The sequence below is a fragment of the Dactylosporangium sp. NPDC006015 genome (assembly GCF_040614215.1).
GTDB classification, from domain to species: Bacteria; Actinomycetota; Actinomycetes; order Mycobacteriales; family Micromonosporaceae; genus Dactylosporangium; species Dactylosporangium maewongense.
On the sequence record NZ_JBEXUD010000041.1, the window covers coordinates 1 to 105,519 of the forward strand.

Below are 105,519 nucleotides of genomic sequence, written 5' to 3' on the forward strand. Positions count from 1 at the left end.
AGCTCGCCGACGGTCCCGGGCAGCGCGAGCCGCCCGGCAGCTGGGGAGTTGGGGTCCATCACGTACACCCACTCCCCCGCCATCGGGGTGCCGATGGGCACGGTGTCGCCGACGGGGGCAATGACCCGGTGCATGGTGGACGTCACGGCGGTCTCGGTGGGGCCGTAGCCGTTCCAGAACTCGCCGAGCCGGGCCGTCAGCTCCCGCGCGAGGACGGGGTCGACGGCCTCGCCGATGGCGACGGCCCGCACCCGCGGCGCCCGCCAGTCCGCGGCGACGAGCATCCGGAACGTGGTCGGCGTCGCCGTCATCACGGTCACCCCCGCCTCGGTGATCCGCCGCGCCACCTGGTGCCCGTCGACGGCGACGCCGCGTTCGAGCAGCGCGAGGCGCAGGCCGTGGCCGAGGGCGACCCACAGTTCGAGGCCGGCGACGTCGAAGGAGAGCGCGGTCAGGCCGAGCATCACGTCGTCGTGGGCGACCGGCATCAGCTCGCACTGCGCGGCGACGAACGCGGCGAGGCTGCCGTGGGTCAGCTCCACGCCCTTGGGGCGGCCCGTCGAGCCGCTGGTGTAGATGATGTACGCGAGGTCGCCCGGCCCGACCGGCGGCAGCTCGCCCGGCTCCGTCGCGAGGGCGGCGGCGAGGTCGACGACGACGGCTCCGGTGCCTTCGGCGATCCGGCGCGCCACGTCGAGCGTCTCGGCGGCGGCGAGGACGACGCCGGCGCCCGAGTCGGTGAGCTGGTAGCGCAGCCGCTCGACTGGATGGTCGGGTTCGAGCGGCACGTACGGTGACCCGGCCAGCCACCCGCCGACGAGCGCGGCCGGCAGGTGGCGGTCGCGGGGAAGGCAGATCCCGACCGGTTCGGAGCCCCCGGAGCCCCCGGTGCCCCCGGAGCCACAGCGCCGAAGTGCCGTCGCGATCCGCTTCGCGGCGGTGGCCAGGTCGCCGTAGGTCAGGGTGCCGTCGCCGCCGTCGACCGCGACCGTGTCGGGGCGGGTCGCGGCCTGGGCGAGCACCGCGTCCAGGACGGTCGCGGGCGTGCCCGCAGGCAGGTCGGGCCCGGCGCCTTGGGCGAGCAGCGCGGCCCGCTCGGCGTCGGCGAGCAGGTCGAGCCGGGACAGCGGCCGGTCCGGGTCGGCCAGCATGCCGTCGAGCAGCGCCAGGAGCCAGCGCGCCCACCGCTGGACGGTGGCCTGGTCGAACACGTCCTTGCGGTAGCTGATGAAGCCGTCGTATCCGCCGTCGCGGCCGGTCAGCGACAGGCTCACGTCGAACTTGTTGGAGTCCAGCGGGGAGGGCAGGCGCTGCGCCCGTACCGACGGCAGGACGGGGTCCCGCTGCGGCGTCTCCAGCAGGAACAGCATCGACTGGAAGATGGGCGTGGTGGCGGTGGAGCGCTCCGGCGCGACCGCCTCGACGACCCGCTCGAAGGGCGCCTCGGCGTGCGCGAACGCCTCCAGGGTGGTCTCGCGGACCCGGTCGAGCAGCTGCCGGCCGGTCGGGTCGCCGGCCAGGTCGGTCCGCATGATGAGGGTGTTGATGAAGCACCCGGCGACGCCTTCGGTCGCGCGGTGGTGCCGCCCGGACTCGGGCACGCCGACGGCGACGTCGTCGCTGCCACAGAGCCGGCCGAGCAGCGCCTGCCACGCGCCGAGCAGCACCATGAACGGGGTCGCCTGCCCGTCGCGGGCGGCCGCGCGGATCCGTGCGGCGAGCGCCGGCGGCACGGTGAGCGGCACGTAGCCGCCGGTCCAGTCGGCGACCGCCGGGTAGGGCCGGTCCACCGGGAACGGGAGGGCCGGGGCGAGCCCGGCGAGGCGCTGCACCCACCAGCCGACGTGGTCGTCGGCGGGGCGGGCCGCCAGCCACTCGGTGACGTCGGCGTACTGCAGGCGCGGGGGCGCCGGCGGGGTGGTGCCGTGCAGGCGGGCGGCGTAGAGGGCGCCGAGCTCGTCTAGCATCAGGTCCTGCGACCAGGCGTCGGTGGCGATGTGGTGCACGGTCAGCAGCAGGACGTGGTGCTCCGGGGCGAGGCGGAACAGCGCGGCCCGCATCGGTGGCTCCTGGTCGAGCTGGAACGGGCGGCTGACCTCGAGCCGCAGCGACTCGGCGAGCGTCGCCTCGGTCGCGTCCACGATGGACAGTTCGATCCGGTCGGCGGGCACGGCGACCGCGACCAGGTCGGCCGGCACGACGACGCTGCGCAGGACCTCGTGCCGGGCGGCGACGTCGCGGAGCGCGGCCAGCAACGCGTCAGCGTCGAGCGGGCCGGTCAGCCGCAGCACCGCCGGCACGTGGTAGATCGACGTGTTGTGCTCGAACTGGGCGTTGAACCACAGCCGGCGCTGCGACGGCGACAGTGGCTGCGGCGCGTCCGGGTCGGCCCGGCGCGGGATCTCCGGCTCGGACCCGGCCGCGGCGTCCGCGGCGGCGGCCCGCGCGGCCGCGACCCGCCGCTCCATGAGAGCGCGCAGCGTGTCCTGCTCAGACAAGGTCATAGTCATTCCCCCGAATTTCGTCCATGACAAGGCGCTCCAGCCGCTCGGCGAAGTCCGTGAGCACCGGATGGTCGAACAGCAGCCGCACCGGCACCGCGCAGCCGAGCGTGTCGCGCAGCCGGCCGGCGACGCGGGTCGCGGCGAGCGAGTGCCCGCCGAGGCCGAAGAAGCTGTCGTCGGCGCCGATCCGGTCCGTGGCGAGGACCTGCGTCCACACGTCGGCGACGAGCTGCTCCATCATCGACTCGGCGGGCCGGTGCGGCCGGGTGTCGTCCGGGTCGGGCAGCGCTGCCAGGTCGACCTTGCCGCTGGGCAGCGCCGGCAGTGCGTCGAGCACCACCCACCGGTGCGGCACCAGGTGCTCCGGCAGCCGGCGCCGCAGCTCTCCGGCGGCCTGCTCGCCGGTGACGGTGCCGGTGAGGTAGCCGACCAGATGCGCCTCGGCGCCCGTGCCCCGCACGGTGACCACGGCGTGCGTGACGCCGGGGTGGTCGCGCAGCGCCGCCTCGATCTCGCCGAGCTCCACGCGGTGCCCGCGGACCTTCAGCTGATGGTCCCGCCGGCCGCGGAACTCCAGGTCTCCGCCGGGTCGCCACAGGACCAGGTCGCCCGTGCGGTAGCAGCGGCCGCCGGGCACGAACGGGTCGGGCACGAACGCGGCGGCGGTCAGCTCCGGCCGGCGGTGGTAGCCGAGCGCGGGGCCGCCGCCGCCGATCCACAGCTCGCCGGCGACACCGGGCGGCGCCAGCCGGTGCAGCGGGTCCATCACGTACAGGCGCTCGCCGCGCATCGGGTGCCCGATCGGCACGGCGTCGCCGACCGAGGTCACGCGGTGCACGGCCGAGAGGACCGTGCCCTCGGTCGGGCCGTAGACGTTCCACAGCTGCGCGACCCTGGGCAGCAGGTCGCGGGCCAGCGCGGGGTCGAGGGCCTCACCGCCGGCCCACACCCGCAGGTCCGGCGCGCCCGTCCAGCGCGCGGCGAGCAGCGTGCGGAGCATCGTCGGTGGCACGTTCATCAGGTTGATCCGGTGCTCGGCGATCCGCTCGCCGAGCCGGTGCCCGTCGACGGCGCTGTCGCGCTCCACGACGACGCAGGTGCCGCCCGCGGCGAGCGTGGCCCAGATCTCCGCGCAGGAGGTGTCGAAGCTGACCGTGGCAACGGCGAGCATCCTGTCGCCCGGCCCTATGCCGGGCTCGAGCCGCAGCGCCTCGGTGAGCGACGCCAGCCCGCCCTGCGCGACCGCCACCCCCTTGGGTGTCCCGGTCGAGCCGGACGTGTACAGCAGGTACGCCAGGTCGCCGGGTGTGACGGGCGGCAGCGGTACATCGGCGGCTGATTCGGGGGCGGACGGCACCTCGTCGAGGTCGAGCGCCTGGGTGCCGGTCACCGCCGACGCCGCCGCGGCGGTCGCGGTGCGGCACAGCACGGTCCGGACCCCGCCGTCGGCGGCGAGCCACGCGAGGCGCTCCGCCGGCAGCTCCGGCTCCAGCGGCAGGTAGGCGGCGCCGGCCCGCCACACCCCCAGCAGCGTCGCCGGCAGCCGGTGGTCGCGCGGCAGGCACACGCCGACGACCCCGCCGTGCCCGCGCACCACCGACGCGACCTCGGCCGAGGCGTCCCACAGCTGCCGGTAGGTCAGCTCGCCGTCCGCCCCGGCGACGGCGACGTCGCCGGGGCGCTGCCGGACCTGCCGGGCGATCGCGTCGACCACGGTCGCGGGCGCGTCCGCGGGCAGCGGCGGGCCGGCGGCCCGGCCCAGCAGGTCCGCCGCCTCGGCCGCGGTGACGAGCGGGACCAGGGTCAGCGGGCGGTCGGGGTCGGCGGTCAGCTCCGCGAGCACCAGCAGCAGCCGGTCGGCGAACGCGGCCGCCGCCGCCCGGTCGGTCAGGTCGAGGTCGTACTCCAGCTGCAGCTCGGCGCCGCCGGCGGTCTCGTTGACGAAGACGGTGAGCGGGTTCTGCGCGCCGCCGCAGCTCAGCTCGCCGAGCAGCTCGAGGCGGACCCCGCCCCGCTCGACGCGCACCGGCAGGCCGGCCGGCTGCGCCGACAGCACCACCGGGGTGATCATCGCGCCGCGCGGCTGGGTGCCGACGGCCTCGAACAGGTCCTCGGTGGACGGCCGGGGCCGGTCGAGCGCGCGGGCGGTCGTCGCCGAGGCCGCGGCGATCGTGTCGCGGACGGTGGCGGCGGCGTCCAGGCGGAGGCGGACCGGCAGGACGTCGACGAGCGGGCCGATGACGCCGTCGAGCTCGGGTCCGGCGCGGCGGGCGACGACCGCGCCGACGAGCACGTCTGCCCGTGCGGTGAGGCCGGCGAGGAGCAGGCCGAGAGCGGTCAGCCAGCCGGCGAACGGTGCGGCGCCGCTCGCCGCGCACACCTCGGCCAGCCCGGTGACGACGTCCGGCGGCACGGGCCGGGTGAGCCGCTCGCCCCGGAACCCGCCGCTGCCGGTGAACAGATCGCCCGGCGGCGACGCGCCCGCCAGCTCGTCCCGCCACCGGTTCCCCGCGGCGTCCGGCTGTTTCCCGGGGGCGGTGTCCATCAGCGCGACGTCGCCCAGCTGCACCGGCGGCGGGGCGACGCTGCCGGGCGCGGCCAGGTCCGCGGCGAGCTCGGTGAGGAACGTGCCGGTCGACCAGCCGTCGAACGCCACGTGGTCGCTGACGACGACCAGCTCCGACTCCTCCGCGGACACCCGGATCAGGTCGACCCGCAGCAGCGGCTCGGTCCCGGACAGGTCGAAGGCGTGCCGTGCGGCCGCGGCGGCGATCTCGTCGGACCGTGCCCGCCGCGCCGCCGGGGACTGGTCGCGCAGGTCGTGTTCGGCCAGCGGCACCGCCGTACCGATGCCGACAACGATTACCGGAGCGCCGTCACGGTCGACGATCCGGCTGCGCAGGACCTCGTGCCGGGCGACCAGCGCCGGGAGCGCCGACCTGACCGCCGCCGGCTCGACCGGGCCGGTCAGCCGGGCGCGGAACGCGACCGTCGTGACGGACGGCACCGGGCTGATCTGCCGCAGCGTCCACAGCTCGCGCTGGGTCGGGGTGAGTGGATACTCCGCCCGCCCCTCGTGCCGGACCGGCGCCGCCGCGGGACTCCGGCCGCCGTTGACCAGGGCCGCGAGGGCGGCGACGGTGGGCTCGGCGAGGAAGTCGGCCAGGGCGACCGTGGTGCCGAACTCGCGGCCGGCGAGGGCGCAGACGCGGGCGGCGGCGAGGGAGTGCCCGCCGAGGTCGGTGAAGCGGTCCTCGACGCCCACCCCGGCGATGCCGAGCACGTCACCGACGATCGCCGCGATGGTGGTTTCGGCGGGTGTACGGGCCGCGACGAAGCCGGTCCCCGCCGGGCGGCCGGGCGGCAGTGGGGGCAGGGCGGCCCGGTCGACCTTGCCGTTCGGGCCCAGCGGCAGCCGGTCGGCGACGCCGATCCGGGTCGGCACCAGGTGGTCCGGCACCCGCCGGCGCAGCCAGGCGCGCAGGGTCCGCTCGTCGGCGCCGGCCGCCTCCACGTGCCCGACCAGGTGCTTGACCCCATCGGCGTCGGCGACGGCCAGCACGCACGCGCGGCGGACGGCCGGGTGGCGCGCCAGCACGGCCTCGACCTCGCCCGGCTCGACCCGGTAGCCGCGGATCTTCACCTGGTCGTCGGCGCGGCCGGCGAAGCGCAGCACCCCGCCGGCGCCGCGGACCAGGTCGCCGGTGCGGTACATCCGGCCGCTCGCTTCGACGACGAACGCGCCTCGCTGGTCGTCGCCCAGGTAGCCACGGGCGACCACCGGGCCGCCGATCCACAGCTCGCCCAGCTCGCCGTCCGCCACGGGTTGGCCGGCGGCGTCCCGGACCTCCATCACCGCGCCGGCGATCGGGCGCCCGATCGGCGGCTCGTCGGTGCCGTCCCGGCCGATCTCCGCGACCGCGCAGGTGGTGGTGCACTCGGTGGGGCCGTACAGATTGAGCACCCGCCGTACGCCGGGGTTGGCGTAGATCCGGTCGACGAGCCCGCGGGTCAGCGGCTCACCACCGGCGAACACGGCCCGCACGCCGTCCGGCAGCGGCTCGCGGAGCAGGACGCTGAGGGCGGACGGCACGCCGTAGACGGTGGTGACCTCGGCGCGGGCGGGCAGCGTGGGCAGCGCGAGGAGGTTCTCGGCGAGGATCACGGTGCCGCCGGTGACCAGCGGCAGAAACAGCTGGGTGATCGACGGGTCGAAGCAGATCGACGCGGTGGCGAGCATGCCCCGCAGCTCCTCGGCCGTGTACGCGGCCGCCTCCCACCGCAGCAGGTTCATCGTGTTGCGGTGCTCGACGACGACGCCCTTGGGCCTTCCCGTGGAGCCCGACGTGTAGATGACGTACGCCGCGTCGCTGCCGTCGCCGCCCTCGCCTCCCAACGGGGTGCTGTCGGCGTCGGCGCCGATCTCGTCGACCGCGAGCGTGCCCTTCGCCGTCGTCGTGGTCGTCGCGATCAGCTTCACGCCGGCATCGGCGGCGATGTATTCGAGGCGCTCCGCCGGGTACGCGGGGTCCATCGGCACGTACGCGGCGCCGGTCTTCAGCACACCCAGCAGCGCCGGCAGCAGGTGCTCGTCCCGGCCCAGGCACACCCCGACGAGCTCGCCGGGTCCGGCGCCGGCGCGGCGCAGCTCACGGGCGATCCGGTTCGCGCGGTCGGCCACGTCCGCGTACCGCATCCGGACCTGCCCGGCGATGACGGCCACCCGGTCGGGAGTGCGCCGAGCCTGCTCCTCGAACGCGACATGGACACGATGAGACACGCGCGGTCCTCCCCCGCCCGCGGCACCGATGCCGCAGCGTTGCCTACCGGGAAATCATGCCGCATCTATCTGTGCTTCGAAACCGCACGCACGGTCACCGATGCCCCATTGATCACCCTCGCGTTTCGGGTCCGGGGGCGCGGTGGGGCGGATCACGTCGGCTCATGCCGGCGCCCGGGGCACCGATGGTCCCCGGCACGGACCACCTGGGTGAAGGGGCGACCATGGCGAAGGCCGACGACATGCTGCAAACGTTCGACGAGCTCATCTCCGACGGCGTACGGCGCGGGCTGGTGCACCTGCACCGCACCGAGGAGGTGACCGAGCGCCAGGACCGCCTCCTGTACCTCATCCGCCTGTTCAACAAGCTCGCCGCCGAGGTCGACCTGCCGGTCGTGAGCCGCAGCGAGGCCCCCATCCGCTGCGTCGGCGCGGGCCGGCCGGAGGTCGCCTACAACCTCACCGCCCGCCTGCGCGCCGCCGGCTACTTCACCGACCCGGCCACCGCCCCCGCGGTCCCCGCCAAGCGCTCCGGCGCGCGCCTCACCATCACCGCCCACCACCCCGACGACGACATCGCCGGCCTGGTCGACACCCTCGCCGCCGAGCTCCCCCGCGCCCTCGCCGACGAGGGCGACTCCTTCACCACCCTGCGCCGCGCCTTCCACCGCCAGCTCGCCACCCGCCCATGACCGGGTGGCGCCGGTCGGCCGGACGGACAGCTGAGTCCGGCCGGACGGCGCCGGGCCGATCGCGCGTGACCGACCGTCGCCGGTCCTATACTCGCGCTACATCGGTCCGGTCGAATGCCGCCCAGGAGCGTGATGCCCGTCCCGTCCCTCTCGGGCAAGAGTTCCGAGGACCTCGCCGAGGCGATGCTGGACGCGTTCCCGACCCGGAGCCCGTTCGAGCAGATGCTCTGGTACGACCTGGAGATCAAGCTCGCCCGAATGGTCGGCGACGTGGTCGGCATGGACGACGTCGTGTTCCGGGTCATCACTGACGCCGACGATCAGGGCTGGCTGCCGGATCTCGTCGCCGCCGCGCTCAAGCGGGTCCCGCGCGCGACCCTGCTGTCCAGGTGGGCGGAGCGGCACCCGCACGTGGTCGACCGGAAGGCCGAGCAGCGTGCCCTCGAGGGCGCCCTGCTCGCCGAAGGGACCGGACACGACTACGCGGGCCGAGGCCGGTCGGGCCGGGTGCCGGTCGGACGGAAGCGCACCGTTCACGACCGCATCGAGAGCAACCTCGGTGCCGACCTGGTGCGGACGCTGCTGCTGCTCAACGACCCCGGCAACGGGCAGGTCCTCGCCGCCGGGTCCGTCGACGCGCTCGCGGCCGCGGGGTCGACCGCCGCCACCGCCCGCGTCGTCCGGCGCGAGCTGTGGGAGGTCACGGACCTCCTGCTGGAGTACGTCGAGGACCAGGTGCTCCATCTGATCCCGCTCATGTCGACGCAGGTAGTGGACATCGTCGACGCGGTCACCTTCGCGGTGGCCACGACGCTCCGCCTGGCCGGGCCGGCCATCACCGCGGAGATGCGCACCGAACCGGATCTGTTGCTGCGTCTGCTGACCGAGCAGTCCGACCGGCGACGCCAGGCCTGGGACCACGGTCCCACCAGCCTCCCGCCCTTCCAGCCGCTGATCGGGGCGATCGTCTCCTACCTGGCCGAGGCGGCGCTCGCGGAGCCCGGGTTGACGCTCGCCGGCCTGCACGACCTGGCGGCGTCGGGCGGCGCCGCCGCGACGATCCGGATGGCGATCAGCCGGATGCCGCAGGAACGCGACCAGGACTCGGGCCGCCCCAACGACAGCTATGCCGTCCAGTACCTGCGCATGGTCACCCGGACGCTGGACACCCTCGAGGTCCTCGGCATCGACCTGCTCACCGAGGTCCGCCGCTACAGCCTGACCACCGCCTACGTCACCCTCGAGGCCACCGTCCCGCGCCCGACCGCGCAGGGCACCGTCGGCTACGACGCGCAGCCCGTGGACGCGGCGCTGCAGACGGCCGGCCGGCTGGTCCTGATCGAGGGCGAGGCCGGCTCCGGCAAGACCACCGTCCTGCAGTGGGCCGCCGTCAGCATGGCCCGCGGCGAGCTGCCCGGCGGTGACCTGCATCCCTGGCACGGCCGGATTCCGCTGTTCGTCCGGCTGCGGCGGTACGTCAAGCGCGCCCTGCCCACCATCGAGGAGCTCACCCGCGAGGTCGCCGGAGCGTCCCTGCATTCGCGCCAGCCGGCCGGCTGGGTCGCCAAGGTCCTCAAGGAGGGCCGGGCGGTCCTGCTGATCGACGGCCTCGACGAGGTCCGGGCGGACGAACGCGCGACGGTCCAGGCCTGGCTGGAGGACCTGACCTGGCACGCCGTCACCGAGCAGCACAACACCCTGGTCGTCACCTCACGCCCGGCCGCGGCCCGCGGCGGCACCTACGACCTCGACCGCTTCACCCCGCTCACGCTGACCACGATGAGCTTCCGCGAGATCTTCCGGTTCATTTACGACTGGCACGGAGCGACGCTGGAGCGGCTCCCACCCGACCAGCACGAGTCCCACCGGGCCCGCGCCGCACACCTCGTCGTCGAGATCGACGGGTCGCCGACACTGCGCGACCTGGCCCGCACGCCCCTGCTCTGCGCGGTCATCTGCGCCCTCAACTACAAAAGCCCCGGCGGCCTGCCCAAGCAGCGCATCACGCTGTACGAGGACGCCCTGAAGATGATGCTCGGCCGCCGTGAGCACGAGAAGGGCGTGGAACCCACCGGCGTCGGCGCCGAGGAACGCACCGCCGTGCTGCAGTCCCTCGCTCAGTGGTACGTCGTCTCCGGCCTCTCGGAGGCGCCCCGCGACGACGTGCGCAGCCAGCTGGGCCTGGTCGCCGGCATGCTCCGCGGCGTCGACTGGACCGGCGGGCAGATCCTCCACGACCTGCTGGAGCGCTCCGGCGTGCTCCGCGAGCCGGCCCCGGGCACGATCGACTTCGTCCACCGCACCTTCCAGGAGTTCCTCGCCGCCCGCCACCTCGTCTCCGGGGGCTCCACCCGCATCATGCTCGACCACGTCCGCGACGCAGACTGGCAGGGCGTCATCAGCATGGCGGTCGGCTGGGCCTCGAAGACGTCCGCCGTCGAGTGGCGGCGCCTCACCGACGGCATCGTCGACGCGATCGTCGCCGACGACTCGGTCTCGTCCGGCCGGTCCCCGCTGCGCGAGTTCCTGGCGGAGTGCTTCGAGATGTCGGTGGTGGTGGAGCGGGAGAGCTACGAGCGCGCCACCGCCTACCTGGAGCAGCGCATCCCACCCCTCAGCCGCGACGAGGTGAAGTCGGTCGTCGCGATGGGACAGACCGCGCTGCCCCTGCTCCGGCGCGTGCTGCAGCACACGGTGCAGGACGCCGCCACCGCGTCCCTGTGCGTGCGGGCCATCGTCGGCATCGGCAGCGAGCGCGCGATCGAGGCGCTGGTCCCCGCGGCCCAGCGCTTCGGGCACGAGCTGGCGCAGGAGCTCGTCGACGCGTGGAGCGGGTTCACCCCCGGCAAGTACGGCATGATGGTGCTGCAGGCGATCCCGAGCTTCATGACTACGGCGGTCGTCGTCCGCGATCAGACCGTCCTGCCGTTCATTCCGTACGAGCTCAACCTCGACCTGCACTTCGTGCCGGACGTGATCACCGCAGACTTCGCCGGCCACGTCGCACAAGCCCGTGTCAGGTCGCTGAGGATCCCGGCGTGGCCGGCCGACATGGCGCTCGACTGGCTTCCGACCGTGTTGGCATCCGAGGTTGAGCTTCACGAGCTGCATCGGTTCGACCCGGATGACAGGCTTCAGAACGCGACGATCCGTTGCCTGACGCTCAGTTTCGCCGACCGCCTGCCCCTCGCCAAGGTCAACTGCATGGCGTTCCTCCAGTTCATCGAACTCACGACGCTGACCATCCGAGGTCCAGTCATTCTCTGGAACGTCCACGCGCTGAGCATGGTGTCGATTCGGGCGCTGACATTGGCCGGTGGTGTCCGGGTCGACTGGCGCACCGAATGGCTCTCCCGTTCCTGGCTCACCGACCTGACGATCGAGGACTTTCACGATGACGATCTGCTCGCAATCTCCGACTGCGTCAGGTTGCGGTCGCTGACGCTGCGCCGGTCGTCGGTCGTCGACCTGAGCGGCATCGAGCGTATGGAGCAGCTGCAGTTCCTGGATGTGTCCGGGTCGACGCGGCTCGTCGACATCGGGGCCGTCGCGCACCTACCGGCCCTCACCGACATCGGACTCGGCGGCTGTGACCAGCTGCAGGTAAGCGAGGAACTGCTCGCCGCCACCGACCTGGACCTCGGCGCCGTGTTCCTGGCGGCGCACGAGCATCCCGACGACGTCCGGCCGGGCACCGACCTCGACGGGGCGGTTCCGTTGCCGCCGCACGACTTCGAGGACGAGGACTTCCGGGACTACCTGACCACGTTCCCCGACTCCGGCGAGGCCGCGGACTCCGGGCGGTACCTCGACGGCTGGATGATCGGCACGCTGGAGGACCTCAACCGCCCGGCGGATCTCGGCATCGTCTCCTACGACGAGCTGTGCGGTCTCGGGTCCTCCGACCAGCAGCACGCCGCCTTCCAGCGATGGTATGCCGAAGAGGTCTGGGACGACGAAGAGGTCTGGGACGGATCCGCCCCCGAGGACTCGTTGCCCGAGGCGGTCGTCCCGGCGTTGGTCCTCGGGCTTCCCGCCGAACCACCCGACGCGGGCGACGACGTCGACGAGGACGCCGAGATCCCACCGCTGAACGAGGTCGCGCCGACCCTCGCCGCGATCCGCAGGCATTCCTACCTGTGAAGGAGTCCGGATGACGGAGCTGTCCCACCGTGCCGCGCGGGTGACCGTGCTGGACGCGCAGCTGCGGCAGTGGCACGGCAGCCAGGTCGGGTCGACGCTGCGGCTCGCCGGGCCATGCCCCGTGTGCCGGCACGCGTGCACGGCCACCGTCTCCTTGCGCGCCACCGACCTCGAAGGGCTCGACCCGGACCCGGCCACCTCGGTCACCGCCGGGTTCGCCTGTACCTGCGGGCAGGAGCACGCGGGGCAGCCGGTGACGCCGCCGAAGGGCTGCGGACGGACGTGGACCGGGCACGCCGAGGTCGCGGAGGACGGCACGGTGACGCTCCGGCCGGCGAACGACCCGTATCTCGCCGAGGCGGCAGAGGCGTACCGGATCGCGCAGGCCGGGCGGGTCGACCGGCTCAAGGCGGGAGCCGAGAAGTGGATCGCCGGGACCACCGCGCTGCTCGGGGTGCTCGGCATCGTCGGCGTGAGTCTCGGCGCCGACCAGGTCGCCGCACTGGACGTGGCCGGCAAGGCGTGGACCGCCGTCGCCGTCGTGGTGGCGGTCGGGGCGGCCGCGGTCGCGATCCAGCAGGCGTACCGCGCGGCGTACGGACAGCCGGAGACCCGCACCATCGCCGACGACGCCGACCTGCTCGCCTGGTACACCGCCCAGCAGGACCTGCCGGAGGCGATCGGCCGGCGGCTCCGCGGTGCGGCCCGGGCGTCCGCGGCGTCGCTCGGCGCGCTCGTCGTCGCGATCGGGCTCACCTGGTTCATGCCGGCGGCGGAGCCCGCCTCGCCGCTGGTGAAGGTGACGTCGCAGGACCAGTCGATCGTGTGCGGGACCCTGCTGAAGTCCGGCACGCCCGGCGCCGTCCGGGTCCGGCGTGCCGACGGCACCGTCGCCGACGTGCAGGTGAGCAGCCTAGCGCCGACGGAGAAGTGCTGACACCGCCGGCAGGCCCAGTACAGGCAGGACGGGCACGGCGCGGTTGCCCGTCCGGGCCTCCCAGGACTCGGTGGCGGGGTCGCCCGCCTGATGGATCGCGACGAGCCGCCAGTCCAGCGTGAAGCATGGCGACCCCGACGACCCGCCGTCGGTGTCGGCGGTGTGGCGCAGGCGGGTGCCGTTGGCGTTGACCTCGGTCACCTTGCCGAAGCGCAGTTGCAGCGGCCGGCGGCCGAAGTGCTGCAGCACGGCGATGCCGTCGCCGGGGCGCGGCGGACGGCGGCCGGCGACGTCGATCCAGCCGCGGTCGGCCGAGGCCGGTTCGCCGGTGCCGCCGACGGGCATCTCGCCGATCGGCTCGGCGAGGCGCAGCACGGCGAAGTCCAGCTCGGCGCGGTCCGGCAGCTCGGTGCCGCCGCCGCGCGACCACTCGGACGGGCTGTTCGGGGCCGACGCGGCGAGCCAGTCGTCGGCGAGCTCGACCGCGGTGCCGGCGAACACCTCCTGGTCGGCCGCGTCCCGCTTGTGGTCGAACACGATCCGCACCTCGTCGCGCCGCGCCGCGGCGACCACGTGGTGGCTGGTCATGCACAGGTCCGGGCCGATGAGGAAGCACGTGCCGGCCGGATCGCCGGCGATCTCCACCAGACCGACCTGTCCTTCGAGGACCCCGAGCCGCGTCCGCCACGGCGCCGGGTGAATGTCGACGTCGCCGGCGCTGAGGATCGTCTCCAACCCGCCGGTGCCGGGCGTCAGGGACCGCAGCTCCGCCACCTGCCGCAGACCGGCGTGCTCCGGCCGGGACTGGCGCGCCGCGACCACGAGACGGTCCAGCCAGCCCTCCGAGTCGGCGGCCCTGATCAGGTGGAAGACCCGCGTCTCCAGGTTGTCGGCCATGGTGATCCGGGCCCGCTGCTTGGACAGCCGGTAGTACAGCATCTCGTCGAGACGCTCGGGACTGAAGGCGTCCAGCAGCGCCTCGCTGAGCTGCCGCGCGAGTCGTCCGTCAATGGCCATGCCCTTCTCTACCAGACCGGGAGGATCTGGTGAGCCACTGCATGACGGCGAGGAGGTGGGAGGCGGGTTCGGGGATCGGGTGGAAGACGTGTTCGACGGCGTCGTCGGTCACGACGAGGGTGAGGCGTTCGTAGAGGGTCATGTCGCCGGCGGTGAAGGTCGGCAGCTCCAGCGCGGCGGCGAGGGTCATCCGGGGGTCGGGGATCAGCGGGTACGGCAGCCGCAGGCGGTGCACGAGCTCGCGCTGGTATCCGGTCGACTGCGCGGAGAGGCCGAAGACCCGGTCCACGCCGGCGTTGCGCAGCTCCGCGTGGTGGTCGCGCACCCAGGTCGCCTGCTCGGTGCCGCCGAGGGCGCCGTGCACCTCGATGAGGCCCTTGGGCAGGTCGACGCCGGGGCGGCCGGTGAGCGGGTAGACGAAGATGACGGTCCGGCCGGGGCCGAGCGCGCCGAGGTCGACGGGGCGGCCGTCGGTGCAGTAGAACGTGAGGCCCGGCAGGCGGTCGCCGACGAGGCGGGACGGGTCCGCGCCGGGCGACGAGGCGCCGGTGGCGACGCGTTCCGTGGCGGTGTCGAGGCGGCTGTTGAGCGCGTCGCGCTGCGCGGTGAGCCGGCCGATGCGGTCCTGCAGGGTGGCGATGGTGCTGCGGTAGGTCGCCAGCGCGGCGGCGCACACGTCGGTGTCGTCGGCGCCGCCCACGATCGAGTCGACGAACGGGCGGGTCTCCTCGACGGTGAGGCCGAGCGCGGTCAGCTGCCGGATCTGCTCGACGAGCCGGACCGCGATCGGGTCGTACTCGCGGTAGCCGTTGCTCAGCCGCCGCGGGACGACCAGCCCCGCGGACTCGTAGTAGCGCAGCGCCCGCACGGTCGTTCCGGTCCGGCGCGCCAGTTCACCCACCCGCATCCCGCGACCTTAAACCCGGACCCTGGGGTACAGGTCAACGTGTTGATCGTCGCGGTGGCAAGGCCGCCGCCGTCTGCCAGTCTGGGCCCGGTCGAGCAAGCGACGAACACGGGAGGTGGATCGATGACGGCGATCAGCCGGGTCATCGGACGGCAGGTGCTGGACAGCCGGGGCAACCCGACGGTGGAGGTCGACGTGGTCCTCGCCGACGGTGCGACCGGACGGGCCGCGGTGCCGTCGGGCGCGTCGACGGGCGCCAACGAGGCGGTCGAGCGGCGCGACGGCGATCCCGCGCGGTTTCACGGCAAGGGGGTGACCGAGGCCGTCGCCGCGGTCAACGGCCCGCTCGCCGCGGCGGTGACCGGCCTCGACGCGGAGAACCAGGCGCTGGTCGACGAGACGATGATCTCGCTGGACGGCACGGCGGACAAGCGCCGCCTCGGCGCCAATGCGATCCTCGGCGTGTCGCTGGCGACGGTGAAGGCCGCCGCGGCCGCGCACCGGCAGCCGCTGTACCGCTACGTCGGAGGGGTCGGGGCGCGGCTGCTGCCGGTGCCGATGATGAACATCGTCAACGGCGGGGCGCACGCCGCCAACCCGCTCGACTTCCAGGAGTTCATGATCGCCCCGGTCGGCGCGCCGACCTTCGCCGAGGCCGTCCGGATGGGCTCCGAGGTCTTCCACACCCTGCGACGGTCCCTGGCGTCGGCCGGGCACAGCACCAACGTGGGCGACGAGGGCGGCTTCGCGCCGGACTTCGCCACGGCCGAGGAGGCGCTCACCTTCGTGCTGCGGGCCGTCGAGGACAGCGGCTACCGGCCGGGCGCCGACATCACGATCTGCCTCGACCCGGCCAGCTCGGAGTTCTACCGCGACGGCGTCTACGACTACGCCGGCGAGGGCCGCAAGCGGTCGGTGGACGAGCACATCGAGTACCTCGTCGAGCTGTCGGAGCGCTTCCCGATCACCTCCATCGAGGACCCGATGGCCGAGGACGACATCGACGGCTGGACGCGGCTCACCGCCCGCGCCGGCGACCGCCTCCAGCTGGTCGGCGACGACGTCTTCTGCACCGACCCCGCCCGCCTGCGCGCCGGCATCGACGGCGGCTACGCCAACGCGGTCCTCGTCAAGGTCAACCAGATCGGCACGCTGACCGAGACGATCGAGACGGTCCGGACCGCGCAGCGGGCCGGCTACCGGGTGGTGATGTCGCACCGCTCCGGCGAGACCGAGGACACGACGATCGCCGACCTCGCCGTCGGCCTGGACTGCGGCCAGATCAAGACCGGCTCGCTGTCCCGGTCGGACCGGACCGCCAAGTACAACCAGCTGCTGCGCATCGAGGAGGAGCTGGGCAGCAGCGCCCGCTACGCGGGACGGGCCGCCTCGTAAGGTTGCGGGACCGGCATCTGCGAGCAGATGCCGGTCCTCCGGCTCGCATCTCAGCCACGGGCTACCGGTGCAGGGCCCGCACCTGCATGATGGAGGGATGACCGCCGACGACCAGCGGCGCCGCTGGGACACCGTGCTCGGGCATCTCGCCGCGGCCCTGCCCCGCGGGGCGGCCAGGGTGGTCGTCGACGGCGGTGACGGCCGCGCCGCCCAGTTCGCGGACCGGTTCGCCGCCCACCTGCACGCCGGCGGGCGGCACTGCGTCCGGCTGACCGCCGCGGCCTGCACGAGCGACCGCGACGGCTGGTACACCAGAACCCCAGACACCGTCGTCATCGCCGACGGACCAGGCTGGCGGCGCCGGCTCCCCGCCGCGTCGTGGCACCTGACGGTCTGGGTGCGCACGCCACCGGCTGCCACCACCGGCGCTTCCAGCGCTTCCGGTGGATTCCGGGGTGACGACACCGACGCCGTCATCGACCTGCACGACGCCGCGTGGCCGGTGCTGCGGCACCTCGACGCCCGGCTGGTCGACGGCGACGTGTGGCACCGCAGCGAGTCCCAGGCGTTCTTCGCCGGCCGGGCCGCGACCTGGGACACCAGGTTCGGCGACGACCTGCCCGCCTATGTGGCCGCGGTCGCCCAGTCCGGCTTCGCCCCGGGTGACACGGTGGTCGATGCCGGCTGTGGTACCGGTCGCGCCCTGCCCGCGCTGCGCGACGCCACCGGCCCGCACGGCACCGTGATCGGCGTCGACCTGACTCCGCAGATGCTCGCCGCCGCCGCGGACCGCGCCCGCGCCTGCCACGCGTCGCTGCTGCTCGCCGACGCCCGTCACCTGCCGTTCGCCGGCGCCACCGTCGACGGCGTCTTCGCCGCCGGGCTCATCACGCACCTGCCGGACGCCGCCGCCGGCCTGGCCGAGCTGGCCCGCGTCACCCGGCCCGGCGGCCGGCTGGTGCTCTTCCACCCGTCCGGCCGGGCCGCGCTCGCCGCCCGGCACGGCCGCGCCCTGCGCCCCGACGAGCCCCTCGCCGAGCCGGTCCTGCGCGCCTCGGCGGCCGCCGCCGGCTGGCTCCTGACCAGCTACGACGACCCGCCGCACCGCTTCCACGCCGTCGCGGTCCGCCGCACCGCCGCGTAGCGGCTCAGCCCCGCAGGGGGATCCGGGCCAGCGGCTCGTGCCACCGGTACTGGCTGCGGGCCGCGTCCTGGACGACGTCGAGCAGCCAGACCGCCCCGACCGTCAGCCGCGCCCTGGCTGGCCGCACCGTCCGGCGCAGGTGCTCCTGGATCTCGCCGGAGTCGGCGGCGCCCGTGCCGTAGGCGAGGCTGATGTGCGGAATGCCGGGGTCGTACCGCAGTCCGTCGTCGCCGAACACGGCCCGGATCGCGGCCCGGACCCGATCGCCGAGCACCGCGAACGGCTCACCCGGCAGGTCCTGGTCCAGGTCGACCGCGACACCCACCCGCCCGGCCTGCACGGCGCCGGCGGTCGCGGTGAACGCCGGGAGCGCGCCGACCTCGTCGTGCAGCGCCCCGATCAGCGCCGCCCGCCGCGCCTCGCCGACGTCGTCACCGGCCAGACCGGTGACCATCTGCATGGTGGCGTGCAGCCACGGATCGGGCACGATCGACATCGCCGCCGGGTACCGCTCCAGGACCTCGCCGCTCTGCCGCACCAGCTGCCGCAGGTCGGGGTCGGCGTCGAGGTCGGGCAGCACGTACACGTGCCAGCGGCTGCGCTCGGCCCACGTCCGCTCCGCCGTGATGAACCGTTCCATCCGCCGCCATCTCCCCCGGTCCGGAAGCCCGATCCAGGGTCGCACGTCCGGTGGTTCACCGGGCGCGGCGTGGCGGAGTGCGGTATCGATGGTGCATGACTGTCGTCTGGGGAGTCACGGTCGACTGCGCCGACCCGGGGCGCCTTGCCGCGTTCTGGCGGGAGGCGCTCGGGTACGTGGACGCGCCGGTGCCGGAGGGGTTCGCCAGCCGGGAGGAGTGGCTGACCCGGTGGGAGGTGCCGCCCGAGGAGTGGGGTGACGCGGCCTACCTGCACGATCCGCGAGGGGTCCTGCCGAGCCTCACGTTCCTGAAGGTGCCGGAGGCGAAGGTGGTCAAGAACCGCCTGCACCTCGACCTCAAGGTGGGTGGCCGGGACCGGCCGCAGGAGCAGCGGTGGCCGGCGGTCACCGCGACGGTCCAGCGGCTCGTCGCGGCGGGCGCGACGGTGGTGCAGGAGGCGGCCGTCGGCGGCGTGCCGAGCCACGTCCTCATGGCCGACCCGGAGGGCAACGAGTTCTGCGTCGTCTGAGGTCAGCCGTGGGCGAGCCTGGCGACGGCGACCGCGTAGGAGGTCTGCTGCTCGAACCGGTCGCCGTGGGGCTCAGCGGGCGTCGAGCGACAGCGGGACCAGGACGTCGGGCAGGCCGGCGGCCGGCCACGCGACCACGAGGCCGAGTTCGGGGCCGCCGGGGTCGGGCAGGACGAACTCGATCCGGGACCGGAACACGTCGGGGCCGCCGCTGGACCCGCCGCTGCCGTGCGGCGCCCAGACCGCCTCCCCGTCGTGGACGACGGCGACCGTGGCGCCGGGCAGGCCCGGTGGGCGGCCGGGGCCCGGGACCACGGACATGGCGCCCGCCCGCGGGCCCCGGGCCACGCTCAGCACCTCCGCCGACAGGACCCCGTCGACGGCCGTGAGGCGGGTCAGTGCGACCACGGCGTCGGCGCCGCGGCTGAGCACCCGCGGCCCGGCGACGATCCGGCCCGCCTCGACCGCCGGCCCGGGGTGCGGCGCGTCGTGTGTGCGGCGGCGCAGCGAGTCAGGTGCGGGCCCGGCGTCGACCGGTGCGTCCCAGATCGGGACCGTGCCACGCTCCACCGCGTCCCGCGGCGGCAGCGGAAGGTCCACAATGGACTCGGGGAACCCGATCTCGGGCCAGGCCAGGACGAGCGAGGCATGGTCGTACAGTGGCGGAAAACGCACCGTCGTGCGCAGGCTCGGGCCGTGGGTGCCGTCGGAGTGGTCGCCGCTGCTGGAGCTGGTGCGCGACCCGAACACCCAGTGCGCGCGCCCGTCCGGGTCGAGCCGGCCGACGCGGAGGTCGAGGCCTTCGTCGTACGCCGGCAGCAGGCGCCGCGGCGCGGGCACGACGCCGTCCCGTCCGGCGCGGATGCCGGCCTGCCGCTCGGTCGCGCCGCGCCGGTCGAGTGGGCGGCGGGCGAGCAGCTCCACCTCGAGGCCGGTGGTGCGGGAGACGGCGCCGACGATGCCGACGCTGAGCTGGGGCCGCCGCACGACGAGCCCGCCGCGGTGCGCGAGGACGCCGAGCGTCTCATCGATGGGCATCGCGTCAGGGTAGCTCGTCGAGCAGGCCGGCCTCGCGGGCGAGGAGCGCGGCCTGGACGCGGTTCTCCAGGCCGAGCCGGGTGAGGATGCGGTTGACGCGGCTCTTCACGCCGGACTCCGACAGGTCCAGGGTCCTGGCGATCCGCGCGTTGGACAGCCCGCGCCCGACCAGCACCAGCACCTCCAGCTCCCGGGCGGTGAGGCCGTCGACCGCCGCTTTCGCCGGTGGCGCCTGAAACGCCTCGGCGATGCGGCGGGTGACGGCCGGCGCGAGCACCGCGTTGCCCGCCGCGACGGCCCGGACCGCGTCGCAGAGCTGCTCGGGCGACGCGTTCTTCAGCAGGAAGCCGCTCGCCCCCGCCCGCAACGCGGACTGCACGTATTCGTCGAGGTCGAACGTCGTCAGCACGAGGATCTTCGACGGCACCGCCGCGCCGAGGATGCGCCTGGTCGCCTCGACGCCGGTCAGGCCGGGCATGCGCACGTCCATGAGCACGACGTCTGGGCGCAGCTCGGCGGCGAGGGCGACGGCCCGCTCGCCGTCGGCCGCCTCGCCGACGACCTCGAGATCGGGCCGCCGGTCGAGGATGGCGCGCAGCGCGGCGCGGACCATGTCCTGGTCGTCGGCGATGAGCACGGTGACCGTCACGGCCCGCCCTCCCCTTCCCATGGGAATGTCGCCTCGACCCGCCAGCGGCCGTCGGCCAGCGGGCCGGTCGACAGGGTGCCGCCGAACAGGGCGACCCGCTCCCGCATCCCGATCAGGCCGAGCCCCGCGCCCGGCATCGGCTGGTGGCCGGCGACCGGCGGATCGTTGACGACGCCGACCTCCAGTTGGTGTTTCCGCTGGTGTACGGCCACCCGCACCGCCACGGGACCCGCGTGCTTCAGCGCGTTGGTCAGCGCCTCCTGGACGACCCGGTACGCCGAGACCTGCACGGCGGCGGGGACGTCGGGGCCGACCGACACCTCCAGGTCGACCTCGCACCCGGCGGCGGCCGCGACGCCGGTCAGCTGCCGCAGGTGGGCGAGCGACGGCTCCGGCAGGAGGTCCCGCGCCGCGTCGTCGTCCGACAGCAGCCGCAGCAGCCGGCGCATCTCCAGCAGCGCCGTGTCGGCGGCGGTCCCGATGCCCGCGACGCCGCGGCCGGCGAGCGCGGTGTCCTCGGGCAGCGCCTCGGCCGTGGCCCGTGCCTGCACGGCGATCGCGCTGACGTGGTGCGCGACCAGGTCGTGCAGGTCGCGGGCGATGCGGGCGCGCTCGGCGGTGACGGCGCGGGCGGCGCTGCGTTGCTGCTCGGCGCGCAGCAGCGCGGTCAGGTCCCGCAGCGCGGCGGCGTCGGAGTGGATGTGCCGCTGCGACCTGCCCAGCTGCCACAGCCCGGCCACCAGCCCGACCGCCACCGTGACCTCGATAACCCCCGGGCGCAGCGCCGGCGGCAGCGGCGGGCCGGTGATCGGCCGGAGCAGCAGGTCGTGGCCGAACATGGCGAGCCCCGCGACGGCGACGGACAGCAGGCTCGCCGGCGGCGGCGCGTACCGGGCGACGGCGTACACCCCGAACCCGAGCGGCAGCCCGTCGCGGAAGCTGATGGCGGGGTCGACGAGCTCGAACGCGACGTACGCGACGCTGACCGCGGCCATCACCGCCCACGGGTGCGTGCGCCGCCACAGCATCGGCGCGGCCTGCGCGACGAGCAGCGCCCACAGCACGGCGGCGGTGACCGGGTCGGCGGGCGAGAACGGCGCCCGCGGCCAGTCCGGCGGGCCGGCGCTCTGCCGCAGCAGGACCATCGCCACGGCGAGCCCGCAGGCCAGCAGCGCGTCGGCCACCCGCGGCCTGCGCAGCAGTTCCATGATCACCTCCCGTTCGCAGACCCACCCTAGACCGCCGCGCGGGCGGTCCCGGCGAAAGGAATCCAAAGTTGCGCGCGGATCGTCCACGCGGCCGAGGGAGTGCCCGCGGGCCGCTCATACCGTCGAGTCACACGACCGAACGAGACCGGAGGACACACCTTGCGCAGCACCGATGGCCGGCTACGGCCCGCCCGTACAGTGGCGGCGGCGGCGACACTCGTCGTCCTGTTCGTCGTCGCTCCGGCCCACCTCGCCGGCGGCGACCACACCAGTGAGGGCGCACTGCGCGGCGCGGTCCGCGGGGCGTTCGCGGGGTTCTGGGGGTCCGGCGGCGGCGAGCTGACCCCGGCGATGCGGCGGATCGCCGACTACTGGCTGCGCTACCACCTCGCCAAGGCGATCATCGCGGCGGTGCTGCTCGCCGTGCTGGTGCCGCTCGGTGTGCGGTTGTGGCGGATGTACGTGGGCGCTCCGCGCCGCCGGCTGCTCCTCGGCGGCGTCCTCGTCACCGGGCTCGCGCTGGCGGCGCTGGTGCTCGTGATGGCCAACCTGCAGGGCGCGGCGGCCCCGTTCGCGTCGCTGCTGCCGCTGCTCGTCGACACCCCGCCCGACGCCCCGCTCGCCGCCGTGCTGTCCGACGTCCGGCAGCAGCTGACCGGCGTCGTGCACGCACACCAGGCACCGTCGCCCGCGCTGGCCCGCATGATCGACGACTACGCGCTCTACCACTGGGTGATCGCGGTGATCGCCGCGGTCGTCGCCGCGGGCCTGCTGTCGGTCGGCGTGGTGCTCTGGCGGCGCCGCGGGCCTTCGGGACCGGCCCGCCGGGTCCTCGCCGCGCACGGCGTGCTGTTCGCGGTCGTGGCGCTCGCCCTCGCGGTGGTGGTCGCGGCGAACGTCGGCACCGCCCTGGACCCGGACCCCGCCTTCGCGGCGTTCATCGACGGCGGCTGGTGACGCGGCACGGGACCTTCGGCCCTGCCGGTGCCCGTTGTCACCGGCGAGGGTGGAGGAGCCAACCGCCGCCACCACCTTGGAGCACCGATGGAGCACAACGACATCGTCGTCGGGACCGACGGCGGGGCGGGCGGGGCGTGGGCCGTCCGCTGGGCGGCGAGCCAGGCGGCGCGGACCGGCGCGCGGCTGCGGGTCGTGTCCGTCCACCACCGCCAGCCGGGCACGCCCACCGGCCCAGACGTGAGCGGCCGCGAGCGGGCGTGGGCCGTCGTGACCGCCGCCGTCGCCGACGCCCGCGGCGGCCGGCCGACGCTCGACGTGCGGGGCAGCGCACTGCCCGGCGCCCCGGGTGACGTGCTGCTGGCCGAGACGCGGTCGGCGGCGCTGCTCGTCGTCGGCTCGCAGGGCCGCGGCGCGCTCGCGTCGGCGCTGCTGGGGTCGGTCGGGGTGCACGTCGCCACGTACGCGACCGGCCCGGTCGTCGTGGTCCGGGGCCGAGCCGACACCGCGATCGGGACGGTGGTCGCCGGCATCGCCGACCCCGCATCGGCGGAGCGGGTCCTCGCCGCCGGCTTCGAGGAGGCGCACCGGCGCGGCTGCGCCCTCGTCGCGGTCCACGCCCCGACCCCGCCCCGGACACCGGCGGAAGCACCCTCGGCCGGCCTGGGCACGCTGGTCCGGGCCGACGTGAGCGAGACCGTCACCCGCCTGCGGACACTGTTCCCGACGGTGCCGGTGGAGGTCGAGCTCACCACGGGAAACCCGGCGGACGTCCTGGTGGCGGCGTCCCGCAGCGCCCAGCTCGTCGTGCTCGACGCCGGCTCCGCCCCGTCCCTGGACCCGGTCAACCACCACCTCCTGCTCCGCGCCGACTGCCCCGTCCTGCTCCTGCGCGACACCCTCTGACAACCGGCCGGAAACGCACACGACGAGATGGCAGCCACGTGCAGGCGCGGCGGCGGTGCAGCCCCAATGCGCAGCAGCGGTGACGGCTCCTACAACGCGGCGGCGGTGATGGCGGCGCGGAGGCCAGCGAGCGCCTCCTTCTCGCGGGCTGGGCAGCCGGCGACACCCAGCGCTTACAGCGCGGCGGCGGTGATGGCGGCGCGGAGGCCGGCGAGCGCTTCGGCGCGGACGCCGGTCAGGACCGGGTCGGTGGTCACGGTCGCGGGGCGGAGGTCGACGGGGCGGGGGGTGCGGGCGGTCGCGGCGCGGATGCCCTCGATGAGCGCCGGCCCCCACGTGCCGCCGATGACGACCTCCTGCGGGTCGGCGAGGGCGACGGTCGCGGCGACGACGCCGGCGACCGCGTCGCACACGGCGGTGGCGGCCGGCGAGCCCGGGGCGCAACGGTCCAGGAGCCGGTCGACGTCGATGGCGGTGGAGCCGTCCCGGCGCAGGCCGAGCTCGGCGAACAGCTCGATGAAGCGGACGGCGCGGCCCTGCGGTCCGGTGGTCACCAGGTGGGCGATCTCGCCGGCCAGTCCGGTCCGGCCGCGGCGGATCTCGCCGTCGTTGACGATCGCGCAGCCGAGGCCCTCGCCGAGGTACAGGTAGGCGAAGTCGCCGCGGTCGCCGGCACGGTCGCGTTCGGCGCGGGCGAGCCAGTTGACGTCGTTGTCGACGATCACCGGCCCGGCCACGAACGGGGTCAGGACGGCGACGGGGTCCAGCTCGCCGACGAGGAACGGCGCGTCGGGCAGCTGCACCAGCCGGCCGGTCGCCCGGTCCACCGGGTCGGCCGCGCCGACCACGGCCACCCGCACCGGCCCGCCACCACCGCCGCCGAAGCCACCGGCACCGCCGGACGCACCGGCCGCGCCGGACGCACCAGGCGCGCCGGAGGTACCGACGGAGCCGGGCGTACCGATGACGCCGGGCGCGCCACCGGCACCAGACGCGGTGGCGGCAGAGGTGGCCGCGGCCGCCGGTACATCGGCCGCAAACGCCGACGCGGCGGACGAGACCGCAGAGACGGCGGCGTGCAGGGCGGCGGCGACCTGATCGGGGTGGGCGGGGCGGCCGATCGGGCGGGTGTCGCGGGCCAGGGTGTCACCGTGCGCGTTCAGGCACGCCGCCACGACCCCCTCCGGCGCGATGGTGACCGCGAGGGCCAGCCCCACGCCCGGAGCGAGCGCGTAGTAGGAGCCCACCCGGCCACGACCGCGGCCGCCCGGGGTGCGTTCGCCGGTGTCGGACACCAGGCCGCGCTCCTCGAGGCGGCGCACGCTCTCCCCCGCCGTCGGCTTCGAGATGCCGATCGCCGTGGCGAGCTCGGCCCTGGTCAGGCGGCGGTGCTCCATGAGTGCGCGCAGCACGTGCTCGTCGGTCACCGAACGGACCAGATCCACGACCCGCATTCTAGTCAGGAGCCTTGCCTGGAATTGTGCCCGGTCGTACAGTGCTACAAGTAAAGACACCTACCTAGAAAGGGGACGACCGTGGCACTGCCGCACTGGGAGGAGACGCCCGCCGATCTCAGGGCGGCGACCCGCGAGATCAAGACGGCCCTGCGCGAGCGCATCGCCGAATCCGGCCGGACCGTCGAGGAGGTGTTCGCCGTCGTCGAGCGCCGCGTGCAGGACGCCGTCGACGAGATCGCCGCGGCCCGCCGGCGCGGCGAGACGATCTGGCCGGTGATCGACTACGCCGACATCGCCGCCGGCGCCGTCTCCCCCGCCGACCTGGCCCGCCTCAAGCGGCGCGGCTGCCTCGTCGTGCGCGGGCACTTCGAGAGGGAGCAGGCCCTCGGCTGGGACCGCGACATCGTCGACTACGTGGAGAGCAACCGGTTCTTCGAGCAGTACCGCGGCCCCGGTGACGACTTCTTCGGCAGCGTCGGCTCCAAGCCCGAGATCTACCCGATCTACTGGTCCCCGGCCCAGATGCAGGCGCGGCAGAGCGAGCGCATGGCCACGGTGCAGGCGTTCCTGAACGGCCAGTGGAAGCACGAGTCGGACGGCGTGCAGTGGTTCGACCCGGGGCGCGACTCGCTCTACCCCGACCGGATCCGCCGCCGCCCCGAGGGCGCCGACTCCGCCGGCCTCGGCACGCACCTCGACCCGGGCACCCTGGACCTGTGGATGACGCAGGCCTACCAGCAGGCGTTCCGGCACCTGTTCGACGGCAGCGTCGAGCAGTACGACCCGTGGGACGCCGCCCACCGCACCGCCGGCCCGCAGTACCCCGGATCGACGATGTGCTCGGCGTTCCGCACGTTCCAGGGCTGGACGGCGCTGTCGGACATGGACCACGACCAGGGCGTGCTGCACACCGTGCCGATCCCGGAGGCGATGGCGTACCTGATGCTGCGCCCGCTGCTGCCGGACGTGCCGGACGACGACATGTGCGGCGTGACCGTCAACCAGGTCTTCCCGGCGGGGCACAAGTGGCACGCGCCGCTCATGGAGGCGCTGTCCGGGATCCCCGACGTGCAGGCCGGCGACTCCGTCTGGTGGCACTGCGACATGATCCACAGCGTGGCGCCGGTCGAGGCGCAGCGCGGCTGGGGCAACGTCATGTACATCCCGGCCGCTCCCTGGTGCCCGCGCAACGAGCGGTACGCGGCGTCGGTCCGCGAGGCGTTCCGCACCGGTGAGAGCCCCGGCGACTTCCCCGCCGAGCACTACGAGAAGGACTGGCCCAACCGCTTCCAGGAGGCGGACCTGAACGAGATCGGCCGGCGAGGACTCGGGCTGGATTTCCTCAACGCGGGCTGAATGTTGCCGATCCGCCGAGGGTTACGTCGTGCGGAGGAGAGCGCTGTGCCGGACAGTTTCCAGCAGACCCGTCGGCCGGCCCGGTCGATCATGTTCGTCGGGGTCATGGGCCAGGCCGTGTCGACCATCGGCGTCGGCGCCCTCGGCTTCTGGCTCCTGGACGCGACCGGGGCGGTCGAGATCGGCTTCGGCACGGCGGTCGCGTTCATCGCCGTGCTGACCGTGATGAACGCGTTCGCGGCGTACCTCGGGATCCGGCCGCTGCTGCAGGCTGCCGGGAAGGTCCTGGCGCACCTGGACGCGATGGTCACCGGCGACCTGACCCGCCGGCTCGACCTCAACCGCAAGGACGAGTTCGGGCTCATCGCCGACGCGCTGAACCAGGCGACCGGGTCGATCCACGGCGTCGTCCGTACCCTGGACGCGTCGGCCAACGCGCTGTCCGGCGCGTCCGGTGAGCTGCGCGATGTGAGCCAGGGCTTCGCCCGCAACGCCAACCAGTCCAGCAGCCAGGCGCAGGGCATCGTGACCGCCGCCGAGCAGGTGTCGCGCAACGTCGACACGGTCGCCACCGCGTCCAACGAGATGAGCGCGTCGATCCGGGAGATCGCGCAGAACGCGGCGCAGGCGGTGCGGGTCGGCGACGACGCGGTGCAGGCGGCCACGTCGACGAACGCGACCGTGGCCCGGCTCGGCGAGTCGTCCACCGAGATCGGCAACGTCGTCAAGGTGATCACGTCGATCGCCGAGCAGACGAACCTCCTCGCGCTCAACGCCACGATCGAGGCGGCCCGCGCCGGGGACGCCGGCAAGGGGTTCGCGGTCGTCGCCGGCGAGGTGAAGGACCTCGCGCAGGAGACGGCGAAGGCGACGGAGGACATCTCCCGCCGGGTCGAGGCGATCCAGCTGGACACGCAGAACGCGGTCGACGCGATCGGGCAGATCACCGGGATCATCTCGAAGATCAACGAGTATCAGCAGACGATCGCGGCGGCCGTCGAGGAGCAGGCGGCGACGACCGCGGAGATGGACCGCAGCGTCAGCGCCGCCGCCACGGGCTCGTCGGACATCGCCCGCAGCATCACGGGCGTCGCGGACGCGGCCCGCACGACCCAGGACGGCGTCTCCGGCGCGCTGCGCCTCAACGCCGAGCTGGAGCGCATGTCGTCGGAGCTGCGGACCGTCGTCGCCACGTTCCGCATCTGAAGGCGTGAAGACATCTGACGGTGTGACGGCTTCGGACGGTGTGACGGCTGCCGCGCGCGTCAGGTCCGTGCTGCGGGCCGCCGGGCCCCGCCGCGGCGGCCCCGAGCGCAACCTGGCGACGGGCCTGCTGGCGGCGACGCCGTCGGTCATCTACGTCGGCGAGGCGGTCCTCGGCCCGCGGGCGGTCGAGCCGGTGCTCACCACGCTCGGCGCCGCGCTCGCCGCCGTGTGCGCCGTGCTCCTCTTCGCCGGGGCGCGCCGGGCGGTCGGGCTGCTGCAGATGCCCTCCGCCGTCATCGGGTGCGGCTCGATCGTCCTGCTGGACCTCGGCACGGGCAACGCCGGCGTCACCGGGCTGCTGTATTTCTACCTGCCGGTCCTCTTCGCCGCCGTCCACCTGCGCATCCCGGGCGTCGTCGCCGCCACCGCCGCGGCGCTCGCCGGTGAGGCGGTCGTCGCGCTGTCGCTGCTGCCGGCCGGCGACGCGGCTCTCGACCTGGCGTTCGTCGGCAGCACGCTCACGCTGATGGCGGCCGCGCTCGCCCGGGCCGGTGTCGCCCAGGACCGGCTCGTCGGCCGGCTGCGGCGCCTGGCGGACGTCGACCCGCTGACCGGCCTGGCGACGCGGCGGATCCTCGACGACGCGGTCCAGCGCGCCGTCGACCGCGACGCCGCCGAGACCGCGCTGGTGCTCATCGACGTCGACTGGTTCAAGGAGATCAACGACACGTACGGCCACGCCGTCGGCGACGACGCCCTCACGCACATCGCGGCGACGCTGTGCGAGCGGTGCCGGGCCGTCGACGTGGTGGCCCGGCTGGGCGGCGACGAGCTCGCGGTGCTGATGCCCGGCTGCTCCTTCGACATCGCCGTCGCCCGCGCGAAGGACTTCGTCGAGGCGGTGCGCGCCCGCCCGCTGACGCTCCCCGACGGGCGGGTCGTGCCGGTGTCGATCAGCGCGGGCGCGGCGCACGCCCCGAGCCAGGCACACACCGCCCGCGACCTGTACACCAGCGCGGACGCCGCCCTGTACGCCGCGAAGCGCGCCCGCCGCGCGCCCTGACCCGGCCCCCTACCCGTGGTCGATCGGCTCGGAGGCCAGCAGCGCTCCACCTGTCGAGGGTCCGCCGTCGCGCGGACCTGGCCGGCGGGGCTCACGAACGCCGGACGCATCGCCGGGACCGGGCGGATCAAAGCCCTCCTGCGGCGGCCACGGCGGCGGGATCAGCGCATCCGGGCTGTGATACACGAGCTCACGGCTCGCCCGTCCTCGTCCCTCGTCCACCATCGCCCCGACCTCCGTGGCTGGTTGCATCCGGTACCTGGGTACGGGTTTACGCTCCAACCATGCCACAGGATCAGGCGGGGTTGCGCTCGGGCGAGGTCGCCGAGCAGGCCGGCGTGAACATCCAGACGCTGCGGTACTACGAGCGCCGCGGGCTGCTCGCCGACCCCGTCCGCACCAACGGCGGGCACCGGCTGTACCCGCCGGACACCGTCGCGCTGCTCACGGTCATCAAGGCCGCGCAGCGGCTCGGGTTCACCCTCGACGAGGTCGCCGACCTGCTCGACGCCGGGAGCCGCCGGCACCCGACCCCGGACCTCCGGCAGCGCGCGCTGGACAAGATCGCCGAGGTCGACGCGAAGATCGCCGACCTCGCCGCGATCCGGGCCACGCTCACGGAGGTCGTCGACGCCCGCTGCGACAGCCTGACCAACTGCAGCTGCGCCGACTGCCCGTTTCCGTTCATGACGATCGGCAGGGATCCGCAGACCCGCTAGGCGGGCATCTCCCACGGGGCCTGCGGCAGCGGGCGGCCGGTCTCCAGCAGCGACTTGAGGTTGGCGAGGACGGCGGGCCAGCCCAGGGAGATCGCGTCCAGGTCCTCCTTCGTCGCCAGCTTCTCGTGGGTCACGGTGAGCCGGACGATGTCCTGGCTCGGCTCGACGGTGAACGTGACGGTGGAGTTGTCGAACGTCATGACCAGGCGGGTCGGCGGGACGGCCTCCAGGATCGTGCCGCCCGCGTCGACGACGCCGGAGCCGTCGGTGCGGCGGTGCTCCCACGTCGAGCCGGGTTGCCAGTCGGAGACGTTGGCGTGCCCCCAGTACTCGGCGGTCAGGTCGGCGTCGGTCAGGGCGTGCCACACCTGCTCAGCGGTGGCCTTGATGTAGGTGACGTACACGTACGTCGGAATCTCGGTCTTCATCGGACTTCCCTCCGCGAGGTGTTTGACGGCGTCCAGGATGCGCAGCCGGGGCTCCTCGTATGCCGCGATCCACCGGCGCTGCAGCTCGTGGATCGGCACGGGGTTGAGGTAGTGCAGCTTCTCGCGCCCCCGGCGCACGACGGTGACGAGGTTGGCGTCCTGCAGCAGCTGCAGGTGCTGCGTGGCGGACTGGCGGGCCATCGACAGGCCAGCGCAGAGCATGCTCAGCGTCTGCCCGTCCTGCCGGCGCAGGCTGTCGAGCATGCTCCGGCGGGTCGGGTCGGCCAGGGCCTTGAACACCAGGTCCACGAACCCATTATGCAGGTTTTTACCTGCCTATTGTCAAGCGACGCAACGAACGGGGCGCCCGCGGCATCTGTACGGGTATGCAGAAAGCACCGACGGAAAAGGTCGCGGCGGCGGCACCGAAGGCGCCCCGGCTGGTGCCGCAGCGCGTCATGCTCCAGCCGGCCGATCTCGGTGGCGCGGTGCCCGGGCCGGTCGAGGACGGCTTCGCGTGGCCGCTGCTGCCACAGCCGTGCGCGGACACGCCGGCGCCCCGCCCGGTGGCCGGCCACAGCCAGGCGGCCGACTACGGCGACCGGTTCCGGGTGTACGAGAACGTCGTGCGCTACCGGGGCGACGGCGCCCGCTCGTACGTGACGGAGCTCAAGGCACAGCTGGACCGCTGCGGTGTCGGCGGGGGTGACAACGGATTCCACCCGGTCGCCGTGGACCACCTGGGGCCGGACATGGCCCTGTTCGCCGGCAACTACGACGAGGGCGACCGCTACGTGGGGTACTTCGTCGCGGCCGCCGGTCACTACGTCGTGGTCGTCATCATGTCCGACGCCCGGCTGGGGGCGGCGGACCTGACGATCCTCAACGACCTCGGCTCGGCCGCGATCCGGCGGGCCGGGTCAGCTCGGCGCTGACGTCCCACAGCCGGCGGGCGGTCGACGGGTCGGCGGCCCGGCCCGTGAGCCGCACCGGACGGCCGTCGCCGCCGAACACCGCACCACTGCCGGCGGCGAGGTCGGACGCGGTGGCGATCGCGGCGATGGCACGGGCGGGCCGCTCCGGCTCCGACCGCAGGAAGCCGGCGAGGTTGAACGGGAACGGCGGCACCATCGCCGTGCGCACGAACCCGGGCTGCACGGCGACGGCGCTGATCGCGCCCTCGGTGCGCGCGGCGAACTCGCGGGCGAACAGGACGTTGGCGAGCTTGGACTGGTTGTAGGCCTTGTGCTGACTGTACCGGCGAGCCCCGTGCAGGTCGTCGAAGTCGATGCGGCCGGCCCGGTGCGCGGCGGACGTCACGCCGATCACGCGCGCCGCGCCGGCCGCCCGCAGCTGCGGCAGCAGCAGCGCCGTCAGCAGGAACGGCGCCAGGTGGTTGACCGCGAACGTCGTCTCGAACCCGTCCGCGGTGACCTGCCGCCACGGCAGCGTGACGCCGGCGTTGTTCAGCAGGACGTGCAGGACCGGGTGCCGCCCGGCGACGGCCGCGGCCAGCCGCCGCACGTCGTCCCGGACCGCGTCCCGCCTGAACGAACTCGGGCTCTCCCGTGCCGAGGCGAAGGCGCTGCTCGCGCTGGAGCCGGGCACCCCGGTCCCAGTCAGCACCGTCGCCGAGCGCATCTGGGCCGACCGCTCCAACACCACCAACCTGGTCAACCGTCTCGTCACCCGCGGCCTGATCGAGCGCCGCAGCGGCCCCGACGCGGCGTCGGCGACGGCCGCACCCGCGCGATCACGCTGACCGGAAACGGTCAGGCCCTGCGGGAGCGCCTCATGACCCGGACCGCCGAGGACAACCCGGTCTTCGCCGACCTCACCGCCGCGGAGCGGCACACCCTGCGCGACCTCCTGGCCCGCATCGACGCGTACGCGAGCTGACGGCGCCCGGCAGGACGCCGCCGTCCCCCGAGGCGGGCAGCGGTGCGCGGCGGTTTGCATTAGGGTCGCGGGAATGTCAGCAGGCGCCAAGGCCATGCAGATCCTGTTCATCATCGCGGGCACGTTCGCCATCGCGTTCGGCACGCTCGGCTCGATGGCCGAGGCCGACGACACGAAGAACGCGCAGTGGACGTGTTACCCGCCGGCGCGGCAGGGCGATGCGCAGAACTGCCGCGGTGAGCTGTCCGGCGGCGACCTCACCATCGCGACCAACTTCATCCTGGCCGGCATCGGGCTGATGATCGCGGGTGCCGCGTGCGCCATCGGCGGCCGGCGCGACGCCGCCGCCCCGCCGGTGCCGTTCGCGGTGCCGGGCCAGCCCCCGTTCCCGCCGCGGCCCGTGCCGCCCGGCAGCCCCGTCGTCCCCACCCAGGCCCCGCCCCCGCCCGCCTGGCCGTCGGCCTGAGACCACCCGACCCGTCAGGCGAGCCGGTACTCCTGGCCGGCGAGGGCCGGCCACCGCACCCGTGACCTGTCCGCCGGGGCGCCGGGCGCGCCGGTCACGGGCACCGGGTCGCCGGCCGCGGTCGTGACGGCGAGCCGTGACGGCAGCTCCACCACGAGCGGGCCGGTGCGGCCGGCGACGATCCGGGCCGCCGAGAGGCGCCCGTCGGACCAGGCAAGGTCCACGACGTGACCGCCGCGGCAGCGGATACCGCGCAGGCGGCCCGTGTGCCACGACGGGGGCAGCGCCGGCAGGAGGCTGACGGCGCCGGCGTGACTCTGCACCATGGTTTCCACGATGCCGGCGGCCACGCCCAGATTGCCGTCGATCTGGAAGATCCAGCCGCTGGCGCGGCCCGCGTCCGGGTGCAGGCTCAGCAGCGACGCGGAGCACAGGTCGGTGGCGAACGCGGTCAGCGTCTGCTCGGCGAGGGCGGCGAGGCGCAGCCGGGCGGCCAGGCACAGCACCCAGGCGCGGCTCCAGCCGGTGTGCCCGGTGCCGTGCGCGAGCCGCAGCAGCAGCGCCCGCCGGGCGGCCTCGAAGTGCGCGGGCGTGCCGGTCTCGGTGATCCGCGTGCCGGGGTACAGGCCGTACAGGTGTGACAGGTGCCGGTGCCCGGGCTCGCGGGGTGGGCGCTGGTCGTACCACTCCAGGAGACATCCGTCGGTGCCGACCTGGACGGGTCGCAGCGCCCGCAGGGCCGAGACCGCCTCGGCGGAGCCCGTCAGGGCGGCGTACCGGGTGAGGACCTCCCGCGCGAGTTCCTGGTCCAGCGCGCAGCCCCACGACGTGGCGGCGTGCCCGCCGGCGTGCCGGAAGTGGTGCTCCGGGGACGTGGACGGGCTGAACACCAGGGCGCCGGTGGGGTCGGGCACGAGCATGTCGAGGGTGAACCGGGCGGCGGCCTCGAGGACGGGCAGCACGTCCGCGGCGCCGCCGTGGTCGTGGTGGTCCCAGACGTGGGCGGACAGCCACAGCAGCGCCGACGGCCAGTTCGCCCACTGCGGGTCGCCCGGCACGGGCGCGGTGAAGCGCCACAGGTCGGTGTTGTGGTGCGCGGCGGCGCCGCGGGCGGCGTAGTACCCGGAGGCGGTCGCGGTGCCCGCGGCGGCGAGGTCGCGGGTCAGCGTCAGCAGCGGCTCGTGCAGGTCGGCGAGGCCGGTCGGCTCGGCGGCCCAGTAGTTCATCTGCGCGTTGATGTTCGTGGTCCAGTTGCTGCTCCATCCGGGCCGCACGTCGGCGTTCCAGATGCCCTGCAGGTTCAGCGGCTGCGTGCCGGGGCGGGAGCCGGCGATCAGCAGGTACCGGCCGAGGTGGAAGAACCGGTCGACGGACGGGAGCTCCAGGTCGGCCCGGTCGTAGTACCGGCGGTGGTCGGCGACGTGCCGCGCCCGCAGCACCGGCGTCGGCGCGCCGAGCGCGGCGGTCACCGACGCGAGGGCCGTGCCGGCGATCGCGGCGAGGTCGGCGCTGGGCCGTTCGAAGGGGCCGCGGAAGCCGGTGGCGGCCGCGGCGACGAGCCGGGTCTCGCCGGCGGTGTGCCGGACGGCGGCGGCGACGGCGAAGCCCATCCCGGCGGCGACGGTGCCGTCGGCGTCGCAGGGGTCGGTGGCGTACTCGACGCCCGGGTCGGCCGGGACGTAGTTGGGCAGCACGTGCGCCGGCGCCCGCCCGGTCCACACCAGGCACGGCCCGGCGCCGGCGTCGATGACGGCGGGCGTCACGGGATGCGGCGTGCGCAGCCGCGGTGGCACGGCCGCGGCGAGGGTGCCGGGTCCGGTCGCGGACACGACCAGCACGCCGTCGGGCGCCGAGACGAACGCGGCGAGCCGCACAGGGTCGCCGCCCGTGTCGTAGCCGGTGACGGCGAGCGCGTCGGAGAGGTGCAGCTCGCGCCCGTACCCGGTGACGTCGTCGGCGGCGGCGTAGTCCCACTCGATGCGGCCGAGGGGCTGGTAGGACTGGGTCCACGCCGTCCCCTGCAGCTGCCCCGCCAGGGTCTCGGCGGCCGCGTGGTCCCCGGCGGCGATCGCCTCCCGCAGCCGGGGCAGCACGCCAGGGTCGGGCCCGGGCGCGGCCGGCAGCGGCCCGCCGGACCAGAACGTGTCGGCGTTGAGGTCGATCCACTCGGTGCCGGGCCGCCCGTGCAGCATCGCGCCCAGGTGGCCGTTGCCGAGGGGGAACCCGTCGTGGAACTCCGCGGCGGGCGCGGGCGACGACAGCTGGTGCCGGTTCACGGCGCCCGCCGGATCTCGACCTCGCCGGTGTCGTGGTGCAGCAGGAACACCAGGTCGCCGCGGCGCACCGCCTCCACGCCCGGCGGCAGGTCCGGCAGCACCGGCGCCACCCCCGCCTCGGCGCAGACCCGGCGCAGCAGCCGGCGCATCGCGTCCGGCGCCGGGATCGTGGCGACGTACCAGGCGGTCCCGGCCCCGAAGCTGTTGCGCAGCACCGCGGGCCGTCCGTCCAGGGGGCCGCCGGCGACCGCCGCGACCGTCTCCGCGCCGCGCGCCTCGGTCCACTCCGCCCACATCGTCGCGGTGAAGTCGCCGAGCGACGACGACGTCACCGCGATCGGCGCGTCCAGCGGCCAGTGCTCCTCCACCCGCACCCCGAGCAGGTCCTGCCACGGTCCGGGCCAGCCGCCGGTGTACACCCGCTCGGACGGGTCGGTGACCCCGCTGAACGGCCCCACCACCAGCGTCCCGCCGCCGGCGACGTAGGACGCCAGGTGCGCGGCGGTGCGGGCGCTCACCTGGTACAGGTTCGGCACCAGCACCAGCCGGTAGCCGCCGAGCGCGCCCGTGCCCGGCACGAAGTCGCACGTGACGTTGTCGCTCCACAGTGGAGCGTAGTAGTCGGTGAGCCGGTCGGTGTAGCGGAACTCCGCGTGCGGCAGGTGGTCCAGCTCGACGGCCCGCCACGCATCCCAGTCCAGCACGATCGCGACGTCCGCGGACACGGGCGTGCCGGCGACCCCGGACAGCCCGGCGAGCTCCCGGCCGAGCGCGCAGATCTCCCGGAACACCCGGGAGTCGGGGCCGGCGTGCGGGAGCATCGCGCCGTGGAAGCGTTCGGCGCCCTGCCGGGAGGCGCGCCACTGGAAGTGCAGGACGCCGTCGGCGCCGCGGGCGACGGCCTGCATCGACCACAGCCGGTTGAGGCCCGGGCGTTTCGGGGTGGCGACCGGCCGCCAGCTGGCGGCGCCCGGCGACTGCTCGGCCAGCAGCCACGGCCCGCCGCCGAGGGACCGCACGACGTCCTTCGACATCGCCGCGCGCATCGCGGCGGCGGGGTCGTTCGGGTCCGGGTAGGTGTCCAGCGACACGAGGTCCTCGGCCGCCGCCCAGCGCCAGCCGTCGGTGTGCCGGTAGAGGTCCATGAAGTTGGTGGTGACCGGGACCGCCGGGTTGTGGGCGCGGACCGCGTCCCGTTCGGCGGTGAAGCACTCCAGCAGCATGTCGTCGCAGAAGCGCTGGTAGTCCAGGTCCTGCAGCGGGTTGATGACGTACTGGACGCGCCGCGGCGGCAGCACCTCCGCCCAGTCGCCGTACCGCTGCGACCACACGGCCGTGCCCCACGCGTCGTTGAGGCCGTCGAGGTCGCCGTACCGGTCGCGCAGCCAGCCGCGGAACCGGCCGGCGCAGTGCCCGCAGTGACAGACGGTCCCGTACTCGTTGCCGACGTGCCACAGGCGCAGCGCCGGGTGCCGGGCGTAGCGGGCCGCGACCGCGTCGCTGATCTCCAGGGCGGCGGACCGGTACGTGGGGGCGCACGGACAGTACTGGTTGCGCGACCCGTACAGGCGGCGGACGCCGTCGGGGCCCTGCGGCAGCGTGTCGGGGTGCCGGTGCCCCAGCCACGGCGGCGGTGAGGCGGTCGGCGTGGCGAGGGCGACGCCGATGCCGCCGCCGTGCAGCAGGTCCAGGACCGTTTCGAGCCAGTCGAACGTGTAGCGGTCCGGGGCGGGTTGCAGCGCCGCCCACGCGAAGACGCCGACGGTGACGAGGTTGACGCCGGCCTCCCGCATGAGCCGCACGTCGTCGGCCCACACGTGCGGCGGCCACTGTTCGGGGTTGTAGTCGCCGCCGTACAGCAGCCGCCCGCGCGTGACGTCGTGCAGTCCCGGCACCGCTCAGCCCTTGATCGCGCCGGTGAGCATGCCCTTGGTGAAGTGCCGCTGCACGAACGGGTACGCCACCACGATCGGAATGAGGGTGAGCGTGACGACCGCCATCTGCAGCGACAGCTGGGCGATCTGCTGATGGCCGGCGTACTGCCCGGTGCCGGTGACCCCGCCGCCGGGCATCGCGCTGCCCTGCAACGTGTAGGTGTAGAGGATCATCTGCAGCGGCCACTTGCCGTTGTCGGGCAGGTAGAGCAGCGCGTTGAAGAACGAGTTCCAGTAGCCGACGGCGTAGAACAGGGCGATGACGGCGGTCACCGCCCGGGACGTCGGCAGCACCACCGACCACAGGATGCGCCACTCCCCCGCGCCGTCCATGCGGGCCGCGTCGATGAGCTCCGGCGCGGTGCTGCTGAAGAAGCCGCGCATCACCAGGATGTTGAACACCGACACCGCGGCCGGCAGGACCATCGTCCAGTACTCGCCGTAGCCGCCCAGGGCGGTGACGACGAGGAACGACGGGATGAGCCCGCCGCTGAAGAACATGGTGACGACGAGGAACAGCAGGATGCCGCGGTGCGCGAGCGACCCGCGCCGCGACAGCCCGTAGGCGCACAGCACGGTCACCACCATCGACAGGGCCGTGCCGACGACGGTGAGGACGAGGCTGACGAGGAGCGAGTGGGTGACGAGCTGGTTGGTGAAGATCTGCCGGTACGCCTCCACCGTCAGCTCCGCCGGCACCGTGACCAGCCCGCCGGCCTCGTTGATCGCCGCCTGGGTGGAGAAGCTGGTGAGCACGATCGAGTACAGCGGCACCAGGATCACCGCCACGACGAGCAGCAGCACGACGCCCTTGCCGGCCTTGCCGGCCGCGGTCGGCGGCTCCTCCCAGACGGGTCCGGCGTGTCGGCGCCTCGGGGTGACAGCGGTCATTTCCGGTACAGTCCGTCCTCGCCGAAGGCGTGTGCGAGCTTGTTGGCGGCGAGCACCAGGATCAGTGACAGGACGCCCTTGAACAGGCCGGCGGCGGCGCCGTAGCTGAAGTTGTTGTTGACGACGCCGTAGTAGTAGGCGAACGTGTCGAGCACCTCGGAGGCGTCCCGGCCGACGGCCTGCCGCTGGATCAGCATCTGCTCGAAGCCGACGGTGAGGGCGTTGCCGAGGCGCAGGACGAGCATGAGCATGATGACGCCACGCATGCCGGGCAGCGTGATGTGCCACAGCCGACGCCACCGCCCGGCGCCGTCGGCGGCGGCCGCCTCGTACAGGTTCTGGTCGATGGCGGCGAGCGCGGCGAGGAAGACGATGATGCCCCAGCCGGCCTCCTTCCACACGGCCTGCGCGGTGACGAGGTACTTGAACGCGTCGGGGTTGGTCATGATGTCCCAGGTCGCCCAGCCGTGCCGGCGCAGCATCGTGTTGAGCGCGCCGGCGCCGCCGAGCATCTCCTGGAAGACGGTGACGACCAGGACCCAGGAGAAGAAGTGCGGCAGGTACACCACGGACTGCACGAACGAGCGGATCCGGGCGTTGGTGACCTCGTTGAATACCAGGGCGAGCGCGATCGGCACCGGGAAGTACAGGACGAGCTGCACGGCGCTGATGACGAGGGTGTTGCTCAGCGCGTGCCAGAAGATCGAGTCGGTGAGGAGCCGCTCGAAGTTGTCGAACCCGACGAACGGGCTGTACCAGAACCCGGAGTAGATGTCGTAGCTCTGGAACGCGGTGACGAGCCCGAACATCGGCGCGTAGGCGAACACCGCGAGCAGCGCGACAGCGGGCAGCGTCATGAGCAGCAGTGAACGGTCGCGGCGCAGCCGGATCCGCCACTGCTTCTCCGGCCGCGCGACGGTGGCCGGCCGCGTCACCGCGGCCGGCCTGGTGAGCGTCACCGGGTCCCTGCGTTCACTTGCCGGTGCCGTACTTCTCGCGGATGCCGTCGTAGAACTTGCGCAGGTCGTCGCCGCCCTGCTTGCGCCAGCTCGCGACCGCGTCGGTCCACGCCGAGATCGGCTTCCGGCCGAGCTTCACGTCCGTGATCGTGTCGATCATCGGCAGGTTGAGCGAGGAGAACTGGGCCGGCTCGCTGACGTTCATGCCGTAAAACAGAGGCTTCACCACGTACTTGACCATGTCGGCCTGCCACGCGGCGGCGTCCTTGGTCACCTGCACCGCGCCGGACTGCACGGTGCTCGCCGACGCCGGGCCGGCGAGGAACTGGTAGGTGGTGGCGATCTCCTTGCTGCCCTTCTCGGTCAGCAGCGGGTTGCCGTCGGTCATCGTGTAGTGGGTCCCGGCGGTGCCGAAGTTGACGGTCAGCCACTCGGCGGAGCCGTATGGCGCGGCGAGGTAGTTTGCGATCGCCAGCAGCTCCTTGATCTGGCCGTCGTTGAGCTTCTTGTTCAGGAAGCTGTACATGCCCGCGCCGTTGCCGAGGTCGACGGTGGGCTTGCCGCCGTTGGCGCTGAACAGCTTGAACGCCTGCCGGTTGTAGCCGGGGGTGGCGGCCGCGCCGGACTTGGCGTCGTCGCCGTTCCAGGCGCCGGTGCCGTCGGCGCAGACGGCGACCTTGCCGCTCCAGAAGCGCTGCTTGCCGTTCTGGCTGTTGTTGGCGACAGCGTCGGGGTGCAGGTAGCCAGCCTTCACCATCTTGGCGTGCCAGTTGAGCGCCTCGACGATGCCTTCCGTCTCGTACCGGTGCTGCAGCTTGCCGGCGGAGTCCGCGGCCCATGGGTAGCCGGTGGCGGGGAAGCCGAAGAGCTGGCAGATGTAGGCGGCGTCGTTGCCGAACAGGTCGTCGAACGCCCACTGCCCGGCGCTCGCGTTCGTCAGCGCCTTCCCGACGGCCTCGAGGTCGGCGATGCTCTTGACGTCGGCGGAGACGCCGGCCTTGTCGAAGAGGTCCTTGCGGTAGTAGTACATGCCGGCGATGACGGCGTTGGAGGAGTAGATCGGCAGGCCGTAGAGCTTGCCGTTCCACACCCCGGCGACCCACGCGTTGGTGGAGAGCGCGGCGAGGTTGGGGTACTGCTTGATCTTGTCGCCGGCCAGGTAGGGGGTCAGGTCGGCCAGCTTCGTGCGGACCGCCTCGCCGAAGTTGAGCTTCGTCATGGTCCACGTCGGGATGTTGATCCAGTCGGGGAGCTTGTCGGCGGCGAACAGCGGCGGTAGCAGGTCGGCGTAGGTGTTGCCGTCCGCCGGCTGCAGCTTCACGGTCGCGCCGAGCTCCTTGTTGACCGCGTCGTAGTAGGCGTTGCCGCTGGAGGGCGGGATCGCGCCCCACAGCGGGGTCATCGTCACGTACGTGCCGCCCTTGCCGACCTGGCCGGTGACGGTCTTCGGCGGGTTGGCCGGGTAGGCGAGGAACGCCGGGTCGGTGGATGCGCCGTTGGCGCCGGCGACCACGGGGATGTCGGGCTTGACCAGGTCGCTCGCCGCGTGGGCGGGCAGGGCCTTGGCCAGGTCGCCCTCGCCGGTGGTGCCCGAGGCCTTCTCCTTGGGGCTGCCGCAGGCGTCGAGCAGCGGCACGGCCGCGATGACGGCGGCGGAGGTGAGCAGGCTTCGCCGGCTCATCCCCGGGGTCGCTCCGCTTTGCATGGTGGTTCCACCCTCCGGGTGATCGAGGTGCACGATGGGCGATCGGGGCACGGTGCGCACGGACTGCCGTCAAAGTGCTGCCGAGGTGCTGCTGGGCGCTGTCGAAGCGCTTCGACGACGTTCGACTGCCAGACCGTAGGGCATCGATCGGCGTCCGACAAGGACATCGACGCCGACCCCCGTCCCACCGCGCGAACCGTGCCACGGAGCGTGAAAGTTTCGTGTCGTTTGACAGCCACCGCCAGGCGGCCGATCATCGAAGCGCTTCGACAGCGCCCGTCTTCCTGCAGAGTGGGGACCCATGACTCAGCCGGACCTGCTGCGGCAGCTCACCATGGCGGAGAAGATCGCGATGCTGCACCAGTCGCAGCCGGCCGTGCCGCGGCTCGGTATCGCCGCGTTCCACACCGGCTGCGAGGTGCTGCACGGCGTCGCCTGGCTCGGCCGGGCCACCGTCTTCCCACAGGCCGTCGGGCTCGGCGCGAGCTGGGACCGGGACCTGGTGCGCGCGGTCGGCGAGGCCGCCTCGGCGGAGGTCCGCGCCTTCCACCACGACCCGCCGGAGCCGCATCGGCGGGCCTCGCTCAACGTGTGGGCGCCGGTGGTGAACCCGCTGCGCGACCCGCGGTGGGGGCGCAACGAGGAGGGCTACAGCGAGGACCCGTTCGCCACCGCCGAGCTCGCGGTCGCGTTCTGCACGGGGCTGCGCGGCCCGCACCCCGAGGTGTGGCGGACCGCGCCGGTCCTCAAGCACTTCCTCGCCTACAACCTGGAGACCGCCCGGGACCTGGTCGACGTCACCGTCCCCGAGCGGGTCCTGCACGAGTACGAGCTGCCCGGGTTCCTCGCGCCGCTGCGCGCGGGCGTGGCCGCCGGGGTGATGCCGGCCTACAACCTCGTCAACGGCGTCCCGAACCACGTGCACCCGCTGCTCGAGTCGGTGCTGCGCGCCGCGGCGCCCGACCTGGTGGTGTGCTCCGACGCGCAGGCACCGTCGAACCTCGTCGAGACCGAGCGCTACTTCACGAGCCACGCCGAGTCGCACGCCGCCGCGCTGCGCGCCGGGGTCGACAGCTACACCGACAACGGGCCCGACAGCGGCCCGACGATCGCCCGGTTCACGTCGGCGTTGCGGCAGGGGCTGATCACGGAGGCCGACGTCGACGCCGCGGTCGGCCGGATCCTGCGGATGCGGGCCAGCACCGGCGAGTTCGACCCGGCGCACGACCCGTACAGCGGGATCCGCCGCGACGTCATCGCCTGCGACGCGCACGCCCGGCTCGCTGCTCGCGCCGCCCACGCGGGGATCGTGCTGCTGAAGAACTCCCCCGGCGCGCTGCCGTGGGCGGATCCCGGCCACGTCGCGGTCATCGGGCACCTCGGCGACCGGGTGCTCACCGACTGGTACAGCGGCACCCTCCCCTACGCGGTCACCGTCGCGTCGGCCCTCGGCGCCGCATCCACGGTGGACGGCGCCGACCACGTCAGGCTGTCCACACCGGACGGACGGCACCTCGGCGCGGACGGGACGCTGGGCGAGGGGACGGTCTTCGCGCACCACGACTGGGGCACCAGCGTGCAGTGCCCGGTCGCCGTGCACACGTTGCAGGACACCGTTTCCGGCCGCTACCTGACCGTCGGCGACGACGACGCGGTCGCCGCCACCGCGGTGACTCCCGACGGGTGGGTGGTGCGGGAGCTGTGGGAGTTGCACCCCGCCGGACCCGGCGAGTTCCTGCTCTGGTCCAACGCGCTCGGCCGGTACGTGAGCGAAGGCCCCGACGGTCGCCTGGTCGCGGGCGCGACGGACGGTGCGCTGCGGTTCGTCCGGGAACTGGTGACGTCCGGCGTGGACGCGGCCGTCGCCGCCGCCCGCGCCGCGGACCGGGTCGTCGTGGTGCTCGGCAACGACCCGCACATCAACGGCCGCGAGACCGTCGACCGCGACTCGCTCGCCCTGCCGCCGGAGCAGGAGCGGCTGCTGCGGGCGGTCGCGGCCGCCAACCCGCACACGGTGCTGGCGCTGGTGTCCAGCTACCCGTACGCGATCGACTGGGCGCAGGAGCACGTGCCGGCGATCCTGTGGACCTCACACGCCGGCCAGGAGCTCGGCACCGCCGTCGCCGGCACCCTCCTCGGCGCTCACAACCCCGGCGGCCGGCTGCCGCAGACGTGGTACCGCGCGGACACCGTCCTGCCGGACCCCGCCGACTACGACATCATCGGATCCCGCTGGACCTACCAGTACCACCGCGGCGAGCCGCTGTATCCGTTCGGCCACGGCCTGTCGTACACCACCTTCAGCCACACCCTCGACGTCACGCCGGCCGAGGCAGGCGTGGCTGCCGAGGCGGGCCTGACCGCCACGGTGACCGTCACCAACACCGGCGACCGCGCCGGCGACGAGGTCGTGCAGCTCTACGTCACCCCGGACTGCTGGCCGGTCCCGGCGCCGGCGCGGAAGCTGGTCGGCTTCGAGCGGGTGCCGCTGGCGGCGGGCGAGTCCCGCGAGGTCCGCTTCGACGTGCCGCTGACGGCGCTCGCGTACTGGTCCGGCGGCTTCGTGACCCCGCCGGGCAAGTACACGTTCCACACCGGCCCCACCACCAGCCGCACCGTGACGGTTCAGGAGTAGGTGAAGACGAACCCTTCAGCGCGCAGCTTCGCCGACGACACCGGCACGACCGGGGTCCAGATCTCGCTCCGGTAGGTGAGGTCCGGCCGGCCCTCGGCGGCGCAGATCGCGCCGAACGCCTCCCGGTTCGTGGGCGGGAGGACCGCGTCGGGCACCGCGTTGTAGACGCCCGCGAGCCCCGCCGACACGACCAGGTCCAGCGCGGCGGCGGCGTCGCGGTAGTCGATGCGGTACAGCAGCGCGTCCGGCGCGAACGGCACGCTGCCGCCGAGCAGCTCGTGCGCCATCCTGACCCGCGACGGGTAGTCGAGGTCGCGGGGGTGCCCGTACACGTCGGGAATCCTCACCACGGCGCCGTTGTCGCCGCCCAGCACGGCACGCTCCGCGGCGATGAAGTTGCGCGGCGACGCGTCGTCGCTGACGGTCAGCGGACTCTCCTCGTCGACCACCGCCCCTTCACCGGCGCCGTAGACGGACACGGAGCTGGTGAACACGACCCGCGGGTGCACGCGGGCCGCGGTCGCCGCCGAGGCGGTGAGCGTGTCGGCGTACTCCGCGACCCGCTCGCGGGCGTCGAACGCTCGGCTGACCCGCGGGCTGACAGTGAGCACGACCGCATCCGCGTCCCGGGTCGCCCGCCGGACCGCGCCCTCGTCGCTGCCGCGCAGGACGACGACGTCGGCGCAGACGGCTCCGACCTCGGCGACCCGCCGCTGCGACGTGGTGGTCCCGACGACGTGGTGCCCCGCCGCCGACCACCGCCCGGCCAGCTCCATCCCGACGTTGCCGCACCCGATCACGACGTACCGCATCCGCACCCTCCCTGAAGGGAAACAGCGTATCCAATGGAAGTCGCTCCGGTGCATTGCCCGAACGTCGATGCACCGCCGAGAATGTGATCGTGACTGAGCGGACACGTTCCGACGTCGGGGACCCGGCGGAGACGCTCATGGCCGAGGGCACGGCGGCGTTCGCGGAGTACTGGCGGACGGACCGGCCGGAGGCCCTCGACGCCGCCACCGACGCGCTCCGGCGGGCGGTCGCGGTCACTGTGGACGGTCACCCCGAGCTCGCCGCCCGGCTGACCCTGCTGCGGCTCTGCCTGCAGGCCCGGTTTCAGGAGCACGGCGACCCCGCCGACCTGGCCGCCATGGTCGACACCGCCGCGCGGGCCGTCGCCGCCGCGGACCCGGCGGACCCCGAGCTGCCGCGCATGCTGGCGGCGTTGAGCAGGGCCTCGCTCACCGGCGGCGACGTCGACGGCGCGGTGACCGCCGCGCGGCAGGCGGTGGCGGCCACGCCGCCCGGCCACCGCTACCGGTGGCAGTACCTCGGCGAGCTCGGCGAGGCGCTCTGGCGCCGGTATGGGCGCGACCTCGCCCGCGACGACCTCGACGCCGCCGCCGACGCCTTCCGGTCCGCCGCTGCGGCGAGCGACGCGGACGGTCCGGGCCGGCTCCGGCTGTTGTCGCTGCTGTCCAACGTGCTGCGGACGCGGTTCGTCCAGGCCGGCGACCGGGCCGGCGACCGGGCCGGCGACCGGGCCGGCGACCGGGCCGGCGACCGGGCCGACATCGACGGCGCGGTGCGGGCCGCCCGGTCCGCGGTCGACGGCACCGAGCCGTCCGGTCCGGTGTACGCGGGCAGGCTCTTCAACCTGGCCCTGGCGCTCGGGACGCGGGCGGACCACTGCGACGACCCGGCCGACCTGGACGACGCGATCGACGCGGCCCGGCGCTCGATCGAGGCGACCCCCTCGGACGACCCGGACCTGCCGGAGCGGCTCGCCGCCCTGGAGTTCCTGCGCTCGGTGCGGCCGGCCGCAGGCCTCGACGCGATCGTCGCGGCGGTGGCGAGCGGCGAGGTGCCGCTGGACGAGGCGTGCGACATCGCCCGGCAGCGCGGCGAGGCCGGCGCGTACTCGATCGAGCTGCTGTCGTCGGAGGCCGACGCCGCCTTCCAGCTCGTCGGCGCCGATCCGGTGGCGGCCTGGCGGCTCGGGCGGGTCGCCGCGGCCGCCGTCCGCGGCGCCCACCGGTCCGGCGTGGCGGACCGGCGCGAGTCAGGGTTCGTGCTGCTGCAGGCCGACGCCAACCTGATCGTCGAGGCGCACGCCCTGCTCCAGCGCGGCGGCGACATCCGGCTCTACGCGGCGGCCGGCGACGCCGCACGGGAGGCACTCGACCTCGCCGACGAGCTCGGCCTGCCGCAGGCCCGCGGCGTTGTGCTGCAGCGACGGGGCGCCCTCGTCCTCGACTGCTACGGGCGCGGCCCGGACGGCCTGCACGCCCAGGCGTTTCAGGACTGGGTGGCCGGCGCGTACACCGCCGACCCCGATCCCGGGCTCAAGCTGGCGGTCGCCGAGACGCTCGGCCCCGGGCCGGAGCGGCAGCCGCCGCCGCTGCGCTGGCCCGACCCGGTCGAGGCGCTGACGGCCGCCGCGGACGACCTGCGCGCCGCCTTGCTCCTGGTCACGCCGCAGCGGCGCGGGCCGGTGCTGAAGGCGCTCGGCGAGGCCCTCGACTGGCGGGAGCGGCTGGGCGGCCCGGCCGCCGGACCGGAGGTGGCCGACGTCTGCCGGCGGGCGCTCGCGGCGCTGCCCGCCGACGACGTCCCGCTGCGCCTCGCGGTCGCCGCCACGCTCACCCGCGCCACCGGTGCGGTGGACCCGGCGGTCGCGGACCTGGTCGACCGGCTCGAGACCGGCTGGGACGCGTACACGGTCCGGCCCGTCCACGCGTGGGACGCCGCCACCGCGGCCTCTGCCGTGCTGGAGCGGACCGACCCGGCCCGCGCGCTGCGGCTGCTCGACCGGCAGCGGGACCTGGCCGTCGTCTGGGAGGACGAGGGCCGCCGGACCGCCCACTACATCAGGTCCCTCGCCCTGCTGGCACGGGCCGGCACGCCACCGGCGCTGTGGACGGTGCTCGACTCGCCGGAGCGGCTGCGGGAAGCGCGGGAACAGGTGCTGGCGGACCGGTCGCCCGCCGCGCTGACGCTGCTGGCCGTCGCCGCGGTGCGGCACGACGAGGACGCCACGGGGCTGCGCGCCCTGGCCGCGCTGCGGGCGGCGGCCCCATCGGCGACGGTCGCCCGCGCGGAGGCGTACGGCTTCGTCGAGGGACAGCTGCTGCTCGGTCAGGGGCTCGCCCACGAGCGCGACGGCGACCACCCGGCGGCCGTCATGTGGTTCCTGGCCGCCGCCGACGCCGCGGCCGCCGTGCCCGTGGCCGGCGAGGTCCTGCGGGCCGTCACCTGCGCCACCGACCTGGTGCGCGACGGCCACCCGGTGGACCTGCCCGCCGTCGCGAGGTGGTGCGCGGCGGGAGCGCTGCGCGTGGAGCTGGCGGCGCCCAAGGCCGGACCGGCCGCGATCCAGAGCCTCATCGGGCTCCTGCTGCCGGCCGCGACGCGCGACGAGTTCGACGTCGAGGTGGTGCTGCAGCTGTTGCTGGCGGCCAAGGGGCGACGGACGGCCGCGCAGCTGACCGGCGGCACGACCGGCTGGACGCCCGACCCGCCGCTGCGGGCCATGCTCGCCGAGGAGGTCTCCCGGGCCGCGCTGCTGCCCGCCACCGCGCCGGAGCAGCACATCGACGCCGGGCTGACGCTGACGGCGTACACGAGCGACTACGAGACCTCGGCGACGGACAACCCCGCAGGCGCGCTGGCCAACCTGCGGCGGGCGGCCGAGCGGCAGATCCTCGCCGCGGTCACCCCGCACGGCTCCTCCGGCGCGGCCCCGGCGCTGGGCGACGTCGCCGCAGCCCTTGACGCGCGGACGGCGCTGCTGGTGCTCTACGACGGCGCCCACGACGGGCGATCCGCCATGTACGGGCTGCTGCTCACCCGCGACCGGTGCCACCTGAGCATCACCGTCGGCGACGCGCCGCACCTCGCCGAGCCGGTCATCGCCCTCGGCCACGACGGCCGGCAACGCGTCCACGTGCCGCACCTCGGGTTTCAGGTCGACGCCGTCCGCCGTGCCGTGCAGGAGGAGCCCGCCCCGCGCCCGGTCAGCCGCGACGGTGCCGAGCAGCTCGCTCGGCTCGACGCCTGGGCGCTGCGCGCCGTGCACGACGCCGCCGGCGAGCTGCGCGACGCGGGGATCGCCCGGCTGCTCGTCAACCCGCACGGCGCGCTGCACTTCGCGCCGCTGCACCTGGCCGGCGCCGACGGGGAGCCGCTGGCCGACCGGTTCGCCGTGAGCTACCTGGCCAACCTCGCCCAGCTGTTCCACGTCGCGGGCACCGGGCCTCGCCGCGACGGGGCGGCCGTGTTCGCCCTCGGCTACGAGGACCAGCCGGCGTTGCCGACCCTGGCCTCGTCGGCGGCCGAAGGGTACGCGATCGGGGCCATCCTCGGCGTCGACCCCGTCCTCGACGCCGCCGCGACCCCGGCGGCGGTGCTCGCCGCGCTGCGGGAGCGCCGCTGGGTGCACCTGCGGGCGCACGGCCGGCACGACGCCGACGCGCCCATGTTCCAGACCGTGTTCCTGTCGACCGCGGACGGCGGTGACGGGCGGCTGCTCGCCCACCAGATCGTGCCCCTCGACCTGCGCGGGCTGGAGCTGGTCACGCTCGGCGCCTGCGAGACGTCGCTCGGGCGCATCGACCCCGGCGACAACCTGCGGGGACTGTCGGCGGCGCTGCTGACGGCCGGCGCGCACGCGGTCATCGGCACGCTGTGGGTGGTCGCGGCGGACGCGAGCACGACGTTCTTCACCGCGCTCTACGGCGCGCTGCACGGCGGCGCCACCGTCGCGGACGCGTTCCGCACCGCCCAGCTGGCGACGCGGCGGCACCACCCGGAGTACCGGGACTGGGGCGCCTTCTACCTGACCGGAGGACATCACCCGATGACCGGGCGTGAGGACGACGAATGACCATCGTGGAACTACCCGAGGCGCCGCTGCACGCCGTCCGCCTGGACCCGCACGAGCGACCCGTCCTCGGCCCCGGCGACCCGCCCGCACCGCGGACCGGCCGCCTCGCCGTCGGCCTGCCCGTCGTCCTGCCGCTCACCGTCGACACCGTCGACGAGCAGACCCGGCCGTTCCTGCGGGCCCGCACCGGGTCCACCTTCCATCTGCTCACCATCACGACCAGCTTCACCCACGACGACGGCGAGCCCTTCGAGTCGGCCTGGGTGGATATCAGCCTCCGCCGCGACGGTGGCGCCGCGGGCGAGCCGCCGGTCGCCTGGTCGATGCGGCCGCGCACGGCCGCGGAGCCGGTCCCGGTCAGCCGGAAGGTGACGCTGAGCCCGACCCTGAAGCTCGGCGTCCCCGGCGCCAACCTCGAGGCGGGCGCGGGCGGCGGCACCGAGCGTCAGGTCACCTACACCCGCCAGGACGTCACCCTGGAGGCGCTCAACGAGGGCACCAGCGACCCGCGCTGGGTGTTCTACCGCACCGACGCCCTGCAGATCCGCGGCGTGCACACCCTCTGCCTGGTCGCCGACATCGCCGCCGGCGCCCGCGGCACCGCCTCGATCCAGATCGGCGCGACGATCCGCAGCCGCCGCCTGAAGGTGTTCCGCTACACCGCCGCCGTCACCGACGTGCCGGCGGCGGCGAGCGTCGCCTTCGGCTGAAGGGCCGCGGGCGCGATGCCCGCGGCCCTTCCCGATGGTGCGTCAGAGGTCGGCGGGGCCCGATGCGACCGCCTCGTCGACGGCGCCGGTGCGGCGGGTCGTCGCGTGGGTCTCACCCACTGACACGCGGTCGGCGGCGACGAGCGAGGCGCGGGCCGCGGCCTGGGACTGCTCGCCGGTCACGCCGCCGCGGATGCGGTTGTCGGCGCCGACCCGCGCCGCCGGGGTGTTGCCGCCGAGCTGGAGCTGGCCGCTGATGATGTTGTCCTCGAGCGACACCCCGCCGGTCGTGTTGGTGATGCTGACGTCGCGGCCCCAGTACCCGCCGGACGCGCAGCCGTCGAGGGTGCCGTTCGGGCCGAGCTGGACGCCGCCGAGGTTGCCGGCGAACGTCGCCTTGCCCTTCACGGCGCTGCCGCAGACGACGCTGCCGGTGGAGTTGTTCAGCACCGACAGGGTGCCGTCGACGAACGAGTCGTGCACGTCGGTGTAGTACGCGCCGCTGCTGCTGACGTTGCCGGTGACCTCGGTCAGCTGGTCGAGGCGGGCCTCGCCGACGTTGACGCTGACGCTGCCGTTGACCTTCGTGCCCTCCACGAACAGGAAGCCCTCGACGGTGGCGGTGCCCTTCGGGCGCACCGTCACCGTGCCGCTGCTGCCCTGGCGCAGGTACACGCCGAACCCGCCGGCGGCGAGCACGACCTGGCCGCCGATGCTGGTGCCGGTGGCGTCGAGGTAGCCGTCGGCGGCGATCCGGACCTCGCCGCTGATCGTGCCGCCGGAGACGACCAGGTTGGCGCCGGCCGCCACCTGGACGTTGCCGGTGATCGTCGTGCCCTCCAGGGAGCAGGACTCCCCCGCCGGCACGTAGAGGTCGTTGGGCACGGTCACGGCGCCGCCGGTGCCGACGCAGTACGTGATCAGGCCCGCGTTCGCCTGCGCCGCGGGGGTGGCGAACACCGCGACGAGCGACAAGGCGGCGACCGTGATGACAGAACGACGCATGGAACGGCTCCTCATGAGACGGAAGAACGGGAGGCGGCGCGCACGATCGCGCCCTGGTCCCGGCGGGTGAGCACGCCGCTGGTCACCAGGGGCGCGGTGACGGCGTCGACGTGCCGGACGAAGGCGGCGTGGGACGGGTAGCCCGCGTGCTCGGCGATCAGGTCGTTGACGGTGCAGCCGTCGCCGGTGTCGACGTTGGCGACCCCGGAGTCGACCCCGCCGATGACGACCGTCGGCCGGTCGTCGGAGTTGGGGCAGGCGTCGGTGCCGGGCGGCACGACGGTGAACGTCACGGTCTGCGGGGCCGAGACGTTCGACGCCTGGTCGGTGGCCCGGTAGGCGACGCTGTGCGTGCCGGCGGCGCTGACGACGACCGGAGCGCTGTACGCCGTCCAGGCCCCGCCGTCGAGGGCGTACTCGATCGAGCGGACCCCCGACTGGCTGTCGGTCGCGGTGATCGTGACGGTCGCCGGGCTGGTCCCGGTCACCGTCGCGGTCGCGGTCGGCGGCGTGGTGTCCTCCACCGGCGGCTCGGTGACGGTGAACATCACCATCCCCTCCGGCGAGCGGTTCCCGGCCACGTCCGTGGCGCGGTGGTGCAGCATGTGCGCGCCCGGGGCGGTGACGGTGACCGGCGCCGTGTACGGCACCCAGGCACCGCCGTCCAGCTGCGTCTCCACGGTGGCGACCCCGGATCCGCTGTCGGTGGCGGTGACCGTCACCGTCGCGGACCTGGTGCCGTCGCCGGCGACCACGGCGGTCACGGTCGGCGGCGTGGTGTCCACCGGCCCGGGTTCGGTGACGCTGAACGACACCGACCCGGTCGCCGACGTGTTGCCGGCGACGTCCGTGGCGCGGTATTGCACCGAGTGGTCGCCGACCGCGGTCACCACCACCGGCGCGGTGTACGGCTGGAAGCTCGTGTCGTCGAGCTGGTACTCCACCGACGCCACCCCTGACCCGCTGTCGGTCGCGGTGACCGTGACGGTCTTGGCGAAGGTGCCGGTGACGGTCGCGGTGACCGTCGGTGGGGTGGTGTCCCCGCCGCCGCCGGTGACCACGAGCTCGCCGACCATCAGGCTGTGCCCGGGGATGGAGCAGAAGTAGCGGTACCGGCCGGGCGTCAGCGTGACGGCGACCTCGTGCCGGCCGTTGCTGGCGTCGAACGGGTTGGCGAGGATGTTGACGCTGACGTCGTGGTTGTACCCCTCCGTCGAGGTGTCGAAGGTGAGCGTGTGCGGCATCCCGGTGGTGTTGCCGGTCGCCGCGCTGTTCTCGAACACGATCGTCGCCGGCCCGGCCACCGCCTCGGTGGGCGCCGTCTTGTACCGCGTGATCTCCCCGTCGGTCGTCCAGGTGAGGACCTGGTCGGCGGCACGCGCGGGCGAAGGTCCGACCACGAGCATCGGCAACAGCGCCAGAAGCACGCTCAGAAACACCCGACGCGCCATCACAGCGACCTCACCCGCAGGTTGCGGAACTCCATGACGTCGGTCGTGCCGTGGTTCTGCAGGCCGAGGAAGCCGCTGGTGAACTGCCGCAGATCCGTGGACGGGTCGCCGGCGCGGGAGGACTGTTTGCCGGGCGTGTTGTCGAACTCGTTGATCACCACGCCGTTGCGCGCGATCGTGTAGTGCTGCCCGACGACGCGGACCTCATATTCGTTCCACACACCTTTCGCGGTCGCGCCCCCGGTCGTCGGCACCGGGTCGAAGTTGTAGATGGAGCCGGTCTTCTGCGGTTCGCCGGTGTCGCCGTCGTACAGCTGGATCTCGTGCCCGCAGTAGATGGCGACCCAGGCCTGGGACGTGCGGGCCGAGCCGACGGTCCCGCAGCTGCCCGCCGGCCGCTGCTCCAGGGGTGTCCGCGGGTCGGGGAACCGGGCGAAGACGCCGCTGTTGGCGCGGGCCGTCCCCGGGGCCATGTCCCGGAACTGGAGCTTGAACGAGAAGTCCCCGAATTCGCGGGCGCCGTACCAGAGCATCCCGAGCCCGCCGTCGGTGCGCAGCGTCCCGTCGGCCTGGAGCACGAACTGCCCCGACGGCGCCTGCACCCATCCGCGCAGCGACTCGGGGGTGCCGTCGAAGATCGCGTCATAGCCGGTGTTGCCGGTCCGTCCGATCGGTCCGGCGGCCGCGGTACGGGTGAGCGTCCCCGCCTCCCGCCCGTTGAGCACCCCGGCGGCCACCAGGCGGTCGGCGACCGCGGAGACGTGCCGCACGAAGCCGTCGTGGTCGGCCCAGGTGCTCTCGTCGTCGATGAGGTCGTCGACGGTGCAGTGCCCGCCGGCAGCGCGGTTGGCGACGCCGGTGTCGGTGTCGCCGAGGCGGACCGTGGCGCCGCTGTCCGGCACGGCGCAGTCGACGTCGACGGTGGTGCGCACCTCGACCGTCGCCCCGCCGGCGTACGTGACGGTGAGTTTCGCGGTGTACGAGCCGACCTTCGCAAACGTGTGCCGCGGGTTCGCCTCGGTGGACGTGCCGCCGTCGCCGAAGTCCCAGCGCCACGAGACGCCGCCGGAGCGCAGGCCGTTGAACGCGTAGGTGAGCGGCTTGTTGTGCACCGCCACCGCGCTCGCCGCCGGCACCGGGGTCGCCGGGCCGCCCTGGTACGCCACCCGGATCAGCTTCTGGTTGGGGTGCAGGCTGAAGAAGCCGCCGCCGTAGTCGAGCATGTACAGGGCGCCGTCCGCGCCGAACTTCGCGTCCATCCAGCTCTGCAGCCGGTTGTCGCCACTGCCGGACGGGATGATGGCGCGCAGCGACTCGGCGAAGACCGGCGGCGCCGCCGCGGCCACCCCGGCCGGGTCGACGGTGACCGCGATCCGGTTGCTGGCGTTGGACTCGTCGCCGATGAACCACTTGCCGTCCCAGTACGCCGGCCACGCGACGCCGCTGCTCTGGTTCACCAGTTCACGGTGGTAGCTGGGGCCGGACATGACCGCCTGCCCGCCGCCGCGCAGGTAGGGCTGCGTGTAGGTGGCGTCGGCCGCCACGTACGTCGGGACGCCGCTGCCGTCGGCGCGCAGGGGGAAGACCGGGCCGCCGCCGTCCGGCGAGTACCAGATCATGTTGTTCTTCACCGGCGGCAGGTCGACCAGGCCCGTGTTGCGGGGCGAGGTGTTGCGCGGGTGGGCGCAGTCGTACCAGCCGGTGAGGACGGTCGCGTCGGTGTCGCTGCGGTCGCGGTACGGCTGCCCGTTGCCCATGCAGTACGGCCAGCCGTGGTTGCCCGCCTCGGTGATGATGGTCGCCGTCTCGTACTTGGCCGGGCCGAGCGTCGGGCTCGGCGCCGCCGCGTCCGGGCCGACCCACGCGGCGGTGAGCCAGTTCCGGACCGGGTCCCACTGCAGCCGGGCGATGTTGCGCACGCCCATCACGTAGATCTCGGGACGGGTCTTGTCGGTGCCGGGCGGGAACAGGTTCCCGCCCGGGATCGTGTACGTGCCGCCGGGCTCCGGGTGGATGCGCAGGATCTTGCCGTTGAGGTCGTTGGTGTTGCCGGCGGTGCGCCGCGCGTCCTGGAACGACGTGCCCGCGAACTCGGCGGTCCAGTTGTTGCCGGAGTAGCCGCTGGAGCCCTCGGAGGAGTTGCTGTCGCCGGAGCCGACGTACAGGTTGCCGGCCTCGTCGAACGCCATCCCGCCGCCGGCGTGGCAGCAGCTGTGGATCTGCACCGGCCACTGGATGAGGTCCTTGCGGGTGGCCTGGTCGATGCTCTGCGCCGCCTTGTCGAAGGTGAACCGCGAGATCGTCCGCTGCCCGATCCTGGTCTCCCGGTTGATGGAGGCGTGCGGCATCCAGTACACGTACAGCCAGCCGTTCTGCGCGAAGCCGGGGTCGGCGACGACGCCGAGCAGCCCCTCCTCGTTCTTCACCAGCTCCGAGCCGCTGCCGCGGTTGCCCATGACCGGCAGGGTGGTCAGCAGCTTCACGGTCTTCGCCGCCGGGTCGTACCGGTGGATGGTGCCGCAGCCGAGACCGACATTGGGGTTGGCCCAGTCGACGACCGGCCCGCTCGGGCAGGCCGCCTTGCCGACGTAGAAGATCGACCCGTCCGGGGCGACGGTCAGGCCGTGCGCCTCGCCGATCTGGTCCAGCTGCCCGGTCTGGTTCGCAGCGGTGAGCCGCTCGACGCGGTAGTTGGCGGCGATCGTCGCCTGGCAGTCGCCGCGCTCGACGCCGGTGGTCCAGCGCAGCGCGCCGCCGAGGTGGGCGCGGAAGTCCCGCTCGGCGTAGCTGCCCTCGGTGTGGCCCATGCCCGTGTAGAAGGACCGGCCGCCGTCGTAGTCGCGGCACCACGACACCGGGTGGAATGGGCCGTTGGCGCCGGCACCGGCGACGTGCTTCCACTCCTCGACCTGCGCGACGGTGTGCACGGTGCCGACCGGGTTCGGTTCCCAGTTGTACCAGCGGTCGGAACGGGTCAGCTTCAGCGGCAGCGACGCGGTCGCCGGGTGCTGCCGGTCCAGGACGTCCACCACGCCGGCCTGCACGACCGGCGGCGCGGGCGGCTCGGCGGCACCGGCGAAGAGGCGCAGGTCGGCGAGCTGGATGCTCGGCTCGCCGCTGTTGGCGGTGATGTTCAGCCGGTACCGCGGGTACACCGTGGTGTTGGTGATGTCGAACCGGCGGGTCTGGAACCGCTCGGCGAACGTCTGCCCGGTCCGCCGGTCCAGGTCGACCCAGGTCTGCCCGTCGGTGGAGCCCTGCAGGGTCCAGTCCTTCGGGTCACGGCCGGGGAAGTCGTTGGCCGACGTGAGCGCGTAGCCGTTCACGGCCGTCGGGGTGCTCAGCTGGTACGCCACCCAGCCGGTCGTGGCGAACGTCAGCCACTTGGTGCCGGAGTTGCCGTCGGTGAGCTTCTCCTTCGTCTCGTTCGGCGGGTTCTCGGCGCTGGCGGTCACGGCGCTGACGGGCAGCGCGTTGGGGATCGCCCCGACCGGGCGGGTGCCGATGAGCCCCGTGAACCAGGTCGAGTCCGGCTGGGCCTTGGCGGCGTCGCCGATGCCGAGGAATCCGTTGCCGGCCTTGACGTAGGCCTGCAGGGCGGTCTCCTGGTCGCGGCTGAGCACCGCGCCGGCGGCGGAGAGGAAGACGACGCCGCGGTACTTGGCGAGGTTGTCCGCGGTGAAGACGGCCGGGTTCTCCGACTCGGTCACCTCGATGCCGCTGTCGGCTCCTACCTCGGTGATCTCTTCGGCGGCGCGGGCGACCGGGTCCAGCTGCTCGGTGGCGGGGCCGTGGAACAGCAGGACCTTCGGCTGTTCGGCGAGCGGCGCGGCTTCTGCTTGGGCGTTGAAGGTCGGTTGGGCGGTGTTCAGGAGGGTCAGCGCGACGGTGGCGGCGACCGTGCGCCGCCATTGGGTGAACCTCATCAGGCTCCTTCGTCGGTGGGTCGTCAGCCGCCGTGCACGTGGCCGTGCGGCTGGGCTGCCGCTGCGGCGGCGGGGTCGTGCGCGTGGCCGTGGAAACGGTCGATGGCCTCCTGGGCGCCGGGCGGCATGCTGCCGTCGGCGTTGCGCACCAGGAACAGGCCGGCCATGCCGGTGTCGGAGTGGGCCTGGACGTGGCAGTGGTACATCCACGCGCCCGGCCCGACGCCCTCCCCGGCGAGCACCTGGAACCCGAACGAGCTGCCCGGGTTGAGGTCCTTGTTGTCGATGACGAGGCTCGGGTCGGCGGGTCCCTCGAGCATCCCGGTCCGGTTGTCCGCCCACCGGTGGGCGTGCAGGTGGAACGTGTGGAAGAGGCTGCCGTGGCCGATGGCGGTCCACTCGACCCGCTGCCCGAGGTTCGCCTCGAACATCGGCGTGTCCGGCGCCACCTTGTTGTTGATCTGCATGTCGTTGAACACGACGGTGAACTGCTTGTCGGGCAGGATGTCGCCGCGGCGGCGGACGGTCAGCGCGCCGTACAGCCCTCGCGCCACGCCGCCGGTGCCGTGGTCGGTGCCCATCGCGTGGTCGTGGTAGTGCCAGTAGCCGGCGCTGCCGGGCATGAACCGCCGCCCCGCCGCGGCCGTCATCTCGTGCGAGCGCCAGGTGTAGGTCCTGGTCTCGCCGGGGTTGTTGAACGAGGCGTGCAGCGGGCTGCCGTCGGACTCGGTGCTGTAGTCGACGCCGTGCGGGTGGATCGACAGCCGCTGGTTCGTCGTGTTGACCAGGGTGACCTCGAGCGTGTCGCCCTCGTACATCTCCAGCGTCGGCCCCGGGACGGTGGCCTGTCCGGGGGCGAGCCCGTAGCCGTACAGGTTGCCCGGCAGCGCCTCGGCGTAGATCGTCACCTTGCGGGTCGCCCCCACGGCCAGCGCGGGTAAGCCCTGCTGCGGGGAACGGGCGAGCGCGGGCGTCAGCGCGGTGCCGAGCCCGGCCGCCGACGCCGCCAGAGCACCTCCCACCAGCATCGATCTGCGCGACGTACGTCGACGGAACATCCATCCCCCTCCGCTCTCTCGCGAGGGGGTGTGCGCACACCGGGCACGGTCAACCACCACCCCGGCATCCCCGTCACGAGCCACCAATCGACTTCTGTCGATTCGCTGCCAACTTATGTACGGGGCGAGCAAAAGTAAAGACTTGTATCTATAAAGAAGGCACTCTATGAACAGAAGTCACTGTAGTGCACGAACCGGACACCTGGATATGTAAAATCTTGTCCTAGCCAGCAGCCGGCGGACCCCGGCAACCCGGTCGACACCTGCGCGGAATCCGGGCGGCAGGTCGGGCGCGCCGGGCTACCGGACTCGAACCGGCTCATACCTTGCGGTAGTCAGCAGCAGGTGCTGGTAACGGACTTTCCCATCCGCCTTTGCCCGGCGCGCTCGCCAACCTTACTGCTGGCCGCCGATCGGCCACTTCAGGCAGCCGGCGACAGCCACGCTCCGGAGTGCGGCCGCCAGCCGGTCGCGGGCGTCGGTCTGGGCGGCGATCCGCTCGTTGAGGACCGCCAACCGGTCGTGCGCGACGCGCAGGCCCGTGGGCGAGGGCGGCGCGGCGGCGACATCGCCGTCCAGGCATGGCAGGAACACGCGCACGTCGTCCAGGGTGAGCCCGGCGGCCAGCAGATAGCGGATGTTGCGGACCCGCACCGCGGCCCGTTCGTCGTACACGCGGTAACCGTTGGAGGCGCGCTCGGAGGAGATCAGTCCGGCCTGCTCGTAGTGCCGCAGCGCACGAGCGGTCGTCCCGGTCGCTTCGGCCAGCTCACCGATCCGCACCATCCCCACCTCCGTGGCCACTCTTATCACGCCACGACCGCTCCGCCGTCGACCGGGAGCACCACGCCGGTGACGAACGAGGCGGCCGGTGCGGCCAGTTGGGTGATCGCCCAGGCCACCTCCTCCGGGCGGCCGATCCGGCCCAGCGGGGTGTGTGCCAGTTGCCATTCCCGGACTGCGGCCATCCGCTGGGGCGTCAGGCCCTGGTGCTCGCCGATGGGGGTGTCGATCGCGCCGGGGGCGACCGCCACCACCCGGACCCCGCGGGGTGCCAGCTCGACCGCCCAGCTGCGGGTCAGGAGCTCCAGGGCGGCCTTGGTCGCGGCGTACACCGAGTTGCCGGGCCAGGCCCGCTGCCCCACCGACGTGCTGACGTTGACCACCACCCCGCCGGAGGCCTCCAGCAGCGGCAGTGCGGCCTGGGTCACCAGGATCGGCGCGACGAGGTTGGTGGCGACCTGCGCCGCGATCTGCTGCGGGGTCAACCTGCCGAGGACGCCGCCGTGGACGATGCCGGCGTTGTTGACCAGCACGTCGAGCCGGCCGAACAGCTCCGTCACCGACCGGGCGATCCGCTCGGGCCCGTCCTCGGCGGTGATGTCGGCGGGCAGCGGTGTGATCCGGCCGTGCCCGGCGGCGGTCTGCCTGAGCGGTTCGCCTCGCCGGCCGATCGCCACCACGTGGGCGCCCTCGACGGCGAAGGCGCGGGCGGCGGCCCGCCCGATGCCGGTGCCGGCCCCGGTGACGGCGACGACCCTGGCGCTCTGCGATGCGGTGGTGTCCATGGCGGTCATCGTGCAACCCTGCCGCCTACGGCAAGGTCAACGCCGCTGCGGCGAGCGGCGCCCGGTGCCCGCTCGTGCGGACTCCGCGGGCACCAGACGAGTGCGATACTGCCGCTCGTGGAGCAGACCGACGCAGCGCACGTCGCCGTCGAGGTGATCGACGGGCGCACCTACCTGAACGGCAGGTTCGCGACCCTGGTCAGGATCGGCCTGCAACCCGTCGACGTCCGCTGACCGGCGATGCGGAGGATGCTCGCCGTCCTCGCCGAACCCGGATGACCTGGTTGGCACGGACGGACAGGACTGGCATGATCATGCGGCCTGGACGGCGACGGCTGAGCGGTGCGGTTGGCGGAGGTGGTGCATCGTGAAGTTCTTCAAGCGGCAGCCGTCGACTCCCGTCGGGCGGCTCATGGCCGCCGCACGGTTGCCCACCGCGGGTGGCGACATCGCGGTGCAGGACGTCGTCATGGACGTGCTGCGACGCGGCAGCGGGCGGATGGCAGGCGGTCGCCGCGGCCGACGCGATCCAGGACGCCTACTGGCAGGCACACGCCATCGCGGGCCTCGCATGGCACCTACCACCCGACGAACGCACCCGCGCCGTCGCCGCACTGACCATCGCCACGCCCGACCCCTGAGGCATCCCCGACACGCTCATGATGGCGGCGGCCGATCGATGACATCCACCCGAAGGGTCTCGACGGAGAACCCCAGAACGGGATGCTCGGCCGGGCTGCCACCCTCGGCGTCCATGGACGGCGTGGATCACCCGCTTTCGCGGCATGCCGTTGTCTTGGCGGGGCATGCCGTCGAGGTAGCGCACAGTTGGCCTGGGGGTCTCATGTCGCAGTTGCTTGTCACGTCGTACGGCGATCCGCGCCGGTCCGTGTCGCTGGAGCGCACGGACCACCCGGCGCTGGGGACCGACGACGTCCTGGTCGAGATGGAGGCCGCACCGGTCAATCCGTCCGACCTGCTGCTCGTCCGTGGTGACTACGGGATGCGGCCGTCGCTACCGAGCCCGCTCGGCGGCGAGGGAGTGGGTCGGGTGATCGACGCCGGCGGGGGCGCGGGCCAGCACCTGGTTGGGCGGAAGGTGGTCATTCTGCCCAACTACGAGCAGGGCACCTGGGCGGACCAGGTGACCACGGGGTACCGCAACGTCGTGCCGATCCGGGAGGACGGCGACCCGCTGCAACTCGCCATGCTGCCGATCAACCCGGCGACCGCGTACCTGCTGCTGCACAAGTTCGCCACGCTGGCTCCCGGCGACTGGGTCGGCCTCAACGCCGCCAACTCCGCTGTCGGGCTGTGCGTCATCGCCCTCGCCCGGCTGCGGGGCTTCAAGACGCTCAACATCGTGCGGCGCGAGGCCGCCGCCGAGACGGTGCGTGACGCCGGCGGCGACCGGGTGATCGTCGCCGGTGACGACCTGCCCGCGCAGATCGCGGACGCACTGGACGGCGCGGAGCTCGGTCTCGCCCTGGACGCCACGGCCGGCCGAACCGTCGCCGACCTCGCCGCGGCGCTGAGGTTCGGCGGTACGATCGTCAGCTACGCCTACGCGACCGACGCGCCCCCAGCCGTCCGCGCCCACGACCTCATCTTCAACGAGGTGACGCACACCGGGTTCTGGCTGCTCAACTGGCTGCGCCACGCTCCACGCACCGAGATCGAGCAGACCTACCGGGCACTCAACGACCTCGTCGCCGACGGCGACCTGACCGTCCCGGTCGACGCGACCTACCGCCTGGACGAGTACCACGAGGCGATCGAACACGCGATGACACCGGGACGCAGCGGAAAGGTCCTGTTCACGTTCGCCTGAAGTGTCTCGGAGGTGAACCGCCCGCGGTCAGCTGTCCAGCTCGTTGGTGGCGCCCCTGCTACTGCACGGCCGTCCCAGCCCGCAGCGCGCGAGTCCACCGGCTACGGCCCGAGGCGGTGGCGCCGGTAGCTCGGCCCTGGAGGATGGTGTTCGAGCCCGTTCTCGTCGAGCGCGTTGAAGATGACCGAACAGGCCAGCCCGAAGTCGAGTCCGACAGCGATGCTGCCGTCGGCCATGTCACCGCCGGTCCATTCGAGAAGCTCGAGTCCGGCAAGGCGCGCACCGTGCGCCGCGACGATGCCGTCACGACCGTTGTACCAGCGCGGCCGGTAGTCCTGGATATCGAAACGGAACATGATCCGATTCTGCCCGTGCCCTGAGCGGCGCATCCGAATGGTCAGGTCGACGCTGCGGGCGCCTTCGGTTTCGGCGAGGCGGAGGGCTTCGCGGATGAGTGCGGCGCCGGCGCCGTGGCCTCGGGCGGACTCGTCGACGACGACGTCCTCGATCCTGGCGCGCAGGCCGGTCGGGACGGGGAAGGTGACGAGCGTCAGCACGCCGACGTTCCTGCCGACGGTCGCCCGATCCAGCTCACCCGCCAGACGGCGACCGCATCACCCCGGTGACGTCGATGGAGCCGCGGCTTTCAGGAGCTGTGGCCTTCGGATCCGTCGATGGCGGCCTCCCAGCCGCCGACGAGTCCGATCAGGAGCGAGTCGTCCACACGACCGTCCTCGACCGATCCGACCAGCTCCGGGCCGAAGTAGACATCGAACGACACGTCGTGCCGCTCCGAGATCCGGCCGACTTCGCCCATCACCTCGTTCACTTCTTCCAGGTGGGCCCGGCGCACCTGGCCGTCCAGTTCCTCGCCCCACGGCGGCAGGGTGGAGTGGACGTACAGCGCCAATCCAGAAATGCGGGCGCCGACTACTCCTCCCGGCTCGTCGCAGAATTCAGGCGGTCCGAGAAGCCAAGACCGGCGGCCGGCGAGCTCGTCCGCCGACGAACGCAGCGCGGCCTTGACCGCATCGGATGCCTCTCCTTCGACCACGACAACCAGGCTGTCGATCGGATGCTCTTCCCGCACGGTGACGCCTCCGCTGGCCGCACATGCCCGGTCCACCCGGGTTGGTTCGAACGACGCCCGCTGCTGGTGGTGTCGCCATTGTGCACGAGGACGGTACCTGTCGGGGCTTCGGCGGCGGGTAGCGTCCTCAGCGGGCGGCGGTCTTCGCCTGGTACATGGCGGTGTCGGCGGCGGAGAGGATCTCGTCGGCGGTGGCGCGGTCGCCGCACGGGGTGCAGCCGATGCTGACGCCGATCCGCACGAGCTGGCCGGCGACCGTGTAGGGCGCGGCGATCGACGCCCGGAGGCGGTCGGCGATGCTGTCCAGTCGCTCCGCCTCCGCCAGGAACACCACGAACTCGTCGCCGCCGAAGCGGGCGGCCTTGTCCCCGGTGCGCAGCGACCGGCGGATGCGCTCCGCCACGTAGACGAGCAGCTCGTCGCCGGCGGCGGGCACCTGCTGGACGTACTCCTGCACGGCGCGGGCCACGATCCGCAGGCCTTCCGGCTGGGCCTGCAGGGCGTAGAGCGCGAGCAGCGCGGCGGTCGCGCCGGCGTGGTCCGGGGGTCGCCCGGCGGCCGCCGCGCCGGCCAGGTCGACGACCGAGTCGACGGCCTTGGCGAGGACGGTGAGGTGTTCGCCCGTCCGTACGGCACCCGGCGGCAGCAGCGCGGCGAGGCGCTCGGTGAGCCGGGCCGGGCCGGGATCCGCGACCGGCGGGGGCAGCCGCAGGACCGAGTCGGAGCAGCCGCAGGACCCGCGGGGCACGAACGCGGTCGGCACCCGCTGCGCGCCCGGCGGCAGCGGCGCCCCGGCGACGGCGCGCAGCAGCAGGTCCACCGCGCGGGCCGCCATCACGGTCAGCGGCTGGCGGACGCTGGCGAGGCTCGGGTTGAGATACGCGGCGACCTCGATGTCGTCGAAGCCGGTGATCGCGAGGTCCTCGGGGCAGGCGAACCCGGCGGCGGTCAGCGCGGTCAGCAGCCCCGTCGCGTTGCGGTCGGTGGCCGCCACGATCGCGGTCGCGGTGTTGCGCAGGGCCCGCGGGTCGACCCCGGCGACGCCGCTCTCGAGGTTGTCGGTGGCGGGCAGGAACAGCGCGGGGTCGGGCTCGATGCCGTGGGCGAGCAGGGTCCCGGTGTAGGCGTGGTGCCGTTCGGCGATGTCGGAGGCGGCGACGTACCCCGTGAACGCGATCCTGCGGTGCCCGTGCTCGATGAGATGCGTGACGGCGTCGCGGACGCCGGCGCCGTTGTCGGCGACGACGGCGGTCAGGTCGGGTCGGCCGGCGCGGTGCCCGAGGAGCACCACGGGCTTCCCGGCGGCGTGGAGCCGGTCGAGGTAGTCGCCGGTGACGGCGTCGGCGAGGACCACGAATCCGGCGATGTGGTCCCAGGCGACCGGCGCGGTGAACGTCGGCGTGCCCCCGTTGACGGCGATGTCCGCGGCGGAGTCGAGGGTCTGCACGGCGACGGTTCGGCTGCCGGCCGCGGCGGCGGCCGCGCTGATCCCGGCGAGGATCGTGCCGTAGTAGGCGCCGCCGACGAACGGCGACAGCACACCGATCACCGCACCGTCGCCCGCGCCCATACCAGCCACCTCCGCCCTCCGTATCGGCAACCGTGGCGGCGGTATTCGTCGAACCGGGCGGGAACACCGGATCTGGGACCGGTTGCGGTACCGGTTGCGCCGCGGACCCATCCGCTCCGCGACCAGCGTAGAGAGCGCTCTCCCACGCGAAGCGCAGCCGCACTACAGGTGCTTCTGTTAAGACTCTGAACAGCAGAAACAGTCATTGACACCAGGATCGCACGCTCGCTACAAAGCTTGAGAGCGCTCTCACGAGACACCCCACGCTCTTGGAGGTTTCCGCCAATGCCCCCTGCTGTTCGCCCCTTGGCCCTCGCGGCCGCCCTGGTGGCGACCGCCGCCGTCACCGTCAACGCCTACGCCGCCGTCCCGTCGACCCCGTCCGGCTGGACGTTGCAGTGGAGCGACGACTTCACCGGCTCGGCCGGCACCCTGCCGTCGTCGACGAACTGGCTCTTCACCACCGGCACCCAGTACGCGGGCGGGCCCGCCAACTTCGGTACCGGCGAGATCCAGAGCTACACCACCAGCACGCAGAACGTCGCCCTCGACGGCTCCGGAAACCTGAGGATCACCCCGATCAGGTCCGGCTCCGGGCAGTGGACGTCCGCCCGCATCGAGACGCGCCGCACGAACTTCAAACCGCCGTCGGGCGGTGTCATGCGCATCGAGGGCCGCCTGCAGATGCCGAACGTCTCCGGTGCCGCCGCCGCGGGCTACTGGCCGGCGTTCTGGGCCCTCGGCTCGCCGTACCGGGGCAACTACTGGAACTGGCCGGGCATCGGCGAGCTGGACATCATGGAGAACGTCAACGGCGTCAACCAGGTCTGGGGCACGCTGCACTTGCGGCGTCAACCCGGGCGGCCCCTGCAACGAGACCACCGGCCTCGGCGGGACCCGGACCTGCCCGGCCAGCGCCTGCCAGGGCAACTTCCACACGTACGCGATCGAGTGGGACGCGAGCGTCAGCCCGCAGGTGCTGCGCTGGTACGTCGACGGCGTCCAGTTCTTCTCCGTGAACCAGAACCAGGTCGGCTCGTACTGGTCGGGCATGACCAGCCACGAGGGCTACTTCATCCTGCTCAACGTCGCGATGGGCGGCTCGTTCCCCAACGGCGTCGCCGGCTACTCCACCCCCACCGGCAGCACCGCGTCCGGCGTGCCGATGCTCGTGGACTACGTCGCCGTGTACACCAAGGGCGGCGGCTCGACCCCGACCCCGACCCCGACCGCCACCCCGACCCCGACCGCGACCCAGACCGGCGGCGGCCGCAGCGCCTACAGCACCATCCAGGCCGAGTCCTACAACGCGCAGTCCGGCGTCGTGCCCGGCAGCGACCAGATCGGGTACCTCGCCAACGGTGACTGGGCCCGCTACGACAACGTGGACTTCGGCACCACCACGCCGAAGGACTTCCTCGCCCGCGTCTCCTCCGGCGCCGCCGGCGGCGGCAGCGGCACCGTCGAGGTCCGCCTCGACAACGTCGGCAACGCGCCGGTCGCGAGCTTCGCCGTCGCCAACACCGGCGGCTGGAGCAGCTTCCGCGAGATCCCGGGCAACCTGACGTCGCAGGTCACCGGCCGGCACACGGTGTTCCTGCGCTTCAGCAGCGGCCAGCCGGCCGACTTCGTCAACGTCGACTGGTTCGTCTTCCGCAGGTAGTACCCCATGAGCGCCGGTGGTCACAGTGGATGCGGCCCGCTGTGACCACCGGCTTCCACGTCCGCGCCGCGCCCCGTGCCAGGATTGGCGCATGCGACTGCACGCGACGCTCCGCGCGACCCTGGCCGCCGCCGCGGCGACGCTCCTCATCCTGCTGCCGCCGGCCCCGGCGTGGGCTCACACGACGCTCACCAAGAGTGACCCGGCCGCGGGTGCCACGGTCAGCACGCCGGTCGCCGCGGTGACGCTGACGTTCACGGAGATGGTGAAGCAGCAGGCGAGCACCGTCGAGGTGACCGGTGCCGACGGCGTCTCGTACAGCGAGGGCACCCCCAGATCGGTGAACAAGACCCTCACGCAGGCGGTCCGGCCGCTGCCGCCGGGTCCGGTGACGGTCGTGTGGCGCACGGCCGCCGGCGACGGACACCCCTTGGAGGGCAGGTTCACGTTCACCAACGCCGCGCCGGCCCCGACGAGCGCGGCGCCGTCGCCCTCGCCCTCGCCGTCCGCCGCTCCTTCCAGTGCGGCACCGTCGCCGGCCGCCGCCGAGCCGGCCGCCAAGGACGACGACGGCGGCGGCAACGCCGGGCTGCTGTGGGCGGCGCTGGGCGCGGCCGCGGTGGTCGCCGCCGGTGTCGCGGTCTGGCAGCGGCGGCGCCGCATCAAGTGACCCTCGCCGGGACGCGGGCGGGCCGTTAGGCTTACGCCCGTCCGCATCTCCGGCTCGGCGGCCGGGGCGGGCTACCGGTGTGCGGCGCTCCGGGCCCTGCCCTGTCGTGCTCCCGTGAGGAACCCGCCGTGCCCACCACCACCGAGGTCGCGCCCGCCCGGTCGCGCGACGCCGTCTTCCGGCTCGTCGCCGTCGCCATCCTGATCGCCGCGGGCGTCGTCGCCTGGGTGCTGTTCCGCGGCGGTACCGGCGAAACACCACCACAGGACCGGTCGATCACGGTGTCGATCACCGGCGGCCGGGTCGAGCCGCCCGTCGGCCGGGTCGAGGTGGGCAAGGGCAGCACGATCCGGCTCACCGTCACCTCCGACGTGCCCGACGAGCTGCACGTCCACGGCTACGACCGCAAGGCCGTGCTGGAGGCGGGCCGGCCGGCGACGCTGGAGTTCCGCGCCGACACCACCGGCATGTTCGAGGTCGAGACGCACTCCGGTCACCTGCTGCTGGTGCAGCTGGTGGTGCGCTGATCAGCCTTGCTCAGCCCTTGAAGAACGTCAGCATCGCGTCGTTGACGGCGTCGGGCTGCTCCAGGTAGCCGTAGTGGCCGGCGGCGGGGATCTCGGCGTACTGGGCGCCGGGGATCGCGTCGGCGAGCTCACGGCCGCGGGCCGCCGGCGCCATCACGTCGTCCGCGAACGACAGCACCAGCGTCGGGGTGCCGATCCGCCGGTACGCGGCCAGCCGGTCCGTGTCGAGCTCAACGTCGAGCTGCGGGCGCAGGCCGGCGTCGGTCACGTCGGCCGGGGACATCTCGAACAGGTCGAGCCAGTCCTGCACCGCCTGCTCGTCCTGCAGCGTGCTCGGCGACAGGTTCTGCACCGCGCGCGTCGTCGCGTCGTACACGCCGGGGAGACGGACGCGCTCGTCGTACAGCGCGCGCTCGGCGGCGGCGAGAGCCCGGGACATCGCGTCGGGGCGGCCCCGGCTCGCCATCAGCACCGCCTGGGTGGCCAGGTCGGGCCGGGCCAGCAGCAGCTCCTGCACGACGTGCGCGCCCATCGACGAGCCGACCAGCCGGCACGGCCCGCCGGCGAGCCGCTCGATCAGGCCGGCCGTGTCGGCGACCAGGTCGTCGACGGTGAGCCCGGTCTTCGCCGGGTCGCTCGGCGACACGCCCCGGTTGTCGAAGGTGATCGCCCGGTAGCCGGCGGCGACCAGCGCGGGCACCTGGTGCAGCCGCCACGTGCGGCCGCGCGCGGCGGTGCCGGCGACCAGCACGACGGCGTCGCCGCTGCCGGACTCCTCGTAGTGCAGCGTCACGGCACCGACGTTCACGAACGGCACGGCCATCCCCCCTGTGGCGAAGTAAGGAGAGCCTAACGGATGCCGCCGCCCTACTGCTGGTAGCCGTTGTTGTCGCAGGTACGGCGCTGCAGGATGCAGTTCTTCGTGCGCTTGTTCATGGTGGCGGCGTCCCACATCACGAACGCGTCGCCGTGCATCGAGGAGGCGCTCCTGCCCTCCTTGTCCGAGGACAGGTAGTAGCCCTGCTGGGTGCCCTTCGCGCCGTACTGGATGTCGAAGGTGATCGCCGGGATCTTCACCGGGTGGCTGGCCGGGCAGGCGTTGCCCGAGCCGTGCTTGACGTGGTCCTTGTGGTTGGGGCTGTCCAGGTGCTTGCCGTCCCAGCAGTCCGGGAACTGCATCATGAAGTGCAGCGTGGCGTCGCCGCCGCAGATGGGCCAGTTGCCGTTGGTGCTGCGCGCGACGCCGTCGAGGTCGCCGGGGCCGTAGAAGGCGCAGTAGAACTGGCCCTGCGCCCCGCGCGGCGTCGGCTGCCGCTTCGTGGCGTCGCCGCTGATCATCCGCAGACCGTTCGGCATCGGCAGCTGACCGGCCGACGTGTTCATCAGCGACCGGTAGTAGACCCGGAAGCCGGTGGTCTCGACGGGTTTGTTCGTCGCGGCGTCGTACAGCGTCGGCACCCAGTACGCGGAGTGGTCCTGGACCGGCTTGCACGTCGTGGCCGTGAACTTCGTCAGATCCTCGGGCGTCGTGTCGGCGGTGACGGCCTTGTTCCCGACGAACGAGTGCATGTGCGACGAGCCGGCGAGCCCGGGAAAGACGATCGGGTCGTCGGCCAGGGAGTGGCTGTACTGGCAGTCCGCCCGGAACTCGGGCAGGTTGCCCACCCCCGCCGGCACCGGGTCGGTCTTGAGCGCCTGGTACGCGTCGACCTGCGCCTTCCACGCCGCGGCGTCCACCGGGATCCACCCGGTCGCGGGCGCCTTGGCGGTGGCGGACTTCGACGCTCCAGCGCTCGCGGCGGCCGACGCGGACCCCGACGGCGCGGGCGCCGCACCGATCACAGCGCCGGATTCCGCCGGTACCGGCGACGCATCCGCAACCGAGGACGGCCTCGCCGATCCGGGCGACGTGGTGAGGTAGACGACGGCCGCGCCGGCCACGACGATCAGGCCCGCCGCCGCCATCACCACCTTGCTCCGGCCGAGCCGCCAGGGAACGCCGTGGTTCGACGCGTACGACAACGAATGACTCCCCACGAGCGCGGACGGTGCACGACCGCCGTGATCGTAGGCGCCGCCGCCCCGTGCCCGACAGAGATCTAAAGCAACCTTAATCCACGACCCGAATTTAGCGGCCGTAGAACCGGTGGGCGAACAGCTCGGCGGCCAGCTCGTCGACCGACGTGGTCGCGCCCACGGCCCACAGGGCGGCCGCCACGGGGTCGGGGTCGCCGCCCTCGCCGAACGCCGGCAGTGCCAGGAGCAGGTTCACCGGGTCGGTGGGCAGCAGTCCCCACGGCAGGCCGGGCCCCGGGCTGTCGCCGCCGTCCTCGGCGGCGAGGCGGCGCGCGGCGGCCCCGATCTCGGCGTCGACCAGCCAGTCGAGGCCAGGATCGCCGGGGAAGTTGCGCACGATCAGGTGCAGGAAGCCCCGGCCGATCGGGACGGTGAACACCGGCCACAGGTCCGATCGCTCGAAGTCGTCGAGGAGCGCCTCGAGGTCGGCCGGGTCCACCCCGAACGCCTCGGGTGCCGAGCCCGCGTGGCCGACGGCGAACAGGAACGCGGGCCAGAACAGCTCGTCCTCCAGCCAGGGCATCGCGTCGACCAGCGGCGCGTCCTGGCCGGGCAGGTAGTCAGGAAGTTGCATCGGTGGCGGCCCGGACCTTGTCGAGATGGATGCGGGCAGCTTGGGCGTGGGCTTCGTGGCGGAGCCAGCCGCTGGCGAGCGAGGGCAGGCCGGCGGCCGCGGCGCGGGCCGCGCGGGCCGGGTGGTGCTTGCCGGGCCGGCCGCAGTCCCACTCGATGCGCAGCCCTTCGAGCGGCCGTCGCACCGGCCGCGCGACCTCGGCCAGGAGGTCCTCGTCGGCGAAGCCGAGCCCGCGGATCCAGGCGACGCGCGCCGCGGTGACGGGTGCGCCGTACGCCCGGTCGATCCACGCCAGCTGGAACGCGGCGGGCGCCGCCGGCTCGACCAGCAGGATGCCGGCGTACGCGTCGAACGCGCCGCCCAGCGTGGTCTCGATCCGCCCGCGCAGGAACGTGTCGTCGGCGTCCTCGATCCGCCGCACGGCCCCTTCGCCCCCGATCAGTGCCCTCCCTCGTTCGCCGTAATTCGCGAAGGCCGCGATGACGGCGTTCCGCTCCGACACGCTGAGGCGGTCCTCGTGCAGCATCGGCAGCAGGTGTACCAGCAGCGTCTCGTCTCCGAGCGCGCCGATCGCCTCCGGTACCGCCGCCACCCCCGCCCCGTCGACGAGCTCCCGCAGCCTCAGGTCAGGCTCATGCGGTGCCGGCGTGAAGTCGCTGTCCCAGTGCCGCTGCCCCCACAGCTCGTCCCGGAACGCGTCGAACAACTGCCGTGCCTCCGCCTCCCCGCCCACGCCCCCAACGTACGCCAGGACCTCCAGTCGTTTCCCCACGTGCCGGCCGGCCGCGCGCGTATGGTCGGTCGCATCGGCCGGGTGCCGGATCGGGGGCGGTGCCGTGAGCTTTCAGCGCTGGCAGGTCTGGCTGGTGCCCACCGCCGGGGCGCTGGTTCTGGTCAGCAGCCTCACCCCGTGGTGGACCCTGGACATCGCCGACGGTGGTGCGCTCGCCGAAGGCGGGACCGGCGCCGTCACCGCGTGGGAGACCTCGGGTTGGTGGCCGGTCGCCGTCACCACCGGACCGTCCGTCGTTAGAGTGCTGCCATGGACGTTGCTGTCGAGCGCATTGCCGCCGCCACCGAAGAGACGGTCGAGGCATTCGCACGCCTGCTGCCCCAGCTGTCCGCCTCCGCCGCGCCGCTGGACGCCGCGGCCCTCGACGCTCTCCTCATCTGGCCGGGCAACCACATCCTGGCCGCCTGCGTCGACGGCAGGATCGTCGGCGTGCTGACGCTGGTCACGTTCCCCGTCCCGACCGGCCTGCGCGCCAGGATCGAGGACGTCGTCGTCGACGAGTCCGCCCGAGGCCACGGCGCCGGCGCCGCACTCATCCGCGAAGCCCTCCGCCTCGCCGAAACCGAAGGCGCCCGCAGCGTCGACCTGACATCCCGCCCCGACCGCGTCTCCGCCATCCGCCTGTACGAACGACTCGGCTTCACCCGCCGCGCCTCCAACACCTTCCGCTACACCGGAGCCCCGCGGCTATCGTGACGCGTCCGGGCAGGTCGTGATTGCACGCCACGCTGAACGGATGCCGGACGGCGCCGGAGCAAGTGGAGTTGGCACGTATGTTTCGCTAGCCGGTGACCTTGGCCTCTTCCCACTGCTTGAAGTACCAGTAGACCGTCTGCCATGGCGGGAAGTCGCGTGGCAGGTACCGCCAGGCGCAGCCGGTGCGGACCACGTACAGAACAGCGTCCACAATGGATCTTCGTGGATGCTTTCCGGCCTACCAACGCGTTTGGGCGCTGGGAGCAGCGGCCCGACCAGCGCCCACTGCTCGTCGGTCAGGTCTGAGGGGTACCGCCAAGCCGCTCGTACCGCGGTCGGTAGTCCAGCGTGCCCCATACGTGCGTGACGGTGTCGTGGTCGTCGCGCGAGTACGCGTAGGGCGTCAGGTCCGCGAAGTAGGTCACTGAGGCAAGATACGGCGTTGGGTGTGCCTGTGCGACGGTGTCCGCGCTGTCAAGAAATTTCGGAAGGCCTCAGGAAGATGCCGCTTTCACGGTACGTGTCGCGAATCCGGCGTAGCGTCGACACGGGCTGCTCATCCTCCCTTTCGTCGCCGCCATGAAGACACCGAACGTAGGATCGCGCCGCCGGCGTGATCTCCATTTCGAAGACTCGGAGCAGATATTCTTCGTCACGCTCACGAGGAGCCCTGATGGAATCAATCACTTCGGGGCACGCAGTCAAGTCTTTAGCGCTTCGATTGGCTTCGGATGTCACTGGGGCGGCCGCGTAGCAGTAGGGGCGCTACCAGTACCGTGGCGGCTCCGGCGGACGCGATGGCCAGGGCCGGGGAAGTCAACTCCGCGACGGTGCCCAGAAGCAGGGGGCTGAGGCCCTGCAGGGCCATCATGCCGGTGGAGAGCAGGGCGAAGAGCTGGCCGCGGCGGGCTTCGGGGGCGGCGGCGAGGAAGGCGCGTTGCAGGCCGAGACCGTACGCGAAGCCCGTCCCGGCGATGACGAGCAGCGCCGCCAGGACCGGGAGTGGTGGGGCGGCGAGCACGGCGATGAGTGGGGTGCCGAGCAGGAGCAGGAAGGGACCGGCGAGGCGTTCGCGCAGGGTGGGGCGGAGGAAGCGGCCGGCGACGAAGTTGCCCAGGAGCATGCCGGCGGCGGGGGCGGCCATGAGGACGGCGCCGGAGCCTGCTGGGAAGCCGCGGCGGCCGGCGTACGCGACGAGGAGGGCCTCGGCGCCGGCGGCGAACGCGGACGGCAGCCACTGGGCGAGCAGCAGCCGGCGGATGGTGCGGTCACCGAACAACGCCGATGCCCCGGCCAGACTGTCCCTGACAGCGCCGCCACGGGAATGGACGGCACCGCCACGGGAACGGACACCTCCGCCGCCTGAGCCGAGGCCGAAGCGGACCAGCACGGCGGCGGCCACGTGGCAGGCGGCGGCGAAGAGCAGCGCGTGGCGGGGTCCCGCGGCGGCCACCGCGACGCCGCCGCCCGCGAGGCCGAGCAGCTGGGCGGCGGAGGACGACATGTTGGACACGGAGCGGCCGAGGACGTACGCGTCGCCGGTCAGTTGGTCGGCGATGACGCGGGCCGCCGCGCCCGCGAACACCGGCGTGCCGCACGCGACCACGGCGACCAGCGAGAGGCTCGCCGCGACCGGTAGGTCGAGCAGGCCGAGCGCGGCCGCGAGGAGGGCCTCGACCGCATACCCGGCGACGATGAGCGGCCGCGGGCGCAGGCGGTCGGTCAGCGACCCGAGCAGCAGCCCGCCGACGACCTGCGGCAGGAATCCCGCGCCGAAGGCGAGCGCGCTGAGCAGCGCGGAGCCGGTGCCGGTGTAGACCAGGACGGACAGCGCGAAGATCTGCAGGGAGTTCGCGCCGATCGCCAGGGTCCGCGCGACGAACAGGGCACGGAACGACGGCTCCGCGAACACCTCGCGGTACGTGGCCGGGCGGTCGACGACAGTCATGCGCACCAGCCTGCGGGCGAGCGGGAGACTGCACGAATGATTCGCCACACGGCGTAAGGTCGAGGGCGTGCTGCGGTTCGTGGTGGGTGCGGAGGACCTGGTGCGCACCAGGTTCGCGCTGTCGCCGGTCTTCGAGCTGCACCACCTGATCCGCGCCCTGCAGAGCCCGCACCCGCAGGGCGTGCCGGAGGCGTGGCTGGCCCGGCTGCGGCCGCGGTTCACGGAGCTGGCCGGGCGGCACGGGGCGGGGCTCGCGGCGATCGACGCGCTGCACACGCCGCGGGCAGGCGCGACGTTCTTCTCCCCGCCGCCGCGGCTGCAGACCATCGAGGACGACCTCGCCACGATGCGCGCCGCGCCGGCGGACGGCGTACGGGCGGAGATCGACTTCTATCTGCGGCACCGCCGCGACGTGTCGGACGCCGCGCGGGCGGTGCTGGCGGCGCCGGACGCCCTGGACAGGCTCGCCGACGTGCTGGCCGCGGCGTGGACGGCGCTGCTCGAAGACGACTGGCCACGGCTGCGGCTGCTGTGCGAGCGCGACGTCGTGCACCGCGTCGGCGAGCTCGGCCGCGCGGGCTGGGCCGCCGCCCTCGCCGGGCTCCACCGGAAGGTCCGCTGGCGCGACGGCGGCATCGACCTGCACGTCCGCAGCAGAGGCGAGATCGCGCTCGGCGGGGACGGGCTGCTGCTCGTCCCGTCGGTGTTCGTGTGGCCGGAGATCGCCGTGTACGCCGACGACCCCTGGCCCAAGGCGATCGTCTACCCGGCCCGCGGCGTCGGGACGCTGCTCGAGCATGGGCCGCCCGAGCCGCCCGCGCACCTGTCGGCGCTGCTCGGCCGGTCCCGGGCGCTGCTGCTGGCCACCCTCGGCGACCCGGCCAGCACGAGTCAGCTCGCCCGGGCGTACGGCATGGCCACCGGCGCCGTCGGCGACCACCTCGCCGTCCTGCACCGATCGGGTCTCGTGCACCGCGCCCGCTCGGGCCGCTCCGTGCTCTACCGCCGCACCCCGCTCGGCGACGCACTCGTCGCCGCGCCTGGATAGCGCCGGCGGCGTCGGTATCTGAATGCTTGTGAAGTGGGTGTAACGCATGGGGTGTTGGTGGACATGGAGCGGGTATGCGATCGGCCCGGTTTGAGCGAGCATATGCCGCCCATATGAGCCAATCTTTGCCTACGCGCTGCGCCGCACCGACTCGGTGCAGGATGCCTCGGATGTCGTCGCGGACGTCTTCCTGACCGCCTGGCGGCGCGTCGAGGACATGCCGGACGGTGAAGAGACCATACTCTGGCTGTACGGTATCGCCCGCCGGACGTTGGCGAACCATGCGCGCTCCAGGCGCCGCTATGACCGGCTCGCGGCCCGGGTCCTCGCGACGGGGACCATCTCGGCGGCGACCGAGGCGCCTGACCCTGATGGTGCCGTCGCCGCCGCCTTTGACCGCCTGCGCCCCGAGGATCAAGACATTCTCGGTCTCGTCGCGGTGGAAGGGCTCACGCCCACCGAGATCGCCCGCGTGCTGGGTCGCCCGGCGGTGTATGTGCGGGTGAGGCTGCCTGCCACAGGAACCGTCCGGGCCCGGCTCGACGCCGGGGGCCGAGTCGACGTCGGCGCCCGGGTCACCGTCCGGCGCGCGTCGCGGCGACGTCTTCGCGGGCACTTCAGCGAGCCAGAGTTGTGTCGAGGCGTATTCGGCACAGTCACTTGCCCGGCGCAGTTTCGCGTTCGACGGGTCGGTGACCGGAATCGGCGCCACCGATGCCGCGACAGGCATGTTTCTTCCGGTGACGTTCAAGGTTCACCGATGGTTCCGGGGCGGCTCAGCCGAAAGCGTCACCGTCGGACTGCCGAATCCGACGGGCGGCGTCAGCCTGGAAGTGGCGCCTTTCGGGATCGGATCACGGCTGCTGGTCTCCGGCGAGCCGCGTTTCGGTGGCCCGCCGTTGACCGATCCGGTGGCCTGGGCCTGCGGGTTCACTCGCTGGCACGACGCGGTCGACGCCGAAGTGTGGCAGCAGAGTTTCAACTGAATCCGGCCGCCCGGCCGGTCTCGGCCCGCACCGGGACCGGCCGGGCGGCATCGACTACTGGGAAGGGTCGCGGCCGATGAAGGCCAGCAGCCGGGTCTGCGCGTCGGCGTCGGCGGGGACCTCGACCCGCGCGCCGTAGTGGCCGCTGCTGCGCAGCACCTCGTCCATCGGCAGCATGCCCTCCAGCATCACCGCGCAGCGCTGCGGGTCGAGCCGCTCGTCCTGGCCGGTCGCACGGGCCAGGTCCCACGTGTGCAGGAACACGTCGGAGGTGTAGAACTGGCTGATCGCCGTGGCGACCGGCAGCTCGCCGATGTGCGGGTTGGACAGCATCCGGTCGGCGCTGGACGGGTCGTCCAGCAGCGCCTGCACGGCGTCGGTGTGCACCTGCCAGGCGGCGACCGGGTCCTCGGCGACCGGCGGCCCCTTCGGCAGGTCGATGCCCGCGCCGGCGCGCAGGAACCCCGGCAGCCATTCGACGAGGTGCCCGACGACGTCCCGGGCCACCCAGCCCTCACACGGTGCCGGTCGGTCCCAGCCGCCGGCCGGCACGCCACGGACCCGGTCGGTGAACGTGCCGGCGATGCTCCGGTGTTCTTCCGCTGCAGTCATCCGGCCACGCTAACCCGTCCCACCTGCCGGCGTCGGCCCATCGACGAGATGGCAGCCGTTCGGGGCCGGTGGTCCAGGTGCGTCGAGGCACGATCGGCCGGGCACCGTATCCGCTCGGACGATCACGCCGGCCATCGACCGTGACAGGGTAACCACAACCGGTCACCCGGGATGGGAGGGCACGTGCTGCGCAAAGCCGGCATCGTCGCGGCGGTCATGCTGCTGGTCGGATCGATGGCTCCGCCGCCCGCGCTGGCCGACGGCGCCGACGTGGAGTTCCTCGACGGGACGGTGCTGCGGCTGCGGCCCGGCAACCCGGCGCGGGCGGCGGTCGTGAACAACGCCGGCGTACCGTATGACGTCGACATCCGGAGCGTCGCCGGGGACGGCGGGACCGGCGCCGCCACCGTCGCACCGGCGAGCGCGCACCTCGATCCGGGCGGGGTCGCGGTCTTCACCGTCACGCCGGCCGGGGACGACGGCGCGTCCGGTTTCCTGGTCGCCGTCGCCCGGGCGCCGGGGACGCCGACTGTCGTCGCGCGGCGGGCGTACGAGATCGGCCCGGAGACGGTGGGGTGGCTGCCGCTCGTGGCCGAGTGGCGGGTGACGTCGTCGCGAGGCCCGTTCGTGACCGGGCTCAGCGGCGCCACGCTGCCGCTCGCCCAGGGCGTCTCGTGCCCGCCCGGGGATGCGACGATCCCGGTCGGCGGGCTCGCGTCGGCGGGCGGCGGCGCGGTGACCGTGCAGGCGACCTGCCACGCGGGGCGGCACGACGTCGAGCTCGCCTTCGCGGGCGCCACCCGGGCCGGCGACTACACCGGGACGATCGATCTGGCACCGGACGACGACGCGGCCGGCGAGGTGGCGCTGACGCTGCGCAGCACCGACGACTTCGTGTTCCCGCTGCTCGTCCTGCTCGCCGGTGTCGCGCTCGCGCTGGTGACCGCGTGGCAGGCGGGCCGGCTCAGCACGGTGTCGCTGGCGGTCGAGGAGTCGTGGTTGCTCGAGGCGGAGGCGGCGGCCGCGCATCAGCGGTTCCGCCAGGCCGGTGCGAACGCGCCGTGGCGGGCCTACTCGTTCCTGCCCGCCCTGCAGGCGCGGCTCGCCGCGGTCCGGTCGGAGCTGTCGAAGCTCAGCCGCAGGTTCAGCGAGCTGACCGCCGACGAGGGCCCGTTCCAGGCGCAGCTCGACGTCATGACGGCGCTGCGGCAACTCGTCGACGCGTGGCCGGCGGCGGCCCAGCGGCTCGCCGCGCTGACCGTCGCCGAGCAGGCCGTCGCCGGCACGCCGGGCGACCCGCCGTCCCCGTGGGACGCCAGGCCCGGGCAGGCGGCGGCCGGCCGGCTGCCGGCCCTCGTCACGCACGCCGGGGCGCTGCTGCGGGGCCGGCCGATCGACGACGTCGACACGGTCCCGCAGCTGATCGCCGACATCGACGCCACGACCGTCGCCCTGCGGGCCTGGCCCGCCGACGCCACCGCCGTCCACGGCCTGCGGGCGCTCGCGCGGCGGCTGAAGCCCGCCCAGCGCGACGCGACCGACCTGCGGTCGCTGACGGAGGCGGCCGCCACGGTCGACGCGGTCCTGGAGGACATGTGGGCCGCGGCCGACGGCGCCGCGTACACCGGGCTGCGGATCGGTGAGCGCCTCGACGCGCCGGCCGTCGTCCTGCACGCGTTGCAGTCCCGCGAGCGGCTCGTCGCATCCGGCGTGCCCGGCCCCGGACCGGGGCCCGTGCCGCTGCCGCCGGTGCCGCCCGACCCGGCACTCGCGCTGGCCGAGGCGCGGGAGGGCGCGGCCGCGACGGCCCGGCGGGTCGCCCGGTCGCGGCGGGTCCGCAACGTGCTCGTGTTCGCCGCCATCGCGGTCGTCACCGTCTGGACCGGGCTCAGCGCGCTGTACTTCGACCAGGCCTTCGGCGGCTGGCGCGACTACGTGACTGTCGCCGCGTGGGGGTTCGGCGCGCAGGCCGGCCTGACTGTCATCGCCGGCGCCCTCGACCGGATCATGGCCGGCGGGCGGGTGACCGCGGGATGACCGCGCCGCTGCCGTGCTGGTTCCGCGACGACACCCCCGGACCCGCGACGCACGTGCTGGTGATCGGCGTGTCGGAGTACCCGTTCCGGCCACTGTCCGACCTGGACGACCTGCCGTCGGGCGCGACGTCGGCGGACCTGTTCGCCCGGTGGATGCGCGACCGGTACCCGGGCGGGGACCGGCGGCTGGGCAGCATCCGGCTGCTGCTCGCGCCGACCGACGACGAGCGGCCATACGTCTCCGGCGGCGACACCGTGCCGCGGGCCGACGGCGCGGCCGTGCACCAGGCGCTGCACGAATGGGCGCAGGACTGCCGGTCGTCGCCGGAGAACGTCGCCGTCCTGTACATCTGCGGACACGGCGTGCAGGAGACCGACGACGGCGCGATCGTCCTGCTCCGCGACGCCGGCGCGATCGGTGACCCGTTCGACGCGGCCGTCGACGTCGCCGGCGTCCGGAAGGGGCTGAGCCTCGACGGCTGCCCGACCCGCCAGTGGTACTTCGTCGACGCCTGCCGTGTGCCGGCACACGGCCTGGACGACTACGCGGGCCCGCTGCGCGGCAGGATCACCCTCGAACCGCGTCGCGGCACCGGCCCGGCCCACCGGCCCATCTTCTTCGCCGCGGCGCCCGGGACGGCGGCCTGGCAGTCGGGCGTGGGCAGCGTCTTCGTGCGGGCCCTGCTGGAGTGCCTGGACCTCGACGCCCGCACCCGCCTCGACGGCGACGAGGAGCGGTGGGGCGTGACCGCCGAGTCGCTGCACCGCCACCTGTGGCGGCGGGCACATCAGCTGGCCGCCCTCGGCGCGGAGGAGCAGACGGTCATGGTCGGCGGCTCGCACCTGTCGGACATCGCGTTCCTGGAGTGCGAGGTGCCGTCGGTGCCGGTGACGCTGTTCGTCGACCCCGCCGCCGCCCAACACGCCGTCGGCTGCACCGCGCGCATCTTCGAGGGCGACGTCCAGGCCCTGGAACGCCGCCCGCTGCCGGTGATCGACGTGCCGGTGCCGGCGGGCATCTGGACCCTGGCGGTGGCCTTCGACCCGCCGCACCCGCAGTTCGCGCCGGAGACGGTGGCATCGGTGCAGGTCGCTCCGCCGAAGGCACACAAGACGGTGACGCTGCGATGACGGAACCTGGCACGCTGGTCGTCGACATGGACGGGGTCGCCCTGCCGGTGACGGTCCGCGACAGCCGGCTGAAGGTGGTGGCGACCGGCAGCACCGGCGAGCCGATCACGCTGCCGCCCGGGACGTACGCCGTCTCGGTGCCACTGCCCACCGGCCCCGACAGCTTCGACGAGGTCGTCGTGGTCGGTCCCGGATCCCGCGACACGCGCCTCGCCGGCCCGGCGCAGACCGTTCGCGACCCGACGACCGCGGCGATCGCCCTCGCCGACCGTGGCCGGCCCGACGCCGCGGTCCACGTGCTCCGCGGCGACCTGGCGAACCTGCCGACGCTGGGCGTGGCGCTGCTGGGCTTCACCGCCCTCCAGCTCGGCGACGACGCGACCGCGGCGGCTGTGGCGGACCGGCCCGGCAACGACCCCGACGTCCTCGCGCTACGCGCGGCCGTGCTCCAGCGCCGCCCCGACGCCGGAGATCGCCTCGACGAGCTGGCGCGACTCACTGAGCGCGCCCTCGCCCTCGTCGTGCCGAGACTCCGCCTGTCGGCGCTCGCGCTGGTGGCGGCCGTGCGGGACACCGGCAGCACGCCGCCGACCGCAGCGTTCCGCGAGCTGCTGCGGCAGGTCCGTCGCTGCGACATGAGCCGGACGATGCTTGAAAGTGCGGGCGACCCTGCGGTCACCTGGCTCGCCGAGGACGAGGACGTGTGGGGTAGCGATGCCTGGGACGGCTTCGATCCCGGTGTCATCGCGCTGCCCGCGTGGCGGACGAGCGAGCTGGTGCTCGCCGCCGCCCCCGCGGCCGAACAGACCGTCCACACGTTCGTGTCGCCCCGCGGCACCATCCGGATCCGGCTGCGGCAGACGCCCGACCGCCGCTTCGAGGTCGAGATCACCGCGCCCTCGGCCCGCGTGCGGTGCTTCCTGATCCGGTACGCGGTCCGCGCCGGTGGCCGCACCGCCATCGCCGCGCCGGTGCGGCCCAAGCGGTTCGGGACGCCGGTGGCCGTTGTCGACCTGCCCGGATTCGCCACGAACCTGCCGTGGACGGTGCAGGAGCTGGCAGAGCCGTTCACGGAGCTCGACCCCGACATCGTCCGCGACTCCGTCGACGCGGCGTCCGACCGCGAGACCCTCGACGCGTGGACGGCGGTCGCGGAGGTGGCCGAGCCCGCGACGAGCCAGCTCATCACCAGGCTCCTGGAGTTGTGATGCCGGCGCCCGACCCGGCCGCGGAGATCGCGCGGATCGTCCGGGCGCGGCACGACGTCGACTCGCCCGAGTCGCCGACCCGGTTGTTCCACGATCTTGTCGCGGGCTGGTGGACGGCGTGTGCCGCCGCCGCACGGACCGAGCCCGGACGGGTGGACGCCTGGCTCGACGAGGAGTCCGGGCTGCTGAGCCTGCTCGACGAGAAGACCCCGCGACACGCCGCGGACCGCACCGCGCTCCGCCGGGCGGCGGTGGCGGTCGCGCAGGTCACGCTCGCCGCCGCCGGGCGCACCGACGCCGATGTCGCGGCGGCCGTCACGTACTGGCGGGACACCCGCATCATGCCGGAGACGATGCCGACCGCGCACCGGCACCCGGCGGCCCAGCGGATCGCCGAGCTGGTGGAGCCGCTCCCGGGCGGCGCGGTGCGCTCGTGGGTGGTGCTGCAGGCGCTGCTCGCCGCCGGGGCGGTGCGCCCCCGCCGCGCGGCGCAGCGGATGGCCGTGCTGTTCGAGCGGCAGGGCCGGCACGGGAGCGAGGGCGTCGCCGGCACGCTGGAGATCGCGCTGATCCCGGGCGGCCCGGCCGGGCTGTATCCGGACCCGGCGGCGACGGCGTTCCTGCGGGGCGACGACGCGTTCGCCGGGTCGATCGCCGCGGCCTGGCGCCACGCGACCGCCGGCCGGGAGTCGGCGCCGTGCGTCGTGTGGCGGCTCACCGTGCCGGGCGAGCCCTGCCTGCACGTCGTCGGCGACTCGACGGGCGCCGCGTTCGCGGTGCTGCTCGCCGCCGTGCTGGGCCCGCCGTCCCGATCGGCGGTGCTGGCGCGGTTGTGGCGGCCGGTCATGACCGCTGCGCGCTGGCTGCGACCGTCGCGCCGGCCGTTCGCCGTGACCGGCAGGCTCACCGCCGGCGGCACGTTCGGCGACGTCGGTGGTCTGGACGCGAAACTCGACGCCGCCCGCCGGGCCAAGCTCGTCGCGATCATCCCACGGACGGGCGGCCCGAAGACGGTGGACGGCCGCCCCGACGTCCACCCGGTGCGGACCGTCGGCGAGGCATGGCGGACGCTGTACCACCCGAACTGGCAGCGGGTCAGCGGCGCGCTGGCGGCCGTCGTGGCGCTGGTCCTGGCCGTGTCCGGGACGGTGTACTTCGTCCAGAGCCGCGAGGCGGAGCGGACCCGGCGGATGGCGTCGTCGCGGGCGGTGGCGGAGCAGGCGCAGAAGCTGATGGCGGACGACCCGAACCTGGCCCGCCAGCTGGCCGCCGCCGCGTACCGGATCTCGCCGACCCCTGAGGCGCTGCGGTCCGTCCTCGACGCGTCCACGACCGGCGGCACGCTCACCTTCCCCGGGGAGATCCAGGCCGTGCGGGCGGTGCCGGGTGGTGACGATGTGATGGTCGCCGCGGGGGGCGGCATCTACACCGCACGCCTCGGCGAGCACCGCGTGACGCGGATCCTCCCGGAGGCCGGTGGCACCGTCACCAGCGTCGCGACGAGCCGCGACGGCAAGCTGATCGCCATCGCCGACGCCGACGGCGGGATCGAGGTGCGGTCGGCGGCGGGGCCCGCCGGCCGCGTCGTGCACCAGGGGCACCGGGTGACCGCGTTGGAGTTCTCCGCCGACGGCCGGTACCTCGCGGCCGGCTTCGGTCCGGCGACCCTGCTGCAGCGGACCGGCGACCTCGCGGTTCGGGTGTGGGACCTCACCGCCGGCGCGCCGCTCACCGAGGTCTGGCACCAGTTCCTGCCGGCCGGGCCCGCCGTGCCGGCGCTGCTGTTCACCTCGCGGGGCGTGCTCGTCGTCGGCGGGTCGGCGCTCGCCGCCGTGGACACCCGGGACGCCTTCCGCCGCTGGGAGATCCCCGCACCCAAGCCTCCCGCCGGGAGCGACACCCGCCGGCCGCGGATGCTCACCCCGCTGTCCACGAGCCTCGACGGGTCCGCCCTCGTGGTCGACGACTCCTGGTCCGGGCTGCTGCTGTGGCACCTCGGGCCGCCCGGCGAGGAGCTGGCGCACCGGCCGGCCGAGTTCGCGACGGCCGCGGCGTTCAGCCCGGCCGACAACACGATGGCGAGCTGGGACGCCCGCACCGGCAAGCCGGTCCTCGTGCGGGTCAGCCCGAACGAGTTCCACGACTTCTCCTACGACCGGGTGCCGTCGTGCATCGCGGCGCCGGAGACGGGCGGGCCCGTCATGTTCACGGCCGGCAACCGGTTCCTCGTCCGCTCCGCCGGGTCCAGGGTGAACTTCTGGACGCTCGCGCCGGCCTGCCCGGCGCAGGGACCGGTGCTGCCCGAGTCGGTCGAGGGCACCGCGGTCGGCGGCTCCGATCACCGGGCGGCGACCGTCGACTTCACCGGTGAGGTGCGGCTGTGGGCGGTCGCGCCCGACCGGCCGCCGCGGCTGTTGTCGACGGCGCCGGTCAGCGACCGGCCACGGGTCGACACGGGCGAGTCCGCCGTCGCCGTGTCCGCCTCCGGCGCGGTCGTCGTCACCGCCGGCCGCGACGGCTGGATCACCGTCTGGGACGTCGACGGCGACACGCTCACCCGGCGCGACGAGCGGGCGAACCGGACCCCGGGCGTGCACGGGCTGGCGGTCAGCCCCGACGGCCGGTGGCTGGCGGTCGCCAACGACACGCTCACCGTGTTCGACCTGGGAGCGGCGCGCCCGCTGGAGCACCCGGTCACCTTGGCGACCGGTCCGGGCCGGATGACGCGCGTCGCCTTCGACCCGTCGGGGCGTCGCCTGGCCGGCGCCGGCGACGGAGGCCGGCTCGAGATCTGGGACCTGACGATCGGCGGCCCGCAGCGGCGGCGGGAGCTGCGGTTCACGGGCGACGCGGCCGGCGTCGCGTTCGCCGCGGGCGGCGGGTCGGTCGCGGTCGCCGGGGCGGGCCTGACCGTCTGGAACCTGCGCGGCACCGCCGAGCCGGCGACCTTCGCGCACGTCGCCGCGGACGACCTGGCCTACAGCTCGGACGGGCGGCACCTGCTGACCGTGAACGGCGACGGCGTCCACGTCTGGGACGTCAGCGGCGACACCCCCGTCGACGTCGGGCTCCTGGCCGGTGCGGGCGGCCGCGATCCCCTGTCCCTGCGGCTGTTCGACCCCGAACGGCTGATCGCCCGCATCTGCTCGACCACCGGCGATCTCGTTACCGCCGAGCAGTGGCGCGCCTACATCCCGTCCACGCCCTACGAGCCCCCGTGCAGGTGACCATGGCCTCCGCCCAGCGCATCCTCGTCGCACTCGTCCCGGTCCTCGCGCTCGCGGCATGCGATGGCTCTTCCTCGCCGCCGGCGCCCGCCGCCACACAGGCGTCACAGTGCGTGGGCGAGCAGGGCGCGGCGTTGCAGAGCATCGAGCACGCCGACGCCATCCGGGCGTCGTACTGCCGCGAAGGGTTCGCGTTCGTCCGCTTCGCCGGGCCGGAGATCGGCGTGCACGGCACCCAGGAGGCCTTCTTCGCGTGGAAGGACGGCCGCTGGCAGGACATCGCGTGGGGCGAGACCAGCCACGGCGCGTTCATCTACGAGTCGCTGCGGCAGCACGAGGGCGTCGACGCCCGCCGGCTCGCGACGCTGTTCCCGGAGGCGGGCATGACGGTGGCACCCGACGAGCCCGGCTTCTCGGTCGTCGTCCGCGCCGACGGCATCGGCGATCTCAAGCTGGGCATGACCGAGGCGCAGGCCCGCGCCGCGTCCCCGTTCCCGCTGATGCAGGAGAGCGGCCGGACGGGCACCTGCACGACGCTGGTCACCGAAAACGCCGGGTTCCCGGCGCTCACCGTGCTCATCGGCCGGGACGGGACGGTGTTCGCGGTGTCGGTGACCGACAGCGCGCAGACCGCCGAAGGCATCCATCCGGCGTCGACCCGCAAGGAGCTCGTCGCGGGGTACGGCGACCGGCTGCGGGCCGCCGACACGGACCTGCCCTACGTCGAGCAGGCGGACCTGCGCATCGCCTTCCAGCTGATGAACCACATCGTGGCCCGCATCGACGCGGGGCGCTTCGCCACCGGTACAGCGGCCGCCGCCTGCGCCTGAGGCCGGTCAGGGGCCGTCGCGGAGGGCGGCCAGGCCACCCTGGGAGTCCTCGAGGGCGATGCGTTCGGCGGTGGCGGAGTCGCCGGCGCGCAGGGCCCTGACGAGGGCGCGATGGCTGGTGTACCGCTCGAGGCCGAACGACTCGTCCTCCGCGACCCGGCGCAGCAGCAGCTCGCGGCGCTGCGGGCGGGAGAAGACGCGGCTCTGGTCGAGCATGCGGATCAGCACGGGGTTGTGCGCGCAGGCGTCGACCGTGTCGTTGAACTCCTGCATGGTGTCCAGCAGCGCGTTGAGGTGCCGGTCGGTGGGCTGCTCGTGCCGGCGGCGGTCCTTGAGCAGGATGAGCAGGTCGTCGGCGCGGTCGAGGATCGCGTCCAGGGCGTCGAGCTGGTCGGTGGTGGCGTGCCTGGCGGCGAAGCGGGCGACCAGGCCGCGCAGGCCGATCTCCACCTCGGTCAGGTCGTCGACGGCGGCGTCGCGGATCGCGGCGACGAGCACGGTCCGCGGGCCGATGCGTTCGATGAGCCCGTCGAGCTCCAGGCGGCGCAGCGCCTCGCGGACGGGGGTCGGGCTGATCGCGAGGCGGGACGCCACACCACGCTCGGTGACCTTCTCCCCCGCCGCCAGCTCGCCAGTGGCGATGGCGGTGCGGACGTGGCGGTACGCCTGGTCGGCGAGCGTCTCGGCGGGCATGCCACGCACTCTAGCGCATGCCATCACGTACGACCGTTGCAACTGTTGACGGTTTTGCTATAGCAAATTAGCGTGACGCCGGACACCCCCAAGGAGGCACGGCATGGCCGAACCGAAGGTCCGCGACGGCACGGTGTCCGACCGCGGCATCACGTTCTTCGTCGCCCTGGCGCTCTTCGCGCAGGAGTCGACCTGGAACTTCTACGACAACCAGGTGCCCGCCCTGCTGCGCGAGCACGTGTCCAGCGCGGCGGTCGTGGGCCTGCTCATGGGCGCGGACAACCTGGTGGGCATGTTCGTCCAGCCGTGGATCGGCAACCGGTCGGACAACACGCGGACGCGGTGGGGGCGGCGGATGCCGTACATCGCGGTCGGCATGCCCCTCGCCGCGCTGATCTTCCTGCTGCTGCCCTGGGCGACGTCGCTGGCGGCGCTGGTGGCGGTGATGTTCCTGTACGCGCTGGTCGCCAACAGCACCCGCCCCCTGGCCGAGTCGCTGGTGCCGGACTTCATCGCCCCGGAGCGCCGCAGCCGGGCGACCGCCGCCGTGAAGATCGCGACCTCGCTGACCATCATCGTCGCGTCGCTGATCAGCCTGCTCGTGGTCGACGAGCACCCGAAGGCCGCGTTCGTCATCCCCGCCGCGATCATGCTGGTCGCCACGGCGGTCCTGGTGGCCAAGGTGCGCGACAGCCGATCCCCCGGGTATCAGGCCGCGGAAACCTCGGCACGGACCGACACGAAAGCCCGTCAGGTGCTCGGTGAGCTGGTCCGCGACCCCGACCGGCGGCGGCTCCTGCTGCTGGTCACCGTGCTGCTGTTCGGCGGGGCGTGGTTCGCCTCGCGGTCGCTCATCACGCCGTACGGGATGCAGGCCCTCGGCCTCACCCGCGGCGAGGCCGGCGGGCTGACCCTGCCCAGCGGCGTCGCGTACCTGCTCGCCTGCTACCCGGCCGCGCTCGCCGCCGAGCGCTTCGGGCGGCTGCGCACCATGGCCGCCGGCATGGTCGTCTTCGTGGTCGCGCTGGCCGCCGGCACCGTCGTGCAGACCGCCACCGGCACGGTCGTCGTGTTCTGCGTCGCGGCCGCCGGCGCCGCCGCGTTCACGATCAACGCGATCGTCGCGCTGTGGAACCTGGCCCCGTCCAGCCGGGTCCTCGGCACCTACACCGGGCTGTACGCGGTCACCTGGTACCTCGGCGGCTTCGGCGGACCGGCGCTCATCGGCGCCGTCGTCGACCTCACCGGCTGGGCCGGGATGCTGCTGGACATCGCGGTCCTCGCATCGCTCGCCATCGCCGTGATCGCCCGGCTCCAGCACCTGGAGCGGCGTACCGGAGCAACCCCCTCAGAACAGGAGATCATGTGACCGTCCGCATCCTCGTGCCGTCCGGCATGCTCGGCTCCGGGTTCCCGCCCGAGATCATCGACCGCGGGCTGGAGCTCGGCGCCGACGTGATCGCCCTCGACGGCGGCTCCACCGACTCCGGGCCCTACTACCTCGGCACCGGCACCGCGAAGACCGCCGCCGCGGCCGTGGCCCGCGACCTGCGCCCGCTGCTGCGCGCGGTGGCCACGGCCGGCATCCCGCTGATCATCGGCTCGTGCGGCACCAGCGGCACCGACGCCGGCGTCGACTGGGTCGCCGGCATCACCCGCGACGTCCTGGCCGCCGAAGGCCTGTCCCTGCGGGTGGCCACCATCTACAGCGAGCAGCGGGCCGCGGACCTCGGCGCGTTCCTGGACCAGGGCAGGATCCGGCCGCTGCCGCCGGCCGGCGACCTCGACGCGGCGACCCTGGACAGCTGCGCGCACATCGTCGCCATGATGGGCCACGAGCCGATCGCCGAGGCGCTCGCCGCCGGCGCCGACGTCGTGCTCGCCGGCCGCGCCACCGACACCGCGCTCGCCGCCGCCGTCCCGCTCATGCGCGGCCTGCCCGCCGGCCCCGCCTGGCACGCCGCGAAGATCGTCGAGTGCGGCGCGCAGTGCACCACGGACCCGCGCTCCAGCGGGGTCCTCGCCACGGTCGACGCCACCGGCTTCACCATCGAGCCGCTCGACCCCGCGGTGGCGTGCACTCCCACGTCGGTCGCGGCGCACATGTTGTACGAGACGGCCAACCCGTTCTCGATGCGCGAGCCCGCCGGGACGCTGGAGGTGGCCGGCGCGACGTACCGCGCCCTGGACCACCGCCGGGTCCGGGTGGAGGGCTCCCGCTTCGAGCCGGCCGCGCAGTACACCGTGAAGCTCGAAGGCGCGCGGGTCACCGGCTACCAGACGATGTCGTTCACCGCGATCCGCGACCCGCACATCCTCGGCCAGATCACCACGTGGGCGGCGCTGCTGCGCAAGGTCCTCACCGACCGGGTCGCGCAGACGCTCGGCCTGCACGACGGCTACTCCTTCGACATCCGCCTCTACGGCTTCGACGCGGTCCTCGGCCCCCTGGACCCCGACACCCGGCCGCCCCGCGAGGTCGGCGTGATGCTGCTGGTCAACGCCGCCGACCAGGCGACCGCCACCGCGATCGCGAAGGTGGCGAACCCGCTCATGCTGCACCTGCCGACGCCGGACATGCAGCACCTGCCGAGCCTCGCGTTCGCGACGTCACCCGCCGAGACCGAGCGCGGCGCCACCTACGAGTTCGCCCTCAACCACGTCGTCGCCGTGGACTCCCCCACCAGCCTGTTCCGCATCGCTTTCCCGGAGGCCTTGTGATGTCCCGTACCGTCGGCGACCTGGCGATCGAGGTGCGCTCCAAGAACGCCGGCCCGTTCTGGGTGACGATGGAGCTCTTCATGCGCGACGAGGCCGGGTTCGCCGCCGTCGCCTTCGTCGACGCGCCGGTGATCGCCCGCCTGTACGGGGTGCCGCCGGCCACCGTGCAGATCTTCCACATCCCGTCCCTCAACGTCGTGAAGATCTCGTTCCCCCGCCCGGTCTCGCAGGGCAGCCTGCACGACCGCGACATCCACGCCGGCCAGCACCACGTCCCGCTCGCCCTGCTCCCCCTGCCCGGCGACGGGTAGCGCCGGGCGCCCGCGTCAGGTGCGGTGGGCGGTGATCAGCCAGGCGCGGGAGTCGAACGTGACGCCGGCGGGGGTGGCGTGCGCGGTGACGGCCTCGTGCAGGCGGCGCCGGGCGGACGGGTCCGGGTCGGTGCCGGCGGCCCGCTCGAGGTACATGACGGCGTCGAAGGCAGCCGAAGGGTCGGGACCGTAGTACACCGGCTCGTGCACGTCGGTGAAGACGACGTCCGTGAAGCCCGCGAACCTCAGGACGGTGCCCGTCGAGGCCGGGTCGGCCAGGGAGAACGCGGCGGGACGGGGCGCGGCCGAGAGCGCCTCGCCGACCACGGTCGACCACTCGTTGCGGTCGGCCGCCTGCCAGACGAGCATGGCCAGGCGCGCGCCGGGGCGCAGGGCCAGGGCGATGTTGGTGAAGGCGGCCGCCGGGTCCGCGAAGAACATCGTGCCGAAGCGGCTCAGGCACACGTCGAACCGGGCGGGCGGGAAGGCATGCACCGCGGCGTCCGCCTCCTCGAACGCGATGTTGCTCAGGCCGGCGCTGCGCGTCCGCGCCGTCGCGAGCGCCGGGCCGGAGATGTCGACGCCGAGCGCGCTGCCGGCGGTGGCGGCGCGGGCCGCGGCGCGGGTCGTCTGGCCCGTGCCGCAGCCGACGTCGAGCACCCGGTCGCGGGTGCCCACCGCGGCGGCGGCGCGCAGGTGGGCGGTGTGCGGGCGGAGCTCGGCGTCGTAGTCGAACACGCATCCACCGTAAGCGCCGCCCGCGTCGACGAAAAACGACAATGAGCGATGGCGGCCATCGGTCAGCGCGATGGGTCCAGCAGCTCGGCCAGGTGGACGGCGGGACGGTCGCGCAGGTCGGCGACCTGGGTGCGGCAGGAGAAGCCGTCGGCGAGGACGACCGCGGAAGGGGCGGCGTCCAGGGCCGGCAGCAGCTGCTGCTCGGCGACGGCCACGGACACGTCGTAGTGGCCGATCTCGACGCCGAAGTTGCCGGCCAGGCCGCAGCAGCCGGAGAGGCGGCGGACCTTGGCGCCGGTGGACGCCAGCAGGTCGGCGTCGGCCTTCCAGCCGAGGACGGCGTGGTGGTGGCAGTGCGGCTGGGCGACGACCTCGACGTCCGACAGGTCGGGCGGGGTCCAGCCGGGGGTCTCGGCGAGCAGCTCGGCGAGGGTGCGGACCGACGAGGCGACCACGGGCGCGTCCGGGGAGTCCGGCAGCAGCTCGTGGATGTCGGAGCGGAGCACGGCGGTACACGACGGCTCGATGCCGACGATGGGCACTCCGGCGCGGGCGTCGGCGGCGAGCGCGGCCACGGTGCGCGTCAGGATCTTGCGGGCGGAGTCGAGCTGGCCGGTGGTGATCCAGGTCAGGCCGCAGCACACCGACCCGGACGGCAGGCGTGGCTCGTAGCCGGCGGCGCGCAGGACCCGGACGGTGGCGGCGGCCACGGACGGCGAGAACGCGTCGGAGAACGAGTCCGCGAACAGCACGACCGGCTTGAGCTCGCTGGTCTCGGGCTTGAAGGTGCGCCGGAACGGGCGGCGGGCGAAGCGGGGCACGGACCGGCGCTTGTCGACGCCCGCCAGCCACAGGAAGAACCCGCCCAGCACGGGCAGGCGGATGCCGAGGTTCGCCAGCCGCGGCGTCCACCCCGCCAGGCGCGCCCAGAGGGGCAGCTTCCCGAGGGTGTAGTGGGAGCGTGGCCGCAGCCGTCCACGGTACGTCTGGTGCAGCACCTCGGACTTGTAGGTGGCCATGTCGATGCCGGTCGGGCAGTCCGAGGCGCAGCCCTTGCAGGACAGGCACAGGTCGAGGGCGTCGTGCACGGACGGGTCGGACCAGGTCAGCTCGCCGCGGACCACCTCCTGCAGCACCCGGGCCCGGCCGCGGGTGGAGTCCTTCTCCTCGCGGGTCGCCAGGTAGGACGGGCACATGACGCCGCCGGCGGCGGAGTTGTCGGCGCGGCACTTGCCGACGCCCGTGCAGCGGTGCACGGCCTGCGCGAGGTCGCCGCCGTCGTGCGGGTACGCGAGAGCCAGCCCCTTGAGCGGGAAGCGGCCCGCCGGTCGCACATCGGCGTCGACGGGATCCGGGTCGACGAGGACACCGGGGTTGAGGAGGTTACCGGGGTCGAAGGCGTGTTTGACCCCGGCGAACAGGGCGATCGCGTCCGCCGAGTACATGTGCGGCAGGAGCTCGGAGCGGGCGCGCCCGTCGCCGTGCTCGCCGGAGAGCGAGCCGCCGAACTCGCCGACGAGTTTGGCCGCGTCGGTGAGGAAGTCGCGCAGGACCTTGGTGCCGCCGGGCTCGTCGAGGGGGTAGTCGAGGCGGACGTGCATGCAGCCGTCGCCGAAGTGCCCGAACGGCGCCGACGTCATCTTGTACGACGCGACGAGCTCGTCGAACCGCGCCAGGTAGGCGCCGAGCTGCGCGGGTGGCACGGCGGCGTCCTCCCAGCCGGGCCACGCGGGCCGGTCGGAGGGGGCCCGGCCGGCGAGCCCCGCGCCGTCCTCCCGGATCCGCCACAGCTGCGCCTGCACCACCGGGTCGGTGACGACCAACGCTTCCGGGGCGATCCCGTCGGCGGCCAGCCTCGAGGCACGCGCCGAAACCTCGCCCGGGTCGTCGCCGGCCAGCTCGACGAAGAGCCACGCGCCGCCCGCCGGCAGCGGCGGCACGGCGGCCGGGCCGCGGCGGGCGCGCAGCACGTCGAGCAACCGCGAGTCGAGCCCCTCGCAGGAGGTGGGGCCGTGCGCGACGACGGCCGGGGCGGCCTCGCCGGCGGCGACGATGTCGCGGAAGCCGAGGACCACGACGACACGGACCGGCGCGTCGACGACGAGCTTCACGGTCGCCTCGGTGATGACGGCGAGGGTGCCTTCGGAGCCGACGAGCGCCTGGGTGAGGTCGAAGCGCTCGGGGAGCAGGTGCTGCACCGCGTAGCCGGAGACCTGGCGGCCGAACCGATCGAACTCCGTCCTGGCGGTCTTGAGGTGCTTGCCGACGACGGCGCGCACGGCGTCGACCGTCGCCTGCGCGCCGGTGACCGTGGGCCCGGTGACGAGCTCCTCCCCCGCCGCCGTCAGCACCTTCAGGGCGGCGACGTTGTCGGAGGTCCGCCCGTACGCGAGGGAGCGCGAGCCGCACGCGTTGTTGCCGATCATCCCGCCGATGGTGCAGCGCGGGTGGGTCGACGGGTCGGGGCCGAAGCGCACGCCGTGCGGCATGACGGCCTTCTGCAGGACGGCGTGCACGGTGCCGGGCTCGACGACCGCGGTCCGCGCCTCCGGGTCGACGCTGAGGACCCGGTTCAGGTGGCGGGAGAAGTCCAGGACGATGCCCCGGCCGACGGCGTTGCCGGCCACCGACGTGCCGGCGCCGCGGGACGTGACGGGCACGCCCGTCTCCCGCGCCACGGCGAGGGCCGCGGCGACCTCGTCCACGTGCCGCGGCCGCACCACGGCGAGCGGCGGGATCCGGTACAGCGAGGCGTCCGAGGAGTACATGCCACGGGTGCCCGCGTCCGCGCGGACCTCGAGCCCGGCCGCCTCCAGCGCCGCCACCACGTCAGTCATAGGTAACATGTTACTCATGCCGTCGCTGCGACTTCCCTCCGAGGCCCCCTCCCTCGCCGACGCCGTCGCCCAGGCGGTGCGCGACGGCATCGCGGCCGGCGAGCTCGTGCCCGGCGCGACGTATTCGGTGTATCAGCTGGCCGAGCTGCTCGGCGTCTCCCGCAGCCCGGTCCGGGAGGGGATGCTCCGCCTGGCCGAGGCGGGCCTGGTCGCGATCCGGCGCAACCGCGGCTTCAGCGTCCTGCTGCCCACCGCCCACGACGTCGAGGAGATCATCGAGATCCGGCTCGCGCTGGAGCCGCCCGCCGCGCGGAAGGCTGCCACCCTCGCGACCGACGAGCAGCACGCGGCGATCCGGGCGGCCCTGGACACCATGGCGGCCGCGGCGGCGCGCGGCGACGAGGCCGCGTTCTGGCCGGCCGACAGGGCGCTGCACGACCTGCTGCTGCACGCCGCCGGCAACGCCCGCGCCGCGGCCATCGTCGCCCAGCTGCGCTCCACCACCGCCCTGCTCGGCCCGCCGACGACCGCCAGCGGCCGCACCCTGGCCCAGATCCACGCCGAGCACGAGCCGGTCGTGGCCGCGGTCATCGCCCGCGACGGCCACGCCGCCGAAGCCGCCATGCGCACCCATCTCGAGGCGACCGGCACCCTCCTCGTCGCCAACCTTGCCTGACTTCTCCCGTTTTCCGCCAATGTACGACCCTGCCACCCGACCAGGAGCAAGACCGCTCGGGCAGCCTGCCGCGACGGGTCTCCCCCATGTGGTGGCCTGACCACCCACCGCTGAACAGACCCGCCTTCATCCAGCCGCCACATGGCCTCGGCGGGAACACTGAAGCGGGCCTTCGTCCCGGTGTCACATGGCGAACGCCTCGGCAGGGGTGATGGGGTCGCTGGTGGTGTCCGGCGACCAGCGGCGGACGAGCGCGTCCAGGCCTTCCGGGACGGCGTCGGCGGTCAGCCCCTGCGCCTGGTCGCACAGCTGCTGCCACTGCGCGGCGATCGCGGCGACGACGCGGCGGCGGTCGCCGTCACACAGCAGCGGCGACAGCAGGACCGCGGCGCGGGCGGCGCGCTGGTAGCCATCGGCGGCGGTGTCGTCGCCCTCGCTCCAGGCGTGGACCGCCGCGGCCCAGGCACGGTCGGCGTCGGGGATGCTCAGGTCGGGCCGTACGGTGCGGCACTCGAGGCGCAGCAGCATGAAGTCGTGGCCGGCGAGCGGCACCACGGCCCCGTCCCGGACGACGTGCAACCGGTCGCCGACGACCCGCAGGTCCGCGGCGGCGAGGTCGCGCTGCGCGGCAAGGACGACGGCCAGGTGGCCGGGGCTGACGACGGCGCCACCACCACCGTCCGCGCTGAACGTCTGATGCAGATCCAGATGCACCCGCCCGTCCGAACGCACGACCAGGTCACGTGCGCTTTCGGACACCTTCGCCGCGACCGGCAGCGCGGGCACGGGCAGCAGCGACACGAGCGACAGCACGTCCACGGCCACGTCGAGGTGGTTGCCGGACTGCAGCCCGAAGAGCACCGCGGTCACCTCGATCTCGCCGCCCTCGTACGGCACGAGGTCGGTGAGCGCGAAGTTGAGCCGCACGCCGTCGGTGAGCTGCCCCGGCTCGGGCCGCAGCACCCGCCCGTAGTCGTGCGTCGTCCGCCCGCCCGCCGTGATCCCGACCCTGGTGTGCGCGGCCGGCACCCAGTCGGCGAGCAGCGTCGAGCGGTGCTGCAGGAACATCTGCGACAGCCACACCCGCACGTACCCCTGCCGCGGCACCAGCGGCGTGGCCCCCTCGGCGGGCAGCGCCGCGAACACCAGCTGCTCCGCGGGCCGCCGCACCGTGGTGCGCACCGTTGACCAGAACCCCATTACGCCTCGCTCCCTGTCTGCACCTGGAAGAACGTCATCTCCGCCGCGTACGCCCGATCGGTCCGCCGCGCCAACTCCTCACGAGCCGCCCGCACCGCCGCCGGGATCCCGGTGAGCCCCGCACCCGCCACGACCTCGCCACCCGCCGCGACCTCGCCGCCCACCGCCGCCGCCTCGCCATCCACCGCTAGGCCGTCCGTGACCTCCGCGCCAGACGCCGGGCCGTCCGTCGGTCCCGCGCCTGACGCCGGGCCGTCCGTCGGTCCCGCGCCTGCCGCCGGCACGTCCGTGAGCGCCGCGAACGGTGCGAGGACCGGCCCGAGATGCTGCAGCGGCATCGCCGGCACGAGCACCACGGCGGCCGCCCCGGCCCGCATCAGGTCGCCACAGCACCTGCGCAGCAGGGCGTTGTCCGGTCCGGGCTCGGTGGCGTCGGCGATGACGAGGACCAGCCGTAGCCGGTCCATCGGCAGGTCGTCCGGGTGCACGGTCAGCGCCTCGACCGTGATGCGGGGCTGCCCGTCGACGAGGACGGCGAGCCCCGCGACGGCCAGCAGCCCGGTCGTGACGGCGCCGGGTGCCCCGACCGTGTCCAGCGCCGCCATCGTCTCGCGCAGCAGCGTCCGCCGGATCGGCCCCGCCAGCACGGTCCAGCCCGGATCCGCCGGCAGGGTCGCGCCCTGAGCTTCCCAGATCCTGCGGGTGTCGAGCAGGACCCCAGCACCCTGCGCCAGCGGCACCTCCCAGGCCACCCCGTCGTCGGACGGGAGGACGTGCAGTGGCACCGGCAGCCCGGCCCGATCCGCCGCGGCCAGGACCGCTGCCGCCCGGCGGGCTCGCCGGCGCGGCCATCCCGGAGCGTCGGCGTCCGCCCCTTGCCGCAACGGCACGGCGACCCGGGCGCTTGCCGCGGGGTCCTTCCACTCGGCGCTGACCAGCATTCGCGGCTGGCTGTTCACCCAGGGCCCGGGGAGGCCGACGCGGAGGCTGACGAGGACCCGCCGGGGCGTCCTGCGCCAGGTGCGGGACCACCGGGGCAGCCCTTCCCACAACCAGTCCAACCCGATGCTCGCCGCGGGCACGAGGGCGAGCGCGACCGCGACCGGCAGCAGCGCCAATCCCAGCCCGTACCCGAACGCGACGAGGAACCCGAGCGCGAGGATCCCGCATGTGGTCGTCAGCGGCCGCCAGTCCTGCGAGCGGACCGCCCACCGCTCGGCCCACGCCGGCACCACCGGCGACGCGGGGGGCGCCGGCACCGGGTCTGCGACGGGCGCCTGGACCGAGTGTCCCGACGCCGGCTGCGGCTGCTCACCGAGCACGGCGAACCGGTCGGCCGCCCATCGCAGCAGGCGTTGGCCGGCCGCTGGGCGGTACACGGCGAGGAGCCGCCCCTCCTCGAGGGCGATCTCCGCGATCCGGCGGGCGCCGAGGGCCGGCTCCAGCCAGTCCAGCGCCGGGGGCTCGTCGCCGCCGAACAGGGCCGCGTCCAGCAGCGCCCGCCGGGCCGCGGCGTCGGGCTGGTTACGGTGCCGCCACCACCACTCCTGCGGCGGAGGGCTCTCGCGTTCCCGTGGGTACGGGTCCGGGGGTCTGACCGCGGACGGGTCGAGCACGATCCGCGCCCGGACCGCAGCCTGGGACGTCGACGTCTGCCGGAGGTGCCTGCCCCAGTCGCGGTTGAGCAGCACGGCCAGGTCGAGCAGCGCGTCGTCGAACACGTCCATGGTGGGCCGGTCCGCCACCCGCCCCCGGTCGAGCGCGGCCCGCGCCTCCGCCGCGCCGCCGAGGGCACCCCAGGCCCGGGCGAGCGCGACCCGCAGCGGCGGCACCGCCTCGTGCGCCGCGACCGTCGCGGGCGGCGTCACGGTCGAGCCGAGCGCCTGCTCGACCGCCACCACAGTGCCGCGGTCGACAACGCGGTGGGCGAGCATGTGCAGCAGTGTGATCGAGGCCAGCCGGTCGGCGTCCGGATTGCCGGCCCGACCCGCGGCGTCAAGCAGCAGCACCCGGTCCGCCCGCGCGAGCATCCGCTCCGGCTCCGCCAGCAGACGGTCCGGTCCCTCCGACGACCGGTCCGGCTCCGTCAGCGGCCCTTCTGGATGCGCCGGCGACTGGTCCGAGACCGCAAGCGGCCGGTCCGGCTCCGTCACCGACCGGTCCGGCTCCCCCGGTGGGCGGGCCGGCTTCGGGACGGGTCGGCCGGCGAGGCGGGCGAGTTCGAGGCGGACCCGGTCGGCGGTGACGGCGGGCGCGTCCCAGTCCGCGCCGACGAACGGATCCAGCGGCGCCGACGGGTCGTCCGGCAGCGCGGCGAGGGCCTCCCCGGCGAGCCGGTCCGCCTCGTCGACGTCGCCGGAGAGCCAGGCGAGGCGGGCGCGGAGCATGCGGGCGTACGCGGCTGCCCCGCACGCCTCGGCCAGGGCGGCCAGCTCGTCGACCTGCGCGCGGCCGACGCCGAGCGCGCGCACGTCGCGGTCCGGGCTCCGTTCGATCTGGTCCAGCCGGGCGGACACGGCCGCGAGGGCGTCGCCGAGCAGCAGCCGGGCCCGACGCCAGCCTTCGGCGAGGTCCCAGAACCTGACCGTGCCGTCGGCGGCGCCAGTCGCCGCGACGGTCCTGCCCCGGACGGTGGCGAGGGCGATCGCGGTCACCGCGGCGTCGTGCCCGGCGATCGGCGCGCCGAGCGGCACCCCGGCGCGCAGGTCCCAGGCGTGGATGCGGCCGTCGGTGGCACCGGTGAGCGCGATCGGCCGCCCGTCGAGCGTGCCGGCCGCGACGGCGGTGGCAGGGCCCGCCTCCGGTACCGCACCCGACAACGCGAGCCGACGCCGTCCGGTCGCCGAGTCCCAGGCACGCACGTCCCGCCCGCCCGCGACGAGCCAGGTGCCGTCGGGCGCGATCGCCACCCCCCATACCCCGGCGGCGTGACCGGTCAGGACGGGCCCGGGTGCGCCCGTCGCGGACCAGATCCGGACGGCGCCGTCGTTGCCCGCGGCGGCCAGCCACCTGCCGTCGGGCGCGACCGCGCAGTCCCACAACGGCCCGACCGCACCGGTCAGGGTGCGCAGCGGCGCGCCGGTCTCCGCGTCCCACAGCCGCACCGTCCCGTCTGCGCCGGCCGTCGCCAGCCACCTGCCGTCAGGCGCGACCGCGCACGCCCACGCCCCGCCCGCGTGGCCCTCAAGCGTGCGTCGCAGCGCCCCGGTCTGCGCGTCATGCAGGTGTACGGCCCCGCCCGCCGCACCCACCACGACCCATCTCCCGTCCGGGGTTACCGCACACCCTCGCAGCCCGCCGCCGTGCGGAAACTCCCAGACGGGCGGGCCACCGGCGGTCGCGTACCGGCGCAGGACCCCGGCACCGTCGGCGGTCACGACCCACGTCCCGTCGGGCCCTGCCGCGCACCCCCACACCCCGCCCTCGTGCCCACCCAACTCCGCCAGCGGCCGCCCCGTCGCCGCGTCCCACAGCCTGGCGGCGTCGTCCCCGCCGGCGGCCGCGACCCACGTGCCGTCGGGCGCCACCGCGCACGCGAGCACCGCCCCGCCGCTGCGCAGCACCCGCAACGGCTCCCCGCTCGCCGCGTCCCACAACCGCACCGCCCCGTCGGCGTCCCCGGTCGCGAACCACCTGCCGTCGGGCGCGACCGCACAGGCGTGGACGAGCACCTCCGCACCGGCCAGCTTCCGCACGCCGCCGCCCACACCGAGGTCGTGCACCCGGGCCCCGTCCTTGGCCGCGACAACGGCGAGCGACGCCGGCCCACCAGCGCTCGTGACGGCGACGGCATGCACGGCAGCGGCACCGTTGCTCGCAGCCCCGGCCGTCGCGGTCCGCGGGTCGACCCGGACCACCCCCGACCCGGCCCCAACCACCAGCACCGCCCCACCACTGTCCACAGTGTCCTGAGGCGCACCCGCCGTGGCTTGAAGTGACTCGACGGCCGCGAGAGCGGTGACGGGCGGCCCCGGGACGATCACCTCACGAGCGAGATGGTCGGGCGCCCCGGCGGGCCACAGCCTGACCCTGCCGTCCCGCAGCACCGCCACCACCGGACCACCGGCGCCGTCGACGGTGGCGAGCCCGGTCACCGCACCCGCGCCCCGCAGGACCGGGAGGTCCGCGGCAGGCCCGGGTTCGACCGGCCACCAGCGGACACACCCGTCCGTCCCACCGCTCACCGCCACCGGCCGCCCGCCGAGCCGCAGCACCGCCACCGACAGCACCGCCCCCGCATGCGCCCGCCGCGGCGGCGTCACCGCCCGCACGCTGCCGAAGTCCCACACCCGCAACGTCCCAGCCGCATCCCCCGCCACCACGGCCGCCCCGTCGTCCCCCACCGCGATGGCGATCGCCCGCACCGCCGCCCAGCCTGCACCGCCAGCACTGCCAGCACCGTGCCTGCCCGGTTCACTCGTCAGGCGCTGTCCGGGTGCCGCGCCGGCCGCGCCCGTCTCGCCAGGCGTGCCATCTCCGGATCGACGGCCGTCAAGCGGGCCACGGAACCCGCTACCAGGCTCACCCGTCACCGCCCCACCCGGCGCAACGGCCCACCGCGCGTCACGCCCGGACGGCTCACCAGGCCCACTCGTCACCGCCCCACCCGGCGCAACGGCCCGCCGCGCGTCACGCCCGGACAGCTCACCAGGCCCACCCGTCACCGCCCCACCCGGCGCAACGGCCCGCCGCGCGTCACGCCCGGACAGCTCACCAGGTGCTCTGCCGGCCACGCGCCCTTCCGGAGCGCCCACCGCAGCGCCCTGCCTGACACCAGCCGCACCGCCCGGCGAGGTGCGGGACCCGCCGTCCTGCGAGGTTCCGGGCTCCGGAGCGTTGCCGGGTGCCCAGCGGCCCAGGACCGAGCCCGCGGCCGTCCCCGGCGGGATGCCCAGCGTCGCGCCCACGGCCGTCCCGATGCCGGGCATCTCCGACACGACCAGCGACGGTGTGGGCTGAGGCGATGTGGGCTGCAAGCCCGCTCCCCCGGTGCCCCCCACACCGCCGGTGCCGACCCAGCCGAGGGCCTCGCCGAAACCAGCCCCGCCGACGCCACCGATCGTACCGCCGACACCACCCCGACCCGAGCCGCCAACACCTCCAGCGACGCCACCACTACCACCCGCCACGCCGCCGACCGTCGAACCACCGCCGGCCGCCCCCAGGCCGGTGCCGACGCCCGTGCCGCCAAGGGACCGCCCATCGGCGCCCCGGCCAAGGACGCCGCCGGCGCCGGCCACCAGGCCGCCGCCGTGGTACGCCAGGCCCAGGCCGCCGCCGAGGCCACCGCCCGAGGCGGCGGGAGCGCCCCCCGGCGGTGGCGGGGCGGGGTCGATGTGGGGCGTGCCGGCCGGCACCGCCACCGACGCGGCGGCCAGGAGTGCATGCAGGGCGGGGCGGCGGTCCGCGCCGCGCCCGATGGCGGCGTGCTCGGCCCGCAGGCGCAGCCAGCCCGCCCCCGGGTCGGTGGCGACGGCGTCGGCGACCTCCGTCCAGATCGGGACGAGCGGGGTGGCGGCCGAGATCTTTCCGGCGGCCGCGGCGTACAGGGCCCGGGCGCCCGCCGTCGCGGGATGCGCAACGTCGGCCAGCGCGCCGTCGGTACTGAGGATCCGCGCGAACACCGTCTCCGCCCAGCCCCACGCCTGCTCCGACACCACCCTGCGGGCCAGCGAGTCGCACAGCGTCGCCGCGCGGTCCGGGGGTGCGCACCTGAGGGCGGCGTCGACGTGCTCGACGCGCAGGCGGTCGAGGGGGCGGGTGTCGACGAGGCCGGGCAGGCGCAGCCCGAGCGCCCGCTGCGCCTCGAGCCGCTCGTGGTGCTGCGGGTACCGCTCGAAGTACCGCTCGAGCCGGTCCAGCAGGCTGCCGTGCACCTCCAGGAAGGGCGTGTCGAGCGGCGGATGGACGCGGTACTCGAGCCATTCCGTGGCGGCCAGCTCGAACCATGCCTCGGCCAGCCGGTCGCGGTGCGGCGCGGTGGTGGCGGCCTCGAGCATCTCGCGGTCGAAGCGGCGCAGGGCGACGACGGCGGCGAGCAGCCCGCGGGCGGGTTCGCGGAGGCGCCGGACGATGCGGTGCTCGACGTACGGGTCGGCCCCCAGCTGCGCCGTGGCGTGCAGGTAGCCGGGGTCCTCGCGGACGGCGGCGGCGTGCTGGGCGAGGTCGAACGGGCTGTACCGGACCTCACCGGACCGCGGGACCGGCTCCGGGCACAGGGCGAGCAGCCGGTCGAGGTCCGCGGCGGGCAGGGTGAGGCCGACCCGGTCGGTGACGTACCGCGAAGCCTCTGATCGGCTGAACCCGCGCACCTCCGCGACCCGCAGGTACGGCTGCCCGGACGGCAGCGGCGCAACGCCGGCGGCGGAGGCACGGACCAGTGGCCGGCGGCCGGCAAGAACGACGCGCACGGACGGTACCGCCGCATGGATCCGCTCCAGGAGCGTGAACATCGCGACGAGCTGCGGCATCCGGCCCGCCTCGGGGCGGAACTTCGCGACCTCCTCGCAGGTGTCCAGGACGAGCACGACGCGGCGCGGCAGCAGGCGGAGGAACTCGCAGAAGCCTTCGATCGCGGCGAGCATCGCGGGTGAGTCGAGCGCGGCGAGGGCGTCGAGGGCGGTGTCGTCGGGCGCCCAGTGGCGCAGGTCGCGCAGCTGCCGGTCGACGCGGCGGAAGAACGTGTCGGCGCCGCCGGCGGTCGCGTGCGCGCCGAGCTCCTGCAGCAGCTCCAGCAGCAGCTGGCCGGGGCGGCGCAGCGGGTAGTCGGGGTCGAGGTGGTCGAAGTCGACGCGGCTGGTGATGATCCCGCGCTCCGGCGCGAGGCGGGCGGTGAGGTACCGCAGCAGCGTCGTCTTACCGATCCCGCCCTGGCCGAGGTAGTGCAGCGCCCACCGGCCGCCCTCGTCGGGCTCGGCGAGCAGCTGGTCGAACTCCTCGACCGGCCCGCGGCGCACCAGGAACCGCTCCAGGTGCCGGCGGTCCTGCTCGCGCCGCTGCGCCAGCTCCGCCCGCCGCGACACGAGCAGCACGCTCGTCTCCAGCTCGCCGCCGATGACCGGCAGCAGCAGCCGCGCGGTCTCGACCCAGCCGAGGGCCTCACCGACGGCGCCGGACTCCAGCAGCGGCCTGCACGCGCTTTCCAGGCGCCGGGCGGTCGCGGCGCCGGAGGGGTCCTGCGCGGTCCCGGCGAGGTTCGCCCATTGCCGCAGCGTCGCCGGTACGGCCAGCGCCTGCACCTCCGGCGACCGCACCCTGCCCGCGGCCGTGACGGACACCGCCCGCAGCCACGCCGTGCCGTGCTGCGCGGCGAGGGCGGCGAGCACGTCGGGGCGGGCCGCGTCGGGCATCCAGAACCCGGCGTCGCTCCCGGCGGGCGCGGTGAGCTCCAGCACCCGGCGCAGCAGCGCGGGCGCGCCGGCGTCGGCCACGTAGGGCAGCAGGCGGGCGAGCACTGCGGCGTCGGGCTCCTCGGCCTCCTCGGCCGCGATCCGTGCCTCCTCGGCGACCCGCGCGGCCTCCTGCGGCGCGAGGGCCGGCAGGGACCGCAGCTTGGCGGTCGCCCGCACGGTACGGTCGTCCGGCAGCACGGCGGATCCGATGGCCCGTACGATCCGGCCGGCGGCCCGTACCCGGCCGGCGCTGCGCAGCGCGACGGCGGCGCGGGCCAGTGCGGCGATCGCGTCAGGGTGGCCGCGCCGGTCGGTCAACAGGGTCGCCAGGCTCTCGGCGGCGGCGCCCGCACCGGCGGCGGCGAGGGTCTCGACGAGCGCGACGCAGCCTTCCTGGCCCGGTTCGGCGGTTTCGGCGGCGGCGCGGGCGACCGGCTCGGCGATGCCGGCGACCGCGGCTGCGAGGGGCGGGTGGGCGCGGACGGCGGCGGCGTACGCCTCCAGTCGCAGGCCCTCGTCGAGGATCCGTTCGGCGAAGGCGACCGCGTCGTCGGGGCGGCCGCGGGCGGCGGCGAGGGCGGCGAGGTCGACCAGGATCAGGGCGCCGATCGACGGGTGGACACCGGCGAGCGACGCCTCGACCCGGGCCTGCGCCAGCTCGGCGGAGGACGCCGGCAGCAGCCCTCCCGTGGCGGCGAGCACCGCGGCCCGGTCGGCGGGATCGTCCTCAGTGGACGGCGGACCCGCCTCCAGGGTGGCCACCGCCGGCGCGAGGAGGGCGGGTGCGACGTCGCCGAGCAGCTGGACGAGTTCCGCGTACGGTGCCGCGCACTCCACCGCGGCCGCCGCCACGCCTGCGGCGTCGCCGAGGACGGCCGCGACCCGCAGCCGGTCCTCCGCGCCGAGCGGGTCCACTGTGGACGGGTCGGCGCCGGTGACGGCCAGGGCGTACGCGCGCTGGGCCGGGTCCATGACCGCGGCGGCCACGGCACGGGCGTCGGCGGTCAGCTCGCCGGGCAGGCCGCGGGCGATCTGGGCGAGGAGGGTGGCCTTGGTGGCGTCGGAGCCGATCTGCGGCACGGCCGCGAGCACCTCGGCGCACAGCTGCCGGCGCAGCCACGGGGTCGTCGCCGCCGGGAGCTCGCGGATGGTGGTGGCGAGCAGCCTGGCCCTGACCAGGGCGCCGCGGCGGTCGAGGCGGTGCCGCTCGGCGACGCACCAGCCGGCTTCGACCGCCTCCGTCAGCACCGCGTCGAGGCTGGGGAACCCGGCGGCCGCGGCGACCCGGCGGGTCCACTCGGGGGCGAGCGCGAGCCACGCGACGGCCTCCGCGCCGATCCGCGCGATCCGGTCCCGCCGGTCGGCCTCGATGCGCGCGGCGAGCCCCGCGTCGAGCGCCCTCGCGTCCAGTCCGCCCGTACCGCGACCGCCCGCGTCACCGCCGCCCGTACTACGGGCGCTCACAGCACGACCGCCCGCGTCATGGGCCTCCGTGTCGCCGGCAGCCGCATCTGGAGTGCGGGCGTCGTGGACGGCCGAGATGCGCGCAGCGACGTCACGGGCAACGGCGCCACCGATGGCGGCAGAGAAGGCGGAGGAGGCACGGTCGTAGGCGTCGCGGGCGGCGGCCTCACGAGCGAGAGCCTCGCGGGCGGCGGCGACACGGGCGTCCTCGTCGCGAGCGGCGGCGGCCGAGATGTCGGGCTGGTCCGGGTTCACAGGCCCGCCGCGGTGACGTCGTCGTCGGCGGACAGCACGTACTTCGCGTGGAACGACATCTCGATGGCGAGCGGGAACACGACGCCTTCGACGAAGTTGTACGGCAGGCCCTTCATGTACCGGCGCCAGGTGACGACGATCGGCGCGGCCTCCTCCGGGGTGAGGGTGCGGTCCACGGCCCACGGCCGGTCGGTGAAGCCGGGCGCCTTCTGGCCCAGGAACGGGTGCAGCATGACCTGTTCGTAGGCGAACAAGTCCTCGTCGCCGGCGTCGCTGAGCGGGGCGAGGTCGACGTGGGCGAGCCAGCGCCCCCGCTGGCGGCCCTGCCGGATGTCGTCGACGATCCGCGGTGCGCTGATCATGAGCACGACGGGGAGGGGTTCCTGCTCGTCGCCGAGGCCGTGTTCGCCGAGCATGCCGCCGCCGAGCAGCGCGTCGAGCACGTCCTGCGCGGTCTGGTCGAGGTTGTCGAGCAGCAGCACGGCCCGGCCAGCGCGCAGGTGCGGCCAGCGCCGCCGGGCGTCGGCGAGCAGCGCGGCCAGGTCCAGCTGCAGCGCCATGCGCATGGCGGCGAGCGGCATTCGGCCGACGAGGCGCCGCACGGTCGGGTTGAGCAGCGCCGGGTCGGCGTCGGCGGTGCCGGCGAGCACGTCGGCGAGGCCGGCGGACTCGGTCAGCTCGTCGATGGTGAGCCCCAGGTGCAGCCGGACCTGTTCGATGCCGTTGGACACCGCGGAGCACAGGGTGGCGTGGCTGCGGGGCGCGACGAGGTCGCCGCCGCCGGTGCCGACGAGGACCGGCAGGTGCCCGTCGAGCAGCGCCTGCCGGGCGATCTCGCGCAGGGTGCGGGTCTTGCCGACCCCGGCGGACGGCTCGGCGCAGATCGCGAGGGCGCCGCGGCGCGGCTCGTCGCGCCCGGACTCCCAGCCGGTGCGGCGGCCGCCCGGACCGGCGAGCAGCGGCAGGAACGCGGACAGGACGTTCTCCCGGCCACAGAAGACGGGGTCCTCCTCGAGGCCGTACGCGCTGATCCAGCCGGCCGCGAGGCCGGCACCGCCGTCGCCGGCGCGGATGGGCAGCGGCTCGTCCTCGTCGGCGAGGAACACCGCGGGCAGCGCCCAGTCCAGCCCGCCGGCGGCGTCCGCGGCGAACGTGAGCCGCCGGGCCTCGGCGGTCGCGGCGACGATCGAGGTGCCGGCGGCGAGCGCCTGGCCGAAGCGGCGGGTGAAGAGCCGGCATGCCCGGTCGCTGACCATGCCCGCCATCGCGGCAACGACCGGCACGCCGCCGGCGACGAGGTCGACCGCGAACGGCGTCGCCATCCCCGGCCCGGGCACGTGCAGCGCCCCGGTCTCGCACGCGCTGAGCACGACCACCGGCGGTTTCCGGCCACCGACGGTGAGCTGCTCGGCGAGCTGCGCGGCGTACCGCTGCTCCTCCTTGACCCTCGGGTCGTCCGCGCACAGCACGATGTACGGCCCGTGCGGCCCGGTCCCGCCGTGGGCGATGATGTGCACGACGTCGGGCCGGAACGTCTCCATCGCCGCCTCGAGCCGGTCGGGGCTGGCGTCGTGCAGCATCCGGTAGTGGATGCGGGCGCCCGCCTGCCGGACGGCACGCAGCAGCCCGGCGATCTCGGCCCCGGGCCGGACCCGCAGGTCGGTCGCGGCGGTCCCCACGACGAACAGCACCCGCGGCGGTACCCGCAACGGCTCGGCCGTGCCCCGCGTGCCGGCGAGGACCCGGGTGACGGCGACGGGCGCCCCACCGGCGGACGTGGCGAGGAACCGCCGCCCGTCGTGCAGCAGCTCCCACGGCAGCCCGCTGAGGTCGGCGTCCCCCACCGGCCACCGCAGCGCCAGCTCCAGCGGCGCGCCCGGGTGCAGCGCGACGAGGTCCCCGATCGCCGCCCACGCCGCGCCACCGCCGGCACCGGGGGCACTGGGGCCGGCCGGGCCGAGGAGCGCGGCGTGCAGGAGGCCACCGAGGGCGGCGCCGGTCGTGGCGCCGACGCGGACGGCCATGGCGGCCACCGCCCGGGCCACCGACTCGGCCGTCGCGGCGCAGCACAACGAGTGCTCGGGCCCGCCCGTGCACCAGTCAGGGTCCGGCAGCGGGACCCGGCGGCCCGCGTGGGTGCCCGCCCGCATCCGCCGCGGCGGCGCGCCCGGCGCCGGCCATGACCAGCCGGGCTGCCCGGGGCTCGTCAGGCGCACGGTCCAGCCGTCGCCGGCCGGGTCGCGGGCGACGTCGACGAGGATCCGCAGCGCGGTCACGGCTCGTCCCGCAGCAGCAGCGCCGCCAGCTCGGCGGCGAGCACGGCGGAGGCGGCGGGCCCGGCGGAGGCGGCGGGCACGGCCGGACCCGCGTCGCGCAGGCCGGGCTCGGCGCAGGCGGTGATCACGTCGAGGGTCGTGTCGGCGAGGCGGCGCACCGCGGCAGGGTCGGTGAGCCGCGAACGGGCGACGTGGCCGGCGGCGGCGTACCCGAGCACGGCCCGCGGGCCGGACTCCCCCGCCGCGCCGTCGCCGCGCAGCAGCAGCCCCGCGCGCAGGTCGACGGCGCCGCCCGGGTGGTGCTCGGACGGGTCGAAGCCGGCGAGGTCCGCGAGGCCGACCGGCCCGCACAGCGGACCGAGCAGCGCGTCGACGACGCCGGTCACGCGGCCCAGGTCGCGGCGGATCGCGGCGGCGCGCCGGTCGGTGGCGGGCGGGTCGCCCAGCGGGACGCCGACGGGCGGCAGGCCGAGGCGGTCCGCGAGCGCGGACAGGACGGTGAGGCGGACCAGCGGCGCCGGGTACCGTCCGCGGCCGCGGTCGAGCATCGACGGGCCGCCACCGAGCTCGAACGGCAGCAGCGCCTCCGCCGACGCCGCGCCCATCGTGACGAGCCCGGCGAGGTCGGCGAAGAGCTCGTGACTCCAGCCGCCCCACGACGCCGCGTCGTCGCCGCCGGCCGCGCCGACGGCGTTGCGGACCCGGTCGCGCAGCGACCCGCCGGGCAGCAGGTCGTGCTCCAGGTGGTGCCCGACCTCGTGACCGAGCAGCACCAGGGTCCACGGCGCCCAGGCGGCACCCGCGGGCAGCGCCACGGTCGGCACCGGGAGTCTGGCGAGGAGCACCGCCAGGAGGTCGTCGGCGCTGTCGGGGCGCAGCGCGGCCGGTGGCGCGTCGCGGGGCGTCGCCTCGGGTGCCTGCACCGGGTCGAGGAACGGCAGCGGCGCCGGCGACGGCGGCACGGGCAGGCCGTGCGCGAGCGCGCCACGGACGAGCCCGGCGTGGACGCTCCAGGCGACCTCGTCGGCGGCGGCGAGCGCGCGGCGGTGGGCGGGGTCGTCGCGCTGGTCGAACTTGGCCGCGTACCAGCTCCACAGGCGGCGCACGAGCGCGGCGCGGCCCTCGAACCGGCGGCACGCGTCGAAGATCTCGCCGGGGGTGCCGGTCGCGGCGGCCGGGAACGCGGCGGCCACCCGCTCGGCGGCGCCGCCGAGGGTGCCGTCGATGCTGGTCAATGCCGTGTGGAACTGCCGGCGCGGGTCGCGGGCGCGGCGCCGGTCGGTCCACGCGGCGATCTCGCGGCGAAGCCGGTCGATGCCCTCCGCGGTCTCCGTCACTCGGATGTGTACCGCGTCCAAGGGGACACCTTTCCGTCTGACACCTTCCGCATCTGGCCGCGTACCGCTTGTATAGCTCACGGCGGACATGGTTGGTATCGGCGTTCCGACGGACGGAGACCGGTGGCGGTGATGGATGGCCTGCACAGCGCCGAGCGGCTGGGCCTGGTCCGGGGGCGGCTGCTCGACGAGCTCGCGGCGTTGCGGACCCGGCCGCTCGCCCTCGTGGTGGCGCCGGCCGGTGCGGGAAAGACGACCCTGCTCGCCCAGTACGCCACCCGCTGGGAGGGACCGGTCGGCTGGTGGCGGGTCGACCCGGCCGACGCGAGCGCCGCGGCCGTCGCCCGCCGGATGCGCGCCGCGATCCCCGGTGCGGCGCACCTGCCGGAGGAGCCGCAGGCCCTCGCGGCCGCGCTCGGCGGCGAGGACCGGCCGCCGACGCTGGTGATCGTCGACGACCTGCACCGGCTCGCCGCGCCCGACGCCGAACAGGCGCTGGAGACGCTGCTGGTACGGGCGCCGTCCTGGCTGCACGTCCTGGCCGCCGGGCGGCGCATGCCGGGGCTGAACCTGGCCCGCTACGAGCTGGCCGACGTGAGCATCGTCGACGGCGAGCAGCTCCGGTTCCGCTCGTGGGAGGCCGAGCGGCTGCTGCGGGAGGTGTACCGGGAGCCGCTCCCACCCGACGACGTCGCCGCCCTCGCCCGCCGCCTCGGTGGCTGGGCCGCCGGACTGCACATGTTCCACCTGTCGACCCACAACCGGCCGCTGGTCGAGCGCCGCCGCGCGGTCGCCGCGCTGGACGGCCGGCAGGCGCTGACCCGGGCGTACCTGGCGCACACGGTCCTGGCCGAGCTGCCGGTGCCGCTGCGGGAGTTCCTGCTGCGCACCAGCGTCTTCGACGTGCTCACCCCGCAGCGGTGCGAGCGGCTGCTCGACGACGGGGGCGGCAGCCGCGAGCACCTCGCCGAGCTGGAACGGCGGCAGGCCTTCACCGCCAGCACCGACGGCGGGCGCAGCTACCGCTACCACGAGGTGCTCCGCGCCCACCTGGCGGTGACCCTCGCGGAACGCTTCGGCGAGGCGGGTGCGCGGGCCCTGCACGCCCGGGCCGCGACGCTCCTCGCCGAGGAGGGCGCGCTCGTGGAGGCGGTGCGCGCCGCCGCCCGCGCCGAGGACTGGGACCAGGTCCGGGCGCTGCTGGACCGGCTCGGCGGGCGGGCCGCCGACGACCCCGGCGACGGCACCGAGCCGTGGCAGGACCTGCTGCCGGAGTGGCTGGTCGCCGAGGACCCGTGGCTCATGCTGGCGAAGGGCCGGCACCTGCTGGCCCGCGGGCGGATCGAGGCGGCGGTGCTGTGCCTGCGCGCCGCCGAGGAGCACTTCTTCGACGAGCAGGGCCGGGGCCTCTGCCGGGCGGTCCGCCGGCTCGCCGCGCTGTGGGCGCCCGGCGGCGCCACCCTGCCCGGGCACTACGCGGGCGAGCTGCGGGCCGCGACCCGCCGCGCCCCCGCCGAGGTGGCCGCCGCCACGCGGGAGCCGCTCGTGCGGGCCGCCGCGCGGCTGCTCGCGGGTGACCCGGACGGCGCCCGGCGGGCGCTGCCGCCCGACCCGCCGGTGGGCGTCGGCGTCGCCGACCTCGGGGTCCGGCTGCTGCACGCCTGCCTGGACGTCGCCGGCGCGTGGCCGGCCGCCCGCGGCGAGCTCGACCGCCTGGCCGCCGACGCCGAGTGGGCCGGCCAGCCGTGGATCGTGCGGATGGCCCGGGCGCTGGGCGCGTTCGACGGCACCGCGCAGGGCCTGACCGAGGCACGCGCCGCCGTCGCCGAGTGCGACCGCGACGGCGACCGCTGGGGCGCCGTCCTCGCGCAGGCGCTCGTCTGCCTGGTCGGCACGCCGGTCCCGGCCGCCGACGACGCCGCCGAGCTGCTGCGGCACTGCACGGCGCTGGACGCCCCGGTGCTGCGGGCGTGGGCGGAGTCGCTGCTGAGCGTGGCGCAGGCCGCCGCCGGCGACCCGGACGGCCCGGCGAGCGCGGCCCGCGCCGAACGCCTCGCCCG

Annotated in this window: 74 protein-coding genes and 4 pseudogenes; 37 read left to right on the plus strand and 41 right to left on the minus strand. The window is 74.4% G+C overall.

Annotated elements, in window-relative coordinates; translation table 11 throughout:
* Both ABZ321_RS44355 and ABZ321_RS44360 read right to left on the minus strand, forming a co-directional pair.
* Nucleotides 1–2,504, minus strand: a 2,504-nt coding sequence (locus ABZ321_RS44355) for a condensation domain-containing protein (RefSeq protein ID WP_354901904.1), incomplete at its 3' end; no start/stop codon positions are given.
* Nucleotides 2,491–7,284, minus strand: coding sequence for an amino acid adenylation domain-containing protein (locus ABZ321_RS44360; RefSeq protein ID WP_354901906.1), 4,794 nt, complete (start codon nucleotides 7,282–7,284; stop codon nucleotides 2,491–2,493). The genes ABZ321_RS44355 and ABZ321_RS44360, both read right to left, overlap by 14 nt.
* Nucleotides 7,285–7,508: 224 nt before the next feature.
* Here ABZ321_RS44360 and ABZ321_RS44365 point away from each other — a divergent pair, with 224 nt between their 5' ends.
* The 3 genes from ABZ321_RS44365 (at nucleotide 7,509) to ABZ321_RS44375 (ending at nucleotide 13,056) form a co-directional block, all read left to right on the plus strand.
* Entirely contained in the window at nucleotides 7,509–7,976 is a 468-nt protein-coding gene (locus ABZ321_RS44365) for a hypothetical protein (RefSeq protein ID WP_354901908.1), read from the plus strand.
* Between the two features lie 132 nt (nucleotides 7,977–8,108).
* Nucleotides 8,109–12,119, plus strand: coding sequence for an NACHT domain-containing protein (locus ABZ321_RS44370; protein WP_354901910.1), 4,011 nt, complete (start codon nucleotides 8,109–8,111; stop codon nucleotides 12,117–12,119).
* A gap of 10 nt (nucleotides 12,120–12,129) precedes the next feature.
* Nucleotides 12,130–13,056, plus strand: a complete 927-nt coding sequence (locus ABZ321_RS44375) for a hypothetical protein (protein ID WP_354901912.1) — start codon at nucleotides 12,130–12,132, stop codon at nucleotides 13,054–13,056.
* Here the strand turns inward: ABZ321_RS44375 and ABZ321_RS44380 are convergent.
* Both ABZ321_RS44380 and ABZ321_RS44385 read right to left on the minus strand, forming a co-directional pair.
* Nucleotides 13,033–14,073, minus strand: coding sequence for a trypsin-like peptidase domain-containing protein (locus ABZ321_RS44380; protein WP_344506732.1), 1,041 nt, complete (start codon nucleotides 14,071–14,073; stop codon nucleotides 13,033–13,035). The two genes, ABZ321_RS44375 and ABZ321_RS44380, sit on opposite strands and share 24 nt — an antisense overlap.
* Nucleotides 14,063–14,980, minus strand: a complete 918-nt coding sequence (locus ABZ321_RS44385) for a MerR family transcriptional regulator (RefSeq protein ID WP_354901914.1) — start codon at nucleotides 14,978–14,980, stop codon at nucleotides 14,063–14,065. The genes ABZ321_RS44380 and ABZ321_RS44385 overlap by 11 nt, the downstream gene beginning before the upstream one ends.
* A 123-nt stretch (nucleotides 14,981–15,103) precedes the next feature.
* On the opposite strand from ABZ321_RS44385, the gene eno reads away from it, so the two are divergent.
* On the plus strand, nucleotides 15,104–16,375 hold the full coding sequence (eno, locus tag ABZ321_RS44390; protein ID WP_354901916.1) for a phosphopyruvate hydratase: 1,272 nt from the start codon (nucleotides 15,104–15,106) through the stop codon (nucleotides 16,373–16,375).
* A 97-nt stretch (nucleotides 16,376–16,472) separates the two neighbouring features.
* Nucleotides 16,473–17,519: a methyltransferase domain-containing protein gene (locus ABZ321_RS44395; protein WP_354901917.1), complete on the plus strand. Its 1,047-nt coding sequence runs from the start codon at nucleotides 16,473–16,475 to the stop codon at nucleotides 17,517–17,519.
* A gap of 4 nt (nucleotides 17,520–17,523) precedes the next feature.
* Here ABZ321_RS44395 and ABZ321_RS44400 read toward each other — a convergent pair whose 3' ends face one another.
* Complete coding sequence (locus ABZ321_RS44400) at nucleotides 17,524–18,159, minus strand: 2'-5' RNA ligase family protein (RefSeq protein WP_354901919.1); 636 nt, start codon at nucleotides 18,157–18,159, stop codon at nucleotides 17,524–17,526.
* A gap of 95 nt (nucleotides 18,160–18,254) precedes the next feature.
* On the opposite strand from ABZ321_RS44400, the gene ABZ321_RS44405 reads away from it, so the two are divergent.
* On the plus strand, nucleotides 18,255–18,689 hold the full coding sequence (locus ABZ321_RS44405; protein ID WP_354901921.1) for a VOC family protein: 435 nt from the start codon (nucleotides 18,255–18,257) through the stop codon (nucleotides 18,687–18,689).
* A 72-nt stretch (nucleotides 18,690–18,761) separates the two neighbouring features.
* Here ABZ321_RS44405 and ABZ321_RS44410 read toward each other — a convergent pair whose 3' ends face one another.
* The 3 genes from ABZ321_RS44410 to ABZ321_RS44420 are packed head-to-tail and all read right to left on the minus strand — an operon-like array spanning nucleotide 18,762 to nucleotide 21,584.
* A complete protein-coding gene (locus ABZ321_RS44410) occupies nucleotides 18,762–19,727 on the minus strand; it encodes a hypothetical protein (protein ID WP_354901923.1) in 966 nt (321 codons plus the stop codon).
* A gap of 4 nt (nucleotides 19,728–19,731) precedes the next feature.
* Nucleotides 19,732–20,376, minus strand: coding sequence for a response regulator transcription factor (locus ABZ321_RS44415; RefSeq protein WP_344506745.1), 645 nt, complete (start codon nucleotides 20,374–20,376; stop codon nucleotides 19,732–19,734).
* The gene (locus ABZ321_RS44420) at nucleotides 20,373–21,584 is read right to left on the minus strand and encodes a histidine kinase (RefSeq protein ID WP_344506747.1); all 1,212 of its coding nucleotides are present in this window, start codon (nucleotides 21,582–21,584) and stop codon (nucleotides 20,373–20,375) included. The genes ABZ321_RS44415 and ABZ321_RS44420 overlap by 4 nt, the downstream gene beginning before the upstream one ends.
* Before the next feature lie 159 nt (nucleotides 21,585–21,743).
* Here ABZ321_RS44420 and ABZ321_RS44425 point away from each other — a divergent pair, with 159 nt between their 5' ends.
* Nucleotides 21,744–22,541, plus strand: a complete 798-nt coding sequence (locus tag ABZ321_RS44425; protein ID WP_354901925.1) for a hypothetical protein — start codon at nucleotides 21,744–21,746, stop codon at nucleotides 22,539–22,541.
* A gap of 87 nt (nucleotides 22,542–22,628) precedes the next feature.
* Nucleotides 22,629–23,447, plus strand: coding sequence for a universal stress protein (locus ABZ321_RS44430; RefSeq protein WP_354901927.1), 819 nt, complete (start codon nucleotides 22,629–22,631; stop codon nucleotides 23,445–23,447).
* 173 nt (nucleotides 23,448–23,620) lie between these two features.
* Here ABZ321_RS44430 and ABZ321_RS44435 read toward each other — a convergent pair whose 3' ends face one another.
* Nucleotides 23,621–24,892, minus strand: coding sequence for an ROK family protein (locus ABZ321_RS44435; RefSeq protein WP_354901929.1), 1,272 nt, complete (start codon nucleotides 24,890–24,892; stop codon nucleotides 23,621–23,623).
* A gap of 90 nt (nucleotides 24,893–24,982) precedes the next feature.
* Between ABZ321_RS44435 and ABZ321_RS44440 the strand changes: the two genes are divergently transcribed.
* The 4 genes from ABZ321_RS44440 to ABZ321_RS44455 all read left to right on the plus strand — a co-directional run bounded on the left by ABZ321_RS44440 (nucleotide 24,983) and on the right by ABZ321_RS44455 (nucleotide 29,248).
* Nucleotides 24,983–26,260, plus strand: coding sequence for a DUF1479 domain-containing protein (locus ABZ321_RS44440; RefSeq protein ID WP_354901931.1), 1,278 nt, complete (start codon nucleotides 24,983–24,985; stop codon nucleotides 26,258–26,260).
* A 45-nt stretch (nucleotides 26,261–26,305) separates the two neighbouring features.
* Complete coding sequence (locus ABZ321_RS44445) at nucleotides 26,306–27,466, plus strand: methyl-accepting chemotaxis protein (protein ID WP_344506757.1); 1,161 nt, start codon at nucleotides 26,306–26,308, stop codon at nucleotides 27,464–27,466.
* A gap of 40 nt (nucleotides 27,467–27,506) precedes the next feature.
* Nucleotides 27,507–28,529 (plus strand): GGDEF domain-containing protein, encoded by a 1,023-nt coding sequence (locus tag ABZ321_RS44450; RefSeq protein ID WP_354901933.1) that lies wholly within the window; start codon nucleotides 27,507–27,509, stop codon nucleotides 28,527–28,529.
* Nucleotides 28,530–28,813: 284 nt separating this feature from the next.
* Complete coding sequence (locus ABZ321_RS44455) at nucleotides 28,814–29,248, plus strand: MerR family transcriptional regulator (protein ID WP_354901935.1); 435 nt, start codon at nucleotides 28,814–28,816, stop codon at nucleotides 29,246–29,248.
* Here ABZ321_RS44455 and ABZ321_RS44460 read toward each other — a convergent pair.
* Entirely contained in the window at nucleotides 29,245–29,985 is a 741-nt protein-coding gene (locus ABZ321_RS44460; RefSeq protein WP_354901937.1) for an SRPBCC domain-containing protein, read from the minus strand. The genes ABZ321_RS44455 and ABZ321_RS44460 overlap by 4 nt on opposite strands.
* A gap of 77 nt (nucleotides 29,986–30,062) precedes the next feature.
* Here ABZ321_RS44460 and ABZ321_RS44465 point away from each other — a divergent pair, with 77 nt between their 5' ends.
* A complete protein-coding gene (locus tag ABZ321_RS44465) occupies nucleotides 30,063–30,611 on the plus strand; it encodes a hypothetical protein (RefSeq protein WP_354901939.1) in 549 nt (182 codons plus the stop codon).
* Here the strand turns inward: ABZ321_RS44465 and ABZ321_RS44470 are convergent.
* The gene (locus tag ABZ321_RS44470) at nucleotides 30,559–31,317 is read right to left on the minus strand and encodes an SDR family NAD(P)-dependent oxidoreductase (protein ID WP_354901940.1); all 759 of its coding nucleotides are present in this window, start codon (nucleotides 31,315–31,317) and stop codon (nucleotides 30,559–30,561) included. The two genes, ABZ321_RS44465 and ABZ321_RS44470, sit on opposite strands and share 53 nt — an antisense overlap.
* On the opposite strand from ABZ321_RS44470, the gene ABZ321_RS44475 reads away from it, so the two are divergent.
* Both ABZ321_RS44475 and ABZ321_RS44480 read left to right on the plus strand, forming a co-directional pair.
* Nucleotides 31,271–31,438 carry a MarR family transcriptional regulator gene (locus tag ABZ321_RS44475; protein WP_354902020.1) on the plus strand — a complete coding sequence of 56 codons (168 nt, stop codon included), beginning with the start codon at nucleotides 31,271–31,273 and terminating at the stop codon, nucleotides 31,436–31,438. The genes ABZ321_RS44470 and ABZ321_RS44475 overlap by 47 nt on opposite strands.
* A 210-nt stretch (nucleotides 31,439–31,648) precedes the next feature.
* Complete coding sequence (locus ABZ321_RS44480; RefSeq protein ID WP_344506771.1) at nucleotides 31,649–32,041, plus strand: hypothetical protein; 393 nt, start codon at nucleotides 31,649–31,651, stop codon at nucleotides 32,039–32,041.
* 14 nt (nucleotides 32,042–32,055) lie between these two features.
* Here ABZ321_RS44480 and ABZ321_RS44485 read toward each other — a convergent pair whose 3' ends face one another.
* The 5 genes from ABZ321_RS44485 to ABZ321_RS44505 are packed head-to-tail and all read right to left on the minus strand — an operon-like array spanning nucleotide 32,056 to nucleotide 39,782.
* On the minus strand, nucleotides 32,056–34,317 hold the full coding sequence (locus ABZ321_RS44485) for a glycoside hydrolase family 95 protein (RefSeq protein WP_354901942.1): 2,262 nt from the start codon (nucleotides 34,315–34,317) through the stop codon (nucleotides 32,056–32,058).
* Nucleotides 34,314–36,212 (minus strand): beta-galactosidase, encoded by a 1,899-nt coding sequence (locus ABZ321_RS44490; RefSeq protein ID WP_354901945.1) that lies wholly within the window; start codon nucleotides 36,210–36,212, stop codon nucleotides 34,314–34,316. The genes ABZ321_RS44485 and ABZ321_RS44490 overlap by 4 nt, the downstream gene beginning before the upstream one ends.
* Before the next feature lie 3 nt (nucleotides 36,213–36,215).
* Nucleotides 36,216–37,142 (minus strand): carbohydrate ABC transporter permease, encoded by a 927-nt coding sequence (locus tag ABZ321_RS44495; RefSeq protein ID WP_344506777.1) that lies wholly within the window; start codon nucleotides 37,140–37,142, stop codon nucleotides 36,216–36,218.
* Nucleotides 37,139–38,101, minus strand: coding sequence for an ABC transporter permease subunit (locus ABZ321_RS44500; RefSeq protein ID WP_344506779.1), 963 nt, complete (start codon nucleotides 38,099–38,101; stop codon nucleotides 37,139–37,141). Before ABZ321_RS44500 ends, ABZ321_RS44495 begins: the two co-directional genes overlap by 4 nt.
* A 13-nt stretch (nucleotides 38,102–38,114) precedes the next feature.
* Entirely contained in the window at nucleotides 38,115–39,782 is a 1,668-nt protein-coding gene (locus ABZ321_RS44505) for a hypothetical protein (RefSeq protein WP_354901948.1), read from the minus strand.
* A gap of 325 nt (nucleotides 39,783–40,107) precedes the next feature.
* Between ABZ321_RS44505 and ABZ321_RS44510 the strand changes: the two genes are divergently transcribed.
* On the plus strand, nucleotides 40,108–42,441 hold the full coding sequence (locus tag ABZ321_RS44510; RefSeq protein WP_354901951.1) for a glycoside hydrolase family 3 C-terminal domain-containing protein: 2,334 nt from the start codon (nucleotides 40,108–40,110) through the stop codon (nucleotides 42,439–42,441).
* Here the strand turns inward: ABZ321_RS44510 and ABZ321_RS44515 are convergent.
* Nucleotides 42,432–43,253: an NAD-binding protein gene (locus tag ABZ321_RS44515; RefSeq protein WP_354901953.1), complete on the minus strand. Its 822-nt coding sequence runs from the start codon at nucleotides 43,251–43,253 to the stop codon at nucleotides 42,432–42,434. The two genes, ABZ321_RS44510 and ABZ321_RS44515, sit on opposite strands and share 10 nt — an antisense overlap.
* An 89-nt stretch (nucleotides 43,254–43,342) precedes the next feature.
* On the opposite strand from ABZ321_RS44515, the gene ABZ321_RS44520 reads away from it, so the two are divergent.
* Nucleotides 43,343–47,326 carry a CHAT domain-containing protein gene (locus ABZ321_RS44520; RefSeq protein ID WP_354901956.1) on the plus strand — a complete coding sequence of 1,328 codons (3,984 nt, stop codon included), beginning with the start codon at nucleotides 43,343–43,345 and terminating at the stop codon, nucleotides 47,324–47,326.
* Nucleotides 47,323–48,036 (plus strand): hypothetical protein, encoded by a 714-nt coding sequence (locus ABZ321_RS44525; RefSeq protein WP_354901958.1) that lies wholly within the window; start codon nucleotides 47,323–47,325, stop codon nucleotides 48,034–48,036. Before ABZ321_RS44520 ends, ABZ321_RS44525 begins: the two co-directional genes overlap by 4 nt.
* 42 nt (nucleotides 48,037–48,078) lie before the next feature.
* On the opposite strand, the gene ABZ321_RS44530 is transcribed toward ABZ321_RS44525, so the two are convergent.
* The 6 genes from ABZ321_RS44530 to ABZ321_RS44555 form a co-directional block, all read right to left on the minus strand.
* Complete coding sequence (locus tag ABZ321_RS44530; RefSeq protein WP_344506791.1) at nucleotides 48,079–49,041, minus strand: hypothetical protein; 963 nt, start codon at nucleotides 49,039–49,041, stop codon at nucleotides 48,079–48,081.
* 11 nt (nucleotides 49,042–49,052) lie between these two features.
* A complete protein-coding gene (locus ABZ321_RS44535; protein WP_354901960.1) occupies nucleotides 49,053–50,492 on the minus strand; it encodes a plastocyanin/azurin family copper-binding protein in 1,440 nt (479 codons plus the stop codon).
* Entirely contained in the window at nucleotides 50,492–54,418 is a 3,927-nt protein-coding gene (locus tag ABZ321_RS44540) for a ThuA domain-containing protein (RefSeq protein WP_354901962.1), read from the minus strand. Before ABZ321_RS44540 ends, ABZ321_RS44535 begins: the two co-directional genes overlap by 1 nt.
* A 23-nt stretch (nucleotides 54,419–54,441) precedes the next feature.
* Complete coding sequence (locus ABZ321_RS44545) at nucleotides 54,442–55,446, minus strand: multicopper oxidase domain-containing protein (protein ID WP_354902023.1); 1,005 nt, start codon at nucleotides 55,444–55,446, stop codon at nucleotides 54,442–54,444.
* A 426-nt stretch (nucleotides 55,447–55,872) separates the two neighbouring features.
* Nucleotides 55,873–56,262: a MerR family transcriptional regulator gene (locus ABZ321_RS44550; RefSeq protein ID WP_344506799.1), complete on the minus strand. Its 390-nt coding sequence runs from the start codon at nucleotides 56,260–56,262 to the stop codon at nucleotides 55,873–55,875.
* 23 nt (nucleotides 56,263–56,285) lie between these two features.
* Nucleotides 56,286–57,044, minus strand: coding sequence for an SDR family oxidoreductase (locus ABZ321_RS44555; RefSeq protein WP_354901963.1), 759 nt, complete (start codon nucleotides 57,042–57,044; stop codon nucleotides 56,286–56,288).
* A 440-nt stretch (nucleotides 57,045–57,484) separates the two neighbouring features.
* Between ABZ321_RS44555 and ABZ321_RS44560 the strand changes: the two genes are divergently transcribed.
* Both ABZ321_RS44560 and ABZ321_RS44565 read left to right on the plus strand, forming a co-directional pair.
* Entirely contained in the window at nucleotides 57,485–57,685 is a 201-nt protein-coding gene (locus ABZ321_RS44560) for a hypothetical protein (RefSeq protein WP_344506803.1), read from the plus strand.
* A gap of 203 nt (nucleotides 57,686–57,888) precedes the next feature.
* Nucleotides 57,889–58,875 carry a zinc-dependent alcohol dehydrogenase family protein gene (locus ABZ321_RS44565; protein WP_354901965.1) on the plus strand — a complete coding sequence of 329 codons (987 nt, stop codon included), beginning with the start codon at nucleotides 57,889–57,891 and terminating at the stop codon, nucleotides 58,873–58,875.
* 101 nt (nucleotides 58,876–58,976) lie between these two features.
* On the opposite strand, the gene ABZ321_RS44570 is transcribed toward ABZ321_RS44565, so the two are convergent.
* The 3 genes from ABZ321_RS44570 to ABZ321_RS44580 form a co-directional block, all read right to left on the minus strand.
* A complete protein-coding gene (locus ABZ321_RS44570) occupies nucleotides 58,977–59,477 on the minus strand; it encodes a GNAT family N-acetyltransferase (RefSeq protein ID WP_354902025.1) in 501 nt (166 codons plus the stop codon).
* Between the two features lie 44 nt (nucleotides 59,478–59,521).
* A complete protein-coding gene (locus ABZ321_RS44575; RefSeq protein WP_354901968.1) occupies nucleotides 59,522–59,965 on the minus strand; it encodes a hypothetical protein in 444 nt (147 codons plus the stop codon).
* A 127-nt stretch (nucleotides 59,966–60,092) separates the two neighbouring features.
* The gene (locus ABZ321_RS44580; RefSeq protein ID WP_354901970.1) at nucleotides 60,093–61,535 is read right to left on the minus strand and encodes a GGDEF domain-containing protein; all 1,443 of its coding nucleotides are present in this window, start codon (nucleotides 61,533–61,535) and stop codon (nucleotides 60,093–60,095) included.
* Between the two features lie 285 nt (nucleotides 61,536–61,820).
* Here ABZ321_RS44580 and ABZ321_RS44585 point away from each other — a divergent pair.
* The 3 genes and pseudogenes from ABZ321_RS44585 (at nucleotide 61,821) to ABZ321_RS44595 (ending at nucleotide 64,395) form a co-directional block, all read left to right on the plus strand.
* Nucleotides 61,821–63,198: pseudogene (locus ABZ321_RS44585) on the plus strand (glycoside hydrolase family 16 protein).
* A gap of 91 nt (nucleotides 63,199–63,289) precedes the next feature.
* Nucleotides 63,290–63,868: a copper resistance CopC family protein gene (locus ABZ321_RS44590; RefSeq protein WP_354901973.1), complete on the plus strand. Its 579-nt coding sequence runs from the start codon at nucleotides 63,290–63,292 to the stop codon at nucleotides 63,866–63,868.
* A 128-nt stretch (nucleotides 63,869–63,996) separates the two neighbouring features.
* Nucleotides 63,997–64,395, plus strand: coding sequence for a hypothetical protein (locus ABZ321_RS44595; protein WP_344506819.1), 399 nt, complete (start codon nucleotides 63,997–63,999; stop codon nucleotides 64,393–64,395).
* 10 nt (nucleotides 64,396–64,405) lie between these two features.
* On the opposite strand, the gene ABZ321_RS44600 is transcribed toward ABZ321_RS44595, so the two are convergent.
* From ABZ321_RS44600 to ABZ321_RS44615, 4 genes are all read right to left on the minus strand, one after another.
* Nucleotides 64,406–65,212 (minus strand): alpha/beta hydrolase, encoded by an 807-nt coding sequence (locus ABZ321_RS44600; protein ID WP_354901976.1) that lies wholly within the window; start codon nucleotides 65,210–65,212, stop codon nucleotides 64,406–64,408.
* A gap of 50 nt (nucleotides 65,213–65,262) precedes the next feature.
* Nucleotides 65,263–66,417 (minus strand): DUF1996 domain-containing protein, encoded by a 1,155-nt coding sequence (locus ABZ321_RS44605; RefSeq protein ID WP_354901978.1) that lies wholly within the window; start codon nucleotides 66,415–66,417, stop codon nucleotides 65,263–65,265.
* A 106-nt stretch (nucleotides 66,418–66,523) separates the two neighbouring features.
* Complete coding sequence (locus tag ABZ321_RS44610) at nucleotides 66,524–67,045, minus strand: hypothetical protein (protein ID WP_354901981.1); 522 nt, start codon at nucleotides 67,043–67,045, stop codon at nucleotides 66,524–66,526.
* Entirely contained in the window at nucleotides 67,032–67,778 is a 747-nt protein-coding gene (locus ABZ321_RS44615; protein ID WP_354901983.1) for a hypothetical protein, read from the minus strand. Before ABZ321_RS44615 ends, ABZ321_RS44610 begins: the two co-directional genes overlap by 14 nt.
* Nucleotides 67,779–68,087: 309 nt before the next feature.
* Here ABZ321_RS44615 and ABZ321_RS44620 point away from each other — a divergent pair, with 309 nt between their 5' ends.
* Nucleotides 68,088–68,534: a GNAT family N-acetyltransferase gene (locus tag ABZ321_RS44620; protein WP_354901985.1), complete on the plus strand. Its 447-nt coding sequence runs from the start codon at nucleotides 68,088–68,090 to the stop codon at nucleotides 68,532–68,534.
* Nucleotides 68,535–68,637: 103 nt separating this feature from the next.
* Here the strand turns inward: ABZ321_RS44620 and ABZ321_RS44625 are convergent.
* The 3 genes and pseudogenes from ABZ321_RS44625 to ABZ321_RS44635 all read right to left on the minus strand — a co-directional run.
* Nucleotides 68,638–68,891, minus strand: a pseudogene (locus tag ABZ321_RS44625) (transposase); the annotation flags it as partial.
* Nucleotides 68,831–68,959 carry a hypothetical protein gene (locus ABZ321_RS44630; protein ID WP_354902027.1) on the minus strand — a complete coding sequence of 43 codons (129 nt, stop codon included), beginning with the start codon at nucleotides 68,957–68,959 and terminating at the stop codon, nucleotides 68,831–68,833. The pseudogene ABZ321_RS44625 and the gene ABZ321_RS44630, both read right to left, overlap by 61 nt.
* Nucleotides 68,960–69,243: 284 nt before the next feature.
* Nucleotides 69,244–70,482: an MFS transporter gene (locus ABZ321_RS44635; RefSeq protein WP_354901987.1), complete on the minus strand. Its 1,239-nt coding sequence runs from the start codon at nucleotides 70,480–70,482 to the stop codon at nucleotides 69,244–69,246.
* Between the two features lie 67 nt (nucleotides 70,483–70,549).
* On the opposite strand from ABZ321_RS44635, the gene ABZ321_RS44640 reads away from it, so the two are divergent.
* The 3 genes and pseudogenes from ABZ321_RS44640 (at nucleotide 70,550) to ABZ321_RS44650 (ending at nucleotide 72,516) form a co-directional block, all read left to right on the plus strand.
* On the plus strand, nucleotides 70,550–71,530 hold the full coding sequence (locus ABZ321_RS44640) for a DUF5937 family protein (protein WP_354901989.1): 981 nt from the start codon (nucleotides 70,550–70,552) through the stop codon (nucleotides 71,528–71,530).
* A gap of 121 nt (nucleotides 71,531–71,651) precedes the next feature.
* Nucleotides 71,652–71,819, plus strand: a pseudogene (locus ABZ321_RS44645) (sigma factor); the annotation flags it as partial.
* Between the two features lie 403 nt (nucleotides 71,820–72,222).
* Nucleotides 72,223–72,516 (plus strand): hypothetical protein, encoded by a 294-nt coding sequence (locus tag ABZ321_RS44650; RefSeq protein ID WP_354901992.1) that lies wholly within the window; start codon nucleotides 72,223–72,225, stop codon nucleotides 72,514–72,516.
* Between the two features lie 54 nt (nucleotides 72,517–72,570).
* Here ABZ321_RS44650 and ABZ321_RS44655 read toward each other — a convergent pair whose 3' ends face one another.
* On the minus strand, nucleotides 72,571–73,128 hold the full coding sequence (locus ABZ321_RS44655; protein WP_344506844.1) for a TIGR03086 family metal-binding protein: 558 nt from the start codon (nucleotides 73,126–73,128) through the stop codon (nucleotides 72,571–72,573).
* Nucleotides 73,129–73,311: 183 nt separating this feature from the next.
* Here ABZ321_RS44655 and ABZ321_RS44660 point away from each other — a divergent pair, with 183 nt between their 5' ends.
* The 5 genes from ABZ321_RS44660 to ABZ321_RS44680 are packed head-to-tail and all read left to right on the plus strand — an operon-like array spanning nucleotide 73,312 to nucleotide 81,560.
* Complete coding sequence (locus ABZ321_RS44660; protein ID WP_354901994.1) at nucleotides 73,312–75,165, plus strand: hypothetical protein; 1,854 nt, start codon at nucleotides 73,312–73,314, stop codon at nucleotides 75,163–75,165.
* Nucleotides 75,162–76,295 (plus strand): caspase family protein, encoded by a 1,134-nt coding sequence (locus tag ABZ321_RS44665; protein WP_354901997.1) that lies wholly within the window; start codon nucleotides 75,162–75,164, stop codon nucleotides 76,293–76,295. Before ABZ321_RS44660 ends, ABZ321_RS44665 begins: the two co-directional genes overlap by 4 nt.
* A complete protein-coding gene (locus ABZ321_RS44670) occupies nucleotides 76,292–77,503 on the plus strand; it encodes a hypothetical protein (protein ID WP_354901999.1) in 1,212 nt (403 codons plus the stop codon). Before ABZ321_RS44665 ends, ABZ321_RS44670 begins: the two co-directional genes overlap by 4 nt.
* Nucleotides 77,503–80,730, plus strand: coding sequence for a hypothetical protein (locus ABZ321_RS44675; RefSeq protein WP_354902001.1), 3,228 nt, complete (start codon nucleotides 77,503–77,505; stop codon nucleotides 80,728–80,730). The genes ABZ321_RS44670 and ABZ321_RS44675 overlap by 1 nt, the downstream gene beginning before the upstream one ends.
* The gene (locus tag ABZ321_RS44680; protein ID WP_344506854.1) at nucleotides 80,721–81,560 is read left to right on the plus strand and encodes a hypothetical protein; all 840 of its coding nucleotides are present in this window, start codon (nucleotides 80,721–80,723) and stop codon (nucleotides 81,558–81,560) included. The genes ABZ321_RS44675 and ABZ321_RS44680 overlap by 10 nt, the downstream gene beginning before the upstream one ends.
* A gap of 6 nt (nucleotides 81,561–81,566) precedes the next feature.
* On the opposite strand, the gene ABZ321_RS44685 is transcribed toward ABZ321_RS44680, so the two are convergent.
* A complete protein-coding gene (locus ABZ321_RS44685; RefSeq protein WP_344506856.1) occupies nucleotides 81,567–82,253 on the minus strand; it encodes a GntR family transcriptional regulator in 687 nt (228 codons plus the stop codon).
* Nucleotides 82,254–82,356: 103 nt separating this feature from the next.
* Between ABZ321_RS44685 and ABZ321_RS44690 the strand changes: the two genes are divergently transcribed.
* From ABZ321_RS44690 to ABZ321_RS44700, 3 genes are read left to right on the plus strand one after another with little or no spacing between them, the layout of a single operon-like run.
* A complete protein-coding gene (locus ABZ321_RS44690) occupies nucleotides 82,357–83,622 on the plus strand; it encodes an MFS transporter (protein ID WP_354902004.1) in 1,266 nt (421 codons plus the stop codon).
* Complete coding sequence (locus ABZ321_RS44695) at nucleotides 83,619–84,974, plus strand: acyclic terpene utilization AtuA family protein (RefSeq protein ID WP_344506860.1); 1,356 nt, start codon at nucleotides 83,619–83,621, stop codon at nucleotides 84,972–84,974. The genes ABZ321_RS44690 and ABZ321_RS44695 overlap by 4 nt, the downstream gene beginning before the upstream one ends.
* The gene (locus ABZ321_RS44700) at nucleotides 84,974–85,285 is read left to right on the plus strand and encodes a DUF4387 domain-containing protein (protein ID WP_344506862.1); all 312 of its coding nucleotides are present in this window, start codon (nucleotides 84,974–84,976) and stop codon (nucleotides 85,283–85,285) included. Before ABZ321_RS44695 ends, ABZ321_RS44700 begins: the two co-directional genes overlap by 1 nt.
* A gap of 15 nt (nucleotides 85,286–85,300) precedes the next feature.
* On the opposite strand, the gene ABZ321_RS44705 is transcribed toward ABZ321_RS44700, so the two are convergent.
* On the minus strand, nucleotides 85,301–86,023 hold the full coding sequence (locus ABZ321_RS44705) for a class I SAM-dependent methyltransferase (RefSeq protein ID WP_354902008.1): 723 nt from the start codon (nucleotides 86,021–86,023) through the stop codon (nucleotides 85,301–85,303).
* A gap of 62 nt (nucleotides 86,024–86,085) precedes the next feature.
* On the minus strand, nucleotides 86,086–88,860 hold the full coding sequence (locus ABZ321_RS44710) for an FAD-binding and (Fe-S)-binding domain-containing protein (protein ID WP_354902010.1): 2,775 nt from the start codon (nucleotides 88,858–88,860) through the stop codon (nucleotides 86,086–86,088).
* Between the two features lie 16 nt (nucleotides 88,861–88,876).
* Here ABZ321_RS44710 and ABZ321_RS44715 point away from each other — a divergent pair, with 16 nt between their 5' ends.
* Nucleotides 88,877–89,536, plus strand: a complete 660-nt coding sequence (locus ABZ321_RS44715) for a GntR family transcriptional regulator (RefSeq protein ID WP_344506867.1) — start codon at nucleotides 88,877–88,879, stop codon at nucleotides 89,534–89,536.
* Nucleotides 89,537–89,719: 183 nt separating this feature from the next.
* Here the strand turns inward: ABZ321_RS44715 and ABZ321_RS44720 are convergent, their stop codons facing one another.
* The 4 genes from ABZ321_RS44720 to ABZ321_RS44735 are packed head-to-tail and all read right to left on the minus strand — an operon-like array spanning nucleotide 89,720 to nucleotide 103,480.
* Nucleotides 89,720–90,736: a hypothetical protein gene (locus tag ABZ321_RS44720; RefSeq protein ID WP_354902012.1), complete on the minus strand. Its 1,017-nt coding sequence runs from the start codon at nucleotides 90,734–90,736 to the stop codon at nucleotides 89,720–89,722.
* Complete coding sequence (locus ABZ321_RS44725; protein ID WP_354902014.1) at nucleotides 90,736–99,846, minus strand: hypothetical protein; 9,111 nt, start codon at nucleotides 99,844–99,846, stop codon at nucleotides 90,736–90,738. The genes ABZ321_RS44720 and ABZ321_RS44725 overlap by 1 nt, the downstream gene beginning before the upstream one ends.
* Nucleotides 99,843–102,122 (minus strand): CHAT domain-containing protein, encoded by a 2,280-nt coding sequence (locus ABZ321_RS44730; protein ID WP_354902017.1) that lies wholly within the window; start codon nucleotides 102,120–102,122, stop codon nucleotides 99,843–99,845. The genes ABZ321_RS44725 and ABZ321_RS44730 overlap by 4 nt, the downstream gene beginning before the upstream one ends.
* Nucleotides 102,119–103,480, minus strand: coding sequence for a hypothetical protein (locus ABZ321_RS44735; RefSeq protein ID WP_354902018.1), 1,362 nt, complete (start codon nucleotides 103,478–103,480; stop codon nucleotides 102,119–102,121). The genes ABZ321_RS44730 and ABZ321_RS44735 overlap by 4 nt, the downstream gene beginning before the upstream one ends.
* Nucleotides 103,481–103,582: 102 nt before the next feature.
* Here ABZ321_RS44735 and ABZ321_RS44740 point away from each other — a divergent pair.
* Nucleotides 103,583–105,519: pseudogene (locus tag ABZ321_RS44740) on the plus strand (hypothetical protein); the annotation flags it as partial.

Coding starts and splice junctions, on each gene's coding strand:
- ABZ321_RS44555 (WP_354901963.1), bottom strand. CDS start 57,044: ATGGACACCACCGCATCGCAGAGCGCCAGGGTCGTCGCCGTCACCGGG.
- ABZ321_RS44655 (WP_344506844.1), bottom strand. CDS start 73,128: ATGACTGCAGCGGAAGAACACCGGAGCATCGCCGGCACGTTCACCGAC.
- ABZ321_RS44395 (WP_354901917.1), top strand. CDS start 16,473: ATGACCGCCGACGACCAGCGGCGCCGCTGGGACACCGTGCTCGGGCAT.
- ABZ321_RS44455 (WP_354901935.1), top strand. CDS start 28,814: ATGCCACAGGATCAGGCGGGGTTGCGCTCGGGCGAGGTCGCCGAGCAG.
- ABZ321_RS44515 (WP_354901953.1), bottom strand. CDS start 43,253: ATGCGGTACGTCGTGATCGGGTGCGGCAACGTCGGGATGGAGCTGGCC.
- ABZ321_RS44495 (WP_344506777.1), bottom strand. CDS start 37,142: ATGACCGCTGTCACCCCGAGGCGCCGACACGCCGGACCCGTCTGGGAG.
- ABZ321_RS44505 (WP_354901948.1), bottom strand. CDS start 39,782: ATGAGCCGGCGAAGCCTGCTCACCTCCGCCGCCGTCATCGCGGCCGTG.
- ABZ321_RS44700 (WP_344506862.1), top strand. CDS start 84,974: ATGTCCCGTACCGTCGGCGACCTGGCGATCGAGGTGCGCTCCAAGAAC.
- ABZ321_RS44410 (WP_354901923.1), bottom strand. CDS start 19,727: ATGCCCATCGATGAGACGCTCGGCGTCCTCGCGCACCGCGGCGGGCTC.
- eno (WP_354901916.1), top strand. CDS start 15,104: ATGACGGCGATCAGCCGGGTCATCGGACGGCAGGTGCTGGACAGCCGG.
- ABZ321_RS44540 (WP_354901962.1), bottom strand. CDS start 54,418: ATGAGGTTCACCCAATGGCGGCGCACGGTCGCCGCCACCGTCGCGCTG.
- ABZ321_RS44380 (WP_344506732.1), bottom strand. CDS start 14,073: ATGGCCATTGACGGACGACTCGCGCGGCAGCTCAGCGAGGCGCTGCTG.
- ABZ321_RS44465 (WP_354901939.1), top strand. CDS start 30,063: ATGCAGAAAGCACCGACGGAAAAGGTCGCGGCGGCGGCACCGAAGGCG.
- ABZ321_RS44400 (WP_354901919.1), bottom strand. CDS start 18,159: ATGGAACGGTTCATCACGGCGGAGCGGACGTGGGCCGAGCGCAGCCGC.
- ABZ321_RS44365 (WP_354901908.1), top strand. CDS start 7,509: ATGGCGAAGGCCGACGACATGCTGCAAACGTTCGACGAGCTCATCTCC.
- ABZ321_RS44670 (WP_354901999.1), top strand. CDS start 76,292: ATGACGGAACCTGGCACGCTGGTCGTCGACATGGACGGGGTCGCCCTG.
- ABZ321_RS44685 (WP_344506856.1), bottom strand. CDS start 82,253: ATGCCCGCCGAGACGCTCGCCGACCAGGCGTACCGCCACGTCCGCACC.
- ABZ321_RS44545 (WP_354902023.1), bottom strand. CDS start 55,446: ATGCTGGTGGGAGGTGCTCTGGCGGCGTCGGCGGCCGGGCTCGGCACC.
- ABZ321_RS44690 (WP_354902004.1), top strand. CDS start 82,357: ATGGCCGAACCGAAGGTCCGCGACGGCACGGTGTCCGACCGCGGCATC.
- ABZ321_RS44430 (WP_354901927.1), top strand. CDS start 22,629: ATGGAGCACAACGACATCGTCGTCGGGACCGACGGCGGGGCGGGCGGG.
- ABZ321_RS44480 (WP_344506771.1), top strand. CDS start 31,649: ATGTCAGCAGGCGCCAAGGCCATGCAGATCCTGTTCATCATCGCGGGC.
- ABZ321_RS44665 (WP_354901997.1), top strand. CDS start 75,162: ATGACCGCGCCGCTGCCGTGCTGGTTCCGCGACGACACCCCCGGACCC.
- ABZ321_RS44550 (WP_344506799.1), bottom strand. CDS start 56,262: ATGGTGCGGATCGGTGAGCTGGCCGAAGCGACCGGGACGACCGCTCGT.
- ABZ321_RS44525 (WP_354901958.1), top strand. CDS start 47,323: ATGACCATCGTGGAACTACCCGAGGCGCCGCTGCACGCCGTCCGCCTG.
- ABZ321_RS44510 (WP_354901951.1), top strand. CDS start 40,108: ATGACTCAGCCGGACCTGCTGCGGCAGCTCACCATGGCGGAGAAGATC.
- ABZ321_RS44405 (WP_354901921.1), top strand. CDS start 18,255: ATGACTGTCGTCTGGGGAGTCACGGTCGACTGCGCCGACCCGGGGCGC.
- ABZ321_RS44530 (WP_344506791.1), bottom strand. CDS start 49,041: ATGCGTCGTTCTGTCATCACGGTCGCCGCCTTGTCGCTCGTCGCGGTG.
- ABZ321_RS44710 (WP_354902010.1), bottom strand. CDS start 88,860: ATGACTGACGTGGTGGCGGCGCTGGAGGCGGCCGGGCTCGAGGTCCGC.
- ABZ321_RS44590 (WP_354901973.1), top strand. CDS start 63,290: ATGCGACTGCACGCGACGCTCCGCGCGACCCTGGCCGCCGCCGCGGCG.
- ABZ321_RS44565 (WP_354901965.1), top strand. CDS start 57,889: ATGTCGCAGTTGCTTGTCACGTCGTACGGCGATCCGCGCCGGTCCGTG.
- ABZ321_RS44370 (WP_354901910.1), top strand. CDS start 8,109: ATGCCCGTCCCGTCCCTCTCGGGCAAGAGTTCCGAGGACCTCGCCGAG.
- ABZ321_RS44580 (WP_354901970.1), bottom strand. CDS start 61,535: ATGGGCGCGGGCGACGGTGCGGTGATCGGTGTGCTGTCGCCGTTCGTC.
- ABZ321_RS44635 (WP_354901987.1), bottom strand. CDS start 70,482: ATGACTGTCGTCGACCGCCCGGCCACGTACCGCGAGGTGTTCGCGGAG.
- ABZ321_RS44420 (WP_344506747.1), bottom strand. CDS start 21,584: ATGGAACTGCTGCGCAGGCCGCGGGTGGCCGACGCGCTGCTGGCCTGC.
- ABZ321_RS44470 (WP_354901940.1), bottom strand. CDS start 31,317: ATGCGCTCGGCGACGGTGCTGACTGGGACCGGGGTGCCCGGCTCCAGC.
- ABZ321_RS44675 (WP_354902001.1), top strand. CDS start 77,503: ATGCCGGCGCCCGACCCGGCCGCGGAGATCGCGCGGATCGTCCGGGCG.
- ABZ321_RS44610 (WP_354901981.1), bottom strand. CDS start 67,045: ATGCAACTTCCTGACTACCTGCCCGGCCAGGACGCGCCGCTGGTCGAC.
- ABZ321_RS44535 (WP_354901960.1), bottom strand. CDS start 50,492: ATGGCGCGTCGGGTGTTTCTGAGCGTGCTTCTGGCGCTGTTGCCGATG.
- ABZ321_RS44715 (WP_344506867.1), top strand. CDS start 88,877: ATGCCGTCGCTGCGACTTCCCTCCGAGGCCCCCTCCCTCGCCGACGCC.
- ABZ321_RS44620 (WP_354901985.1), top strand. CDS start 68,088: ATGGACGTTGCTGTCGAGCGCATTGCCGCCGCCACCGAAGAGACGGTC.
- ABZ321_RS44385 (WP_354901914.1), bottom strand. CDS start 14,980: ATGCGGGTGGGTGAACTGGCGCGCCGGACCGGAACGACCGTGCGGGCG.
- ABZ321_RS44720 (WP_354902012.1), bottom strand. CDS start 90,736: ATGGGGTTCTGGTCAACGGTGCGCACCACGGTGCGGCGGCCCGCGGAG.
- ABZ321_RS44375 (WP_354901912.1), top strand. CDS start 12,130: ATGACGGAGCTGTCCCACCGTGCCGCGCGGGTGACCGTGCTGGACGCG.